Below are 111,367 nucleotides of genomic sequence, written 5' to 3' on the forward strand. Positions count from 1 at the left end.
AGAAATTCTTGATCCGCTCGCGGATGACTTGAATACCGTTGTCGCGCGTGACCGCTTGGACGCTATGTCCAAAGCAATTGAACTCAAACGTCGAAATCCAGACCAAGCACGCGAGGCTCCTAGTCCTGCAGATTTTTTGGCGAGTGCAAATCTACTAGGCCTTCTGACCAATGCGCTCTCCGGTTGGGAGACGGTCTCCGTCGATCTTGCAGCGCTTGCGGACCGTCTGGCCGAGGCCCGCGCCCAGGCCATGCAGAGCAAGGATTTCTCCGAGGTAGACCGGATGAAGCAGGCTCTCATCGACGCGGGGGTCGAAGTGCGCATGTCCAAGGCGGGGGTGGACCTGGTGCCGGGCGCCGGGTTCGACGCGGCCAAGCTGGAGGCGTTGGGATGAACTCTACAAAAGGAGCCACCCGGCGCGCATGCGCCATGCCCGACCTCCCCCCCGGGAGGGCATTCGTTGGCAATATCGAAGTGAGAGCGGCTTTGGAGCTTTGGAGTGCAAACGCCGGGACTGCGTCAAGGCCCTCCCGAGGTCGGGCATGGCGCATGCGCGCCTCTTGTCTCGCCCAACTCGGGGGAAGGTCATGACCCGCGAACGCCTTTACCTCTACGACACCACGCTGCGCGACGGGCAGCAGACCCAAGGTGTCCAGTTCTCCACCGCCGAAAAGCTCAAGATCGCCGCGGCGCTCGATGCGCTTGGCGTCGATCATATCGAGGGCGGTTGGCCCGGGGCGAACCCGACCGACAGTGCCTTCTTCGAGGAGGTGGGCCAGACCCGCGCCACCTTGACCGCCTTTGGCATGACCAAGCGCGCGGGCCGCTCGGCGGCCAATGACGAGGTGCTGGCGGCGGTGACCAATGCGGGCACGCCCGCCGTCTGCCTTGTCGGCAAGACCCATGATTTCCACGTCACCACGGCGCTGGGCATCACGCTGGAAGAGAACATCGCCAATATCGCCGCCTCGGTTTCTCACCTCGTGGGGCAGGGGCGCGAGGCGCTGTTCGATGCCGAGCATTTCTTTGACGGCTATAAGGCGAATGCGCCCTATGCGCTGGACTGCCTGCGTGCCGCGCTGGAGGCGGGGGCGCGCTGGATCGTGCTCTGCGATACCAACGGCGGGACCTTGCCGCATGAAATCGGGCAGATCGTGCAGGATGTGATCGAAAAGGGGATCCCCGGCGATCACCTCGGCATCCACACCCACAACGACACGGAAACCGCCGTCGCCGGCTCGCTGGCGGCGGTGATGGCCGGGGCGCGCCAGATCCAGGGCACGCTGAATGGTCTTGGCGAACGCTGTGGCAATGCCAACCTGACGGCGCTGATCCCGACGCTGCTGCTGAAAGCGCCTTACAAGGACCTGTTCGAGACGGGTGTGAGCATGGAGGCGCTGGCCGGGCTGACGCGGACCAGCCGGATGCTGGACGACATCCTGAACCGGGTGCCGCAGAAACAGGTGGCCTACGTGGGCGCCTCGGCCTTTGCGCACAAGGCCGGGCTGCACGCCAGCGCGATCCTCAAGGACCCGACCACTTATGAACACATCGACCCCGGGCTGGTGGGCAACCGCCGCGTGGTGCCGATGTCGAACCAGGCGGGCCAGTCGAACCTGCGCCGCCGCCTGTCGGAAATGGGGCTGGAGGTCGACAAGGGCGATCCGGCGCTGGCCCGCATCCTCGACCGCGTCAAGGCGCGCGAGACCGAGGGCTATTCCTACGACACCGCGCAGGCCAGTTTCGAGCTGTTGGCGCGGGACGAGCTGGGGATGCTGCCCGAGTTCTTCGAGGTCAAGCGCTACCGGGTGACGGTGGAGCGGCGCAAGAACAAGTACGACAGGATGGTCTCGCTGTCCGAGGCCGTTGTCGTGGTCAAGGTCGATGGCGAGAAGAAACTGTCGGTGTCGGAGTCGATGGACGAGGCGGGCAATGACCGCGGCCCGGTGAACGCGCTCTCCAAGGCGCTGGCCAAGGACCTGGGCCGCTACCAGGAGGCGATCGACGACATGCGGCTGGTCGACTTCAAGGTGCGGATCACCCAGGGCGGGACAGAGGCCGTGACCCGGGTCATCATCGACAGCGAGGACGGGCAGGGGCGGCGCTGGGCCACCGTGGGCGTCAGCGCGAACATCGTCGATGCCTCGTTCGAGGCGCTGCTGGACGCGGTACGCTGGAAGCTGGTGCGCGACGGGGGGCAGGGCTGATGGACTGGGAGGCCTTCTTTGCCGTCCACAAGGACCTGCCGCGCGAGGGGCCGGGCAGCGCGGAGGACGTGGCCTGGGCGCTGGAGCTTGCCGCCTTGCCCGAGGGCGCGGCGATCTGTGACGCGGGCGCGGGTGCGGGAGGGGACGTGGCCACATTGGCGCGCGCGGGCCGGGTGCTGGCAGTGGACCTGCAGGAGGGTTTTGTCGCGCAGATGCAGGCACGTTTTGCCGACCTGCCGCAGGTCACGGTGCGCAAGGACGACATGGGGCGGATTGCCGAGTTCGCCGAGGCGCCCTTTGACATGATCTGGTGTGCCGGGGCGCTGTATTTCCTGGGTCTGAAACCGGGGCTGGAGGTGATGCGCGGGGCGTTGAAACCGGGCGGCGCGCTGGCCTTCTCGGAACCCTGTTATTTCACTGAAACGCCAAGCGCGGAGGCGCGCGCCTTCTGGGAGGATTACCCGACCCGCGACCGCGCGGGCATCGCCGCGGCGGTGGCGGCGGCAGGGTTCGAGATCCTGGGCACGCGCGATGTCTCGGACGCGGGCTGGGAGGCCTATTACCAGCCGATGGAGGCGCGGATCGATGCGCTGCGCCCTGGGGCGGACGCAAGGCTGACCGAGATGCTGGACCTCTGCGCGCAGGAGGCGCGGGACTGGCGCGCGGTGCGGCATGAGACCGGCTATCACCTTGTCGTAGCGCGGCGGCTGTCATGAGCTGGGAGGAGGGCGGCGACCTTTACGCCTGTGCGCAGATCGTTGAACGCGGCGACCCCGAGCGGTTCGTGGCGGCAATGGCGGCGCCTCTGCCGGCGCGCGCGGTGCTGATGCCGCTTTATGCCTTCAACGTCGAGGTCAGCCGCGCGCCCTGGGTCACGCAGGAGCCGATGATCGCGCAGATGCGGCTGCAATGGTGGCGGGATGCGCTGGAGGAGATCGGCGCGGGCGGGTTCATCCGGCGGCACGAGGTGGTCACGCCCTTGGCGCAGGCGCTGGCGGGGGTGGATGTGTCCGGTCTGCAAAAGGCCGTGGAGGCCCGCGAGGCGGATCTTGAGCGCGCGCCCTTCGGGAATGAAGCCGCGCTGATGGGCTACCTGGACGCGACGGCGGGGCACTTGGCGCTGGCGGCGCTCTCGGCTCTGGGGGCGCGGGTGGATGAGGCGGCGGTGCTGGCCCATGCGCGGGCAGCGGCGCTGGCGCGGTATCTGCAGGCGGTTCCGGAGCTGGAGGTGCGGGGCAAGCTGCCCCTGCCGGACGGGCGGGCAGAGGCGATCGCCTCCCTGGCCCACGCGCGGCTGGAGGAGATCCGAAAGGTGCCGTCGCTGCGGGCGCTGCGGCGCGGGCACGGGGTGGCTGGCGCGGCACTGCGGGAATTTGCGCAGGGCAAGCCGCTGCTGGCGCTGGCGGCGCGCGATCCGGCGGCGGTGGGCGAGGGGCGGCTGACGCTCAGCGAGTTTTCCCGCCGCTGGCACCTGCTGACCAGCTGAGCGGGAGGCGCCGGGTCAGGCCCGGCACGGGGTCACGCCTCGGCGGTGTCGCGGGGGCGCATCACCAGCCAGATCAGCGCGCCACCCGCCAGCACGAGGAAAGGCGCCATGGCGAGGTTGACCGCCGTCCACCCCTGTTGCGCCGAGCCGCCCGAGCAGTTCATCAGGCCACCGCTCGCCAGCGAGGCGAAGGTCACACCGCCAAAGACGATCAGGTCGTTCAGACCCTGCATCCGGCCCCGCTCATGCGGTTCATGCGCGCCCGCGAGCATGGTCGTGGCGCCGATGAAGCCGAAGTTCCAGCCCAGGCCCAGCAGCACCAGCGCGACGAAGAACTGTTCCAGCTCGACGCCCGACAGACCCACGACGCCCGCGCCGGCAAGGATCACCAGCCCCAGCGCCATGATCTTTTCGACGCCGAAGCGGGCGATCAGGTGGCCGGTGAAGAAACTGGGCGCGAACATGGCCAGGACGTGTGCGGTGACGACATTGGCCGCATCTCCGGTTTCGAACCCGCAGCCCACCACCGCCAGCGGCGTCGAGGTCATCACCAGGTTCATCAGCGCGTAGGACACGGTGGCGCAGATCACCGCCACGGCGATGCGCGGCGTCGTCAGCAGTTCCCAGCGGGAACGGCCCTTGGGCGCGTCCTCGGAGGGGCGCGGGGGGCGCGGGATGTCGAGGAAAAGAAAGAGCACCGCGCCGATGACGTTGATCGCCACCACGGCGGCATAGGCGCCCAGGAAGGGCACCACGAAGGCATCCGAGGTCGCCTTGACCAGCTGCGGGCCGATCACCGCGGACAGCAGGCCGCCCGCCATGACGTAGGAAATCGCCTTGGGGCGGAAGTCATCCGAGGCGGTGTCGGCGGCGGCGAAGCGGTAGAACCCCTGCGCGGACATGTAGGTGCCGGTGATGAGCGACCCCAGGAGGAAGATCGGGAAAGACGCGATGTAGAGCCCGTAGGCGCCGACCATGCCCCCGAGCGCGCCCGCCCCGGCGCCGACAAAGAACCCCGCGCGACGCCCGTAGCGCTGCATCAGCGCCGAAACCGGCGTCGCCGAGAGCATCGAACCCAGCACGATCAGGGAGATCGGCAGGGTGGCGAAACAGGCGTTCGAGGCCAGCGACTGTCCGGCCAGCCCGCCGATGGTGAAGATCATCGGCATCTGCGCGCCGAGGATGGCCTGGGCAAGCACCAGGACGGTCACGTTGCGCTTGGCGCGGCTGTCGGTGGGGGGCACTGTCACGTCACTCATGCGCATGGGTTAGGCGGCGCCGCTCATATGGGCAAGAGGGAATATGTCGCGCGGTGGAACAGCGGGCGCGCCGCGTGGCCGATGACGTAGCGTCATTTCGCCCAGGGATCGCCCGGCATCCTGGGGCGGAGGGGGGCGCAGCCCGCCGTCTCCCCTTGGTCGACTCCCCCGGCGATATTTTGAGAGAGAAGAAACACGGGCAGTGGCCATGCGGGCTCCGCCGCGCCCTGGGAGCGGGACGAGGGCCGGCGCGCGTGTTTCCCTTTCCCGGCGGGCTGTTCTATGGGGAGGCCATGACGGGGATCGTGATCATCGGCGGCGCGGCGGAAGCGCATGAGCTGGCCCGGGCCTTGCCCGGTGCCCATGTGCGGCTGCCTACGCGTGAACGTGTCGCGCGGCGCTGGCCGGGGCCGGTGGGTCTCGGACCGGTGACGGCGGATTGGCTGCGGGACAGCGGCGCCCGCGTGGTGGTCGAGGCCGGGCATCCCTGTGACGTGGAAACCGCCTTTGCCGTGGCGCGGGCCGCGCGCGCCGCCGGTCTGCCGCTGCTGCAGCTGGTGCGCCCGGAGTGGCGGCCCACCCGCCGCGACCGTTGGGTGGCCTTGCGCGATGTCCGCGCGGCGGCGGAGGTGATACCGGCGCGCGCGCGCGTGCTGGTGGCCACGGGGCGGGCCGCCCTGCCGGGGCTGCGGGCGCTGCGGGCCCATGTGCTGATGCGGCGCATCGGCGGCGGGCAGGCGCCTTTCCCGCTGCGCCGGGGACGCTATCTGCCTGCCGACGGGCCATTTACCGTCGCCGAGGAGATCCGCCTCTTGCGGCGCGAGCGGATCGACTGGTTGATGGTGCACAACGCGGGCGGCCCGGGCGGCTGGCCCAAGCTGGAGGCGGCGCGCCGCCTGCATCTGCCGGTGGCCATGATCGCCCGTCCGCGCCGGCCCGGCGGGCCGCGTGTCGCAAGTGTGAAGGAGGCCCTGGCATGGCTGAGGATGCACAATCTGTCGGACGGCTGATCCGCTCGGACGCCTGCGTGGCCGAGGGGGCGGCGTGGCTCGCCACGCGTGAGCCGCGTTTTGCCTTTGCGCTGGACCGGACCGGGCCCTTGCCGCTGCGGCTGCGACCCGACGGATTCGCGCAGCTGCTGAGCGCGATCGTCAGCCAGCAGGTCAGCGTTGCCTCGGCGCGGGCGATCCAGGCCCGGCTGGAGGCGGCGGGCATGGTCACGCCCCAGGCGGTGGCGGAGGTGAGCCATGACGATCTGCGGGCCCTTGGCCTGTCGCGCCAGAAGGCCACCTATGCGCAGGCACTGGCACAGGCCGGGATCGACTTCGACGCCCTGCGTGCCATGCCGACCGAGGCGGTGATCAAGCGGCTGGTGGCGGTCAAGGGGATCGGCGTCTGGACCGCCGAGATCTATGCCATGTTCAGCCTCGGGCGGGCGGATGTCTTTGCCCCCGGCGACCTCGCGCTGCAGGAAGGCGCGCGGGTGCTTTTTGACCTGCCAGAGCGCCCGCGTGAAAAGGCGCTGCGCGAAATGGCCCGCGACTGGGCGCCCTGGCGGTCGGTTGCGGCGCGCGCGCTCTGGGCCTACTACCATGTGGAGAAGAAGCGCGAGGGGATCGCATGAAGCATGTTCTTGTGGCCGTCGGGGTTATGGTGGCGGCGCTGTCCGGCGCCGCAGAGGCGCAAGATGCCGTCCGGGCCAGGGTCGTCAGCACGGGTCCCGGGTTCGAATGCCTGTCGATCTCGGCGCGCGAGGGGTGGCAGCGGCACGAGACACGGCTGACCGGCACGCTCGAGGCGCTGCGGCTTGGGCGCGGCGAGGGTTGGACGGTGGATGCCAATACATATGATCGTGTCGGCCCGGATGGCCACGGCACGGCGGACGAGGCACGTCTTGCCCCCTATGCGACCTACAAGGAACAGTCCTCGCTGCCCTTCGGGCGGCTGCTCTACCGGCTGGACGGGGGCAAGGTGGGACATTTTCCCAGCGGTTGGACGTTCAACACGCAACAGATCCGCCGGGTCATGGAATTTCGCATCAACGACACCGCGCTGCAGGACAATGCGGGCGCGGTCGAGGTCTGCTTTTTCGAGAAGCGCTGACCGCAAGCACATCACAGGAGACAGGGCATGACACGAGTATTGCAGACGGGCCGCAAGGAACCGGTATCGGGAGAGATGCGGTCCTGCGTCGTCTTCCTGCACGGCTATGGGGCCAACGGGGCGGACCTCCTGGGGCTGGCGGATCCGCTGGGCGAACACCTGCCCGACACGCTGTTCGTGGCCCCCGACGCGCCCGAGGCCTGCGCCGGGGCGCCCTTCGGGTTCCAGTGGTTCCCGATCCCCTGGATCGACGGCTCGTCCGAGGAAGAGGCGATGGCTGGCATGGCGCGCGCGGTCGACGACCTGAACGCCTTTCTCGACGCGCTGATGGTGGACGAAGACCTGCTGCCGGAACAGGTGGCCCTGTTCGGCTTCAGCCAGGGCACGATGATGAGCCTGCACGTCGGCCCGCGCCGCGAGGACGAACTGGCGGGGATCGTCGGTTTCTCGGGCCGCCTGCTGGCGCCGGAGCTGCTGGCGGACGAGTGGAAGAGCAAGCCGCCGATCCTGCTGGTGCATGGCGACCAGGACGACGTGGTGCCGCCGCAATCGCTGCCGCAGGCGGCGGAAGCGCTGCAGGAGGCGGGCTTCAAGGAGGTCTTTGCCCATATCATGGAAGGCACCGCGCATGGCATCGCACCGGACGGGCTGGGCGTGTCGCTGGCCTTTCTGCGGGACAAGTGCGGGTTCTGACGGCGCGGCTTGTGAAAAAGGGGGGTCCTCGCACGGACAGAAAGACGACGTAATGTCTTCATTGGGTTGCAGAGGCGATTTTACTGTCCGTTAGGACTTCGGGCCCCGACGGTGGACGGGATTTCCGGACTCCGACAGGGCGGATTTCTTGCTAGACTGCCAGAGCGGGTCCATTGCCCGGAGCCGTTTTGCAAATGTCCTTTGCCCGTCTTTCGCTTGTTGCCATTCTTGCCAGCGCCCTTTCCGGCCCCGCCGCCGCATTGAACGAATGCGATTTCAGTTTCGACCTCGACCGTGAAAGCAGCGCCATGCCGTCGATCCGCCGCAAGGCCGAGGAGCTGAGAGGGTTCTGGCGTCCGATCAAGGAAGCGCCGGACGATGTGCAGCAACTGGCCAAATTCGTCGGACGGTTCGACATCTGTCTTGTGACACCGGACGGCAAACCGCGCACGATCCGGCGGGGCAGGCGTATTTTTCCGACCAGAGGTTTGACGAAGCCTTTGAGAAATACACTCGGGCCGCCGATACCGGCGATCCGGTTGCCCGGAACAACCTGGGTGTGATGTACGAGAATGGTCTTGGCGTGGAACAATCCGACACGCTTGCCGCGCGGTGGTATCGTAAGGCAGCGGACCAGGGGCACGCGTCGGCCCAGAACAGCCTTGGCGTAATGTACATTAGGGCGCGCGGTGTAGCACAATCCGACAAGCTTGCCGCACAGTGGTATCGCAAGTCGGCGGATCAGGGGTATCGGTATGCTCAGTACAACCTTGGCGTGATGTATGAAGAAGGGCGCGGTGTTCCTGCGTCACCTACAGAGGCGGCCCGGCTCTATGTCGAAGGTCTCAAGCTGGGGGATGACTGGGCGGTCGAGCGGGATGTTTCGGACTGGGACCAGGCCACCGCGCGCGCCATGCAGGAGCACCTGAAAAGACTTGGCCTTTATGATGGTCCCATAGACGGGCAGATCGGCCCGGGCAGCCGCGATGCCATGCGGGCCCTGCTGCCAGACTAGCCGCGTCAAACGGCCCCTCCCACCCGATTCATGCTACACTGGGCCCCAGGGGCCGGGCGGCTCCGGTCCCGGCACAGGAAAGGCCCGTCCCATGATCATGCGCATCTTCCAGGTCACCATCCGCCCCGGCAAGGAGGCGGAGTTCGCCAAGTTCTTTCACGAAACGGCCATTCCGCTGATGAAAGGCACCGATGGAATCGTCGACGTCTATCCCGGCGCGGCGCGCGCCGAGAGTCCGCGCGATTTCGCCTTTGTCATGATCTGGCGCGACCTCGACGCCCTCAAGGCCTTTGTCGGCGAGGATTACACCACACCCCATATCGACCCCGCCGAGGCCGAGCTGGTCGAGCATCGGCTGATCCGGCACTATGACCTGGTTGCGGCCTGAGCCGGATTTGCTGTTTCGGCGCGGCGGCGGGACTTGCCAAGGTGGTTGTGATTTCAGCTCGGGAGGATTTCATGGGCCCTCTGTTTGCCCTTGTCCTGATCCTTGCCGCCGGTGAGACCACCGCCCAGGTTCTGCCGGTTTTCGATGGCGCCGGTTTCGGCAAGGTGGTCATCGACAGCAAGCAATCCGCGCCGGGCACGATTCGCAACGAGGCCATGATCGGCGCACAGAACATCGAGTTCATCTCGAACTACAGCGCCAATTCGCCCTTTGCCCGGCTTGGCCGTGCGGTGGGCAAGCTGGATATATTGACGGACAGAAACAAGTTCGTGCCCTGCACCGCCTTCCTGGTGGCGGGCAACAGGGGTGTGACAAACGATCATTGCGTGCCCGGCATTCCAGCTCACCCGAAGACCGGCGGCAATGCCATCGCGGCGGTGCGGTTCCATCTCGGCTTTGTCCGGGGCGGGGTGGACGGCAACATGCAGAGCTTTGACGTCTGCCCGGTGCCGCTGGAAGCCAACGAGGCGCTGGACTACACGGTGCCGAGACTGCTGGGTGACGCCAACACGGAATTCGGGGCGCTGGAACTGGCGGCGGTCTCGCCCCGGGATGCGGACAAGCCGCGCGAGACACCAACGCCGCCCACGGCCGGGAAACCGGTTGCGCCTGCAAGCAGCGGCTGGACTGGCCTGCGGGTTCAAGACCTCGACGCGGATATCGCCAAGGCCTTGGGGGTGTCTGGAACCAGCGGCGTACTGGTGTCCGAAGTGCTCGATGGCCCGGTCAGGGCGGCGGGGATCAAGGCGGGGGACGTGGTGCTGGAAATGGGCGGTGAAACGGTGACCGATACGCGCGGGCTTGTCGCGATGGTTCTTGCGCATCGGGCCGGGGAGAGCATTGTCGTGCGGCTCAACCGCGCGGGTCGGGACCAGTCGGTAAAGGTCACTCTGGCCGAACCTCCCAACACGCGAGCCGAACCGCCATCGGACACCTCGGAGCAGGTCCTGCCGTCTGTGACCCTGGCCCCGATCAACACGGGGCGGCGGCGCGAATTCGGCCTGTCCGAGGACCGGCGGGGCCTCTTGGTAGTCGCCGTGGACGAGAGGTCCGACGCCTGGAACAAGGGCATTCGACCCGGCGACGTGGTCTCGGAACTGGACCAGAAGAGCGTCGGGACGCTCGCAGAGGCCGAGGCGCTCACCGCTGAGCTGCGCAACCGCTGCAAGGTCTTCGTCCTCGTGTGGGGGTTCCGGAACGGGGAGGCCTGGTTCATTACCACGGATCTGTAGGAAAAACTCCGGTGCCGACCAAAGCCGAAGACAAGGGCGCAGCGCGATCCGGGAGCCTGTCCCGCAAGTCTCGCCGGGACGGCAAGGCCGGCGCCCAAAGTGCGCCCCCGGCGTGGTGGCCGCCTGCTGGCAGTGATGCGCCCTTTATGTCGAGGAGCGGGGGCCATCCGCGGACAACGAGGCATGACCGGACCCGCAGCTGACAGGGGAGTGGGCAGGGCGTGCATGCCCATTTCCAACCTGCCATCTGTCACATGCCTTTTACCTAAGCAGGCTACTCCTCGTTACGACCACTCTATCTTGCGGGACTTGCCAGAGGCAAAACGCGAGATATAGTGTTTCTCAGGCTGGGGCGGGTTCCCCGCTCTGGTGCTTACAGGTTGAGCAGGCAGGGCGAGGGAAGAGTCTCTCATGAACAGTGAGTTCAGGACACATTTTGTAAGGGAGCCGGGCGCTCTCAAACACCATCCAGCCTTGGTGCTTAACGCCGATTACCGCCCGCTATCCTACTATCCGCTCAGCCTCTGGCCCTGGCAAGACGCGATCAAGGCGGCCTTTCTCGACCGGGTCGACATCGTCGCCGAATACGACGAGGTGGTGCGCAGTCCGAGTATGACGCTCAGGATTCCCAGCGTGGTGGTCCTGAAAGATTTCGTCAAACCTCAGAAGCGCGTGGCCTTCACGCGCTTCAATCTTTTTCTGAGGGACGAATTCCGCTGCCAGTATTGCGGCACCAAGACGGAACTGACCTTTGACCACGTGATCCCGCGCGCCGCGGGGGGCATCACCAGCTGGGAGAACGTCGTTGCCGCCTGTGCGCCCTGCAACCTGCGCAAGGGGTCCAAGAGCCTGCGGCAGGTGAACATGAGCCTGCGCAAGCCGCCGCGCCAGCCCTCGGCCTCGGAGCTGTTGAACATGGGGCGCCGGTTCCCGCCGAACCACCTGCACGACAGCTGGCTGGATTTCCTCTACTGGGATGCCGAGCTGGAGGCCTGAGGCCTAGCCGTCCCGCGCAAAGCAGAAAACATTCTGCGAAACCTCGTTGCGGTAACAGCGGGGAGGCGCGTCGCCCGGCTGCGCCGCGCCGGGCCAGTACCAGGGGATCGCCGTCGCACCGTTGATCGCCAGCGCGCCGCCTGCCTGTTCCAGCCGGGTTTGCGCGCCCGAGGGCCATTCGAATGTGTCGATCATTCTGCCGTCCGCCGCGGCAAGCCGCTGGCGCAGGCAGGGCTCGTCGTCACTCTTGACTGCCGGCTCTCCGGTGAAGACGTAGCAGCGCCCGGTTGCGCTCTGGTAGTCGGGCACGCGACCGTCGCGGGGCAGGGCGGAGAGCGGCATTTCTCCGGGCCAGGCCATGTAGTTCTGGAAGAAGCCGAAAAAGACCGGCGGTTGCGCGTCGCGGACACCGCCGACAGCCCAGACGGACTGGCGGATCAGCCGCGCGTCGCCCCAGAAGCCCTCGACCAGGCCCGCGTCCGGCCCGGAGGTGGCAGAGCCGCCGGTGCAGGTGCCCGCCGCCTCCATCCCGAAGGCGGTATAGGAAAATCCGGTGTCGGTGCGGCGGACCGCCTCGAAGGGCAGGCCGCCGCGCGACCAGGCGTCGGGATCGCTGGTCATCTGGTCCTGCACCTTCAGGTAGAGATTGTTGCAGCCATTGCGGATCGCCGCGTCGCTGATCCGGGTTGGCGGGGCGATGCCCAGGATGCCGATGTCCCAGCGCGCGGCCTCTTCGACGCGGGTGACATAATGCATGTCGGTGGCAGGGGTGGCGTGCATCCGCGCCGCCAGCGAGGGCGCGAAACGGTAGGTCACGAGGTTGCGAAAGATCAGCTCGCTCACCGCGACGGAAATCTCGTAGGCACGGGCGACGGTCGCGGCGTCATAGCGGCCTTCGGGGACGGTCAGACTGGGCGCGTGAAAGCCAAGCCGCCCGTCGACATGCAGAAAACGGTTTACCGAGACGCCGAAATCCGTTTCCGTCGAATGACTGCCCGCCATGAAGACCAGCGCACAGGCGCTTTCGCAGCGGGCGCCGGCGCGGATGACCGTGCCGAGGGTGCCATGCACCAGCCGGGTCAGCGCCATCGCTTCTGTCAGCGCGCCGCCGGGACTGTCGAGACAGAGGTTCATCGGCTCGTAGATGGCGACGTTGGGCGTGCCACCCGCCGGGTCCTCGTTCACGTAGATCGTATTGGCATAGCGCGGCAGGGACGCGGCCTGTCTGAGCAGCGCCAGCAGCCTATCGCTGTCGCCCTCGGCGATCTGGCCCTCCAGCGCGATGAGGCAGCCATAGTCCGCGTCCTGGGTCAGCGACAGTTGCGCGGCCTGGGATGCGGTGGGCAGGGTCAGAAAGACCAGGGCGATCATCAGCAGGCGGTGCATGGGCGGCTCCTCTCTCCTCGGGTGGCCCTCCCGGGCCGTCCGCCCGGGCAGCAAAGCAAAGCCGCCCCTCAAAGGCGAGGAATTTCGTGGCAGGCCTGCAGGGTGCACTGGTTTTAGACATTCGGGATCTTGCAGTTGACCCTGCGAAAGAGCAGACTCGGGCGCAGATTCCGAACGAGGGGGACTCTCAATGAAACTCAAAGTCGTCGCGGCCACCGCATTGGTCGCCCTGGCCGCTGCCTGCACCCAGCCCGAGCCGGTGCCGGTCTATGTGCCGGTCGAGTTCGACAAGTACGGCAACGTGGTCGGCGGGTCGATCGTGGATGGCAATTACGTGCTGGATGACGGCACCGTGGTCGGCCCGGTCAGCCCGGACGTCAGCGCCGGAAACCGCAATCGCAATCGCAACCGGGAACGGACAGAACAGCAGTACCAGCAGCAGCAGGTCCAGCAGACCCAGACCCAGCAACAGAAGATGGGCGGCTGACCCGCCCGGGTCCGTTCCGGCGGGCCAGGGTGGCGAAAACACCGGCTGCGAAATCAAAAGGCCCCGCCAATGGCGGGGCCTTTTCACGTTGTCAGATGCAAGAGCGTCGCGATCAGTCGTTGCTGGCCGCCGTGGTCGGGGCCGCTGCGGGGGCCTGGGGCGCCGGCTGCTGGCGCTTGCCGCCGTTCAGCGGATCGTCCTGACGCTGCACCGAGCCTTCGAAATGGGCGCCGGATTCGATCGCGATGGTCTTGTGAATGATGTCGCCCTCGACACGGGCGGTGGCGGTCAGGCGCACCTTGAGGCCGCGCACGCGGCCCACGATACGGCCATTCACCACCACGTCGTCGGCGACCACTTCGCCCTTGATGGTGGCGCTTTCGCCGATGGTCAGGACATGGGCGCGGATGTCACCTTCGACCGTGCCTTCGACCTGGATGTCGCCGGTTGTCTTGATGTTGCCCGTCACGTGCAGGTCGGCCGACAGCGACGAGGCCGGCGGCTTTGCCTTGGGCGTGGCTGCGGGCTTGTACTCGCCTGCGGAGGATTTCGAGGGCTCGGGCATGGCCGGTTTCGACGTATCGTCGGCCTTGTGGCCGGGCTCATTGATCTTGCTCTTAGAAAACATCTTTCGCAGCCTTGATATAGATCATCGGATTGACGGGTTTGCCGCCGACTCGGACTTCGTAGTGGAGATGAGTCCCGGTCGACCGACCGGTGTTCCCCATATCACCGATCCGATCCCCGCGCGAGACCCTTTGGCCGACCTTCACGCGGATTTTGGACATATGCGCGTAACGGGTCTCGATGCCGAATTCATGCTGGATCTTGACCAGCCGGCCATAGCCCGACTGCCAGTCCGCGTGGATCACGACGCCGTCGGCGGTGGAATAGATCGGCGTGCCGTGCGGCGCCGCGAAATCCGTGCCCGCGTGCAACCGGCCCCAGCGATAGCCGAACCCGCTGGTAAAGCGGAAGCTGTCCTTGAGCGGCGAGGCGAAAGGCGCCTTCTGGGCGGCGATCCGGTAGAGGTTCAGCCGGTCCATCTGGTTGAGGATGCGGTTGGCGCGCAGCGTCTCGGGGGAGGTGGCGTCGCCCTTGGTCGAAAAGCTGAGCGGCGTCATCGGGCCGCCCTGGCCGGAGTAGCCCTTGCGGACCTCGTTCAGGATGCGGTCCGGGTCCATGCCGGCCTTTTCGAACATCTTGTCCAGCGGCATGACGGAAACGGTCATCGCCTCTTCCAGTTGGCGGAAGATGCGGTCGTTCTTGTCTTCGAGGATCTCGATCTCGGCCTGCATCTCTGCGGCGCGGATCAGCGCGGCCTGGGCATCGGCAATCACCTGGTCGCGTTCCTCTGCGACGCGGGTCAGCGCCTCGTTCAGCAGCTTGACGGTGGCATCGTCGCCGCTGGCGCGGGCCAGGGCCACTTCGCCTTTAAGGTCGCTTTCCAGTTCGGCCAGCCGGGCGGTCGCCTCTTCGCGCGACTTCATCACCTCGCGCAGCGTGGCCTGGATCACGTCGATCCCGGTTTCCAGTTCGCGCCGCTGTGCCTCGGAATTCAGCAGTTCGGTCTGCATGACCGAGATCTGCTTCAGCGCGGAGGCAAAGCGATCCTGCGCGGCCAGCGCCTCGGCGGCGCGGGCGTCGCGCTCGGCCGACAGGGCGTTCAGTCGTTGCTGGTAGGTCAGCTGGTCGCGCTTGGCCTGGTCGCGAAAGTTGCCGGCACCGATCGAATCCATCAGCAGGATCGACGTGGCCACGATGCTCCAGCCCACCAGCAATGTCAGACCGACAAAGCCGACCGCCTGCGTTTCCGATCTCAGCCGGATAAAGCGCGTGTCGCTGTCGGATCTCAGAAAGAGCCTGCGTTCCGGAAAGAAGCGCTCTACGAGCGCATGAAGTCTGATGGTCAGACGTGATCTCACCTGACTGTCCCCTAGTCCCGTCCCAATCAAGGTGCGCACAGTCCCCACTTAACGGCACCCTGTCGTCGGGCTTACCCCAGCCTTTCACGCAACCGCAAGATTTTTGGCCATGCGATTCGGTCGCACCGGCGGGAAGGGGCCAAAATGGCAAAAATCCGCCGATTCAACGGCTTCGGTTCGGGGTCTGATCCGCAAGCGGCCAGTAGAAATCCGGCGGCAATCCGGCCTCGGCGCGTTTTTCCTCGTTGAAAGGCGGTTTCAGCGCGCCTTTGAAGTACTTTCTCACCAGCTCGTGAAACACGCTTTTGGGGTCCGTGTCATGACGGCCACAGAGGAAATGGAACCACTTCGACCCGTAGGCCACATGGCTCACTTCCTCGGCATAGATGGTCTCCAGCGCGGCGACCGCGCTGTCCATCCCGGCCTTGCGGAAGATCGCGATCATGCCCGGCGTCACGTCCAGGCCACGCGCCTCCAGCACCATCGGCACCACCGCCAGCCGCCCCATGAAATCATCGACGGTGTCCTCGGCGGCGCGCCACATGCCCGCATGGGCGGGCAGGGCGCCGTAAAAGCTGCCCAGTTCCTCCAGGCAGTCGCACATCAGGTTGAAATGCTTGCTCTCCTCGTCCGCCGCCTTGACCCAGTCGTCGTAAAACCCGGCGGGCATCGGCGTTTCGGCAAAACGCGGGATGATGTCCCAATGCAGATCGACGGCGTTCAGCTCGATATGGGCGACGGCATGCAACAGCGCGATGCGCCCCTGCGGGCTGCCTGGCTTGCGCTTGGGCACCTCGCGCGGGTCCAGCAGTTGCGGCGCCTCGGGGCGCGCAGGGCGCAGGGGCGCCGCCGCCCGCCCCAGCGGGATCTCCTCGCCGGCGGCGCGCGCCGCGAACCACCGCGCGGCATGGGCCCGCGACTTGGCGGTTTTCCGCCGCCCGTCCGCGGTGGTCAGAACGTCCACCGCCATCTCGCAAAGGCTCATCATCCCGCGCCCGCGTCCCTTTCCGGTCTGTCCAGGTTTCTTCTTGGCAAAAATACTCCCGGGGGTATGGGGGCAGCGCCCCCATGACGCAAGTCCCGGGCGCGGCTGCCGGGACTACAGCGCCCTGGCCGCCTCCAGCACCGCCTCGGCATGGCCGGGGACCTTCACCTTGCGCCATTCCTGCGCGATGCGGCCTTCGGCATCCACAAGGAAGGTCGAGCGTTCGATGCCCATGAAGGTCTTGCCGTACATCTTCTTTTCCTTCCAGACACCGTAGTTTTCGCACATGTCCGACCCTTCGTCCGAGATCAGCGGGACGGTCAGCGCCTTCTTGGCCATGAATTTCTCGTGGCTGGCGATCGAATCCTTGGACACGCCAAAGACCTTCACGCCCAGTTTCTCGAACTCGGGCAGAAGCGCGGTGAAGGCCTCGTTCTCCTTGGTGCAGCCCGAGGTGTCGTCGCGGGGATAGAAGAACAGCACCACCGGCGCGCCCTTCAGGGCCGAGAGGGATACCTCGCCCGAGGTCGAGGGCAGGGTGAAATCGGGGGCGGTTTCCAGCGCGGTGTCGGACATGGGTGTCTCCTTTGGTGCGTTGCGGTATGATGTGCCATAAAGCTGTGCCAGGAGAGTAAGACAATGGGCGCGGGCTTCCAGTGAGCAGTCAGGCCGGAATGCAGGAAAAATCCACACCGCCCCGCCGCCGCAGGCGCGGGCGGCGGGTTCTTTACGTCCTTGTGGCGCTTCTGGCGATGCTGGGGGTGGCGGGCTACGCGATGGTCGGCCGCCCGGTGGACGCGCCCGAATGGGTCCGCGAACGGATCGAGACGCGCATCGCCGAAAGCCTGCCGGGAATCGAGGTCGATTTCGGCCGTATGAGCCTGCTGATCCAGCGCAGCGGCCTGGCACGGGTGATCCTCTGGGACGTCGAGATCCGCAATCTCAACGGCGAAACGGTGGCGCAGCTGTCGGACATCGAGGCGGGCCTGTCGCCCGCTGCGCTGCTGAACGGGCAGGTCGACCTGCGCGAGGCGCAGGTTTCCGGCGCCTTCGTCACCCTGCGGCGCGATGCGGACGGGCGGCTGGGCCTGTCGCTGGGCGATGCCTTTGCCGCCAGTTCCGAGATGCCCGACATCGGCCAGATCATCTCCCGCATCGACACGGTCATGGGCGATCCGCGGCTGGCGGGGCTGACCTCCTTCGAGGCGGACGCGCTGACCCTGCGCTACGAGGACCAGCGCGCGCGGCGAGGCTGGACCGCCGACGGCGGGCGCCTGCGGCTGGCGCGCGAGGACGGGCGGCTGGCTCTGTCCGGCGATGTGGCGCTGCTGGCGGGCGGCGACGGCGTGGCCACGGTCGAGGTCGAGGCGCAAAGCCCCATCGGCAAGCAGAGCCTGGATTTCGGCGTCATCCTGCACGGGCTTGCCTCGCGCGACATCGCCACGCAAAGCCCGGCGCTGGCCTGGCTCGAGGAACTGGACGCACCGATCTCGGGGGCGCTGCGCTCGGGTCTCGATGAAAGCGGCGCGCTGAAACCGCTGGAGGCCTTTCTGCGGATCGGCAAAGGCGCGCTGCAGCCCACCGCCGCCACCCGCGCGCTGCCCTTCGACAGTGCCGAAACCGCCTTTACCTACACGCCCGCCGAGGGGCTGCTGCGGTTCCAGCGGATTCGCCTGGCTTCTCCGCTGGGCAAGGTGACGGCGGCCGGGACAGCCCGGCTGAACGGGATCGAGACGGGCTGGCCGCAGGGGCTGACCGGGCAATTCACGCTGAGCGACATGGCGCTGGCCAAGGGCGCACTGCTGGACCGCGAGGTCAGCCTGTCGGGGGCCGAGGCCGCCTTCAAGGTGCGGCTCGATCCGTTCGAGGTCACGCTGGGAGAGCTGCGCCTGACCGATCCGATCTACCCGTTGCGTGCCACGGGCCAGCTCTCGGCGCAGGCCGAGGGCTGGCGCCTGGCGCTGGACACGCGGATCGCGCAGACCTCGCCGGAACAGGTGCTGAGCTTTTGGCCCGAGGACCTGCACCCGGGCACCCGCCGCTGGGTCGTGAACAACGTCCACAGCGGACGGGTCGAGGACGTGCAATTCGCCCTGCGTGCGGACCCGGGCGCGGATAAGCCCAAGACCTATATCGACTTCGCCTTTGCCGAGGGCGTGGCGACCTTCAACCCGCGCATGCCGGGCCTGACCGGCGCCGCGGGCAGGGTGACGATCTACGACGGGCGGCTTGGGCTGCGGCTGGAGACGGGCACAACCGATGCGGGGCGCGGGCCCATCGACCTCAGCGGGACCGAATTCGTCATCGGCGATCTGCGGGTCAAACCCGCGGTGGGCGAGGTGCGCTTGCAGGCGCGGGGCAGCGTCACCGCCGCGCTGTCCTATCTCAACAACGAGGCCTGGCGCCTGATCGACAAGGCCGACCGGACCGTCGACATGGCCAGCGGGCGGGCGCGCGTCTCGGGTCGGATCGCGCTGCCGCTGGTCAGGGGGCTGACGCTGCAGGACGTGGCGCTGAACCTCGAAGGCACGTTGCGCGACGTGGATGCACCGACGGCCATTCCGGGCAAGCCGCTGACCGCCGACCGGCTGGCCCTGAGCGTCACCAACACGGCGGTGGCCCTCGAAGGGGCGGTGATCGTCGACGGTGTCCCGGCCACGGGCCGCTGGGCGCGGCCCTTCTCCGGCTCCGGCGGTGAGGTCGACGCCGAGGTGACATTGACGCCCGAAAGCATCGCGGCCCTGGGGATCGGCCTGCCGCCGGGCACGGTGCGGGGCAGTGGCAAGGGCATGTTGCGCATCGACATGCCGCGCGGCGCCCCGGCGCGGTTTTCGCTGACCAGCGACCTGGAGGGGATGGGCCTGTCGCTGCCGCAACTGGGCTGGGACATGGCGCCGGGCGAACGCGGCCGCTTTGCCGTCGCGGGCCTGCTGGGAGAGGTGCCGACCATCGAACGGCTTGAACTGCAGGGTGCTGGGCTCGAGGCCGAGGGCCGCGTCCTGCTGACCGCACGGGGCGGGTTCGACCGGCTGGAACTGTCGCGGCTGACGGTGGGCGACTGGCTGGACGTCACCGGGCGTTTGCGCGGGCGCGGCGCCGGGGCGCTGCCGGCGATCGAGGTCGGCTCTGGCAGCGTGGACATGCGGCGCGCGCCCTTCACCTCCAGCTCGGGCACGGGGGGCGGGGATGGCGGGCCTGGGGGCGGCGCGCCGCTGACCCTGACGCTGGACAGCCTGCGCCTGACCGACAGCATCGTCTTCGAGGACTTCCGCGCCGATTTCGACACGACACGCGGGCTGAACGGGCGGTTCGATGCCCAGCTTGGCGGGCGCACGCCGGTCAAGGGGCTGGCCGTGCCGCAGTCCGGGGGCACCGCCTTCCGCATCACCGGAGAAGACGCGGGCGACGTGCTGCGGGCCGCGGGCTTTCTCAAGACCGTGCGCGACGGCAGTTTTCAGCTGGACATCGCGCCGGTCCGGGGCCAGCCGGGCAGCTATGACGGGTTCATGCGGATCGAGGGGACGCGGATGCGCAAGGCCCCCGCCATCGCCGCGCTCTTGGACGCGGTCAGTGTCGTGGGCCTGCTGGACCAGCTCAACGGGCCGGGGATCTTCTTTACCGATGTCGAGGCGCGGTTCCGCCTGACCCCCAGCCGGGTGATCGTCAGCCGGTCCAGCGCGGTGGGACCGTCGATGGGGATTTCACTGGACGGGTATTACGACCTGGCCAGCGGCAGCATGGACATGCAGGGGGTGCTGTCGCCGATCTACCTGATCAACGGCATCGGCCAGATCTTCTCGCGCCGGGGCGAGGGGCTGATCGGCTTCAACTTCAACCTGCGTGGCTCGGTCGAGAGTCCGCGCGTCATGGTCAACCCGCTTTCGGCCTTCACCCCGGGCATGTTCCGTGACATCTTCCGCCGGCCTCCGCCCAAGCTGTCACAGTGATTCCAACGGGTTGCCCCATGAAGCTTAGCGATTTCGATTTCGATCTGCCGGACGGGCTGATCGCCACGCGGCCCGCGCGTCCACGCAGCTCGGCCCGGCTGCTGGTGGCCGAGGGCGACAAGATCACCGACGCGCATGTCACCGATCTTGTGGACTGGCTGCGCCCGGGGGACCGGCTGGTGCTGAACGACACGCGGGTGATCCCGGCGCGGCTGCAAGGTGTCCGGCGGCGCATCTCCGACGCCGGAGAGACCGAGGCCCGGATCGAGGTGACCTTGCTGGAGCCGCGTGCCGGCGGCACCTGGGCGGCCCTGATCAAGCCGTTGAAGAAGGTGCGCGATGGCGAGGAAATCATCTTTTCCAGTGCCTTGAGTGCCACTCTTGAGGCGCGCGAAGAGGGGCAGGGCCTGTTGCGCTTCAACCTTGAAGGCGATGATTTCGACGCCGCGCTGAACGCTGCAGGCGCCATGCCGCTGCCGCCCTACATCGCCGCCAAACGCCCCGCCGACGCGCAGGACCACGAGGATTACCAGACGGTCTGGGCCCGGCATTCCGGCGCCGTCGCCGCGCCCACCGCCTCGTTGCATTTCGACGACGCGCTACTGGCACAATTGCGCGATAGGGGCGTGGAGTTCACCCATGTCACCCTGCATGTGGGCGCGGGCACCTTCCTGCCGGTCAAGGTCGAGGACGTGACCACCCACAGGATGCACGGCGAATGGGGAGAGGTCAGCGAAAAGGCCGCCGGTGAGATCGCCGCCACCCGCGCCGCGGGCGGGCGGATCATCCCCGTCGGCACCACCGCGCTGCGCCTGATCGAGACGGCCGCACGTGGGGGCGAAATCGCGCCGTTTCAGGGGGTGACGGATATCTTCATCTACCCCGGTTTCACCTTCAACGTGACCGACGCGCTGATGACCAATTTCCACCTGCCGAAATCGACCCTGATGATGCTGGTTTCGGCCCTGATGGGGCCTGACCGCATCCGGGCGATCTATGCCCATGCGGTTGCCACCGAATACCGGTTCTTTTCCTACGGCGATGCCTCGCTATTGATCCCGCCTGCGGGCTGAGCAACCGCGCGGAGGTTCCGCATCGGTCACAAGCTGGACGGGGCAGGAAACCGAGTGTCGTGATCCTGCCGAAAAAAGTCGCAGCAATTCGCCAAGCGGTGACGCTTTTGGTTCCACAGCGACACAGAATCGGGCAGGGCGTCGCCAACGGCCATCCTGCAGTGGTGCGCCATTTTGCACTTTGCCGAAAAGAAAGGACAACGCATTGGTCCATGTGCTGAAAAACTCCTGGGCGCTGCTCCTGGGCATGTTGCTCTTGATGATCGGCAACGGTCTGCAGGGGTCGTTGCTGGGCGTGCGCGGCGCGGCGGCGGGGTTTTCCGCCGGCACCATGTCGATCGTCATGGCGGGCTATTTCGCCGGTTTCCTGCTGGCCTCGCGGACCGTGCCGGGGATGATCCGGCGTGTCGGGCACGTGCGGGTCTTTGCGGCGCTGGGGTCCTTTGTCTCGGCGGTGCTGATCCTGTTCCCGGCGGTCCAGGACCCGATCGCCTGGACGTTGGGGCGGCTGGTGCTGGGCTTTTGTTTCTGCGGCGTCTACGTCACCGCCGAAAGCTGGCTGAACAATGCCGCCGACAACGAGACGCGCGGCCAGACGCTCTCGGCCTACATGATTGTGCAAATGGCGGGCATCATCGTCAGCCAGGCTCTGCTGGTGATCCCGGACGTGAGCGGTTTCCTGCTTTTCGTGATCCCCTCGGTGCTGGTTTCGATCTCATTCGCGCCGATCCTGCTGTCGATTTCACCGACTCCGGCCTTTGAGTCCTCCAAGCCGATGACCCTGCGTGAGCTCTACGGCGTGTCGCCGCTGGGCATGGTCGGGATGTTCCTGCTGGGCGGCGTCTTTGCGGCGCAGTTCGGCATGGCGGCGGTCTATGCGACCGAAGTGGGGCTGAAACTGACCCAGATTTCGATCTTCGTGGCCTCCTTCTATGTCGGCGCGCTGGTGCTGCAATATCCGCTGGGCTGGGTGTCCGACCGGGTCGACCGGCGCTGGCTGATCATGCTGGTGGCCGCCTGCGGAGCCGGTGCGGCGGTACTGGCGACCGTTTCGGGCGGGTCCTTCGCGGTGCTGGTCGCGGCGGCCTTTGTCATCGGGGGCTGTTCCAACCCGTTGTATTCGCTGCTGATTGCCTACACCAACGACTTCCTGAACCACGAGGATATGGCAAGTGCATCTGCCGGGCTGCTGTTCGTCAACGGGCTGGGCGCCATCGCCGGCCCGCTGATCATCGGCTGGGTCATGGAACGCGCCGGGCCGCAGGGGTTTTTCCTGCTGATCTTCACCCTGCTGGCGCTGGTCTCGCTCTACGCGCTGTACCGGATGACCCAGCGGGCCGCGCCCTCGGTCGAGGATACCGGCGCCTATGCTCCGGTGATGCCCTCGTCGACTCCGGTCGCCCTGGAAGTGGCGCAGGAATATTTCATCGACCAGCAAGAGGAAGACGAGGCCGATGCGCAATGACTGTCAAAACCTGACAGAATTCGTGATTTGGGTACCGGTGATTCCTCGCGCAATATTATTTCGTGGCGGGAAGAGTACAGGGTGAAAGAGGAGAAACAGATGACCACCCCCGACAGTATATTGGCCTTCTGGCTGGACGAGGTCGGCCCGGAGGGCTGGTATGCAAAGGACGACGCGTTGGATTCGGCGATCACCGAGCGGTTCGGCGCCGCCTGGGAAGGGCTCATGGACGGCCGTTACGGCCTCTGGCTGACCTATCCCTCGGGGGCGCTGGCCTATATCCTTCTGGCCGATCAGTTTCCGCGCAACATGTTCCGGGATGACCGACGCGCCTTTGCCTCGGACGACGTGGGCCGCGCGGCGGCGAAACAGGCGATTCATCGCGGCTGGGATCTCAAGATCGACCCGCCGGCGCGGCAGTTCTTCTACATGCCGCTGATGCATTCGGAAAACCTGTGTGACCAGGACCGCTGCGTGCGCCTGTTCAAGGAGCGCATGCCCGAAGCCGAAGGCAACCTGCTGCACGCCCGCGTGCACCGCGAGGTGATCCGCCGGTTCGGCCGGTTCCCCTATCGGAACGAGGTTCTGTCGCGCAAGACCAACGCGCCCGAGCAGAGCTTTCTCGAGCAGGGCAGTTATGGCGCCGTTCTGCGCGAGTTCCAGGCGGACGTGGCGGCCTGATCGGCGCCTGCTGCCGATTGCCCTTGTCCCGGTGACGGGCTAGCCTCCCCTGCGAAGGCCTGCAGGGGAGGAACGGCATGGGCGCGAAACGCTTTGACATGGTGGTGATCGGCGCCGGCCCGGGTGGCTACGTCGCGGCGATCCGCGGCGCGCAGCTGGGGCTGAGCGTCGCCGTGGTCGAACGCGAACACATGGGCGGCATCTGCCTGAACTGGGGCTGTATCCCGACCAAGGCCATGTTGCGTTCTGCCGAGGTATTCCACCTGATGCACCGCGCGCAGGAATTCGGCCTCAAGGCCGAGGGCCTGTCCTATGACCTGGACGCGGTGGTCAAACGCTCGCGCGGGGTGGCGAAACAGCTGAACTCGGGCGTCGGGCACCTGCTGAAAAAGAACAAGGTCACCACCCTGATGGGCACCGCGCGGCTGGATGGGCCGGGCCGGGTGCATGTCACCACCGACAAGGGCGAAGAGCTGCTGGAGGCGGGCAGCGTGGTGCTGGCCACCGGCGCCCGGGCGCGCGAGCTGCCGGGGCTGGAGGCGGACGGAAAACAGGTCTGGACCTACAAGCACGCGCTTGTCCCGCCGCACATGCCGAAGAAACTGCTGGTGATCGGGTCGGGCGCCATCGGCATCGAGTTCGCCAGTTTCTACCAGACTCTCGGCGCCGAGGTGACGGTGGTCGAGGTCATGGACCGCATCCTGCCGGTCGAGGATGCCGAGATCGCGGCTTTTGCGAAAAAGCAGTTCGAAAAACAGGGCATGACCATCCACGAAGGTGCGAAGGTCGAAAAGCTGGAGCGCGGCGGGGCCTCGGTTGTCGCGCATGTGGATAAAAATGGGGAAAAGTCAAAAATCACCGTGGATACGGTGATTTCGGCTGTGGGTATTGTTGGAAATGTAGAAGGGCTGGGACTCGAGGATCTGGGCGTCCGGGTGGAGAAATCCCATGTTGTGACCGATCCCTTCTGCCGCACCGGGGCCGAGGGGCTCTATGCCATCGGCGACGTGGCGGGCGCGCCCTGGCTGGCGCACAAGGCCAGCCACGAGGGCGTCATGGTGGCCGAACTGATCGCCGGGCAGCATCCACATGCCGTCGACCCCGACAGCATCGCAGGCTGCACTTATTGCCAGCCGCAGGTTGCCAGCGTCGGGCTGACCGAGGCGCAGGCCAAGGACAAGGGGCATGACGTCAAGGTCGGCCGCTTCCCCTTCATCGGCAATGGCAAGGCCATCGCGCTTGGAGAGCCGGAGGGGCTGGTCAAGACAGTGTTCGACGCCACGACGGGCGAACTGCTCGGCGCGCATATGGTCGGCGCCGAGGTGACGGAACTCATCCAGGGCTACGTCGTCGGCCGCCAGCTGGAGACGACAGAGGCGGACCTGATGCAGACGGTCTTCCCTCATCCGACGCTGAGCGAGATGATGCACGAATCCGTTCTGGACGCCTGGGGTCGGGCGATCCACTTCTGAGGTGCGGGCATGGCAGACCGGATGACACAGTCCTCAAAGACCTCGGTCGCGGCCTTCCTTGACACTGTCGAACCGGCGCGCCGCCGCGAGGACGCAGGCGTTCTGGACGCGCTCTTCCGCGAGGTGACGGGCTGGCAGCCGGTGCTTTGGGGGACATCGATCCTGGGCTACGGGCGCTACGACTACACCTACGCCAGCGGGCATTCCGGCCAGAGCCTTGCCACCGGCTTTGCACCGCGCAAGGCCAACATGGTGGTCTACATCATGCCCGGCTACGCGGACTTCCAAGAGATCCTGTCACGGTTGGGGCCGCACCGCCTGGGCAAGTCCTGCCTCTACCTCGGCGCGCTGTCGAAAGTCGACCTGGACGTTCTGTCAGACCTGATCCGCGCCGGGCTTGCCGATCTCGGGACGCGCTGGGTGATCACGCCCAGCTGAGACCTCGCGACTCCGATCCACGGCGACGAACAGGTCGCTGCGCCCCCTGTTTCTTTGGGCCAAAAAATACCTCCGGGGTCCGGGGCAGAGCCCCGGTTCGACAGTACCGCATTCAAGGGGTTGATAACGGCGCGCAAGGTTTTGAATTCAAAACCTTAAGCCGTACCTGGCAATCACAGGTTCTCGTTGTCGGCGCCGGGTGCCAGCGCCTGGGGCGCCGCGTCGCCGCGTTTTTTCGCGTCCAGCGCCCGCTGGACGTGATCGTTCAGAAAATTCCGAGCCCGCCGCTCGGCAAGGCGGATGCGGACCGCGGCGCGAAAGATCTCCTCGGAGGAGGGGGACGAGGCCCCCAGCACCTTGGCGACCTGTTCCGGCAGGTTCTCATCCCCCAGGGCGTCCATCGCCTTGATCGTATCGCGGGCAAGCTTGTCTGCGAGGTCGTCGACGACGGACATGCGGGCCTCCGGTTAGCGGGTGTTCTCGGTCAGGCGGCGTTTCACATAGGTCGAGACACTGTCCATAAGCGTCTCCATATGCGGTTCCTCGAAGAAGTGGCCAGAGCCTTCGACCTCTTCATGGGTGATCTGGATGCCCTTCTGCTCGTGCAGTTTCGACACCAGCGCGCGGGTGTCCGCGGGCGGGGCGACGCGGTCGGCGGCGCCGTTGATGATCAGACCCGAAGAGGGGCAGGGCGCCAGGAACGAGAAATCATACATGTTGGCGGGCGGCGAGACCGAGACAAAGCCGGTGATCTCGGGGCGGCGCATCAGCAGTTGCATCCCGATCCAGGCGCCGAAGGAGAACCCCGCGACCCAGCAGTGTTTCGAGTTCTGGTTCATCGACTGCAGGTAGTCGAGCGCCGAGGCGGCGTCGGAAAGTTCGCCCACGCCCTGGTCGTATTCGCCCTGGGACCGGCCCACGCCGCGGAAATTGAACCGCAGCACGGTAAAGCCCATGTTGTAAAAGGCGTAGTGCAGGTTGTAGACAACCTTGTTGTTCATGGTCCCGCCGAACTGCGGGTGCGGATGCAGCACGATGGCAATCGGCGCATCGCGGTCCTTTTGCGGGTGGTAACGGCCTTCGAGACGGCCTTCGGGTCCGGGAAAGATGACCTCGGGCATGGGGCGGAACAGCTCCTTCACAGTGGCGACGGGCGCGTGACCGCGGCGTGCCTGAAATTCTTGACCAAAACACGCGGCTTCTTTAGAAGAGTTCTAAATCGGTTCGGGCGTGGTCCGGGCTGCGAAGCAGATAGGCAATGTGGCGGTCAAGGTCAATTGCCGCGGTACCTGGGGGCGTAAACGCCGTGAAACTGAGCACAAAGGGACGCTATGCGATGGTCGCCTTGGCGGATATCGCGCTTCAGCCGGCCGGGGACCTGGTGACGCTGGGCGATATCTCGCGCCGGCAGGACGTTTCCTTGCCCTATCTCGAACAGTTGTTCGTCAAGCTGCGGCGGGCGGGCCTGGTCGAGTCGGTGCGTGGCCCGGGCGGCGGCTATCGCCTGTCGCGCCCACCGACCGAGATCCGCGTGGTCGATGTGCTGGCCGCCGTGGATGAAACCGTGGACGCGATGCACAAGGGGGCGGGCGCCTCGGGCGCGCTGTCCGGCAGCCGGGCGCAATCGCTGACCAACCGCCTGTGGCAGAGCCTCTCGGCGCATGTCTACGTCTTCCTGCACCAGACTCGGCTGTCGGACGTGGTGGACAACACGCTGGCCCCCTGTCCGGCGGTGCCCTCGATCTTTTCCGTGGTCGATGATGACAAGGCGTGAGCCAGCGGAGCGCCTGCGGCGCGCAGGTGAAGGCGGCTGCCGCCGCCGGCTGGGGCTCTGCCCCAGACCCCGAGGTATTTCCAAACCAAAGAAGCAGGGGGCTGCCGCCCCGTGGGGAATGTCATGAGCCGGGTCTACCTGGATCATAACGCGACGACGCCACTGCGCCCCGAGGCCCGCGCGGCCATGCTGCGGGCGATGGACGTGGTCGGAAACCCTTCGTCTGTCCATGCTGAAGGACGCGCGGCCAAGGGGGTGGTCGAGGCGGCGCGGGCGCAGGTGGCCCAGCTGGTGGGCTGCATGGCCAGCCAGGTGGTCTTTACCGGCTCGGCGACCGAGGCGGCGGCGCTGGCGGTGGCCCAGAAGGACCGGTACGGCGGGCGCTTTGCCGCGCTACCCACGGAGCATGACTGCCTGCTGGCCTGGAGCGAGGGTGGGGAGGATGCCGGGTTGCTGGCGATCTCTGCCGCCAACAGCGAGACCGGGATCATGCAGCCGGACCGCGCCGTGGTGGCGAACCGTGACGGGCAGGCTGTGGTCTGCGACATCACCCAGGTGGCGGGCAAGATGCCGGTGCGTTACCCCGAGGGCGGCAAGCCGTCCTACATGATCCTGTCGGCGCACAAGATCGGCGGGCCCAAGGGTGTGGGCGCCCTGATCAATTTCACCCGCGACGATCCTCTGCCGATCCTGCGTGGCGGCGGTCAGGAGATGGGGCGGCGCAGCGGCACCGAGAATGTCATCGGCATCGCCGGATTCGGTGCGGCGGCGGAGGCGGCACAGCGTGACGTGGCGTCCGGGGTCTGGGCGCGGGTGGAAAAACTTAGAAACATTCTAGAAGAATCTCTTGAGGCTTCTTCTGACGTAACTATTTTTGTCGGGAAAGATTCGCCCCGTTTGCCGAATACCAGCTGTTTCGCGACCCCCGGGTGGAAGGGCGAAACGCAGGTGATGCAGATGGACCTGGCGGGATTTGCCGTGAGCGCCGGTTCGGCCTGTTCCAGCGGCAAGGTTCGCCGCAGCCGGGTTCTGGAGGCGATGGGATACGACGACGCGACCTCGGGCGGCGCCATCAGGGTGAGCCTGGGTCTGCAGACCACCGAAGAAGACGTGACGCGGTTCTGCGCGGCATGGATCGACAAGTACCAGCGGCACCGGGCACGGGCCGCGTGAAAGGAAGGGAACCCGATGGCGGCTTTTGAAGACGTGACGGTAAAAGAGGGTGTCGACCAGGAGACGGTGGATGCCGTCAAGTCCGTTGGCACCTACAAGCACGGCTGGGAAACCGACATCGAGATGGAATACGCCCCCAAGGGGCTGACGCCGGACATCGTGCGGTTGATCTCGGAAAAGAACGAAGAACCCCAGTGGATGACCGACTGGCGGCTGCAGGCCTATGAACGCTGGCTGCAGAAGAAAGAGCCCGACTGGGCGATGGTCGACTACCCGGAAATCGACTTCCAGGAGCAGTATTACTACGCCCGCCCCAAGTCGATGATGGAAAAGCCCAAGTCGCTGGACGAGGTCGATCCCAAACTTCTGGAAACCTATGAAAAACTGGGCATTCCGCTGAAGGAACAGATGATCCTGGCGGGTGTCGAGGGGGCCGAGGCCATGCCGGCGGACGGGCGCAACAGTGATCGCAAGGTCGCCGTGGACGCGGTGTTCGACTCCGTGTCGGTGGGCACGACCTTCCAGGCAGAGCTGAAGAAGGCCGGCGTCATCTTCTGCTCGATCTCCGAGGCGATCCGCGAGCATCCCGAGCTGGTCAAGAAATACCTGGGCTCGGTCGTGCCGGTCTCGGACAACTTCTACGCGACGCTGAACTCGGCCGTGTTCTCGGACGGGTCCTTTGTCTACGTCCCGCCGGGCGTGCGCTGCCCGATGGAGCTGTCGACCTATTTCCGCATCAACGCGGAAAACACCGGGCAGTTCGAACGGACACTGATCATCGCGGACAAGGGCAGTTATGTCAGCTACCTCGAAGGCTGTACCGCACCTCAGCGCGATACCGCGCAGCTGCACGCGGCCGTGGTGGAAATCATCGTCGAGGAAGACGCCGAGGTGAAATATTCCACGGTGCAGAACTGGTACCCCGGCAACGAAGAGGGCAAGGGCGGCATCTACAACTTTGTCACCAAGCGCGCGGATTGCCGTGGCGACCGGGCCAAGGTCATGTGGACGCAGGTGGAAACCGGCTCTGCCGTGACCTGGAAATACCCGTCCTGCATCCTGCGCGGCAACGAGAGCCAGGGCGAGTTCTATTCCATCGCCATCACCAACAACCATCAGCAGGCCGATACCGGCACCAAGATGATCCACCTCGGGAAAGACACGCGCTCGCGCATCGTGTCCAAGGGGATTTCGGCTGGCGTGGCGCAGAACACCTATCGCGGGCTGGTGTCGATGCACCCCAAGGCAAAGAACTCGCGCAACTATACCCAGTGTGACTCTCTGCTGATCGGGGACAAATGCGGGGCGCACACGGTTCCCTATATCGAGGTCAAGAACAACTCGAGCCGGGTGGAGCACGAGGCGACGACGTCCAAGGTGGATGACGACCAGCTGTTCTATTGCCGCCAGCGCGGCATGGACGAGGAAGAAGCCGTGGCACTGGTGGTCAACGGGTTCTGCCGCGACGTGCTGCAGGCACTGCCGATGGAATTTGCAATGGAAGCGCAACAGCTTGTCGCCATCTCGCTCGAAGGATCGGTGGGGTGAGCCTGCGCGGCGCGGGCAAGGCCGTTCTGCTGCTGGCCGGCATCATGATGCTGGTCAGCGGTGTCGGTTGGCAGGAACCGGCGTTGGCCGCCGGTCCGCGCTTTGACCCGCCGCTTTTGCCCGGGCTGGATGTCTGGAGCGCGCTGGACGTCCGGCGTTGCGTGACACCTCTCTTGCTGCCGCAGAACTGCGGCTGGTGGATGTGGTAAGCGCCCAGGGGGAACGCGAATGCGGGCGTCGACCCGGTCAATGAAATATTCAACAACATGCTGATGGAGCCGGCCAAGGGCACCGCGGTTCAGATCGTCAGATCCTGTGGTGCCAGGTCGAGTGAAAGGAAAGAAAATGCTGGAAATCAAGAACCTGCACGTCAAACTTGAAGAAGAGGACAAGCAAATCCTCAAGGGCGTCGACCTGACCGTCGAGGCGGGCAAGGTGCACGCGATCATGGGACCGAACGGCTCGGGCAAGTCGACCCTGTCCTACGTCCTGTCGGGCCGCGACGGGTACGAGGTGACGGACGGCTCTGCAACGTTGCTGGGCGAGGACTTGCTGGACATGGAAGTCGAGGAACGCGCCGCCGCGGGCCTTTTCCTGGCGTTCCAGTACCCGGTCGAGATCCCCGGGGTGGGCAACATGACCTTCCTGCGCACCGCCGTGAACGCGCAGCGCAAGGCGCGCGGGCAGGAGGAGATGTCCTCGGCCGAGTTCCTCAAGGTGATCCGCGCCCGTGCGAAGGATCTGAAGATCGACGCCGAAATGCTCAAGCGTCCCGTCAATGTCGGCTTCTCGGGCGGCGAGAAAAAGCGCAACGAAATCCTGCAGATGGCCATGCTGGAACCCAAGATGTGCATCCTGGACGAGACCGACTCGGGCCTGGATGTGGACGCCATGAAGCTGGTGGCCGACGGTGTGAACGCGCTGCGTGACGAGGGCCGGGGTTTCCTGGTCATCACGCACTACCAGCGCCTTCTGGACCACATCAAGCCGGACGTGGTGCACATCATGGCCAATGGCCGCATCATCAAGACAGGCGGCCCCGAGCTGGCCCTGGAAGTCGAGCAGAACGGCTATGCGGACATCCTCGAGGAGGTGGCGTAATGGCTTTGCCGCAGGCGAAACAGGACGCAACAGAGGCGCGGATCGCGGCGCTGAGCCTGCCTGAGGGCGGCTGGGCCGAGCCCGCGCGACGTGAGGCGCTGGCGCGGCTGCGGGCGATGGGCCTGCCCAATGCGCGTGACGAATACTGGAAGTTCACCCGGCCCGACACACTGGTCAGCGCAGAGGCACCTGCCGCGCGGGTTCTGGAAACCGACGAGACGCCGCTGTTCGACAGCCGGGACCGGCTGAAACTGGTCTTTGTCGATGGTGTTTTTTCCGCCGAGGAGTCCGATGACCCGAGCCTTGAGGGTGTCACGATCGACCGGCTGGCCGAGGCGAAAGATATTCATTGGGCCAAAGACTTGTACGGCGTTCTTGAGGCGCGCGGGCAGGACCCGGTGGCGCGTCCTCTGGCCGCGCTGAACACCGCTTTCGCCACCGACGGCCTGCTGATCCATGTGACCGGCAAGCCGTCGAAGCCGATCAGCCTGATCTACCGCCACGTCTCGGACACTTCCGACGCGATCCTGCATCATGTCATCAAGGTGGACGCGGGCGCCGAGGCGACGATCCTTGAAAACGGACCCGCCGCCGCGCGCTTCAACAAGTGCATGGAGGTCGACCTGGCCGAGGGCGGGCGCCTGCATCACATCCGTGCGCAGGGCCGCGACCATGAGCGCCGCGCCGCGACCCATGTCTTTGCCCGGCTGGAGAAGGAGAGCGTTTTCAAGAGCTTCACGCTCTCTGTTAACGGCGCCATGACCAGGAACGAGGTGGTCGTGGAATTCACCGGTGACGATGCGGTGGCGCATGTCGCGGGCGCCTGCATGGGCGACGGCGATTTCCACCATGACGACACGGTCTTTGTCACCCACGACGCGGTGAACTGCGAAAGCCGCCAGGTGTTCAAGAAGGTGCTGCGCAACGGCGCAACCGGCGTCTTCCAGGGCAAGATCCTGGTGAAACCCGACGCGCAGAAGACCGACGGCTACCAGATCAGCCAGTCGCTGCTGCTGGACGAGGACAGCCAGTTCCTCGCCAAGCCTGAACTCGAGATCTACGCCGATGACGTGGCCTGTTCGCATGGCTCGACCAGCGGCGCGATCGACGAGGACGGGCTGTTCTACCTGCGGGCGCGCGGCGTGCCGCGCGGCACCGCCGAGGACCTGCTGACCATCGCCTTCATCGCCGAGGCGGTGCAGGAGGTCGAGGACGAGAGCCTTCAGGAAGACCTGGTGGAACGGGTCGCTGGCTGGCTGGCGCGGCGGCGCGGCTGAGCCGTGAGCGTCACGACGGATATCGCGGCCAGCTATCGCGGGCCGGGCAAGGTGCTGCGCGCGCTTCTGGCGCGCGGAGCGCATGAGCCGCGCGCGCTGGCCTACCTGATGGGGGCCTGCGGCGTGATGTTCGTCGCGCAATGGCCGCGCCTCGCCCGCGAGGCGCACCTGGAAGACACCGAACTGCAGCCTGCCCTTGGCGGCGCGCTGCTGGCGACGCTGATCTTTCTGCCGCTGATCTTTTACCTGATCGCGGGGCTGAGCCAGCTGGTCGCGCGTGCCCTTGGCCGTCCGATCGACGGCTACGGCACGCGGCTGGCGCTGTTCTGGGCACTGCTGGCGGCCTCGCCGCTGGCGCTTCTCAATGGCTTGGTGGCCGGGTTCATCGGGCCGGGGGGGGCCTTGACGCTGGTCGGCATCCTGTGGTTCGCCGCCTTCCTGTGGTTCTGGAGCAGCGGGTTGCGCGAGGCGCGGCGCCTGAACGCCGGGGCGGAACCGGCGTGACCTTGGACGGGTTCCTGAAACTGGCGCTGCAAAGCGTCACGAACCCGCGCGAGGTCGCGGCGCTGCTGTTGTCGATCCGCCCCAACCGCGAGGCGCTGTTGACGGGCTTTGCGCTGGTGGTGGTGCTGAACGCGCTGCTCTTTGGCCTGTCGATCCTGCTGGATCCGACAGGTGCGCCGGGATTCATCGGCGGACCGGTCAGTTTCCTGGTCATGCAGGGCCTGGCCCTAGTGGCGACGATCCTGGCCCTGACCTGGATGGGGCGGCTGTTCGGCGGCCGCGCCCGGGTCGAGGAAATCGCGCTGTTGATGATCTGGATGCAGGGTCTGCGGGTGCTGGTGCAGGCCGCGACGCTGCTGGTGGTGCCGGTCTCGCTGGCGCTTGCGGGGCTGGTGACGATGGGCGCAACCGCGCTTGGCGTCTGGATCGCGGTGAATTTCCTGGACGAGGCGCATGAATTGCGCAGCCTCTTGCGTGCTCTGGCCGTCTTGGTATTGGGCATGCTTGCGATGGCCTTTGCGGTCTCGCTGATACTGACCCTGGCCGGGGTCACACCGGAAGGGATGTTGGACAATGTATGATATCGAGGCGATCCGCGCCGATTTTCCGATCCTCGCACGCGAGGTGAACGGCAAGCCGCTGGTCTACCTGGACAACGGCGCCTCGGCGCAGAAGCCGCAGGTGGTGATCGACGCGGTGACGCGCGGCTATGCCGAGGAATACGCCAACGTCCACCGGGGCCTGCATTACCTGTCCAACCTGGCGACCGAGAAATACGAGGGCGTGCGCGAGACCGTGGCGCGTTTCCTGGGCGCCAAGGACCCCGAGGAGATCGTCTATACCACCGGCACGACCATGGGGATCAACCTTGTCGCCTATGGCTGGGCCATGCCGAACCTAGAATCGGGGGATGAAATCGTCCTGTCGGTGATGGAACACCACGCCAATATCGTGCCCTGGCATTTCCTGCGCGAACGGCAGGGCGTCAAGATCAAGTGGGTGGATGTGGACAGCACAGGCTACCTCGATCCGCAGAAGGTGGTGGATGCCATCGGGCCGAAGACAAAACTGGTTGCCGTCACGCATCTGTCGAACGTCCTGGGCACCGTGGTGGATGTGAAGGCGATCTGCGACGGCGCGCGCGAGAAGGGCGTGCCGGTGCTGGTCGACGGCTCTCAGGCGGCGGTGCACATGCCGGTCAACGTCGAGGAGATCGGCTGCGATTTCTACGCCATCACCGGGCACAAGCTGTACGGTCCTTCCGCATCCGGTGCGATCTGGATCAGGCGCGCCCGCATGGATGAGATGCGCCCCTTCCTGGGCGGCGGCGACATGATCCGCGAGGTCCACAAGGACGAAGTCACCTGGAACGACCCGCCGATGAAGTTCGAGGCCGGCACGCCCGGCATCGTCCAGCAGATCGGCTTGGGCGTGGCGCTGGACTACATGATGGGCTTGGGGATGGAGAACATCGCCGCGCATGAGGCCCGCCTGCGCGACTACGCGGTGTCGAAACTGGGCGGGTTGAACTGGCTCAGCGTGCAGGGCACGACACCGGACAAGGCGGCGATCTTCTCTTTCACGATGGAGGGGGCAGGGCATGCGCATGACATCTCCACCATTCTCGACAAGAAGGGCGTGGCGGTGCGCGCGGGCCATCATTGCGCCGGGCCGCTGATGGATCACCTGGGGGTGACGGCCACCTGCCGCGCCTCGATGGGCCTCTACAACACCGAGGGCGAGATCGACGCATTGGTCGACGCGCTGGAACTGGCGCACGAATTGTTCGGCTGAACGCCCCAAAAAGGGGCAGTGCCGCAGCGGAAGGGGTTATTTTCCCGGCAGGCGGTTCAATTCCGGGGCGCATCTTGGCAGGTTGCACGGGACGCAACAACCCGGAGACCCGCATGCCCCTTTTGACCGAAGCCGACGAGATTTCGCAGATCGCATTTGGATTCATGGGCTCGAAGGCGCTTTTCGCCGCGCTCGAGCTCGAGGTCTTTACCCATCTCGCCAAGGGCGCCATGACGGCCGGAGAGCTGGCCAAGGCCGCCGAGATGCACGAGGACCGCGCGATGACGCTGCTCACGGCGCTGGCGGGCATGGGGCTGGTGGCGGTCGAGGAGGGGTGCTTTTCCAACGCGCCCGCCGCCGAGGCCTTTCTGGTCCAGGGGGCGAAATACGATTTCTCGGATTACCTGCGCCTGCAGGTCGGCAAGCAGATGTACCCGCTGATGGAACAGCTGGAGGGCGCGCTGTCGGGCGAAATGAGCGATGAGGACACCGCGTCCTATGCCGACTGGTTCTCGGATCCGGACGAGGCAAAGCTCTATTCCGAAAGCCAGCATGCCGGCTCGCTTGGCCCGGCGCGGCAACTGGCCCGCTCGCTGGACCTGACCGGCAAGACAAAGATGCTGGACGTGGGCGGTGGCACGGCGGCCTTCGACATCACCCTCTGCCAGAAGAACCCCGGGCTGAAAGCCACGGTGCTGGAGTTTCCCAATGTCGCGGCGCTGGGACGGGGCTACGTCGAAAAGGCGGGCCTGTCGGACCGGATCAGCTACCTGGACGGCAACGCGCTGGAAACGCCCTGGCCCGAGGGGCAGGACGTGGTGTTGATGTCATACCTCTTTTCCGGCGTCCCCGGGGAGACCCACGCCGGGCTCATCGCGCAGGCCTTCAAGGTGCTCAACCCCGGCGGTATGGTGCTGATCCATGATTTCATCGTCAACGAGGACCGCACCGGCCCCGGTCTTGCCGCTCTCTGGCAGTTGCAGCACACGGCCTTTACCCCCGAGGCGCGCTCGCTGGATGTGGGCTGGCTGGAAGGGGCGCTGGCCGCGGCGGGCTTCCAGGACGTGAGCGTCGGTGCGATGATCCCGGAGATGACCATGTTGGCGCAGGGCAAAAAGCCCTGACGCTTTTGCGCCCGCACCCCATTGCGGCGGTGCGGGCGAGCGGTTATAGACAGCCGCGAAGCACCCGTAGCTCAGCTGGATAGAGCGCTGCCCTCCGAAGGCAGAGGCCATAGGTTCGAATCCTATCGGGTGCGCCATTAAATCAATAGTTTAGCGTCTCGTGTCCGCTGACGTATGTAATGCGTATGGAAAACGCGGGTGCAGATTTCACGTTTTGGGGGCAAAGATTAATCTCAGCGCCTAGCAACGCAGCGCCGAAATTTTGAACCAAACGCGAACCATTTCCGTAAGTTTGCGGAGGTCCCAAGGCGTGAAGCCGACTTGGCCGTCAGATCCATGCCAAATGATAGCTCTAGTGGATTGAACGCGACGAAGGAGGCCGAATTGGGATTCCATTCTGGCGTTGGCTGTACGAGTCATCCTGATGCACACAGGAATTTCTTTCTCGGTCTCAAGTAGGGATCGATCCCGGCTTGAGGCGGTCTTTTCGCACCCTTCTTCGCCCCAGAAGCATGTCCGGCGCTGCCGCATTGTACTTCTGAGCGCTGACGGTGCCGGAACAACGTCGATCATGGCAACCACGGCAAACTCCAAGACCTGTGTGTGGCGATGGCAAGAACGTTTTTTAGCCGAAGGCTTGGAGGGGCTGCTGCGGGAGAAGACACGACGCGGGGAACTCCTAGGGCGCCGGACGAGAAGGTGGGCGAAGTGATCCGCTTGACCCAGGAACCGCAGCCGCATGAGGCGACGCATTGCACGATCCGGGGGATGGGCAAGGCGCATGGGCTGAGCCCGCACCGCTGGCGTCAGTTCAAGCTGCCGAACGACCGGGCCTTCGCCGGGAAACTGCACGATGTGGTTGGGCTCTACGTCGCGCCACCCGCCCATGCGGTTGTGCTGTCGGTGGATGAAAAGTCGCAAGTACAGGCGCTTGACCGAACCCAGCCCGGCCTGCCACTAAAGAAAGGGCGCGGCCCGACCATGACCCACGATCACGCTCTTCGCGGCGCTCAAAGTGCTAGACGGATCGATCATCGGCCAGAACATGCAGCGCCACCGGCATCAGGAGTTCATCCGGTTCCTGAACCAGATCGAACGGGACGTCACCAAGGGCAAGGCCATCCACGTCGTCCTCGACAACTACTGTACCCACAAACCTTCCAAAGTGCGGGCCTAGCTGGTACGGCATCCGCGCTCGACGTTCCACTTCATCCCGACATCGTCATCCTGGCTGAACGCGGTGGAGGGGTTCTTTGCCAAACTAACCCGGCGCAGACACAAGCACGGCGTGTTCCACTCGGTCATCGACCTGCAGGCCGCAATCAACCGCTTCATCGCCGAATACAGCCGTGGCGATGAAGCAAGCTTTTTCTTCCTCCTGCGATGCCATGCAAAAGGGACAGATGCGGGCATGGGGCTCGCCATCCTTGAATTGCAGGCGCGGCACCATGCGCTTTCCGCACGATACACATTTGACGCGATCGTCTCTTGATCGACGTTCTCTGCGTTCATCCTGCTCCTCTCTGGCTCGCGCAACAGCTGTTTCTACGATCCGAACCTCGGCCGCTGCTTTGCCTCTCTTGGATGGCTTCAATGAGAAAGCTACGATGTCGCCTGGTCGAGGGGTATCGGGTCCAATCACGTCGGTTATATGGAAGAAATAATCTTGGAAATCATCATCGAGCGACTGTGTAATAAATCCGAATCCCTTACTCTCCGAAAACCACTTCACCTTTCCATGCATGCGCATCTATCCTGCCTCAGATTCATTGGGCCTATCGCGCAGTTTCACTAATGAATGCAATCCTTTTGCCATGACAGCTGCGTTTTGTCGGGTCGCGGATTCGTAGGCCGCGAGAATGTGGCGCGGCGTGGTGCCAGAAGCTTCCGCGCAGTCGCACCGTGCATCCGTTCAAGGTTGAATGAAAGAGCTGGGCGCGAGAGTCGCCGCTTCCTGCCAAAAGGGCACCTTGCCGCTCAGGGCCGGTCACGACGCCGAGTGCTTCGCTGCATGTGCAAAACGGGCACCGTCGGCCTCAGTCTAATTGGGCTCGTTGCTGACCTCGGATGCGACGCAGCATCAAGATGATCCGGCCTGCCGTATGAGGCAGAGACGGCCCAAACCGGACACTGATTAAGCTGCTCATTGCTGCATCGCAGCTTCCCTGAACCGGTCGTTGAAGGCAAACCCTCAAGTGTAAAATCCATTCAGATGCCCCGCAGGTGGCGACGTCGGACACTCGCAACTTTGTAGATCTATGCGAACACAGCCCAAGTAAGAACGAACTCTGGTTGAACTCCCCTTTTTTCTTGGTTAGCCAATCCGCGAAAAAGAATAGGGGCACTTGATATGTTTTCAGCCACTTACGTCACGGTGGGCTTCATTTTCATGATGGCGAGCGGCCTTGTTTTCGAGGTCGATAAGAAGTGGTTTCCGGAAGGCCTCAAACGCGCGATAGTGCTTACCGCGGTTCTTTGCGGCATCTATGTGTTTGCTGCAGGAGTTCACCTCTTGGGTGGTTGGGAAGAGCGCGTTGCCGGAATGTCTGAGGCTACTTCTGGCTCTGGCGGGCGTCGAGGAGGCTTCGTTGTCCTCTTCATCCGCTTTCTTCCGTTTGCCCTTATGGGCTTCTCCGCATACGCCCTGTTCTACCTGAGATATCCCGTTATCCGCATGATGAAAGGGGGCAAGGTTTAGGGTATGATCTCGGCCAGTAAACTCTAAGCGATTCCGTTGCTGACGGCCCTGAGCCGACCTCCGCCGTCAGATGCGATGCGGCAATGCAGCTTCACCAAGCCGGCCATTCATGCCATCGTGCAGCATGGTCTGGCAGGCCAAGGTCAGCAGTGCGGACCAATGCGGCCGTTTAGACATTTTTCAAAACCATCAAGGCCGAGCTGATTTGGCAGCGGCCATGGGCAACTAGGCGGCAAGCCGAGATGGCGATCGTCGAATACATCAATGGCTTCTACAATCCACGTCGAAGGCACTCAGCATTGGGTTGGAAAAGCCCGGTCGCCTTCGAACGGAAAGTGGCCTAAACGAGCACTTGGGGCGGCACAACTACGTGACAGGTCCAACATGATATACCTGACTTGCGAAGAAGCTCTTTTTGCGGGAGTATTTGTATTAAGCTCCTTATGCTGAGGCTTTGGCGTGGCGTGGGTTGGATTTAAGTCATTTAGAGTGAGGCGGTTTTGCAGGACGGGGAAGGCGGCGGGTCACAGGGCTTTTGTCGACACAGTGCGGGAAATCGCCGCGCTGGAGGCTTGGAACCACTGGGATGGCGAGCAGAGTGTCGCGCGCGACCTGCTGGCACGGCTCTTTCGCGCCTTGTCCGAAGCCGCAGAGGCGCTGCGGATCAACCGGGTCGATCGTTATGTTGAAAAAGATATCGACACCAGGGTTCAGCAGATCGGCCTCGGATTGGATACCCCCAACGGCCCGTTCTGGCCAGATTTCGACAGCGTTTCGGTCGAAGAAATTTTTGACGCCGCTTTCCTCGCGATGCGGATGCTGGACGAAAAACTGTTTCAGGAACCGTACGTGATCATGCCCGAGCTGCTGGACGAATTCGAAACTAAGTCAGGCTATTTCGTTTTGCCCTGCCGCAAGATCACCGGGGATCCCGAGCATATGACAGGACAGGGGTTGTCCCGGCGGGGGTTGCTCTATCACCGGATAGCTCCGGTGCAGCATGACGGTGTGCGGCTGGCCCTGAATGTGCATCCCGACGTCGGACTCACTCCAGGTCACCTGCCGTCGACACGCAAGGTCGGTGCTGCGGTCTTCTCGGACCTGCAGCTTGAGACGCGGCCAAGCGAGATCAACGCTCCCGGCAACTTTATCGTGACTGGGCTGACCGCCGATCCGCAACAGGAACAGGCGGTGACCGACCAATGCCGGGAAGCAGTCGCGGCTGGGTGTGACACGCTTGTCTGGCCGGAACTGACGATGCCGCCGGACCGGGTCGAGCAGGTGCGCCGCCTGTTGCGAGATAAACCTCTGGATGGTGATCGTCCGGCAGTGGTGGTCGCCGGGTCATGGCATGTGGAGGGCGACAAGCGGTTCCGCAACCGGGGGGAGGTGCTAGATGGCCGGGGCGAACGGATTCTCTGCTTCGACAAATGCCTGGCCTACATGGAACGGGGTACCTCCGAAGGCGGGGCCGAGGACATCGAGCCCGGCGAGACCGTGCAACTGCTGCTGGCCGAGGACGAGTTGATCGTCTTCATGATCTGCCTCGATTTCTGTCATGTGAACCGCCTTGCGCTTTTGGAGGCCTGTGATGCCTCTCTCGTGATCGTGCCGTCGATGGGCGAGGGATCAACCATCCGGGAACATACCGCGCGGGCGGCAGTGCTACAGACCACCAACAACACGCGGACGGTTGTGGTGCAACAGAGATTGAAACAGGCCGGACCGTCCAAAAACGCTTTGATCGGCTATATCTTGCCGGGTGCGGCCAAGCCGCTGAAATTCACGGAAAATGACACATTGACGTCGCGACGCTTTAGTTCATTTTACACTGAAGGCGAAAAACCACAGTAGTGATAAAGAGTTGTAAACAGTTATGAACGTATATAAGCTGTTCTCATCCATTCGGAGGCTTCTTTGACAAATACGCTTGAGAATATCGCGCGTGGAGAGGCAGACGCCTTCGCCGCCCGGTCAGAGATTGATCGCCATATCGAGGCAACCCGAGACTTCGCCAAACCCTATTCGGTGCTGCTGCGCTGGACTTGGCTAGCGTTGTCGGAGCGGCGCGCGGACGACGACCTGCGCCACTGGCACCGGCTGATCCTTGACGTCGCGGCACGGGCAGAACAGGGCAAACGCCCCTCTGTCAGCGCGCAGCCGGGGGTAGAGGAGTCGGGCGCCCATCTGGCCGAACGACTGCGCGCGCTGTCGGACTTGATCCGCGTATCCATCGGCATGCAAATGCGCCCGGACAAGGCGCGGCTGCTGACGCGCGCGCATGTTCCGGCGATTCTGCAGGCGCTGTACGACCGCCAGAACGAGGCGGTGGCCCGCACCGACTTGCTGCAGGCGGTGGAACTGAAAACTGCGAACCTGTCGCGCATACTGACGCTGCTAATCCTCGAAGGGTTGGTCGAACGGCAGGCTGACGGCCGCACCGCACGCTTCCGCATTACCGTCGAGGGCATCAAGCACCTGGTCGACCACAAGGCGCGCAGCGAGGCATCTGTGGAAAAACGCAGATCCACGCCCAGTGTATCAAAGCGACCAACCCGGCGCTTGAAAATGACAAACCTTCCGATGCCAGAACCGGATCTGGTGGAAGCTTTACGGGCCTATTTAGAAGGCGATAAGCAACCGGCGAAGCGACACGAACGGCAGGTCGGTCACACTTATCGGGCGACAGCGAACGTGAAAACGGTGGCTTCAGCGCAAGGCAAGATGCGAGTCAGCGGTGCCGACGCTACGGGGCCGTTGCTGCCTGCCCACAAGTTGCGCGGGCGTCCGGCAACGGGTGACGTTGCCGTTTCGCCGGCTCACGAGGCGTTAAAGAGCGGCGTTCAGATCGGCAAGCCGATCGAGTTGGACACGCTACCGTATCGACAGGATCTCCTGATCTCCGGGAACGAGCCGCATGGCCCCAAAACAGTTGACCCGGAATACACTGCGTTCGAAGCAATGCTGCCCACGCACAGCCCAGCAAAATCCGCCGACGGCTGACGCCCGTGAACAGGAGGGCCCGGAATGGCCGAAGAAGTAGAACAAGAAGCGACCGCCAAGGAGGAAACCCCGGGATTGTCACTGAGCGGCGTGTTGGCCGACCAGCTCTATGTGCTCAGCAGCTCGAGCATCGTGTTGACCACGACATTTGCACAGTCGAGCGAGGGCGGACCGGTCCTGCTGCCGCTGGCGGACTGGCGGATGCTGGGCCACGCGGTGGGCGAGGAACCCGACCAGGAAATCGCCTTTGAAGCGCTTTTGCCGCTGGACAATATTGCGTTCCTGCTGCGGGACATGAGCGGAGAATTCCGCGAAGCGGTGGAAAATCTTGAAGCCATGACATCGGGCGCGCTGAACCTGTCTCAGATCGACACCACGCGCATGCGCGGATGGTTGTGTGACGTCGCGGAACAAGTGGAATCCGCTGTCGCGTCCCTCGACCGGATGGGGCTGGCGAACGATTGAACTGCAGTTCCTGGCGGCTGTCTGTTCAATTGACGCCACGACCAAGCGAATGGTGACAGCACCCGATCACGTAGTGGCTGATTGCGTCGCGTACTCGTTGGAACCAGCAGGCTTTGCTTGACACGAGAAGGCAAGTTTGCGTGCGATATAAGGCTAGAATGTCCGAAAACCGTGAAGTTACTCGCTCTTGGCCCAAAAGTGGACATTCTCTGCGGCAATTATAAACTGCCGCAAATGGCCGGGCACGTCTCGCAGTACGACCATCGTTTGCTCTGCTGAGGGTTGAATGGCCGCTTTTGTAATGCGGGCGCGGAATCTGCGCAGACGCAGCTAAAGTCGGCTCTCCGCCGATTCCGTGGAAAAACACCTGCTCGCGACCGCAGCAATTCCCCGCCTGAGACGGCCGTGAATGCCTTTCCTGTCAGGCTTTCCGCGGTTGCTGCGGTGCGGGAACGATCTTGGCCAGCTTGCGGAGGTTCTGGGCGGTGGCGGCGAGGAGGAATTCGTCATTTGCGCCGCATGGGCAGCGTAGTCGGAGCCGTCCCAGGCCGAGTATTCGCTTGAGGTGCGCAAAGAGCATCTCGACCTTCTTTCGCAGCTTCATCGAGATCAGGTATTGGTCGGTCTTGGAGATGTCGCGGGCAACCTGTCGGGCGTCTTCATGTTCCTCGCGGGTGATCTTGCGAGCATCCGCGTTCGGGCAGCACATGGCCTTGGATGGGCAGGCTTGGCAGACCTCTTTCAGGGCGCGATAGCGGGCGGTCCCCTTGCCGGTCGGTCCACGGGTGGAGTCGGAATAGTTTCGGCGGAACTGCTTTAGCTCGTGCCCCGCGGGGCAGATGTATTTGTCGTTCTCTGCATCCCACTCGAAGTCGGCGCGGGTCCAGATCCCGTCATTGCGCCCCGACTTGTCGATGACGGGGATATGCGGGGCGATCTTGCGATCGACCAGCCAGCCCAGCATCGGCCCGGTGCCGTATGCGGTGTCCGCGATCAGGCGTTCAGGGTGAAGGTCGAAATTGGCCTTCACCCGCCTGAGCATGGTCTTGGTTGATCCCACTTCGGCCTGCCGGATCGACCTTGTCGCCTCCACGTCCACGATGACACCATGGTCCGTGTCGATCAGGTAATTGTCAGAATAGCTGAAGAATGCCGGGCCTTTCCGGGCCGCGGTCCACTGGCTCGCCGGGTCGGAATGCGAGGTGAACTTGGGCTGGACCTCGCTTGCTGCGCCGAATGCGGCGTCGTCCAACACGTCCAGATACTCGCGAACGGCCCGGGGCGCATCAGCGGGATCGATCTGCCCGACGTCCCAGTCCTCCTTCGGCGATGAGTTCTGCTTGTTCGAATCCGCTTCGATAAGGCTGGCATCAACTGCCATGCGCTGGCCGCTAACCAGCCCCTCGTCGATGCACCGGGCCACGGTCGTCTCGAACAGATGCCGCAACAGCTCGCTGTCCCGGAACCGGCCGTGCCGGTTCTTCGAAAAGGTCGAGTGATCCGGGACCCGGTCGCTGAGGTCTAGGCGGCAGAACCACCGGTATGCGAGGTTCAGATGAACCTCCTCGCAGAGCCGCCGTTCCGACCGGATGCCGAAGCAATACCCCACCAACAGCATGCGGATCAGCAACTCTGGATCGACAGACGGGCGACCCGTATGGCTGTAGAAATCGGCAAGGTAAGCGCGGATGCCGGACAGATCCACGAACCGGTCAATCGAGCGCAGAAGGTGATCTGGCGGGACATGATCTTCCAGCGAGAACTCGTAGAACAGCGCCGGCTGCGCCTCCTGCCGCGGTCCCATCATTGCCGATCCTCCAACCCAGTGTGGGAATTGAATCAGCCAGAGGCACCTCGATCAAGCACGAGCTTTTCAACGGAATAAGCCCACCTGCCTATGATCTTCGCGGTCGCAGCGAGGGCCGAGCACCCTTGGAGAATGGCACGAATGTCCGCTTAGCAGCCCTACGCGAGCAGTTCGCATGAGCCGCGAACGACGGTTCGAGTTGTCTGATTCAATCCACTAGAACATCCGAGGCAAACGAGGTTTTCTGTCGGCTCCTTGCATCTGCATGCATTGGCAAAGTAGCGTCAGGCAATATTCCTTTTTGTGAGCAGTTGGGTGTGGCAGATGGACAAGCGGAGTTTGAGCGAGCGCGATATCTGCACGAAGTTCATCACCCCGGCCCTTGTCTCTGCTGGGTGGAACATCACGACCCAGATCCGCGAAGAGGTCAGCTTCACCAAAGGCCGTATCATCGTGCGGGGCAAGATGGTCAGCCGTGGTGAGGGAAAACGGGCTGACTACATCCTCTCTGCCAAGCCCAATATACCAATCGCGATCATCGAAGCGAAGGACAACAAGCAACCCATCGGTGGTGGGATACAGCAGGCCCTGGGCTATGCCGAAACGCTGGATATCCCGTTCGTGTTTTCTTCGAATGGTGACGGCTTCGTTTTCCACGACCGAACGGGCACGTCATCCGAGGTTGAACAGACCTTGGGATTGGATGAGTTTCCCAGCCTTGAGGAGCTTTGGCACCGCTACAAGGTTTGGAAGGGCCTGACCGACGCGGAAGAACAAGTTGCACTTCAGGACTACCACGACGACGGATCGGGCAAGGAGCCGCGCTACTATCAGGTCAAGGCCATCAACAAGACGATGGAGGCGATCGCCAAAGGGCAAGATCGGGTGTTGCTCGTCATGGCGACCGGGACGGGCAAGACCTATACGGCGTTTCAGATCATCTGGCGCTTTCGCAATGCCTTCCCGGGGAAACGTGTGCTGTTCCTGGCCGATCGCAACGTGCTGATCGACCAGACCATGGTCAACGATTTCCGGCCGTTCAGCGGCAAGATGGCGAAACTGTCGACGCAGTCGAAGACCATCGAGCGTCCTGACGGCACCAAGGAAAGCGTGCCCCTCGCGCTGGACAAAAAGCGCCGGATCGACTCGTCTTACGAGATTTACCTTGGGCTGTATCAGGCGATCACCGGGCCGAACGAGAGCCAGAAGATCTACCGGGAATTTTCCAAGGACTTCTTCGACCTGATCATCATTGACGAATGTCACCGGGGCAGCGCATCGGCGGACTCAGCCTGGCGCGAGATCCTCGATCACTTCTCATCCGCCGTGCAGATCGGCCTGACGGCGACGCCGAAAGAAACCGAATACGCCTCGAACATCGATTACTTCGGCGCTCCGGTCTACAGCTACACCTTGAAGCAAGGCATCCGCGACGGTTTCCTCGCGCCCTACAAGGTCATCAAGGTCCATATCGACCGCGACGTGCAGGGGTATCGTCCCGAGAAGGGGCAGTTGGATCGCGACGGCGAGGAGGTCGAGGATCGCATCTACAACGCCAAGGACTTCGATCGAACCGTGGTGCTGGACGACCGGACCAAGCTCGTCGCGAAGAAGGTGACCGAGTTCCTGCGCGAAAGCGGAGATCCCATGGCGAAGACTATTGTGTTCTGCGTGGATCAGGAACACGCGGCACGCATGAGGCAGGCCTTGATCAACGAGAATGCCGACCTCGTCGCGAAAAACGCGCGCTATGTCATGCGCATCACCGGGAACGACAAGGAAGGGATCGATCAACTCGGAAACTTCATCGACCCCGAGGCTTCCTACCCCGTGATCGTCACGACTTCCAAGCTGCTGTCCACCGGTGTCGATGCCCAGACCTGTCGCTTGATCGTCCTCGATCGCGAAGTCGGGTCGATGACCGAATTCAAGCAGATCGTCGGGCGCGGAACGCGCGTGCACGAGGACACCCGTAAACTGTTCTTCACGCTGATGGATTTCCGTGGGGCGTCGAGCCACTTCGCCGATCCCGACTTCGACGGCGAACCGGTCCAGATCTACCAGCCCGGGCCGGACGATCCTGTGACCCCACCGGACGAGACCCCAACCAACAATGATGACACCTCGATCCCGGATGACATCGGTGAGAACGAGACCGTTCTGATCGATCCGCGCAACGTCACCATCACAAGCGACACCAGCACCGGCCCGCGCCCCAAGGCCTACATCGACGGCGTGGGGGCGGATATCGTGGCCGAGCGCGTCGAATACCTCGACGAAAACGGGAAGCTCGTGACAGAGTCCCTACGCGACTACACACGCAAGGCCATGCGCCAGCACTTCACCAGTCTCGACGATTTTCTACGCCGCTGGAAGCAGACCGAGCGCAAGAACGCCCTGATCGAAGAACTGGCCGAAGAAGGGCTGCCCCTCGACGTGATCGCCGACGAACTGGGCCTCGACCTCGATCCCTTCGACCTGATCTGCCACGTCGCCTTCGATGCCAAGCCGCTGACCCGCAAGGAGCGCGCCGAGAACGTCAAGAAACGCGATGTCTTCACCAAATACGGCCCACAGGCACGTGCAGTCCTCGAAGCCCTGCTCGAGAAATACTCCGACGACGGCGTCATCAGCATCGATGACCCCAAGATCCTGAAAATCAATCCCTTCTCAGGTATGGGCACCGAGGTTGAACTGATCCGGGCTTTCGGTAAGAAACCGGACTACATCCGCGCCGTGCATGAAATGCAGGCCGCGCTCTACGAAGAAAGTGCTTAACCAATGTCCGTCCGCAACCTCGTCAAATCCATCCAGGACATCATGCGTAAGGACACCGGCGTCGACGGTGACGCGCAGCGCATGTCGCAGCTGGTCTGGATGTTCTTCCTCAAGATCATGGACGATCAGGACGAGGCGCTGGAAATCACGCTGGACGACTACACCTCGCCCATCCCCGAGGACCTGCAATGGCGCTCTTGGGCGGCCGATCCCGAGGGCATCACCGGCGACAGCCTGCTGGCCTTCGTCAATGACGAGCTCTTCACGCGCCTCAAGATCCTGTCGCCCCAGAAAGGCCCCCGCGCCAAGGTCGTGCGCGACGTCTTCGAGGACGCCTACAACTACATGAAATCCGGCCAGCTCATGCGGCAGGTGATCAACAAGATCAACGAGGTCGACTTCAACAATCTGTCCGAGCGCCAGCACTTCGGCGACATCTACGAACAGCTGCTGAACGACCTCCAGAACGCGGGCAACGCCGGCGAATACTATACGCCCCGCGCCGTCACCGCCTTTATGGTGCAGCAGGTGGACCCGAAGCCCGGCGAAATCCTCATGGACCCGGCCTGCGGCACCGGTGGCTTCCTGACCTGCGCCATGCGCCACATGCGCGATACCCACATCAAGCGCCCCGAGGACGAGACGCTGATGCAGGCCTCCCTGCGCGCCGTCGAGAAGAAACCGCTCCCCCACATGCTCTGCGTCACCAATATGCTGCTGCACGGGGTGGAGGAGCCGTCCTGGGTACGCCATGACAACACGCTCGCCCGCCCACTGGTCAGCTGGGGACAGGCGGACAAGGTCGACATCGTCCTGTCCAACCCGCCCTTCGGCGGCAAGGAGGAGGACGGGATCGAGAACAACTTCCCCACCTTCCGCACCCGCGAAACCGCCGACCTCTTCCTCGCCCTCATCATTCGCCTGCTCAAGGATACGGGCCGCGCCGCCGTGGTCCTGCCCGATGGCTCGCTCTTTGGCGAGGGCATCAAGACCCGGCTCAAGGAACACCTGCTTGAGGAATGCAACCTGCACACCATCGTGCGGCTGCCGAACTCGGTCTTCAAACCCTACGCCTCCATCGGCACCAACCTGCTGTTCTTTGAAAAGGGCACGCCTACGCAGGACATCTGGTATTGGGAACACCGCGTGCCAGAGACGCAGAAGGCCTATTCCATGACCAAGCCAATCCGGCTGGAGCATCTGGACGACTGCGCCGCATGGTGGGGCGGGCCGACCCGCGAGGGGCGGCAGGAAAGCGAGCGCGCCTGGAAGGTGTCGATCAACGAGATCCGCGAACGCGGCTTCAACCTCGACATCAAAAACCCGCATGTCGTCGAAGAGGACTGGGGCGACCCCGAGACCTTGCTGAACGACCTGACCAAGGCCGAGGCCTCGGTCGACAGTCTGCGGGCCGAGCTGAAAGAAATTCTGACGGAGGCATTGGCACGATGACCAAGCCCGCTTTTTCCGATTATGCCATTGGGCGACTCAGGGCTGCAAAAGCTGCCATGTTGGAGGACCGCGAAGTCAGCGAAATCCTCGAGGCAAAAGACAGTGTTCTGGCGCGCTACAGCCCCACGTTCCAGCCAAATCAAATCTCTCATATCGAAGAAGACGTCCTCCGGTCGTTCTTGTATTTCGAGAACAACAGGCACTGGACGGGACTAAACCGGCAAGTGAACCGCATCTGTGGTGACATGGCGACAACGCGCGTGGCGCTGACACATCTTGTGGACGAAAGCCGCCCAATTGCGGACCGCCTGCAGCCGGTTACCGATATCAGGGGCATGGGAAAAGGGATCATCACGGCAATCCTGCACGTTGCCTACCCCGACAGATACGGCGTCTGGAACAACACGTCCCATGCAGGGCTGATGGAACTGGGCTTGATGCCTGACATTCCCCGCGGCGCGCAATTCGGAACGCGGTTTGCCGCTGTAAATGAAGTCTTCGTGGCTTTGAGCCAGGTCCTCGACATTGATCTCTGGACCCTTGATGCCGCGTGGTGGTTCCTCAAGGACGACGACAACACCGATGACGATTATGACGACGAACCGTCTCCGGTGCAGGCACATACGGCAAAGCCCAACGTTGTCCGCGCAAAACGGTTCTCCCTCGAACGGCACCTGCACGACTACATGAGCGACAACTGGGACACGCTTGACCTTGCCCAAGACTGGGAAATCTACGCTCGGGATGGCGAACCGGATGCAGGCTACGAATTCGTCACCCCGGTCGGCCGCATCGACTTGCTGGCAAAGCACAAACGGGAACGGCGCTGGCTGGTGATCGAACTCAAACGCGAAAAATCCTCGGATGCAGTCGTCGGTCAGGTCTTGCGATACATAGGCTGGGTGCAACGCCACCTGATCGACTCTGGCGAAACGGTCGAGGGGCTTGTGGTCGCCACCGAAGGCGACCCACAGCTGCACTATGCGCTCGACGTTGTGCCGAAGGTATCTTTCAAATCCTATGAGGTCGAATTTCGCCTGAAGGATGGCCCGACCTTTGAAGAGTATCAGAAGCCATGAACGCGGAACGGTTGCTGGACGTCTACGAGCAGATCAGTGAGGCGCCGGATGCCATCGCCCGGCTGCGGCGCTTCGTGCTGGATCTGGCGGTGCGTGGGAAGCTGGTGGAGCAGGATGCGGACGATGAGCCGGCATCCACACTGATGAAAGCAGCAAAGGGTCTACAAACCAAGGAAGACGTCAAGATCAAAGCCGACCCATTGCAGCCCAACGAAACGCCCTTTCCGGCTCCGCTCGGGTGGCTCTGGACGCGTGTCGGTCTGATCGCTTTGCAGACAGGGTCCGGCAGCACCCCTCGCGGCGGAAAATCCGCATACGCCGACGAAGGCACGTCGTTTCTGAGGTCCCAGAATATCTACGACGATGGTCTCCGACTGGATGACGTGGTGTTCATTAACGACGAAACCAACCAGAAGATGAAGCGCACGCAGGTCAAGGCAAAGGACCTGCTGCTGAATATCACTGGCGGGTCGATCGGCCGCTGCACGCGCGTTCCCGACGAGTTCGCAGGCGCAAACGTCAGCCAGCACGTCGCGATCATTCGCACTGCCGCCCCTGGGACAGAAGACTACCTGCACCTTCTGGTCAGGTCACCATTTTTTCAGGAGTACGTAGTCGGAGAACAGACCGGCGCAGGGCGTGGTGGGCTACCGAAGAACCGTATGGACCGCATCCCAGTCCCGCTTCCCCCTCTCGCCGAACAGCACCGGATCGTCGCCAAGGTCGATGAGCTCATGGCGCTTTGTGATAGACTGGAGGAGGCCCGCAAGACGCGGGAGGAGGTGCGCGACAAGCTCACCGCCGCCAGCCTCGCCCGCCTGACCGCCTCGGACACCACGGCAGAGGACTTCCCCACCTACGCCGCCTTCGCCCTCGAGGCGCTCCCCGCCCTCACCACGCGCCCCGACCAGATCAAAACCCTCCGCCAAACCATCCTCAACCTCGCCGTCCGCGGCAAACTGGTAGAACAGGACCCGGCGGATGATCGTGACAATCAGGGCCTCTTACGTCCGGACAATGAGGCCGAGAGCTATGATAGCCGTTCATTCAATGACCGAGCCTCTCTTTTCACGCTGCCAGAAGGCTGGACTATCCAACCACTCTCACGCGTCGCCGAACGAATTGTGGATTGTCCGCACACGACGCCGAAGTGGACGGATTCTGGCGTCCTTTGCATCAAAACAAACCAAGTTCGCGCGGGATTGCTTGACTTGAGTGCGCCCAACTTCGTTAGCGAAGAAACCTACAGTATTCGAATTGAGCGCCTCACCCCGAAATCTGACGACATTCTTTACATCAGAGAAGGTGGAATTCTTGGCGTAGGCTGCCGCATTCCGAAAGATACCCGGCTCTGCATGGGGCAGCGCCTTATGCTGATCCGTGCAAACGGATCCGTTGCTCCGGCATTCCTCGAACTGTGCCTGAACTCGCCTTGGATAGCCGATTTTGCGGCCGAAAAGACGACTGGCGGAGCTGCGCCAAGAGTGAATATGGCATTGGTTCGAGGCTATCCGATCCCGGTGCCGCCCCTCGCCGAACAACACCGCATCGTGGCCAAGGTCGACACCCTCATGGCCCTTTGCGACCGGCTGGAGGCCGCCCTGACCACCGCCGACACCACCCGCACCCGTCTCCTCGGAGTCCTCCTCCACGAGGCGCTGGACCCCGCCACCGACACCCTGAAAGCCGCCGAATGAGCTTCCGCGTTCTTGATGCCCTGCCCATCCTCGTCCTGCGCTTCGGCGAAACAATCAACAAGGTGCCCAAAAACCGCAACGGACGCGAGGGTCTGGAAAACAAGAAGGTGATGGGTTTTCGAACGCCATCGGGAAAGGTCCTCGCCCTCGATATGGATGGTGAATTCGAGGAGGTGAAGATCTGGATCGAAGATACTTCTGCGCCACCGAAAATCAGCGGCATCGACATCCTCGCGCCGCGGGAAAGCCACGACCTCCACCGCAAGGAACTCGCACCGCTCAGCCGCAAAGCAGGCATCTATCTGAAGGCCGAGAACAAGGCCGCATTCGAGGCGCTGCTCTCATGGTATTCTTGAATCCTCGTCGTCCTTGTGTGGCCCTCTGCGACCGGCCGGAGGCCGCCCTCACCAACGCCGACACCACCCGCACCCGCCTCCTCGAAGCGCTCCTCCACGAGGCGCTGGACCTCGCCTCCGGCACCCTGAAAGCAGCCGAATGACAGAAGACGGCACCCCCTTCGAGATCGGCGCGGCGAACGTGCGATCCTGGGAAAAGGTGCGGCCCATCTTTCACGAGTATTTCCAATTCTGGCCCGACCATGAGGATCTGATCTGGGCCAAATCCGTTTGGCCTATCCTCGACGATGCCGGTTTCTTTGCAGACTTCGACGAAGAGGCCGATGCATGGGTCCGCAGAAACGTCCTCGCCCTGGCCATCTTGTACGCGGAATCCGCTGTGCGCTTCGGCACGCCGGATTACCAATGGTTGGACAAATTGGAGCGCGGATGGCTGACGGTTTTCTTCGGCTCGCGTGAGAACCTCGACGACACCCTGTGGGAGATCGGGAGCACGTTGTCGCAACACTACGACATCGACCATTGGAGCGAGGGCAACGCCGGCCTGTTCCTTCCCCTCATCCGCAGTTTGGTCACCGGCAGCGGCTTTCATACCGAAGGCCCCGAGCTTGATGCCTATCTCGAACGCGCATGGAAGCACCATCCGGATATGTGCGAGTTTCGGGAGGATGAATTACACCGGATGTGGGTCGGCGGGCATTTTTCCTCAGCACAGATGGCTTGTTTTCCCTGAGTAAACAGGGCCTCTGACATAGTGATTGAATACGTATCTTGTCGCCTGGCGGCTCAAACCTTCCAACAATAGGCTCTTCAAACGATCGCCGCATGTTGACCGGAACAAAAGCGAGGATCGAGGTATTTGGGTCGCGCTACATTTCCCACACTGTAGGACGACCGTTTGGTGCAGCAGCCGGACCGACCCCGCCAGTTCGCGCCGCAATCATGGCGGTTTGGTCTTCAAATCGAACTGTCGACGCTTCTGCAATACCTCGATCCTCGCTTTCAATTCCTCGTCAGACAGAGCGGCCGTTGCCGCGCACTTCGGGCATTCGTTCTTATCTTCACCGCCGCCCCCGCTCGTCGCGCTCCAGTCATGTCGGCGGCGCACTTGCAGCCAATGGATTGCCGCCTTGGTGTCGGGAGGGATCTCTGTCAGGGTCTGGGTGACGACGATCTCGCCTTGTTTGTTTTTCATTGCCCTCTCCGATTTTATGGTCATCCCTGCGGCGCGCTTGTATAGCGCCAAAGAAACTTCGGCGTCGGCGATTTCTTTTCCGCTGTGGACTGCGTCACGAAAACCGGGATTTTCAGCCTTCCAGCGATGGAAGGTGTTGCGGCTGACATCAAAAAATCGGGCCATTTCAGCCTCGGTATGGCCGAGCAGCGATAGCTTGTAGGCCTGCTCATCCATAGCCGGATCGTAACCACATTTGCGGCCAGGGCCGGGTTCCGTACCGTTCAAATAACGGCCTGTCTCATCTCGCTTTTCCATTTTTCCTCAAGAATGTTCTATGTTGATGGGAGGTCACAGATTGGAGAGAGTGAAGGCCAAGTCGAGGCGTGTTCTTACCCGCTCGACATGGTCGATCTTAAGCTGCGGGCTGCGCCGGATCGTGAAGGCTTCTTGCTCATCCTCGGGAAGCGACCGGATGAAGCCCACCACGAAGTCAAACGCGATGCGCGCCTGATCCCGCGTTCGGGCCGCTATCAGGATTTCACGCCGGGGCTGACGATCCCAGACGCACTTGACCGCGCCAAGGGCGATGATCGCCGACGGGGCGGTTTTCGCATTGCCCCTGCCGATGCGCAGACAGGCCACGTTCACCCCGTCCGCTAAGGCACCCTTTACGAATCTCTTTTGGAACGGGGCTAACTTCACCGCCTGACCGGCTTTCGGCCCCTCGGGGATGCTCAGGCTTTCAAGAAAGCGGGTTGTAGACATGGGGGAGGTCATGCAAGCACTCCCCTATGAAAACGAGGATTCTGACAATTCTCGCTGCGGTCACTCTTGGAACTCAATCGGTAGAGGCAGGCCGCTATGGACCAGACGACAGCGAAAAAATCCTTATGGAAGGCGAGGTAATTGCTTACGCGGCTCAAAACGGATTTGGCCTCGTCGTGCGCTACCGCAACGAAATCTTCCTCTGCCGAGTCGGTACGAAAACTGTGGAGAACAAAAGGGTGATGGAGACCTAGTGTATGGATAACGGTAGGGACTGACCTAGCAATCCTGCATAGCGCGAAAGCGCAAGTTAGCCCCCCGATTTCCTGTCCTCCTAAGATCGGAGGCATTGGGATCAGATCAGGACCACCACCAAATTCAGAGCAGCCCCAACGGGCAAGGCAACGCCCAAAGGCGCGCCGCAAAGAAACGGCAGGGTTATCATTGAAAGACCTCGATTGGTTGAAATTGCCCCACCCCACGCCAAACAGGTGATGCACGCCCCACCACCCCCGCCCCCCCCTTTAGGGGCGGGGTGGTGTGGCACCTGTTTTCAGGGGAGTTTGCCCCACCTTGCCACACCATGCTTTCAGGGGTGGGTGTGGCACTCATTGGTTTGCCCATTCGCCTACCTCCAAATAGGGACGTCCCATGCGCTTTGCGTCCGGTATCTTGACCTTTTTCAAAGCCCCGGATTTCAGCCACGCCTCGATCATTTTCTTGATGCGCTTGCGGTCCGCCGTGGCGTCCAGCCCCAGCGTCTCGGCCACGGTCACGCCCGCCCAATCGTCGCCAGCCTGATCCGAGTAGCGACAAGACAGCGTGTCTTTGCCGTCGAGAGCGCGTTGCACCAACAGCAGATCATCGACCGATACGCCGTCGAAAGTGTCGGGGGGCATCCATACTTCGCAGACGCCTACATTGTCGCCGTTGGCAAGGGAGACGGTTGCCATGCGCCGCCATTCCCGCGCCCCCTCTGGTGCGAGGTTTGCCTTGTCCCTGTTGATTCCAAAGAACGTGGCCGGATCATCCATCAGCCCCCACTTCTCTCGCAAAGTTGGGTGCATCTTGTTGAGCACTCGACCCAACCGCGCCGCCGCCAGCAGGGCAGATGCACCGCGCCCGCTTTCGGTCGTTGCTTCCTCGCCATTGGTCTTGCGGGTGTGGTGGACCAGTTCGATTGCGCAGTTGCACCGATCCGCCAGACGCGCCCATTCCTTTGCCACCAGGTCGATTGCGCCGTTGTCGTTTTCGGACGCTTGATGCGATGACACGAAAGGGTCGATCACCAGCACGTCGATTTCCCGCACCTCGATCTCATCGGCCAGCGCATCCAGTTCCGGCTTGATGATCTGAACGCCTTCACGGGTTTGGATCGCCGTGCTCAGGGCACGTTCCCGGCCCGTGTCCACATAGAGCCGCCCCGCGATTTCCTCGGGGCTGACGTGGTGGTGTTGCATCGCCGCGATGATGCGACGATCCATTTCGTCGCGCGGGTCTTCAAGGTTGTAGAGCCAGACCTTGAGGCCCTTGGTCGTCCAGTCGCCTAGCAGTTCCCGCCCGGATGCCATCGCCAGCGCCTCACAGATCGTCAGAGACGATTTCCCAACGCCGCCGGGGGCAACCGTCACCGATACTTGTTTGCGGATCAGGTGACGCCCATAAACCCAAGGGCGAGGGGGAATGCTGGACGGGTCACGCCAGACAAATTCGGTTGGCAGGCGGTCCCCCCGATTACGGGGAAACTCGGCCCGGTGCGCGTGAAGCTGCATCGCCATGTCAGAAAAGTCACGCGCCATCACGCCGCTTGCCTCCCCTGCACATGGTCAAGGAAAGCCGCCTGCCGACCGCGCGGCATGGCGTTGAAGCTGGCAAGGCAATAGGCTTCCAGCTCCTCGGGATCAGCCATATCGGCCCAGAACGCCGCCTGATCCATGAAGCCAAAGAACGGGGCTTGAGGTTGTCCAGCGCCAGCACAAAGCGCCGCCTCAGCCGTCATCGTGGCGTCATCGCGATCCTGTGACTTGAGCGCCATGAAGGCCAGCGCGGCCCGTTCCTCGACCGTGAGACGCGCCATGAGCACTGGCGCAACGCCCAACCATGCTTCCTGGCTTCCCAGTGTCAAAGTATACCTAAGCATCCGCACCACCTTGAGGTGTCGAGATTTCATTTGCGCTGAAAACGAAGGTTGATTTCTCATTCCGAGAACCCCAAGCAGAGTGAGATTATCGGATGACGTGCCACCAGAGATGCGCTATCGGATTCGATGAACTTTTGCGCTTCGTAGGTTCCTTCAGCGCCGTTGCGGGGTCCAAGCCGCAGCGGCGCCTTCCTTTTTGGGAACACTCGGAAGATTTTCGACCGACTGCGCGGTGCCACAAATTTCAGGGCTGGCGAAGAGGTGTTTCATCTACACCTCCTGCACTTCGCGGCTTTCGAGCCACGCGTTGATGTCGCTTTCACGCCATGCGACAAGGCGAGCGCCGAGTTTGAGCGGTTGCGGAAAATCCCCTTTCTTCATCCAGTCGTAAAGGGTGGAGCGCGAAAGACCGGTGCAGGCTTCCACCTCGGGGCGGCGCAGCAGTTTTTGTGCCATGTTGGTTCCTTTCGGTACCTGTTGAACATGACGATAAACCTCGCACTCGCTTGAGCGTGCGTCTGTGGGGGAAACCCTAGGGGTTATCCCCTCACGGAGGCCTCGTTTCGCGGTTTGTTTTGTATCTTGCGCCGGCCGTCCGCAGCGCGCTCGGAAACTTCTCAACTGGGGTGATCGTGAGCCCGCGGAAAATCTCGCCACGATTCTTTTCCCAGTCTCGAACCGTAGAGCGGTCAACTTCAAAAGCTTCCGTAACACTTTTTATGAATGATCTGTCGGATATTCTCGCCGCACGCGCGTGCTCGATATAACTGAGCGCGGTAGCGATATCCCGTCGCTCCGGAGGAGAACGAGACGGATGGCCGCCGGCGTTGATATCCTGCACGATTAGGGGAATGCGCCCGGCAGCAAAATGTTCGGCAAGCCCTGCAGCTCGGCCTATGGCTGCGCCGGGGAAAGGATACAGTGGGACACCCTTCCCCGGCTGCCCGAGCGAACGAAAGTATTCCGTCAAGACCATGGCGAGGGCTTCAAACCACTCCCTTGCAAGTAGCTCGCGTCGCGCCGGTCCAAATTCCTTCGAGTCGTTGGAGGCCTTCTTGAATGCCTCTTCCTCTTTTCTCAACAAATCCGCCCAACGCTTTGAGCGTTCTGTTTCAATCATTTTGCCACTCCCAGTCTAACCAGGTTTGTATCCAACACTTGATACCTGAGCAGGAAACCCACCCATGCCGCCATCATGTCGCGTCGCCGGTCAACGTCAGGAATTCCAGCGCCCGCGCGGCCATTTCATCGCGTTGCCGCAGGTTACGTATGAGAGGGGCATGTGGCATTGCCGCGCGTGCAGTGCAGAGAAGCTCACAGTGTCAAGCTTCCTAAGGCTGACAGAGCCGCGTCGCTAGACAGATGCCCATAATGGCGCTCGATCATCTCCGCGCTGGTGCCTGAGATTTGCGCAATTGTCAGAAGTGGAAGCCCTGCGCTTACGAGGTCGGTAATGGTGCTGTGCCTCAAGGTGTAGGCCGTGGCTCCCTTTGGCAGACCAGCAGCTGCTATTGCAGACGCAATTGGTGATTTCCAACTGTCCTTGTTCCATGCTTTGCCGTTAGCCCGCATGAATAAGGGGGCATTGGGATGCTTGTCCATTGACTTTTCCGCAAGGAGTCTGGCGGCCTCTGTGGGCAACTTGATACGGCGCGGCTTGCCTGTCTTGTCCTTACCGATAGAGAGTTCGGCAGTACGCCCATCGAAGTCGCCGGCGGTCAATGCGGCCATCGCGCCTGGACGCAGAGGCAGGAGGCAAAGCGCCCTCACAAAAGGTGCAGCTTCAGGCGCACAGCACTCCACCAACTTTCGGCGTTGGTCCCGGTCAAGATAGAGAGTTCGCCGACCATTGGCATTTGGAAATGGTTTCAATCCTTCCTGCCAAGCGGCTTCAGAATTGGGCGCTCCTGCAGTCAGCACCTTCGCGAGCGCTGCGCGCAATACGGCCATATCGCGATTTACAGTGGAAAGCGCACGATCACGATAGAGGAGGGCGCCGTCTTGGCCTCGGCTTGCAGCAGAAGGCCTGGCCTTGAGACGCTCCCGCCATTCGCACAGGTGACGGCGACGCAGTTTGGCCAACTTCAGCCTGGCGATTGGATCATTGTAAACGTAGCGACCGAACCTTTGTTCAGCTTCGGGACGGGTCTTTGCGTATTCGCGGCAGGCATCCGCGACCGTTTCTACTTTCGTCTGCTCAATGCCACCAGATTCTACCATTTCAGCATGTGCTTCGGCTGCTCGTTTGGCGGCGCCAAACATCTCATTGCCGGGGAGGCTGCCAAAGTCGCCCAGAGACTTCACGCGATACTTTCCGGCATCCTCATCGTAGGCGCGGGCGGTCCAAGTCCCTTTGCCCCCGCACTTGGACCGGCGGAAGCCGAGAAAGCACCCTGCTCGAAGTCTCTGCCAGTGAGGTTCGCGTTTAACAGGCAGCTGCTCACGGGCGCCGACTTTGCTCAGATCCAATGCCATAGCGTTCGCCTTCCATGCCGGTGTATGTAATGAGTATGAAATACGTCCTGGGAACACCTCGGACAAGGCAGGAAGTTAAGTATTTGTGGTTAAATGGATATGTGTTCCGGTGAGGTCTGGTGGCATCCAAAATTCCTGCCTTCCGAAGGCAGAGGCCATAGGTTCGAATCCTTTCGGGTGCGCCAAAAAACCAAGCACCTGTGTCGAACGTCCTGTCACCGTTTCTGTAACGCGTATCAGTTTCAACGTCTTGGCAAGGGTTCCCGTCGCATCCCGCGCCGACCGGATGAGCGCTGGCAAGCGGTTTTGGCAGACCAGCCTGGCCGTTTTTCCGACTTGCGCGAATCCGGGTTCATTTTCTCTGAGCCTCGTGCCTTGAACTCGACACATGCTCCTATTTCGCCGTCGCCATGATCGTCGGTCTCTGTTCGGTCGGGGCGTGGTCGCGGGGCATCGTTCTGCGACGGATGGGACGGGGCAGCGCGGCGCGCTCACGCGGGCTTGGGGCGGCACTGGTCGTTACAGCCCGACCAGTTGGCCAACTCAAGACCTGGCCATTGGCTATCTGCCTGGACAGTTGGAAGTGGTGGCGATTGTATGGTGTTCTGCCCTGTGTCGGCCTTGTTCGGGTGCCGGCGGATGCTTGGGCGCGGCTCGACGATATGGTCATTCGGCAATTCAAATCTTGATTTGGTTGGTCACTCGTCGAGACCCCGATACGCTTCAAGCGGGATGGGCTTGACCGGCAGATGGGCGTTGAAGCGACCGCATTTCGCGATCGGCATACCTCTCGACGCGGCAATTCGCGCTGCGATGGTGCCTTCGCAATAGCGCCCCTGGCACGGCCCCATCCCGCTGCGGCATTCCAGCTTCACCGGGCTTGCAGAGGACATGAAGGGATTGTCGGCCAGGGCCTTCTCGATCTGACCGCTGGTGATTTCCTCGCAACGGCAGATCACGGTGTCATTCCGGCGCGACAATTCGGCGAGCGCGTTGCGACGTGGGTCGAACATCCGTTGCATGACGCCGGACAACCTCTCGGCGCTCGCGAGGTGCTTGCGGGCGCGGGTCAGATCGGTGGTTTCGAGAGGGCCGGCCAGCGAGACGGCAATGGTCAATCCCGCCATGTGCCCCTCGGCCCGGGCGCGTTCGGCCCCGGCAACGCCTGTCGGCTCGCCTGCGACGTAAATGCCCGGCGCAGTGCAGCGGAAGGTGTCATCATGTTCGACCGTCCAGCCGCCGCCGGCAGAATTCCAGATCAGGTCGCAGCCGGCCTGCCGGGCCAGTTCGGTCGACGGGGTAAAGCCGTACCCAAGGGCAAGCACCTCGGCCGGTCCGGGCAGGTCGCGGGCCAGTGCGATGGCGGCGATTTCGGCCCCGGTCGCCAGCAGCAGGCGCCGCGCGGCGATCTGACGGCCTCCGCCGGGCGTGCTGACCGCCATGCTCAGGGTTGCGGCGTCCGGATCAACGCGATCCCGCAGGACGCCAAAGGCCGTGGAGCGGAAATGCGTCTGGATGCCGGGGTGATCCTCGAACCGTTCGATCAGGTCGCGCGCCCAGCCATAGGGCCGGTAGGTGCCGTGCCGCGTTCCCCATTCCGCGGGCGGGCGGCGAAAGATCTGTCCACCCGCCCGGGCCTGTTCGTCCGCGACCGTGACCGTCAATCCGGCCCCGACGATGACAAGATCGCGCATCACGACCCCTCCTGCGCTCTGACGTCCATTCCCTCACGCACATCCGTCAGGCAAGCGCGGACCAGCGGGTGCCCGTCGACGCGGACGGCACAGTCGAAACGGGTGCCCATGTTGCAGAACGGCAGGCGCGGTTGACCTTGGCGGGTGATCCCGAAGGCCGGGATGCCTGCCGCCAGCAATGCGGCGGCCAGTGTCTCGCCCGTGTGGCCGGTGATCGGTGCGCCGTCGAAGGTGAACCGGACTTCCGGGCCGCGCGGCGTTTCCATGCAAATGGCTTTGACCATCTGTCAGGTCCTCCTGTATCGGGCCGGGTCGAAATTCGACAGGTCCGTTTCCGGTGTCCGGCCCGACACCAGCGCGGCCAGCGCCTCGGCAAAGCTGGGGCCGAGTGTGAAGGCCGATCCGCCGGTGGCGACGAAGGCGCCGGGCATGTCGGGCACCGGGCCGACCAGCGGCAACTGGTCCTCGGTCACGGTTGTCGTGCCGACCCAGCCGCGGATCGCGGGGACCCGGGCGAGTTCGGGCAGGACGCGGATCGCCATATCGGCATTGCCGGCCAGCGAGGCCGGCAGAAGCTCGGGCTTGACCGAGAAATCTGGGTCGCCAACCGCATCACGGATCAGCCGCGCGGGCCAGCCGCCACCGATCAGCACGTTGCCGTCCAGCGCCTGTTTCAGGGACAGCCGTCCGCCGGCGTGCTGGACCAGATGCGGGATCAGCTTCGGGACCTTGCGCGTCACCGTCATCATCAGTGCCAGCGGGATGGTCGGCAGATAGGCGCCATCATCGCGCCGATCCGCGTGGTCCAGACGCCTGCGGGGATTACGATGGTCTGGGTGCTGACCGCTTCGGTCGCGCCGTCCGTCTTCAGGGTCACACGCCAGGCCGTGCCGCTACGGGTCAGGTCGGTGACCTCGGTCCGGGTGCGGATCTCTGCCCCGCACTTCTTCGCGGCGCGGGCGATCGCGGGGCCAGCGGTGCGGGCGTCGGCCTTGCCCTCCAGCGGCAGAGGGCCGCCGCGATCACGCGATCCGAAAGATAGGGCGCGATGCGGTCGATCTCGGCCCGGTCGATGACCCGGTTGTCGAGGCCCCAGGCGCGCTGATCGGCCCCTTCGCCAAGGCAGGGCACCGTCAGGCCAGCACCTCGCCGGGGTTTGCGACCGCCAGCGCCATGTCGCCGGGATGCTGTGGCGCGCCCGTGGCATCGGTGGCGCATTGACCCGACAGGGTCAGGACGCGCGTTGCCCCGGTGACTTCGCGGGCATGGGCGAAACCGAAGCCGTCCTGCCATGTCCACGGGTTTATTTCTCTGGTGTCCATTGGTGTCCTCACTGTTGTCATGACGTTTGGGGCTTGCCGGTCTTGCGCCGGCCCGCTCTTCACCCGGCCTGCGTGCCGTGGGGGGAAGGCTGCGACGACGCCTATTGTTCAGGAGGATAAAGTTGCAATAAATGACCGTATTTCGCGGATCGTGGTGCGATAAACGCAACGAAAAACCATGATTGTCAGTATCCTGATGGGTGCTGTCAAAATCGGCGGCTCCGACGCCTGACAAGGAGACCGACGTGAAGCTGGATGATCGCCGGATAGCCCTTCTTTACGAGGCATGGCGCCACGGCTCCATGCGCGCTGCGGCCGACGTGCTGGACCTGGCCCCGTCTTCCATCAGTCGCCAGATCGCGCGCCTGGAAGAGGAAACCGGTGCCAGCCTGATCGAACCTGGCCGCCGCGAGATCCGTCTGACGGAGGCCGGTCACGCGGTGATGGACTATTTTCGGGCGCGCCGGGCCGGTGTCGATGAACTCGAAGGCCGCCTTCAGGACCTGTCTTCCGGCCGGTCAGGCCATGTCCATCTGGCGCTAGGCGAAGGGTTCCTGGGACCGGCTCTCTACGACACGCTTGACAGTTTCATGGACGGGTTTCCCGGCATGACACTCTCTGTCAGTGTGACCGACACCACGCAGATGGTGCGCCTGCTTCTCGAAGACGAGGTGCATTTCGGACTTGGCTTTCATTCCCTGTCCCATCCGCAGATCGTGTCGCGCTATCGCGCGCCGGTTCCGTTGATGGCGATCATGCGGGCGGATCGCCCCTTGGCCCGCCGCGAGAGTATCGGTTTTGACGCGCTGTGCCGCGAACCGTTGGCCTTGATGGGGCAGTCATTCCGGATCCGCCAGATGCTTGACGCCGCTGCCCTGGACAGCGGGCACAGCATCGCGCCCGGGTTCACCAGCAATTCCATCGCACTGCTGACCCGGACGGCCGTCGCGGGCCGCGCGCTGACGGTGCTGCCGGCTTTCAGCGTCAGCGCGGAAATCGCATCCGGCACTTTGGCAGGCGTGGCCATCGAAGCGCCGCAACTCCAGGCCGTCTACGTTCACCTGCTGGCCCGGCGAAACCGGGTGTTTCCCCCGCATCTCGGCAGCCTGATCGAGCAGATCCGGACCCGGTTGCTTCCATCGGCCCTCAAGGCGTAGGCAGTCAGGGCCGCCTGGCAAAAGGCCCACATCGGTTTGGCAAAATGCTGTTTTGCCTATGGTGCTCGATACCTTCGCGGACCCGTCCATGTCGCGTTGTGGGGCACGCAGTGGCCTGACGACGGCGCAATACCCGCCACCAGGATCGGATCGCCAAGCGATCTTGCCGCCCTTTGTGACGACCGCGCAGCGTGTCATCCGGTCGGTCGGCGGCTTGCCGGCCCTGAAACCTTGTCGGAGAAATACTGCCACCAAAATTCTCCTGTCGAAGTCCCGGGACAGGAGGTTTCGGATGTGTTCGATAGGACGGGCCAGCCTGCCTCGGGCGTGGATTCCGGCAAGAACGGCGAAACGCGTGCCGTGCTGGATCCGGAGGGATTGCGGTTCTATCGCAAGATGCGCGAAACCGTCAGGCGCAGGGCGGATGGTTTGCCGATGGGTTAACGTGCGGCCTTGGTCGGTTTGTGGGGCCGCGCCGAAGCGCGGCACTGTCCACACGGGTCTGAACGGCTCATGGAACCGGGCCGGCACTACGGGTTCCGGATCTGCGCCACGAAAGACTGGAAGGCCCTACGCAACTGGGCTTTGGAGGCCGTCCTCGACCAGTGAAGAGGCCCTTGCTGCCCCGCCCTGCACGAAATCTGCACAACTTGCGCGCAAGCCCTGCACGCAGCCAGGTCCATCCTGATCCCATTCCAAAACACGGGAGAGTGGGACATGGACAGGCAATTGAGTATTCCCGGGCTGCCACACGCATTGGCAAGAGACGGCTGGTGGCTTGACGAGGGCGCAGCCCCGCCAGCGCAGGGCGACGGCGGGTCCGGCCCTGCCGGGGTGCGGTTTCCGCGGCGGGTGGCGGCGGTCCTGACCCTTGTGGCGCTGGCGGACTTTCTGTTCTGGGGCAGGGCGCCGGGCCTTTCGGTGGTGATCTTTGCCGCGGCGATCCTGGCATGGGGTCTGCAGGGGGCCGGTGCATGGTGGCGCCCGGTGGGGCTGTTCCTGGTCGCGGCCCTGCCGGCGGTCGATCATCTGCAGCCGCTCTCGCTGGCCTTCCTGCTGGTCGGGCTGGGAGGCGCGCTGACCTGGGCGCATCACCCGGCGGCGCCGATTGCGGCGCTGTCGTCCGCCACGGGCGCCTTTCTGGGGCGGTTGCCTGTGGCCTGGCTGGCACAGCTTGACCCGCGCCGCCTGTTTGCCTTGCCCGCTGTCCTGGCGGAGGCGCCGGTTCCGTTGGCGCGCAAGGTCTTGCGCGACTGGGCCTTGCCGCTGGGCGGCGCATTGGTGCTCGTGGCGCTCTTGATGCAGGCGAACCCTGTGTTGGCGCAGCTTGTGCAGATCGACCTGGATCTCTGGCAAATGGCACGGCGCCTTGTCTTCTGGGGCGGGATCGCGGTGTTGGTCGGCCCGTTCCTGGCGCCGGTGCCGCCGTGCGACCGGGCGACCCGCGGCCTTGTGATACCGTCGATTGCGCCGGGATGGCTCAACCCCGGATCCGTCCTGCGCGGCCTGGCGGTCTTCAACCTGCTGATCGCGGTACAAAGCCTTACCGATGTCTCGATCCTGCTCGGGGGCGCCGATCTGCCCGAAGGGATGACCCTGGCCGAATACGCGCATCGCGGCGCCTATCCGCTGTTGGCTGCGGCGGTGCTGGCCGGTGCATTCGCCCTGGCGGCGCGGCCTTTCCTGGGCGAACACCGCCTGATCCGGCCGCTGCTGCTGCTTTGGCTGATGCAGAACATGGTGTTGTGCGGGGCGGCAGCGCTGCGTCTGGACCTCTACATCGAGACCTTCGGGCTGACCTACCTGCGGCTGCACGCGCTGATCTGGATGGCGCTGGTGGCGGCGGGGCTGGGACTGGCGCTATGGCAGGTGCTGCGGGCGCGGTCGAATCGCTGGTTGCTGGTGCGGGGCGGTGTTCTGGGGCTGGCGACGCTGTACCTCTGCGCGATGGTGAATTTCGCCCAGGTGATCGCGGCACAGAACGTGACCCGGGCAGAGCCGGACCTGCGGTATCTCTGCGGTCTGGGTCCGATGGCCGCAGGGCCGATCGTCGAAAGCGGCCTGGGCCGGGTCATCGGGCGTTCGGTCCATTTGGGGCCGTGCCGGATCACTCGTCCCGAGGTCGAGGACTGGCGGGGTTGGGGCTTTCGCAGCTGGCGCGCAAGCCGTTATGTTCAAGGCGTGATGGTGGAGCGGCCCTGATGAAGATCCTGATCGTGGACGACGATCCCCGCCTGCGTGAACTGGTGCGGCTGGCGCTGGAACGGGCGGGCCACGCGGTCATCACCGCCGGCGACGGGCAGCAGGCGCTGACCCATGCCGCGCGCGAGGCGCCGGACCTCGTGGTGCTGGACGTGGGTCTGCCCGAGATGGACGGGTTCGAGACCTGCCGCCGCATCCGCGCGCGATCCGAGGTCCCGATCCTCTTTCTGACCGCGCGGGATGACGAGATCGACCGCATTCTCGGCCTGGAACTGGGGGCCGACGACTATGTGACAAAACCCTTCAGCCCGCGCGAACTGGTCGCGCGGGTGGGCGCGATTCTGAAGCGCACCGCGCGCGGGACCGTTCCGGCACGGCTGGAACGGGGGCGCTTGTCGCTCGATTGCCATGCGCGGCTCTGCCGCTTTGGTCCCGCCGAGATCGCTCTGACCGCAACCGAATTCGGCCTCCTCGCGCGGCTGATGCAGGAGCCCGCGCGCCTGACGCCGCGCGCCGACCTTGTCGCCGCGCTTTGGGGGGCGCAAAGCGCGGTGTCGGACCGGACGCTGGACAGCCACCTTCGCAACCTGCGCCGCAAGCTTGCCGAGGCCGGCTGCGCCGAGGCGGTCGAGACGGTGCACGGGCAGGGGATGCGGATGGGGCCGTGTCGATGACCGGGCATTGGCGGCCCTCGCTGAGCTTTGTCCTTGGCGGGGCGCTGGGCGCGACGCTGGTGGTGTCCTTCGCGGGGCTGGTGGCGCTGCGTTACCTGGGGCCGGTGATCGGGTTCCGCAACGCGGCGATCCTGCTGGCCCTGTCGATCACGCTGGTGACGGCGGTCCTGGGCTGGCTGCTGGTGCGGCTCTTGCTGCGCCCGATCCGCGCGCTCGAGGCCTATGCCGAGGCGCAGGAAAGGGGCGACACCCCGGCGCCGCCGCGCCATTTCGGCACCCATGAACTGCATGCCACCGCCCGCCGGGTGATCGCGATGGCCGAGACGCTGCGCGACCGAGAGGCGACGATCCGCGCCTTTACCGACCAGGTGACACATGAGTTGCGTACCCCCGTCACCGCGATCCGCGCGGCCAGTGAGCTGTTGGAGGATGGCGGGGCGCTGGGCCGTGACGACGCGGCGCTGGTGGCGCAGGTCGACGGCGCCTGCACCCAGATCGAGCGCCAGCTTGCCGCGCTGCGCGATGTCGCCCGCGCGCGGGAGACGCGCTACCTCGGCACGTCCAGGCTGGACGATCTGCTGCCGGGCCTGCGCGAGGACCACGCGAATCTGGTCTTGCAGGTCGAGGGCGGCAGCGTGCCCTTGCCGATCGCCGGGGCGGGCATGAAGATCGTTCTAGGCCAGCTGTTGCGCAATGCGGGCGAACATGGCGCAGGCCGGGTTCTGTTGCACGCAGGGACAGGGAACGGCGCGGCCTTCCTGGAGGTGCAGGATGACGGGGCAGGGATTTCGCCGGGCAATGCCGGGCGCGTCTTCGACCCGTTTTTCACCACGCGACGCGGCGCAGGGGGCACCGGCATGGGACTGGCCATCGTCCGCAGCCTGCTGAGCGCCCACGGCGCCGCCATCCGGCTGCTGCCGGCGGAACGGGGCACGCGGCTGCGGATCGTATTCGCACCCAGCGTGCGTTAGCCGTCCGGGCCTAGGCAGGGGCGGGCAGGGGCGTGACCTGCGACAACCGCTGTTCATAGGCGGCATCGTTGCGGTCGAGGACCGGACGGTAGGACGGGGCATAAGGCGCGCCTTCGGCAATCGCCTCTGTCGGGTCGTAGTCCTCGAACATCCGCAGGTCGCCCTGACCCGGTTTGGGCAGCAGGCCCAGGCGGGTCTTGATGCGTTTCTTGGCGACCTCCAGGAACTGCCCGAGGCGAGTCAGCATGATACGGAAAAAGGCCAGGGGCGTCTCGATCATCGCCTTGCCCAGGATCGCACCAGCATCACGCAGGTGCAGGCCGCGCGACAGCCGGATCACCGCGTTGCTGTAGGTCGTGGCCAGGGCCAGCTTGCGGATTTCCCGGCTGATCCTGGGATCTGCCATGAACTTCTCGACCACGGCATTGCCGCCAAGCGACATCGCGTAACGGTTCGAGGACATGTTGCCCGCGTAGATGCGATAGCCGACAAGATACTCGCGCACGACTTCCATCTTGTAGCGCCGCAACAGCCGCAACTGGAAATCCCGGTCCTCGCAGCCGCCGATGCCGTTCTGGGCATAGGAGGGATCGAAACCGCCGACCTCCAGCGCTGCCTCGCGCCGGACAAGCAGGCTGCTGCCGTTGCCGACGTGGTTGACGACCAGGTGACTGGGAAAGATCGCGCCGCGCGCGTCATGCACCAGCCCGTCCCCGCGCACCTCACCGTGGGTGTTGATGGTGCGGAAGAGGGCGTAGCAGGCGACCCAGTCGGGATCGCCCTTGTGCCGTTCCAGCGCGGCGACCTGCCGGGCGATCTTGGTGGGGTGCCACAGGTCGTCCGCGTCGAGATAGGCGACATAGTCGGCGGCAGAGGCGCGGGTGCCGACATTCCGGGCATTGGCGACACCACCGTTGGGAATCGTAATCACGCGCAGGTTGTCCATCCTGGAAGCCAACTCGCGCAGGATGTCGGGCGTGGCATCCGTCGATCCATCATCAACTACAATTATTTCAAGGTTTTCATGCGTTTGCCGTGAGGCCGACAAGATGGTAAGTTCAACGAAAGCAGCGCCGTTGTAGACCGGGATGATCACGCTGACCGAAGGGGTATCCGCTTGCGACATTTCCGTGTCCGTGCTTTCTTGACAAGCTACCATTGATGGCAGAATTCACTGTGGTTTACGCCGGTATGGCGGCTTGGGTCCGGGGCGACAAGCCCATGCGCAGGATTTGGTTTCTCGGTTGATTGAAGTGAGATTTGACAGATGAAAAGACACTCTTCCCCTTCCCGGGGCGCCAGAGTGCTTGTTTCCGGGGGGTGTGGTTTCATCGGCTCCCATTTGTGCGATGCATTGCTGGCGCGGGATGATCTGTCCGCCCTTGTCTGCGTCGACAACCTGTGGACCGGGACGGTCGACAACATCGCGCATGTTCGCGACAGCCGCTTTTCATTTGCCGAATGCGATGTGGAAAAGTTCACCTCGGACAGCCTGTTCGACGAGGTGTATCACTTGGCGTCGCCCGCCTCGCCGCAATGGTACATGAGCGATCCGCAACGCACGATTTCGGCCAATATCGTCGGGGCGATCAACCTGCTGCGCTACCTGAAGGAGGACGGGCGGTTCTGCTATACCTCCACCTCCGAGGTCTACGGCGATCCGGTGGTGACGCCGCAGCCCGAAACCTATCTTGGCGCGGTCAGCTGTACCGGCCCGCGATCCTCTTACGACGAAAGCAAGCGCGTGACCGAGTCCCTGCTGTTCGAGATGCGCCGGACGCGGGGGCTGGATATCCGGGTCGCGCGGCTGTTCAACGTCTATGGCCCGCGCACCCGCGTCGACGATGGGCGGGCGGTGTCCAATTTCATCAGCCAGGCGCTGTCCGGGGCGCCGATGACCATTTACGGCGATGGCACACAGACCCGCAGCTGGGGCTACATCGACGATATCGTCGAGGGGCTGGCGCGGTTCTTCTGGCGGGATGCGATCGACTATCCCGGCCCGCTGAACATTGGCAATAACCGCGAGATCTCGGTGGGCGGCGTCGCGCGCTATATCGGCGACCTGACAGGCCAACCCGAGATCGTGCACATGCCCAGCCCGCCGGACGATCCGACCAACCGTTGCCCGGACCTGACGCTGGCCAACAAAATCCTGCCCGGCTGGAAATGCGAAGTCCCCTACGAAGACGGCGTGCGGCGCACGATGCAGTGGTTCCGGGACGTGATGAAACCCTCGCCGGACGTGCGGCGCGCGAAATAGGGCGGCTTCGCGGATGAAGGCTCTGTTGCGCGACAGGATGCAAACCGCGGAATGGCGGCGGTTCGGGCGCGTGCTCGGTCTGCTCAGGGCCAGCCGGGGGTCGGTTTTCGTGGTTGTCGCACTGGGCCTTGTCTCGTCGCTTTTCGAGGGGATCAGCCTTTATCTCTTTCTGCCGATCCTTGCGCATCTGCCGGGCCAGTCGGGGGCAGAGGGCACGCTGCCGGCGCTGCTGGGCTGGGTCGACGACTGGTTTCCGCCGGACTGGGTCTTTACCGGGCTGCTGACAATGGCGGTGCTTGGCATCGTGCTCAAGAACGCGGTCAACTACCTGAACGTGGCGGTCTTTGCCTTTGTGAACTGCCGTGCGGGCCACCTTTTGCGCAGCAAGCTGAACGGCCAGATCCTCATGGCCAGCAGCAGCCATATCAACCAGACCCAGACCGGTGAGATCGCCAATGCCATGATCTCGGAAACCTGGCGCTCGGTCGAGGTTCTGGGCGACCTGTTCCGCATCCTGGTCAATGCCTGCGCGCTGGTGGTGCTCCTGGGAGTGCTGGCCATCGTGTCCTGGCAGGCGACACTGCTGGCGATGGGTGTCGGCGGGCTGTTCATGCTGGTGTCGCGGGTGATGACCGATGCCACCAACCGCGCCAGCGCCGAGGCGGTGGCCTCGAACACGGATTTCATCGGCCGGTTCTGGGAAACGATGGAAGGTCTGCCGGCCATCCGCCAATACGACCAGGCCGCCGCCGAGGGCGCGCGCTTTGATGCATTGTCGCGCCGGGTGGAAAAGGTCTACCTGCGAATGCAGCTGATCCAGAACGTGATCGGTCCCAGTTTCGAGGTGCTGGTCGCGATCTTCGTCGCGGTATTGCTGTCGCTGATGTTCCATTTCGGCATCGGCGGCCCCAGCGTGGCGGTGTTCCTGCTGATCCTGTTCCGCGCTGCACGGTCGTTGCGCGGGGTCATGGTGGGGGTCAACAAGATGCGCCAACTGTCCTATGCCGTCGAAGAAGTGGGCCGCGTGGGCGAAGCCTGCGCCGCCTCGGCACTGCCCAGCGGAAACCGTCCCTATTCCGGCCTGGCGCAGGGCATCCGCCTGCGCGACGTCAGCTATCGCTATCCCGGTCGCTCAGAGCTCAGCCTGGACGGCATCGACATCGAGATCCCCGCCGGAGGGTCCGTGGCCTTCGTGGGTCATTCGGGGTCCGGAAAGACGACGGTTGCCCGGCTGCTGGGGCGGGAATTCGATCCGACGCAGGGGCATGTGGAGGTCGACGGCATGGACCTGCGCGAGATCGACCTGGGGACCTGGCGGCGGCGGGTGGCGATCGTGCCGCAGGTGACGCATATCTTTGACGGCACCGTCGCCGAGAATATCGCCTACGGCGCCCAGGATGCCAGCGAGGCGCAGATCCGCGAGGTCGCCCACCAGGCCCAGTGCGATACATTCGTCCAGGCCCTGCCCAAAGGGTTCGACACGCGCATCGGGGCCAAGGGCGTGTTGCTCTCCGGCGGCCAGCGCCAGCGGATCGCCTTTGCCCGCGCCCTGTTGACGCGGCCGGATGTGCTGATCCTGGATGAGGCCACCAACGAGCTGGACACCCGCACAGAGACCGCGATCATGGAGAACCTGCGCCGGTCCCAGGCGGGCAAAACGCTGGTCATCATCGCGCACAGGCTGTCGACCGTGACCTGGTGCGACAGTATCGTGGTTCTTTCCGAAGGCAGGCTGGTTGAAACCGGTACTCCGACAGAGCTGATGGGCCGGGCCGGTGGCGCCTTTGCCGGGCTGATCCGCAACCAGCACTAGCCGCGGGCTTCCCGTTTGGCCGCATCCGCGCTAGGAATGAGAGAAGGTTGACAGGGCAACAACCTTGCCGGAGGGGGAAATCATGGCCAAGCCCAGGAACATCCTGTTCATCATGTTCGACCAGCTGCGCTGGGACTACCTGGGCTGCTACGGTCACAGGACGCTGAAAACCCCCAATATCGACCGTCTGGCCACGCGCGGGGTGCGCTTCGACCGGGCCTATATCCAGTCACCGATCTGCGGGTCTTCCCGGATGTCCACCTATACCGGGCGCTACGTCCACAGCCACGGGGCCAGCTGGAACGGCATTCCGCTCAAGGTTGGCGAGTTGACCCTGGGCGATCACCTGCGCAAGCTGGGCATGTCCTGCAACCTTGTAGGCAAGACCCACATGCGCGCCGATGCCGAGGGCATGGCCCGGCTGGGTCTTGAACCCGACAGCCTGATCGGGGCGCGGGTGGCAGAATGCGGTTTCGACGTCTTCGAACGGGATGACGGCATGCTGCCGGAGGGGCCGGATGGGTCCTATGATCCGGACGGGGCCAGAGAGTACAACAAGTACCTGCGCGCCAGGGGCTATGAGAGCGACAACCCCTGGCATGACTTTGCCAATTCGGGGCTGGATGACGCCGGCAACGTCCTGTCGGGCTGGTTCCTGAAGAACGCCCGCGAGGCTGCCAACATCGCCGAGGAGGACAGCGAAACCCCCTACCTGACCGGGCGTGGCATGGCCTTCATGGAGCAGGCGACGGCGCCGTGGTGCTGTCACCTGAGCTTTATCAAGCCGCACTGGCCCTACATCGTGCCCGAACCCTATGCCAGCATGTACGGTCCCGACGACGTGCAGGAGGTCATCCGGTCTGACGGGGAACGGCAGGACACGCACCCGGTGCTGCGCGCCTTCATGGACACCCGTGTGGGCGAGGCGTTCTCGCGCGCGGAGGTGCGAGAGGCGGTCATTCCGGCCTACATGGGGCTTATCAAGCAGGCCGACGACCAGATGGGGCGGCTGTTCGACTGGATGGAGCGCACCGGGCGGATGGAGGACACGCTGATCGTGCTGACCTCGGACCACGGTGATTTCCTGGGCGACCACTGGATGGGGGAAAAGACCTTCTTCCACGACACCTCGACCCGGGTGCCGCTGATCGTCTACGACCCTTCGCCAGAGGCCGACGCCACGCGCGGCACGGTCTGCGACGCGCTGGTGGAAAGCATCGACCTTGCGCCCACCTTCGTCGAGGTCGCGGGCGGTGAGCCGCCCGCGCATATCCTGGAGGGCGAAAGCCTTGTGCCGATCCTGCACGGTGAACGGACCGGCACGCTGCGCGACTACGCGATCTGCGAATACGACTATTCCGGTTCGCCCGTGGCGGCGAAGATACGGGCGCCGGTGCGCGATGCGGTCATGTTCTGCGTGATCGACAGGCGGTACAAGCTGATCCATTGCGAAGGCGGCTATCGGCCCTTGCTTTTCGACCTGCAGGAGGACCCGCAGGAACTGGTCGACCTGGGCGCCAGTGCCGAGCATGCCGGGGTGATCGAGGACATGTACGACAAGCTGTTCGCCTGGACGCGGCGTCCCTCGCAGCGCACCACGCGGTCAGAGGCTCAGTTGATGGAGATGCGGCAGAAATCCGGGCGGCGCGGCGTCGTCCTGGGGGTCTACGACGAGAACGACGTCCCGCTGGAACTGACGGTGCGCTACCGGGGCCGCAAGGCACCGGACATGAAGCGCGGGCCGAAAGGGGGGTAAGGCCGGGCTACCCGGCCATACCTGTCCCGCGGTGACCGGAGATGTCGTTGCCGCGATACAACGCCGTGACCTGGCGGGCAAACGGGTGTCGTGACCGAGACCGCTGGGGAAGTTTGGCCGATGAACCATTGCGTGCAAAAGGCGGGAAAGCCGTCGGGGCAGGGGGCCGTCATCTGCGCTGGCGACTGCGCCGAGGCTCTGCCCGGGGCAGGGACATGAGGCTGGCCCTCGCCCAGGCACCGGGAGAGCTTTCCACGGTCGTGGCGCGGCTGGACCGGCTGCGCGTGGCGCTGCCCGGAATCGCCGCTGACGGGGCCGATCGTGGGCTGCTGCCTGAACTCTTTGCCTGCGGATACAATATCGGCGATGCAGTGCACGAGCGTGCGGAACCGGCCAATGGCAGGATCTTTGGCGCAATGCGGGACCTTTCCCGCGAGGCTGGCGTGGCGATCCACTACGGCTTTGCCGAGGCGGCAGACTGGGGGCCACAACTCGGCGCTTTGTGTCTCTCCGCAAGGAGCGGTGCTGACCCGCCAACGCAAACTGGCGATCCCGCCGGGGTTCGAGAGGCGCTACTACACGCCGGGACAGGGATGCCAGTTTTCCGCTGGAGGGGTGTCACCTGCGCGACGCTGATCTGCTACGACGCCGAGTTTCCCGAAACCCTGCGTCATGTCGCGGCAGAGGGAGCGCAACTGGTGCTTGTGCCCACGGCGCTGGGTGCGCAATGGCTGGTGGTGGCCCAGAACCTGATCCCCGCACGCGTCTTTGAAAACGGGTTCTACGTGGCCTATGCCAACAGCGCGGGGACAGAGAACGGCCTGGCGTTCCTCGGGGCAAGCTGCATCGTCGCTCCGGATGGCACCGCCGCCGCACGGGCCGGCGCGGCGGCAGAGATCCTGATGGCCGATCTCGACATCGGCCGGGTGCATGCCGCGCAATCGCGGCTGCGCTACCTGGACGACCGGCGGTCATTGCGGGTGGGCGGGGATCAGTCGGACTCGATCCGGGGGCGGACGACAAGGGATTGCAACGTGTAGACGAGGATCGCCAGCCCGATCGCCCCGGCCACGGCGATCCCCAGCAACAGGATCACGTCCACCGGCCCGCCGATGTTGGACAGGTGCGAATGGGTCATGCGCAGCACGAACCAGACCGCCGCCACCGCGCCCAGTGGCATCGACAGCTGCGCCAGCAGGAATTTCCGCCAGCTGATGCTACGGTCGCGGATCAGGACGTAGAGATAGGCCAGCGTCACCAGCACGGCCACCACGACCATGCCCCAGAACAGCCCCTTGCCAAAGATTTCTTCGAAGACGGCGAGGATGGTGCCGAATGTCAGGTCTTTCATGGGTCTTTCTCCTCAGGCCCGGCCACGCAGCATGGCGTTGTAGGTGGCCTTGAGCGCGACCTCCTTCATCAGCCAGCTGATCCAGAGCTCTTCCAGCGGCGCGATCACGCCGGGGAAGGAGGGCACCAGGTTGTTGTTGTAGTCGAACTCGACCAGCATGGCGCGGCCGACGCGGGTGATCATCGGGCAGGAGGTGTAGCCGTTGTAGGCCTCGACCGTCTCGCGGTCTTCGATGGCGGCGATCAGCCCGTCCTCGACCACCGGCACCTGCCATTTGACGCTGGCGGCGGTCTTGCCCTTGGGCACGCCGGCGACGTCGCCAAGTGCCCAGATGTTGTCGAAGCGCAGGTGCCGCAGGCTGGCCATGTCGCATTCGACCCAGCCCTGATCCGTCCACTTGTCGGCCCATGACAGGCCCGACTGGCGGATCACCTCCGGCGCGCGCTGCGGCGGGATGACGTGGATATAGTCGTATTCCATCTGCACATCGGCGCCCGTGGCATCGGCAAAGGTGGCCCGCTTTGCGCCGGCATCAATGGATTTCAATGTGTGCTGCATCGCCGTGTCGATGCCCCGGTCGCCGAACAGCATCCGCACCTTTTCCGCCACGATGGGCACGCCGAACAGCGATCCCTGCGGTGCGGCATAGAGGAACTGTGCCTTGCCGCGCGTGCCACTGGTGCGGGCGATGTCGTCGATCAGGAAAGTGTGTTTGAGCGGTGCCCCGGCGCATTTCATCTCTGTCGCCGGGCGGGTGAAGATCCCCAGGCCGCCGGTTTCGGTGAACCGTTGCGCGGCCTTCCAGGTGGCGGCGGCATATTGCGGCCCGGCATATAGCGCGCCGATGCCGTTTTCGCCCACCATGTCCAGCGAGAATCCCTCGATGGCGTCATGATCCAGGACCAACCCGGGTGCCACGACCAGAAAGTCATAGGACAGCGAGGTGCCGCCCGTCGTGGTCACGGTGCGGGTCTCGGGATCGATTCCGGCGGCGGCCTCGGGAACCAGCGTCACGCCGCGCGGCAGCCAGTCGACCGTCTTCGAGACGACGTAGCCCGAGGGTTTGAGACCGGCGGCCACAAGCGACAGGCCGGGCTGGTACAGGTGGTCGGCGCGCGGGTCGACAAGGGTGATCCGGGCACCGTCCAGCCGCCGCACCAGGCGGTTGGCCAGAGCCGTGCCGCCGGCGCCCGCGCCGATGATGACGATCTTTGCTTTGGTGGCGGTCTGGGCCTGCGCCCGCTCGGCGGTGCCCGCCGCGGCCAAGGCACCCGCCCCGGCGGCCAGCGTAAGGAACCCCCGGCGCGAGGGCTTGAAAGGTGATTCTGTCATGTAGCTCCTCCGAGACATGTGCGGGATTTTGAATACAACGGCATGCCGTGACATTGACTCAGGTCAAGAAAGTTGAATGTGTGAGGCTGGTTTTCGCGGGCAATCCGGTCATGAAAACGGGTCCGAACGGCAGGGTCCGGACCCGACCAGTGCAGGGCGCGGGTTCAGTAGCTGGCCACGCGGGCATTGGGCGCCATGATCGCGGCGGCCATCGTGCCGGGGTCGGCCACGGTCACGCCGTCCAGCAGAACCTCGGCGGTTGCGCCCTTGCCGGGCAGGTAGATGGCGCAGACTTCGACCTTGGTGTTCGGCTTGGACATGATCATCTGCATCAGCCCCTGGGGCGACATGCCCTTGGGCGGCTGTGCTGCGGTGGCGCTGTCGGGTGCGTCCTTCAGCGCGATGTCCGCGGCCGGACCGCAGAGCAGGACATGGGCGGATTTGCCCTGACCCAGGGCCTGCATGGTCAGCACCATCGCCATCAGTTGCGTCTGGGGCTCGGGCGCGGTCAGCACGGTGACCAGCGTAACGGGCGCCTCCTGGGCGGCAGCAGGCAAGCCGAGGGTGGCAACGGCCAGCATGGCCGCAGTGAAAAGGGTCTTCATGAGACCTCCTGTCGGGTTTGAGAGAGTGGGGACCGGGGCAGGCCGGGTTGACCCGCCCCGGTGGGGAAATCCGCCGCCGGGACGATTGACGGCGGATGTCTGGATCAGTGGTCGTGGTCACCCACGGGGCAGTCGCCCTCTTCGGTGAAACAGGCGTCGGTGCGCAATTCCAGCCACATCGCGTTCAACACGGCAAAGGCGGCGGCCAAAGGCAGGCCGAGAAGCCAGGCGAAATACCACATGTGTTTTCTCCTTCAGTAGACGGTGTCGGAATTGCCGGTGACGTCATCCTCGGTGACCTTGCCCCAGAGCACCCTGTAGACCCAGGCGGTGTACATGAGGATCAGCGGCATGAAGATTGCGGTGACCACCAGCATGATGAACAGCGTCTGGTGCGAGCTGGAGGCGTCCCAGACCGTCAGCGAACTGTTCGGGTCCACGGTCGACGGCAGGATGAAGGGGAACATGGTCAGCCCGACAGAGGCGATGATCCCGGTGATCCCCAGCTTGGACCAGAGCAGAGTCGTGACCTCGCGGCCCGAGACCAGCCCGCGCAGGGTCAGGGCGATGCCGAGAAAGCCCATGAGTGGGGCAACCGCGATCCAGGGGCGTTCGGCATAGGCGGACAGCCAGCTGCCGCCATGCGTGACCTGTGAATAGAGCGGGTTGGACGGGCCGTTGGGTGTGACCTCGTTTGCAAAGGCAAAGCCGTCGATCCCCAGGGCCAGCCAGAGCCCCGCCAGCGCATAGCCCCCGGCCGCGACCATTCCGGCGATCACGCCGAACCGGCGCGCGCGGGCGGCCACCAGCCCCTGGGTCTTGAGGTTCAGCCAGGCCGCGCCATGCATGAGCAGCATCGAGATCGAGACCACGCCCGCCAGCAGCGCGAAGGGACGCAGGAGGCCCAGGAACTTGACCGCGAAATTGCCGTCATACATCGGCATCAGGTCCTCGGTCAGGTGAAAGGGCACACCCAAGAGCACGTTGCCCACGGCCACGCCGAACAGCAGGGCCGGGACCGCTCCGCCCGCGAAAAGCGCCCAGTCCCAGCGCGCGCGCCAGGCCGCACCGTCGCGCTTGGAGCGGTACTTGAAGGCCACGGGCCGGACGATCAGCGCCGCCAGCACGACGAACATCGCCAGGTAGAAGCCCGAGAAGGAGACCGCGTAGAGCGGTGGCCAGGCGGCAAAGATCGCGCCGCCGCCCAGGATGAACCAGACCTGGTTGCCTTCCCAGACCGGACCCACGGTGTTGATGACAACGCGCCGTTCCACGTCGGTCTTCGCCACGAAGGGCAGCAGCGCGCCAACCCCCATGTCGAAGCCGTCGGTCAGGGCAAAGCCGATCAGCAGAACCCCCAGCAGCGCCCACCAGATCACGCGCAGCGTGTCGAAGTCGATCATCTCGAACAGGATCATGTCTTTCACTCCGCCGGATTTGCAAAGGGACCCTGGCCGTCATGCGTGCGCAGACGGTGGATATGACGTTCCTGCCAGGCCTCGGTTTCGGCCACGTCCTGGAACGGACCCTTGCGGATGTATTTCACCATCAGGCTCATCTCGATCACGAAGAGCACCGTGTAGAAGATCACGAAGCCCGCGAGCGAGATCAGCAGGTCGGCCACGCTCAGGTGACTGACCGAGAGCGCCGTCGGCAGCACCCCGTCCACGGTCCAGGGCTGACGGCCGAACTCGGCCACGAACCAGCCCAGCTCTGCCGCGATCCAGGGTGTCGGGATGATGGCGACCGCGGCATAAAGCGACCAGCGCGGGAACTGCATCCGCCGGAAAGAGGCCCGGTAGAAGAAATACAGCATCACCGCGATAAAGCTGAAGCCAAGCGCCACCATGATCCGGAAGGCCCAGAACAGCGGACCGACGCCCGGGACCGTGTCATTTGCGGCCTGCTTGATCTGCGCCTCCGTCGCCTCTCGGGGATCGTCGACATAGCGTTTCAGGAGAAGGGCAAAGCCCAGGTTCTCGGAATGCGCCTCGAAGGTGGCGCGCAGCTCTGGCGAGGTCGCGTCGCGTTCCGCGCGGATGGTCATCAGCGCGTCATAGGCGATCAGGCCGTCGCGGATGCGCAGCTCGGCCTCGTCCACCAGGTCGTTGATACCGGGGATCTCCTGCGTCAGGCTGCGGGTGCCGATCAGGCCCATGACCCAGGGGATTTCCACGGCGTAATGGGTCTCGCGCGCCTCCTTGTCGGGAAATCCGATGGCGGTGAAGGGGGCGGGCGCCTCATGCGTCTCCCACATCGCCTCGATGGCGGCGAGCTTCATCTTTTGCGTGTGACTGGCCGAGTAGCCGGATTCGTCCCCCAGCACGACGACAGACAGCGCCGATGCGAGGCCAAAGGCCGAGGCCACGGCGATCGACCGGCGGGCGAGGTCCTTGTGCCTCTCCTGCAGCAGGTAGAGCGCCGAGACGCCCATCACGAAGACGCTGGCCGTGACATAGCCCGCGCTGACGGTGTGGACGAACTTGGCCTGTGCCACCTCGTTGAAGACCACGTCGAAGAAGGAGGTCATCTCCATCCGCATGGTCTCGGGGTTGAAGGCGGCACCGACCGGGTTCTGCATCCAACCGTTGGCGATCAGGATCCAGAGCGCGGAGAAATTCGAACCGATGGCCACCAGCCAGGCGACAACCATGTGCTGCACCTTGCTGAGCTTGTCCCAGCCGAAGAAGAACAGCCCGACGAATGTCGCCTCCAGGAAGAAGGCCATGAGCCCCTCGATCGCCAGCGGCGCGCCGAAGATGTCGCCGACGTAGTGGCTGTAGTAGCTCCAGTTCATGCCGAACTGGAATTCCATCGTGATGCCGGTTGCGACGCCGAGGGCAAAGTTGATCCCGAACAGCATGCCCCAGAATTTCGTCATCTGCCGCCAGATGGGGCGGTTCGTCATGACGTAGACGGTCTCCATGATCGCGACGAGGATCGACAGGCCCAGCGTCAGCGGTACGAAGAGAAAGTGATACATGGCCGTCATCGCAAATTGCAGGCGCGACAGCTCGACCAGTCCGATCTCCATGATTGGGCTCCCTTGAGCTTTGCAGGTAATTCCGCATCCATGACACGGATTATCGGCAGTTATATTCCTTATGTGCTATGTGTTGTTGATCTGGATCAAAAGTCGTATCACAAAAGCGGAATAAATTCGAGGGAGCGCCGAGTACAAGAAACTGCCTCAGGTTGTTGCGGTCAGCGGCACAAGGCGGTCTGCCTGATCGGTTTCTTCCGGGCGGTGCGCTGCCATCAGGATCGCCGTCCGGGGCAGGGCCCTGCGCAGGCCGGTCAGGACGGCGCGTGCCGTGGCACTGTCCAGCCCCTCGGTCGGTTCATCCAGCAGCAAGAGCGCGGGGCGCCGCAACAACGCGCGGGCCAGGACCAGCCGTCGGGCCTCGCCCCCGGACAGGCCGGCGCCACGAAAGCCCAGCCTTGTTTTCAGCCCGGCCCGGTCGGCCAGGGTCCGGTCCAGGTGGACTGCCTGCAGGGCCTGCCATAGCGCATCCTCCGTGGCCTCTGGTGCGGCAAGACGCAGGTTCTCTGCCACCGTGCCCGCGATCAGCGCATGGCGCTGTGGCACCATCGCGATATGTTGGTGCAGGGTCTCGTCGGGCAGGTCGGAGACGGGATGCCCGCCATATGTCACGCGGCCCTTGTCGGGGAGCAGTTGCCCGGCGGCCATCAGCAGAAGGGTGCTCTTGCCCCAGCCGCTGGGACCGGTCAGGGCCAGTGATTCGCCGGGGCCAAGCAGCAGATCGAGGGGCGCAAACAGCGGGGTGCCGTCGCCGCGCCGATAGGTAACCTGTTCCAGGCGTAGGATCGGGGTGTCGAGCGTCGCTTCGCGCTTGCCCTCCGGGTGTGCGACAAGGGCCGGGGCGACGCGGCGGGCGGCGGGGATCATGCGCCCGATCTCTGTCAGGGCACGGCGCACCGGGGCGACGGTTTCCCCCAGCGCCAGCGCGACGAAGATGCCGATGGCGGCCTCTGCGGGGGTGATGGTTCCGGTCTGAGCCAGCGAGGCGCCCATCCCCAGTGCCAGCGCGGTGATGCCCGCGCCGGTCAGGTCCAGTCCCAGACCCATGCGCCGTTCCAGCCCGTCCAGCCTGTCCTGTGCCGTGGCATGGCGGGAGATGGCCTCGGCCACATGAGCGCGCGCGGCCTGAAGCTGGCCAAAGATGGTCAGGTCCTCGCGCGCGGTGACAAGGTCGATCATCCGGCTGCGCGTGGCCTGCATCGCGGCCTCGGCCCGGCGTGAGGACCTGCGCGCAAGCCTTTGCCCCACAAGGAAAACCAGGCTGGGCAGGATGGCATAGCCCAACCCGACCACCAGCGCGACCGCAGGATGCACCAGGACCCACAGTGCCAGCGCGGCCAGCGCGATGACCGCCATGCCGGCCAGCCCCGGCAGCAGCAGGCGCAGCGCCACGCCGTCCAGCGCGTCGATATCCGCCGTCACCCGGTTGATAAAGGCATTGGCGCGCAACCGTTCCAGCGCGCGATAGGGGCTGGTCAGTAATCCCTGCAACAGACGGACCCGCAGGCGGGACAGCGCGCGTAGGGTGGCATCATGGGTCGCCAGCCGCTCGCCATAGCGCGCCGCCGTCCGCCCCAGCGCCAGGAAACGCACCATCGCCGAGGGGCCGAAGACGTTGAACACCGCACCGACCCCGGCAAGGCCTGCGGCCGCCGCGGCGGTGATGAACCAACCCGAGAGGCCCAGCAGAGCCACCCCCATCAAGAGCACCGTCACCGCCAGCGCAAAGCCGCGCAGGAAAGCGCGGCGCTCGCCTTGCAGCAGCAGGCGGGTGATGCGGAAGAGTGCCGTCATGTACTGGCCTCCAGCACCAGGTTGCGCGCCATGCGCGAGGAGAGGCGCGGGTCATGGGTGGCCACGATCAGCGTGCCGCCCCGCGCGACAAAGCCCATCAACCCCTCGATCACGTCCCCGGCGGTTTGCGCGTCGAGATCGGCGGTGGGTTCGTCGGCCAGCAGCACGTCCGGCGCCCCGTGCAGCGCCCGGGCCAGCATGACGCGCCGCGCCTCTCCGCCCGAAAGGCCCGCGCCGCGTTCGCCCAGGGGCGTCAGCGTGCCTCGGGGCAGGGCAGCGAGGACGGCGCCCAGCCGGGCACGGTCCAGCGTGTCCGGGTCCAGCGGGGCGCCGAAGGCGATGTTGTGGCGCAATGAGCGGTTGAGGAAATGCGGGGCCTGCGGCATCCAGCCGATGCGCGACCGCCAGGCATCGGCGGTATCGTTTGTCAGCGTGCTCTCGCCAAGGTGGATCGCCCCGGTATCCGGGGCCTCCAACACGGCGAGCAGGCGCAAGAGAGTAGTCTTGCCCACGCCGCTGGGGCCGGTGATGGCGACACTCTCGCCCGGACCTATGGCCATGTCGGGCCAGGACAGCACACGGCCTTCGCGGGTCAGGGACAGGCCCTGCCAGCGCAGCCCGGCAAACCGGGGGGCAGTGTCATGCACCCCGCGCCCCAGCCTCTGCGGCCGGGTTTCCTCGCGCCAGTGGATCAGCTCATCCCTGACGGCATCGGCGGCGGCCTTGTCGTGCCAGGTGGTGGCAAGATCCCGCAAGGGTTGGAAAAACTCGGGCGCCAACAGCAGCAGGTAGAGCCCCGCGAAGGGCGCCAGAGGGGCGCCCCAGGTGCCCCAGGACAGCTCTCCCAGCAGGGAAAAGCCGACCCAGACCGCGATCATGGCGACGCCGAGGGCCGAAAACAGTTCCAGCACGGTAGAGGACAGGAAGGCGATCCGCAGCACCGCCATCGTCCGATGGCGCAGCTCCTCCGAGGCCTCGGCGAACCCATCTACCACGGCGTCGCCCGCTCCGATCAGGCTCAGGTCGGAGAGGGCGGCCAGCCGGTCGGCCAGAAGGTCGCTCAGGGCGCCGATCTCTCCCATCTGGCGGGCGCTGGCCTCTTTCGCGGCCCAGCCGACCAGTGCCATGAAAAGGGGGATCAGCGGACCCGCCATCAGCAACACAAGTGCCACGGCCCAACTGTGCCAGGCGGCGATGCCCAGGATAAGCAGCGGCACGACGGTCGCGCGCAGGCGGGCAGGGCGATAGCGCAGGGCATAGGGGCGCAGTGCCTCCAGCTTTTCGGTGAGCAGGGCAGCAATGGCCCCGGCGCCGCCGCTGCGCGATGGCGCGGCAGCGGCGGTTTCGACCGTCAGGATCTCCGCCCTCAGGGCGTCAATCTGGGCCGAGGCCGCGCCTGACAACATGCCCTGCGCTGCCATGTCCAGCAACCCGCGCAGGCCCGCCAGGGCCAGGAAACCCAGCGCGACCCAGAGCGGCGACAGCCCATCCGACCCGGTCAGCAGGTCGGCGAGCACGCGGGCGATCAGCACGGCCTGAACCGGCCAGACCAGCGCCGCGCCCAGCGAAAGCATTGCGCCGATGCGGCTGGACCGCTCGGCCCTTGTCCTGGAATCCTGAGTCATGCGCACGCATTTCGTACCGTTTCAGCCCGCCCTAGCGCATCAAAGAGGTGGAAGACCTGATCTGGATCAAGGAAATCCACATCACGGGTACGGAATAATGGGAAGGCAAGGACGAGAGACAAGATGCGCCTGACCATACGAACCAATCTTGCCGCGCGCGTGCTGATGTATTGCGCCGTCAACGCCAGCGAGCTGGTGCGGACTTCGGATATTGCGCGTGACTGCAACGCTTCTCTCAACCACGTGGCGCGGGTGGTGCAGCAATTGCAGGCCGAGGGGTTCATCGAGACGCTGCGCGGGCGCGCGGGCGGGCTGCGACTGGCGAAACCGGCGGACCGGATTTCGATCGGGGCTGTGTTCCGCCTGTTCGAGACCGACATCCCCTTTGCCGAGTGTTTCGATCCGGACAACAACACCTGTCCGCTGACCGGCGTCTGCCGGTTGCGCAACTATGTCATCCGCGCGCTCGAGGCGTTCTACCATGAACTGGACATGGTGACGCTGGATGACCTGGTGCGTGGAAACTGCGGGCTTGTCGACCTGCTGTCGGCGGGGCCGCAGCTGCCGGAAAATTGTTCCCGGGCCGGCAGGGCCTGAGGGGGACCGGATCAGGGCCGGGCGTGTAATCGGCCCTCAGTGATCCAGCGTGCGCTTGAGCTCTCCGGTGTCGAGAACGGGCGAGGCGTCGAGATCCTCGGCGTCCAGCATCGCGGCAACCCGTTCCAGGCTGGAAACCAGCATGGATTGCTCCCAGTCCTCCATTGCGTCGAACTTGCGTACGAAGCGCTGTTGCAGTGGGTCGGGCGCCTCGTCCAGTGTCTGGCGGCCCTTGGGGGTGATGTGAATGTTGGTCTGGCGTCGATCCTGTTCGGATTTCTCACGGACGACCATGCCCTGGCGCACCAGCTTGTCCACCAGCGAGGTCACGGTGGCCTGCGACACGCGCATCCGGACAGAGATTTCCTTGGCCGTCGCGTGGCTGCGTTCAGAGATGATCTGAAGGACCCGGAACTGTACCGCCGTGATGCCGGATGTCTGTTTCAACTCGCGCCCGTAAAGCTCGGTCGCGCGCAGGATTCGGCGGATTGCGATCAGGCAGGTATCGACGCGGTCCATCAGTGTTCCATTGATTAGCATGACTAACGATATAGGTCTCTTGCGGGGTATTCAAGGCAATAGTGCTTTGCCATCCTAAGCTAAATAAGGCCGAATCGGGCGGGCATGAGGCCATATTTGGCGGAAATTGGATAAAAATTGCTTTGCCAGTTGAAATGTCAGTGGCGGCACGCTATTTCGACATCCAAAGCAAACGAGGAGACTTCATCCTATGCAACATCCGCGCGATATCGCCCGTTCGTCCCTGCCCAGCCTGCGTGTACCCACCGCAGAAGACGGGGCGGCGATCTGGGAGCTGGTACGCTCGTGCAAGCCGCTCGACGAAAATTCGATGTACTGCAACCTGTTGCAGTGCGATCACTTCGCCGACACCTGCGTCGTTGCCGAACTGGATGGGGAGATCGTGGGCTGGGTTTCGGCCTACGTCCTGCCCAACGAGCCGGACACGCTGTTCGTCTGGCAGGTCGCCGTGTCCGACAAGGCGCGCGGCATGGGTCTTGGCGGGCTGATGCTCCAGACGATCCTGAACCGCGACGTCTGCGAGGACGTGACCCGCATGCAGACCACGATCACGGGTGACAATGACGCCTCCTGGGCGCTGTTCCGCAAGTTCGCGCGCCGCATGGGCCGCGGCCTGGACGTGCAGCCCTACTACACGCAGTCGCTGCACTTCAACAAACGGCACAAGACCGAGAACCTCGTGACCATCAAGGTGGCCGAAGAGATGGCGCAGGCGGCCTGAGCCCCGCGCCCTTCGCCCACATTCCTCACACAGAACGAGAGCACATAATGTCTTCCCAGACCTTTCACCCGACGATCTTCAAACGACGGGAGTCGGAGGCGCGCAGCTATTGCCGCAGCTTCGACACCGTCTTCACCACCGCGCTCGGCTCGGAAATGACCGACGCCGCTGGCCGGACCTACATCGACTTCCTGGCCGGCTGTTCCTCGCTGAACTACGGTCACAACGATCCCGACATGAAATGCGCGCTGATGAACCATCTGTCGCAGAATGGGATTGCGCATGGCCTGGACATGCACACCGGCGAGAAGGCACGTTTCCTTGAGACCTTCGAGGAACTGATCCTCAAGCCGCGCGGCATGGACCACAAGGTCATGATGACAGGCCCGACCGGCACGAACGCGGTCGAGGCCGCGATCAAGCTGGCGCGCAAGGTGACCGGCCGGACCAACGTCATCGCCTTTACCAACGGGTTCCACGGCATGACGATGGGCGCGCTGGCCGCGACCGGCAATGCCGGCAAGCGGAACGGCGGCGGCACACCGCTGTCGGGCACCACGCATATGCCGTTCGAAGGCGCCTTTGGCGATGATGTCGACAGCCTCGACATCATCGAGCAGATGCTGGGCAACCCGTCTTCGGGCGTCGATGCACCGGCGGCCTTCATCATCGAACCCGTGCAGGGCGAGGGCGGCCTGAACGCCGCGTCGAAGGAGTTCATGCAGGGCATTGCACGCCTGGCCAAGGAACACGGCGCGCTGCTGATCGCCGATGACATCCAGGCGGGCTGTGGCCGGACCGGCACCTTCTTCTCCTTCGAGGAGATGGGCATCGAGCCGGACCTGATCCCGCTGGCCAAGTCGCTGAGCGGGATGGGCCTGCCCTTTGCCGCGCTGCTGATCAAGCCCGAGCTGGACATCTGGAAGCCCGCCGAACACAACGGCACCTTCCGCGGCAACACCCATGCCTTCGTGACCGCCCGGGTGGCTCTTGAAAAATTCTGGAGCGACGATGAATTCCAGAAGGACATCAAGCGCCGTGCCCAGACCGTGGAACACGGTCTGGAAACCATCGCCTCGATGATCCCGGACGCCAAGCTGAAGGGCCGCGGCATGATGCGCGGCGTGGACGTCGGGTCTGGTGACCTGGCGGCGGCGATCTGTGCCGAAGCCTTTGAAAACGGGCTGATCATCGAAACCTCGGGTGCCGAGGACGAGGTGGTCAAGGTCCTGGCCCCGCTGACCACACCGGACGAAACCCTCAAGGATGGTCTGAACATCCTGATCGACGCGGCGCGTTCCGTGCTGTCGACCCAGAAGATTGCAGCGGAGTAACAGTCATGATCGTCAGAGATTTCGAAGAGATCAGCAAGAACGAACCCGGGCGCGTCGTCTCCGATGCACAATGGACCAGCGTGCGCATGCTGCTGGCCGATGACGGCATGGGCTTTTCGTTCCATGTCACCATCCTCGAAGCCGGTTCGGAGCATACGTTCCACTACAAGAACCACTTCGAGAGCGTGTATTGCATGCAGGGCAAGGGGTCGATCACCGACCTCAAGACCGGCGAGACCCACCAGATCAAGCCGGGCACCATGTATGCGCTGAACGAGCACGACAAGCACACGCTGCGGGCCGAGGAAGAACTCTGGATGGCCTGCTGCTTCAATCCGCCGGTGACCGGCAAGGAAGTGCACCGCGAAGATGGATCCTATGCCGCCCCCGAGGAGGTGGAGGCCTAAACACATGACCCACACTGTTGAAAAGATCGGCGGGACAAGCATGTCCCGCCTCGCAGACCTGCGCGACACGCTTTTCCTCACGGATGGCGAGGCGCGTTATGGTCGTGTCTTTGTCGTTTCGGCCTTTGGTGGCATCACCAACCTGCTGCTGGAACACAAGAAAACCGGCGAGGACGGCGTCTATGCACGGTTCGCGAATGCCGAGGACGATCACGGCTGGCACGAGGCGCTGAGCCGCGTGAGCGACGCCATGATCGAGGCGCACGAGGCGGTGCTTGACCACCCCGGCGACATCGAGCAGGCGACCAACTTTGTCCAGGAGCGGATCGAGGGGGCACGCAACTGCCTGATCGACCTGCAGCGCCTGTGCTCCTACGGCCATTTCCGCCTGAACGCGCATCTGCTGCACATCCGCGAGCTGCTGTCCGGCCTCGGTGAGGCGCATTCGGCCCATGTGGCGGTTCTGCTGCTGCAACGTGCCGGCGTGAACGCGCGGCTGGTCGACCTGACCGGCTGGCGCGACGATGGCGAGGTGACGCTGCAGGAACGGCTGGACCGTGGCATGGAAGGGATCGACCCGGAAACCGAGATGCCCATCGTGACCGGCTATGCCCAGTGCCGCGAAGGCCTGATGCGAGAGTTCGACCGCGGCTATTCCGAGGTGACCTTTTCCGAGCTTGCCGCCCAGACCGGCGCGCGCGAGGCGATTATCCACAAGGAATTCCACCTGTCGTCCGCCGATCCCAAGATCGTCGGCGAGGACAAGGTGCGCAAGCTGGGCCGGACCAACTACGACGTGGCCGACCAGATGGCGAACCTCGGGATGGAGGCGATCCACCCTTCGGCGGCCAAGACGCTGCGCCAGGCGAATGTGCCGCTGCGCGTCACCAATGCCTTCGATCCGGGCGATCCGGGCACGTTGATCGACGACCAGCCGGCAGAGACGCCGGGGGTCGAGATTGTGACCGGCCTCGACGTGATCGCGCTGGAAGTGTTCGAACAGGACATGGTGGGGGTGAAGGGCTATGACGCCTCGATCCTCGACGCGCTGACCCGCCACAACGTGCGCATCGTGTCGAAGGTTTCGAACGCCAACACGGTGACGCACTACGTCGACACCTCGTTGAAGTCGCTGCGCCGGGTCGAAGCCGACCTGGCCGAGCGGTATCCGCATGCCGAGATCAAAACGCGCAAGCTGTCGCTGGTCTCGGTCGTGGGCCGCGACCTCAGCGGTCTGTCGGTGCTGCAGCGCGGGCTGGAAAGCTTTGCCCAGGCGGGCATCTACTCGGTCGGCGCAAGCCAGGGGCCGCGCAACGTGGACACCCAGTACATCCTGGAACGGGACGATATGGCCAAGGCCATCAAGAGCCTGCACGACGCTTTTTTCGATGAGGAGAAAGCGGCGGGTGATAAGGCGAAGGTCGCGCTGGTCGCCTGAGGCACCAGACCGACCGACAATAGCGGCTGCGGACACGCGGCCCGACTGAAACAAAGGCCCGCCCTGCCAGGGGCGGGCTTTTTTGCTGGCCGTCGCCGAAGGCGGGTTACTCGCCCTGCCAGCCGGGGCGGGTCATGCCGATGAACGCCAGCGTCTCCGGCGCCTCGACGTTGCGCGCGATGATGTCGCGCAGCGATCCGCAGGCCCCGATCTGTTCCCAGCCGTAGCGGGTGAATGTGGGGTGTTCCATCTCCGGGTCATCGTCGAACCCGGGCGGCGGTGGAAAGACGTGTTCCGACAACAACGGGTTGGGCAGGGCCTGCGAAAAGGCATCCAGCGCGACGAAGGACAGGATGGTGCGGGGCAGGGGCGATCCGGGCACCCGGTCTTCGCAGAAGATCCCGGTGAAGAAATCGACCTCGTCGACCGAGCGGTAGGCGCGCGCCAACTGGGCGGCGACCGCGGGATCGCTGCTGATCTCGTCGAACGCCTTTGCCGGGGCCTGCCCGAGGTAGCCGCGGTAGCGGTTGTACGGGGCCAGTTCGCAGATCCGTCCCTGTCGGACCGAATCCCACTCGATGTTCAACAGGGTGTCGTTGGTATTGCGCGGGCCAAGGCGGGCGGCGGGCTGGGCGCTCATGTCCTCGAACCCGCGTTTCAGGCCGGTCTGGATCAGCGGCAGGTTGTTCATGAAATAGCTGCGGCCTACCGGGTGTTCCGTCCCGCCCCAGGTGATCGCATCGGGGATCAGCGCGTGCCAGCGATAGAGCAGGCTGAATTCCGTCGTGATCCAGTTGGCCTTGTTCCAGGGCGCGTGCCAGCAGACCGAGGGATCCGCCATGAGGTGCAGTGCGAAGGGCGCGATATGGTTGATGTAATCCTCGACCACGATCTTGATGAACTGCACGACGACCACGTTGCGCGCGGTCTCGAACACGCGGGTGTCGTCCCAGTCCGGGTGCCGGGCGCCGATCTCGTGCGCCAGGCGGTTGTGTTCGCGCAGGAAAAGCGTGTTCATCATCGACACCTGCGGCACGGAATTGACCCGGTCGCCGCCCACGGCAAACAGCGCGTCGCGAAAGGCGCGGGCGCCCGCGGCGGTGGCCGGATCGTCCGAGGCGCAGGATTTCAGCAGGTCGGTCAGGCCCAGCGGTGGGTCCAGCCCCTCGAATTCCGGCCGGATCTCACCGTCGGCAAAGAGGAACTCGGGGAACTCCTCCCCTCCGATCCTCTGAGACCGCAGCATCCCCCGATGGGCATGGTCCGGGTCGGGAACCCGCAGGAGGCGGGTCTGTTCCGGGGTGCGGCCATAGAGAGGGCAAAGGTCGATTTCATGGTTCGAGGTGTTGCGCTTGCGTCGGTCCGGGTCCGGGGTGTCGCCGCCGATGCTTTCGGGCACCGTGCGCAGGAAACCGTCGGTCAGGTACTGCGCGAAACTGGGAAAGAGGCAGGTGGATTTCGGGCACAGCACCTGTGTCCCGTCCGGGCGTTCGAAGAGCGGTTTCAGACCTGCTTCGCCCTTCCATCCCGGCAGGCTGTCCTGGTCGATTTCGCTGACGCCCAGGTGACGGCCCGCCCAGGTCCTGTCCGTCAGGCTGGACCAGGAGGTATAGGGCGCCATCGTCGAAAAGGGATGTGGACGCGGGCGCGCCTGCATCACGATCCGGTTGATCAGCAGGGCGTTCAGCTTGCGGTGCAGGAACGGCACCGCCTCGACCAGCCGCGCGACCCAGGGGCGTGTCAGCTGCGACAGGGCCAGTTCCGCGATGCGTGCCAGCAGGCCGTTGATCCGCGCCGCCAGCCATTCGGACCGTTTCATTCCGGGGTAGAAGGGCAGGAAGACGGCGGAAAAGACGATATGCGGCAGGACGTGGTGCTGCCAGATGTCCTCGAGAATGAAGATGAACCAATAGCCGACCAGGAAATTCAGCGCCGTGAAGATCCACCAGCCGATGCGCAATTCGCGCCACATCAGCACGATGCCGAACACGCCGCCCATGAAGATCGGCCCCAGCGTCCAGCGTTCCCAGTACTCCGGCACCCGGCAGAGCGCGCCAAGGATCGGGGTGCCCGGAAACAGCGAAACCCAGGGAGAGGGATAGCCAAAGAGGTTCAGCAGCCCGCGATAGAACATCATCGCCCCCACCAGCAGGCAGGTCAGCTGCAGGAAGGTGCGGCGCCAGACCGCCCAGTCGATGCGAAATCCCTTGTGCGGTGCCCCCGCCGAGGCCGTGCCCATAGCCGCGCCCCTTTCAATAAGACCTTCATTAATGACGCCAAGTGTGGCAGCTTTAAGGGGTTATGTTCAAATTTTTTCGCGCCAAAGATGTATCATGAAAAAGCTGCTGCTCATCGTCTTCTTCGTCCTTCTGGGATCCGCGCTGTTCCTGGAATACAAGCGCCTGACCATAAAACCCTGGCCCGCCACGCATTTCGAGGACGTGGTGGAGCATTTCAAATACGGATCCATAGGGGCCGAGGTCGACGGCTTTCCCTATGCCATCTGGCGCGAACTGCCCACGATCTTTGCCGGGGAACTCCCGCTGGGGTACGCCGGGTTCGGCTTTCTCGGCGAAGAGGGCAGGGATCTTCCCATCGGTGTCTCCGTGCGTCGCATCGGGGTTGACCGGGTCGGGTTCAACTGTGCCACCTGCCATGTCTCGACCTACGAAATCGACGGCGCGCGGCACCTGGTTCTGGGTGCGCCCAACAACGCGCTGGATATCCAGGCCTATATCCGGTTCCTGACCGGCGCCGCGCAGGACCCCCGGCTGACCCCCGACGCGGTGATCGAGGCGGCAGAGGCGAACGGGCGGCCGTTGGGCTGGTTTGACAGGCTGGTGCTGCGTCGCGTGGTCTTTCCCCGGCTGGCCGAGGAGGTCGCGACGCTGGAGTCCCGGCTGGCCTGGATGGACGGCCGTCCGCCGCACGGGCCGGGCCGCACGGATGCGGGCAATTTCTGGCGCGAACGCTGGGGGTTGAACCCGTCGGGCGACAGCCGTGTCGGGGTGGTCGATTTCCCCTCGGTCTGGAACCAGCGCTTGCGCACCGACGGCTGGTTTCACTGGGATGGCAACAACCGGTCCCTGGACGAGCGCAACATCTCGGCGGCGCTGGCCGGAGGCGCGGCGGACTGGCTGCTGGAACGTCGGTCGATCGAGCGGGTCTCGGACTGGCTGATGGCGTTTCCGTCGCCGGACTGGCCCTTGCCCCTGGACGCGGACCGGGTGGCGCAGGGCCGCGCGATCTACGAGCGTGAGGGCTGCGACACCTGCCACGATCCGGGCAGCCCCAGCCTGGGGCAGGTGACCTCCCTTGCGATCCTGGGCACGGATCCTCAGCGCACCGACCTGTTCGATGCGGAAATGGTGAGCTATTTCAGCGACGTGGGCGAGAAGTACTCCTGGCGGTTCCACAACTACCGGACCACTGACGGCTACGCCAACATGCCGCTGGACGGGATCTGGATGCGGGCGCCTTACCTGCACAACGGCTCCGTCCCGACGCTGGCAGACCTGTTGTCGCCGCCAGACACGCGGCCCGTCACCTTCTTTCGCGGATGTACGGTGCTGGACACGGACCGGGTCGGCTTCACCTGCGAGACCGGGTTCGAACTGGACACGACACTGACCGGCAACGGCAATGGCGGGCACCTCTGGGGCACGGATTTGCCCGACGCGGAAAAGGCGCTGCTGCTCGATTATCTCAAGTCGCTCTGATGGGGGATGAGCGCATTCCGGCGGGCGAGGCGGCAGAGATCCTGCACCTGACACGCGCAAATCTGCAGACGCTCTGGCGGCGGGATGACGTGGTGAAACGCGGACAGCATGCCAAGCATCACGCATTGTTGCAGGGCCGGTTCCGGGTGCGGCCGGACCTGCCGCCGTCGCTGGCGCAGGGCGTGTTTCAGCCGGGGGCGGACCACGCCTGCCTGGTGCGCTTTTCCAATGGCGGCCAACAGGACGACCGGGCGCGCGATGTGCGCGGCATGGCGATCAAGCTGCTGGATATACCGGGCCTGAAACTGCAGCCGGGGCAGGGACATATGTGCGAACAGGACTTCGTTCTGGTCGATCACCCGGTCTACTTCTGCAAGGACATGGGGGACTACATGCCCTTCAACCGGCATTTCCTGCCGGTGCAGGCGCTGCGCAGCAAGGGGGGCGGCCCGCTGCGGCTGTGGCGTGCCTTGCGCGGGCTGACGATGCTGGGGCTCTTTCAACGGCCCGTTCTGCGGGCGGCGCGTGGCTTTGCCGGACGGCGCGTGGGCTCGTTGCTGGCGCTGACATATCACAGCACCACGCCCTACCGGCTGGGCGACCTGGCAGTAAAATACAAGGTCCAGGGGCAAGGGGCGCCAGCCGATCCGGTGCAGTCCCCGGACGGGTTGGGCAGGCGGCTCTGGCAGGCGCTGGACGCCGAGGAGGCGCGCATGACTTTTGGCGTGGTGATGCAGGACGATCCCACCCGCCAACCGGTCGAGGATGCGCGGGTCGACTGGGAAGCTGCCGGTGCGGCCTTCGTGCCCGTGGCCGAGATCGTGTTGCCCCGGCAAGAAGACAGCGCCGACCGGAGCGCCCGGGCCGAGGCCTTGCGGTTTTCGCCCTGGATGAGCCTGCCCGCGCATCGTCCGCTGGGTGCGATCAACCGTGCGAGGCGCGAGGTCTACCGCGTCATGGCAGAGGCGCGCGGGCCACGCGCCTAGAACACGCCCGCCTCGCGCGCGGCCAGCGCCGCCTGCGTGCGATTGCTCACCTCCAGCTTGCGGTAGAGCGTCTTCATGTGCAGCTTGATCGTCGGTTCCGTCAGGCCCAGGTCGCGGGCGATCTCCTTGTTGGAAAACCCCTGTCCCAACCCCTTGAGCACGTCGAGTTCGCGCGGTGTGAGCTTTTGCGCCAAGGCTGGGCTGTCGCTGTTGTCGACCTGCGTCATGAAGTCGATCGGGGCGTATTTCTCGCCCATCGCCATGAAGCGCACGGCGTTGACCAGTGATTTCGCGGGCAGCGTCTTGGGCACAAATCCTGCCGCGCCCAGTTCCAGCGCCTGTTCCGCGATCTCGCGCGTGGCCTGGCCCGAGATCAGGGCGACGCGCTGGCCGCCTGCCATCTCCATCGCCTCGCGCAGGCTGTCCAGTCCCTGCATTCCGGGCATCTTGTAGTCCAGCAACACGAGGTCATAGGCCTCGTCTTCCCTTATGCGCGTGCAGGCCTCGGGAAAGCTGGCGGCGGTGCCGATCTCGAACCCGTCGCTGGCCCCCAGGAAGGCAACCAGCGTGTCGCGCAGCAGGTCGTGATCGTCGGCAATCAGTATTCGCATGGGCTGAGTCCTCGCAGCGTGGAGGGCCAAGATAGGGTATGCCCGTAAGTGCGAAGTTAAGCGTCGCGTCGCCGGGGCGTGGACCGAAAAGACACGGTCCGGCGCTATGGGGAAAGGGGCGGCTCAGTGGCGCGAGGGCGGGCCAAATGCCTATCCCGACGGATAGGGCGCACATCCCAAATCGCACATGCTCTGTTAAAGGGTCTGTGCCAAGATCCATTTCAAAGCCCGAGGGACCCGATTCATGATGACGTTTCCGAATTTGCATGTCGCCAGCGCCGCCCTTGCCCTGACCATCGCCCTGGCAGGCGCCGCGTCGGCCGAACATCTGCCCGAACCCCACGGCCCCGTCATCCTGACGGTCGAGGGCGCGATTGCCCGCACCAATGGCGAAGGCAGGGCCCGGCTGGATCTGCAGATGTTGCGCGACATCGGCGAAACCACCATCACGACCGACACGATCTGGACGGCCGGCACATCGGAATTCACCGGTGTCGCACTGGATGACCTGCTGGAGTACCTTGGCGCCGAAGGGGAGGAAATCGACGCCCGGGCGATCAACGATTACGCGGTCACCGTACCTGTTGCGGACGCGGTCGAGGGCGGTCCGATCCTGGCCTATGCGATGGACGGCAAGACCATGTCGCGCCGGGACAAGGGGCCGCTCTGGCTGATTTATCCCTATGCCTCGTCCAGCACCTACCGGACAGAGGTCATCTATGCCCGCAGCATCTGGCAGCTTGACCGGATGACCGTCCGGGATTGATCGGGACGGGGATGGACGCGCTGTCGGACAGGGCATGAGCAGGCGCAACCGGTTCCGGCAGGGCGGGCGCGCGATCTTTTTCGGGGTCGCGCTGGTCTGCATGGTCGCCATCGGCTTTCTGGCGGTCGAGATCGTGCGCGAATTGCGGCTGCTGAACTCCGCCAATTCCGACAACGTGCAATGGACACTGTCGCAGGCAGAGGTCGAATTCCTGGAAATGCGCCACGCGCTGGACACCGCCCGGCGCCAGTCAGAGCCCGACCTCGACCGGCTGATCGAGGAATTCGACATCTTCTACAGCCGGATTTCGACGCTGGACTCCGGCGCCTTGTACGAATCGCTGCGGGATATTCCGGAATTCGCAGACCCGATGCAGCGCATCCGGCAGACACTGGACGACCTGGTGCCGCTGATCGACGGACCCCGGGCCGACCTGGCCGCAGGTCTGCCGCGCATCGAATCCGCCCTCGCCGAAAGCCGCGCCGACCTGCGCGATCTCGCGACCTCCGGCCTGTACCATTTCGCGCGTCAGTCCGATTCACAGCGGATCTCGGTCGCCGTCACGTTGTCGCGGCTGGGCCTGCTGACGGCGGTCCTGGTCATGGTGCTGGTCTTTCTGCTGCGCCACGCACAGAACGCCTCGCGCCAGACCGAACGGCGCGGGCATGAGTTGGCCGCCGCCTATACCCGGCTGAACACCATTCTCGACACCTCGCTGGACGCGGTGCTGGTGGCCGACCTGAGGGGCGACATTCAGCAGTTCAACCCCGCAGCCGAGCGGATTTTCAAGTACGACGCGCAGCAGGTCATCGGGCGCAACATCGGTGGGTTGATCGTGCCCGACCACCTGCGCGACGCGCATGAGGCTGGCATGGCGCGGATGCGTGCCGGAGGAGAGCGGCGGGTGATCGGCCGGGGTCGCGTGCGGCTGGACGCGATGCGCAGCACCGGAGAGGTGTTCCCGGCGGAACTGGCGCTGGAGACCGCCCATACCGGCAGCGAAGAGATCATCATCGGGTTCCTGCGCGACATCTCGCACCGGGTCACGTCCGAGAACGAGCTGGTCGAGGCCCGCGACAAGGCGCTGGCCGGGGAAAAGGCCAAGGCGGATTTCCTGGCCATGATGACGCATGAGATCCGCACGCCTTTGAACGGCGTGCTGGGCAACCTGTCGCTGCTGGAGGAAACCACACTGACCCCGGTCCAGTCGCGCTATGTCCACAACATGGCCGTTTCGGGCAAGTTGTTGATGTCGCATGTGGATGCGGTCCTGGACATCGCGCGGTTCGAATCCGGCGCCACCGGCCTGCGGGCCGAGGTCGTCGATCCTGGCCGCCTGGTCCAGGACATCCTCGACAGCCAGACCAGCGCGGCCGAGGCCAATGGCAACCGCCTGCACTGGGCCTGGACGGGACCGGTTGCGGACTGGATCCGCGTCGATGCCTCACGCCTGCAGCAGGTGCTGGTGAATCTGGTCGGCAATGCGATCAAGTTCACCCGAAACGGGGATGTCCAGGTCGAGCTCGAACAGGGTGAGCCTGTCGATCCGACCGGGGGCGAGCCGGGGTTCTGGCTGGACATCCGCATCATCGACACCGGGGTCGGCATTGCCGAGGCAGATCTCGACAGGGTCTTCGAGGACTTCCAGACCAGCGGCTGCACGCAGGACCAGGGCCTGCCGGGCACCGGTCTGGGGCTGGGGATCGCGCGGCGCTTCGTTCAGGCGATGGGGGGTGAAATCGGGGCCGAAAGCACCCCGGGCGAGGGCAGTGTCTTCTGGCTGCGCCTGCCTGTACGGGCCGCGCAACCGCCGCGCAGCAAGGGTCGGGTCGGAACAGGGGCCAGCCCCGCAGGACCACGCAGCATCCTTCTGGTCGAAGACAACGAGATCAACCTGCAACTGGCGCGCGACATGCTGCGCCTGATGGGCCACGGGGTCAGCGTTGCCCGCAACGGCCAGGAGGGGGTCGCCGCCGCCGAGGTTCACCGCTTTGACCTGATCCTGATGGACATCCGGATGCCGGTGATGGATGGGCTGGCCGCGACCCGGGCGATCCGCGAAGGGCAGGGCCCAAACCGTGACGCACCCATCGTGGCACTGTCTGCCAATGTCCTGCCCCAGGCCAAGGACCGTTTTATCGCGGGCGGCATGTCGGATTTCCTGGGCAAGCCGCTGATGAAAGAGGAACTGTCGCAGGTCATTGCGCGCTTCTGTTCCGACGCGGCGCGGGAAGAGGTTCCACCGCCCGCCCTGGCGCTGGACGACCCGCTGGCGGCCCTCAAGGCGCGCTACCTCGAGGAAACCCACGCGCTCTTTGACTGGCTTGCAACGAAGCCCGAGGCCTGGACCGAGATCGCGGATCGCGCACACCGCATCGCGGGCAGCGCGGCGGCCTTCGGGCATCCCGACCTGCGCATGGCGCTGCTGTCGGTCGAAACCGCGGCAGAGGCCGAGGATGCCCAAGCCCTTGCGCTGGCGGTGGATGAGGCCCGCCAAGCCTGGGAGGCCGCGCCGGCCCCCTGCGTCGCCTGATCCGCAACGCTCGACGCGGGCGCCGTTTCGGCGCAGAAAGGCGCGACGAGAAACAGCCAAGACGGGGACAAAAGCCCATGAACATCGCCTGCTGGTCCGGACCGCGCAATCTGTCGACCGCGATGATGTATGCCTTTGGGGCCCGGGACGACTGTGGCGTCTGGGATGAACCCTTTTACGCGGCTTACCTGTCCCGTACCGGGATCGCGCATCCGATGGGGGCAGAGATCATCGCCGCCGGCATCCCCGACCCGGCAGAGGTCGCCCGGCGGTGTGCCGCCCCCGCGCCGGGCGGGCAGGCGCATTTCTATCTCAAGCTGATGACCCATCACCACCTGCAGGGCGACAGCCTCGACTGGGCCAGCGAGGCGGCGCATGTCTTCCTGATCCGTCACCCGGCCCGCGTGTTGGCCAGCTATGCCGCCAAGCGCGAGAATCCGACCCTTGCGGACATCGGCTTTGCCCAGCAATGCGCGATCTTCGACGCGGTCCGCGCCCGCGGCTGGCGCTATGCGGTGATCGACAGCCACGATATTCGGCACGCGCCGGAGGCGGCCCTTGGCACGCTCTGCGCGGCCATCGGGCTGGACTTCGATCCGGCGATGCTGGCCTGGCCCGCGGGCGGCCACGCCGATGACGGCGTCTGGGCAAGCCATTGGTACGACGCGGTGCACCGGTCCACCGGCTTTGCCGGGGCCGAAGGGCCACTGCCCGCCGTGGCCCCGGAGCTGGCGGCCGTGCATGACGCCGCCCTGCCGCATTATCAGCGAATGCAGGCCGAAACCCTGCGCACAAGCGCCTGAAAGCGGCTTGCGCGCGGGCGCCGCGGGCAATAGAAGGTGCCAAATTCGCCGACCAGACGCGCCCCGGTTTCCGGGGCGCTTGAATTCCGAGGGAAGAGACATGCAGGTCACCGAGACGCTGAACGAAGGCCTCAAGCGCGGCTACGCCATCACCGTGACGGCGTCCGAGCTGGACGAGAAAGTCACCGAAAAGCTGAAAGAAGCGCAGCCCGACATCGAGATGAAGGGTTTCCGCAAGGGCAAGGTCCCCATGCCGCTGCTGAAAAAGCAGTTCGGCCAGCGCGTGCTGGGCGAGACCATGCAGGAAGTCATCGACGGTGCGATGAACCAGCACTTCGAGGACTCGGGCGATCGCCCGGCGCTGCAGCCCGAGGTCAAGATGACCAACGAGGACTGGAAAGAAGGCGACGACATCCACGTCGAGATGACCTACGAAGCCCTGCCCGAGGTCCCCGAGTTCGACGCCTCCGGCATCGTGCTGGAGCGGCTGGTGGTCAAGGCCGACGACGCCGCCGTTGACGAGGCGCTGGAATCGCTGGCCTCCTCGGCTCAGGACTTCGAGGACAAGGACGGCGCGGCCGAGGACGGCGACCAGGTGGTCATCGACTTCGTCGGCAAGGTCGACGGCGAGGCCTTCGAAGGCGGCGCCGCCGAGGACTACCCGCTGGCGCTGGGCTCCGGCTCGTTCATTCCCGGCTTCGAAGAGCAGCTGGTCGGTGTCTCCGCCGGTGACGAGAAGGCTGTCGAGGTTAAATTCCCCGAGGAATACGGCGCCGAACACCTGGCCGGCAAGGACGCGGTCTTTGACGTGACCGTCAAGGCCGTCAAGGCGCCCAAGGCCGCCGAGATCAACGACGAGATGGCCCAGAAGTTCGGTGCCGAAGATCTCGACAGCCTGAAGAACCAGATCCGTGAGCGGCTCGAGGCCGAATACGCCGGCGCCGCGCGCCAGGTGATGAAGCGCGCCCTGCTGGACAAGCTGGACGAGCTGGTCTCCTTCGAGCTGCCGCCGACCCTGGTCGAGGCCGAGGCCGGCCAGATCGCGCACCAGCTGTGGCACGAGGAAAACCCCGACGTCCACGACCACAACCATGACAAGATCGAGCCGACCGAAGAGCACACCAAGCTGGCCGAGCGCCGCGTGCGCCTTGGCCTGCTGCTGGCCGAGCTGGGCCAGAAAGCCGAGGTCGAGGTTTCCGAAGCCGAGATGACCCAGGCGATCATGAACCAGGCCCGCCAGTACCCGGGCCAGGAGCGTGAGTTCTTCGAATACGTTCGCCAGAACCCGCAGATGCAACAGCAGCTGCGCGCGCCGATCTTCGAGGACAAGGTTGTCGACCACATCGTCGAACAGGCCCAGGTGTCCGAGAAGGAAATCACCAAGGACGAGCTGCAGAAAGCCGTCGAGGCGCTGGACGACGAGTGATCGTCAGGCCTATGTGAAGTATGGAAAAGCCGCCTCTCGGGGCGGCTTTTTTCTTGGTTGGACCTAATTTGGCGCGGCGGTGAACGCAGACCACTGTTTCCCGGACCGCGTGTTGAAGCGCGGTCAGGGGAGGTCCGTATGCGATCTCTTCCTTCGGAGACTACTGCTGCTCCTGGATCGACTGGAGGTAGTAGACGAGCGAAAGGATGCGACCGCGCGCGACCATTTCCTCGGTCTCTCCGCGCTGGCTGGTTGCAGAGGCCCGGAAACGTTCGCCCCAGATGGGCATTGCGCCGCCATGCGCCCGGACGTCGCGGCCATCGATCAGTTTCAGCGTGTTGTAGAACGGAAAATCCCCGCCGCCCGTTCGCTCGGTGATCGTGGTCAGGCTGGGCGTATGGATTTCGAGAATGCCGGCAAGGGGGCCGTCGCCCTTGCCTGACTCTCCGTGGCAGCCTGCACAAGCCGCCATGTACTCCCGCTCTCCGGCCGCGATATCAGGATCTTGCGCATGCACGGGGGCGGCGACGAGAAAAGCACAAACAGTCGCGTAAAGAACCTTCATTTTGGAACTCCTCTCCCTAGGTGAGGACTCGATCTCGTTGCCCCTCCAACTGGTCCTCACGATCCCGATCATAGCCGGAACGGTCCAAGATCCTGATTGACCTAGGTCAAACCCGCTGAACCACGGGAAAAGGGGGCCCGGAGGCGCTGGACGCCTCCGAAACCTCCCCGAGTCCTGCCATGCGGCAAGCCCACAAGATGTGTGTGGCGTCGCCCGGCCCGGGGGCGGATCAGCTGGCGAGGACGTTCCGGAACAGCCAGGGATCGCTTTCGTCGATGTCCTCGGGGAAATGCTCCCAGCGGTCCTGCAGCGGGGTCCAGTCCGTGTAATGCGCCTCGACCGGGCCGAGGTAGGGGCGCTGGACCTCCAGGCACCGCGCGTGGTCGATCTCGTCGGTTTCGACGATGCCGGCGTTCGGGTTCTCCAGCGCCCAGACCATGCCCGCCAGCACGGCAGAAGTCACCTGCAGGCCGGTGGCGTTCTGGTAAGGGGCAAGGTCGCGTGCCTCGTCGTTGGAGAGGCGCGAGCCGAACCAGAGCGCGTTTTTCTCGTGCCCAAAGAGCAGCACGCCCAGCTCGTCGATGCCCTCGACGATCTCATCCTCGGTCAGGATGTGGTGTTTCACCTGCTGCTGGCCCGATCCGAACATCTCGTGCAGCGACAGCACCGCGTCGTCGCAGGGGTGATAGGCATAGTGGCAGGTCGGACGGAACTCCGGGTGGGCGCCTTCGCCCACGGTGTAATAGTCCGAGATCGAGATTGCCTCGTTATGGGTCACCAGGAACCCGAACTGCGGCCCCGGCGTGGGGCACCAGGTGTGGACGCGGGTGATGGCGCCGGGCCGTTCCAGCCAGATCCCGGCCTGGCAGCCGCTGTCCTGGCGGTGGCCGTTTTCGGGGAACCAGGTCTCATGCGTGCCCCAGCCCAGTTCGGCCGGCTGGAACCCCTCGGCGATGAAGCCCTCGACCGACCAGGTGTTGACGAAGACATTGCGCGGGCGGGGCAGGCGGCGGGCCTGGGTGTCACGCTCGGCGATGTGGACGCCCTTGACGCCCAGAGACATCATGAGCCTGGCCCAGCCCTCGCGGTCCGTCGGCGGGGTCGCGTCGCGGCCCGTGTCCCTGGCCAGCGTCAAAAGCGCCTCCTTGACGAACCAGCTGACCATGCCGGGGTTGGCGCCACAGCAGCTGACCGCCGTGGTGCCGCCGGGGTTGCGGGCCTTTTCGTCCCGCATGGCCTGGCGCAGGGCATAGTTGGTGCGCGCGGCATTGTCCGTAGTGCCAAAATAGTAGCCCGCCCAGGGTTCGACCACGGTGTCGATGTAGGGCACGCCGATCTCGCGGCAGAATTTCATCAGGTCCAGCGAAGATGTGTCGACCGAGAGGTTGACGCAAAAGCCCTTGCCGTCCGGGAACAGCCCGCCCAGCACCTCTTGGTAGTTGTCGGGTGTCAGCGCCACCTGAAGGTGGTTCAGCTTGTGCTGGCGCAGGAAATTGGCCTGGCCGGCGTCCGGTTCGATCACGGTCAGCTTGTCGGCGTCATAGTCGAAATGGCGTTCGATCAGGGGCCAGACGCCCTTGCCGATCGAGCCGAAGCCGATGATGACGATGGGGCCGTCGATGCGGCCGTAGACGGGGTGTTCCTGGGTCACGGGGATCTCCTTGGTCGTTGCCCCATGTTTAGGCGCCCCCCGGTCCCAAGGCAAACCCGGCGGGGCGGCTTGGCACGAAAGTCTCCCCGGCCCGGGGGCAACTTTCCGCGCCAGCCGCGGTGGCCTCAGCCGATGACCCGATGGCCCCGGCCCTGCAGGCAGCGGATCACGACATTGCGCCGCTCTGCGCTCAACTCCTCTTCGGCGGCCGCGACCCCGGCCAGCGCGCCAAAGGCGGCACCCCCGACCGCGCCGCCCAGGCGGTCGTCCTCTTCGTCCAGCGCCCCGATGAGGGCGCCAGCCGCGGCACCTGTCAGGGCGCCGTCCTTGTGTGCGCCGTTGCGGTAGGCATGGGCGGCATCCTTGCACTGCGCCAGGTCGGTGTCGAACATGGCGTTGCGCGGCCCGTCCAGCGTGTAGGCGCGGTCCATCGGGGCAGTGCAGGCAGCCAGGGCCACCAGCGGCAGAATGAGCAGGGTACGATCAATTTTCATCTTCAATGTCCTCGTGTGGGCGCGACTTGGTGCGCGCGGCTCCGAGGAGATAGCCGTAGAGTGATCGCCGGAATATTGCCGGGAACGGCATGGAGATCATGCCTTTTCGCATGTTTCGGAAACGAAAAACCGCGCGGGCCTGGACCGCGCGGTTTCCTGTCACTCAGGGGAGGGCGTTCAGCCGATGGTCGCGCCGTCTTCGCGCCAGACGGCGATGACCGAGGAGCGCGGCTTGCCGGCGCCGTCGGGCCAGGACCCGCCCGGGTGCTGGATGCCGACAAAGGCGACCTTGCGGTCCTCGGACCAGCACAGGCCGGTCACTTCGGCGCCGTAGGGGGCGGTCAGGAAGCGGGCGATTTCACCCGTGTCCGTGTTGCCGACCAGCATCTGGTTGTTGCCCATGCCGGCAAAGTCACCCTCGTTGCTGTAATCGCCGTCGGTCTGGATCCAGAGCAGACCCTTGGTGTCGAAGGCCATGCCGTCGGGCGAGTTGAACATGTTGCCCGGGGTGACATTGGCGGAGCCGCCGTAGGCGTTGTCATAGACCTCGGGGTTGCCCGCCATGACATAGAGATCCCAGGCAAAGGCCTCTGCGCCGTGGTCGTCGCCTTCGGGCGTCCAGCGCACGATCTGACCGTAGTTGTTGGTCTCACGCGGGTTCGGGCCGCCGACCGGGGTTTCGTCGCCACCGGCGTTCGGCTTGATGCCGCGGTTCTTGTTGTTGGTCAGGGCGCAATAGGCCTCGGCCTTCAGCGGGTGGGCGGCGATCCATTCCGGGCGGTCCATCGTGGTGGCGCCGACCTTGGAGCCGGCGATGCGCGCGTGGACGAGGATTTCCTCGATCGGCATGCCGGTGGTTTCCGGGGTCAGTGCCAGCCATTCGCCGGTCTGGTCGTCGTTGAACTTGGCGACATACAGCGTGCCGTCCGACAGCAGGCCGTCGGTGGGCTCACCCTCGGCCCAGGTGCCGTTCGAGACGTATTTGTACATGAATTCGCCGCGCTCGTCGTCGCCCATGTAGACGACGATCCGGCCGTCGGCGGCCTGCACCATTGCCGCGTTCTCGTGCTTGAACCGGCCCAGGGCGGTGTGCTTGACCGGCGTGCTGGTCGGGTCGGCGGGGTCGATTTCCGTCACCCAGCCGTGGCGGTGGGGTTCGTTCGGCTCTTTCGACAGGTCGTAACGCGGGTCGAACTGTTCGTAGGCATAGCGGCCTTCGCCACCGATGCCGTAGCGCTTGAAACCCTCGGTCGCGTCGTACTCGCCGGTCGCACCGAAGTAGCCGTTGAAGTTTTCTTCGCAGGTCAGGTAGGTGTTCCACAGCGTGCGGCCCGAGCCACAGTTGTTCATCGTGCCCAGCGGAGTCATGCCCTCGGGGTCGGCGCTGGTCTTGACCAGGTCGGAGCCGGCGGCGGGACCATCCATGACCATCTGGGTGTCATGGTGAATGCGGCGGTTGAAGGGGCTGTCCTTGACCACGGCAAAACCGTCGCCGCTGTCGGCCACTTCCATCACGGTCACACCCTGCATGTGCTTGAGAAGCTGCACTTCCTCGGCGCTTTTCGGCATGCCTTCGCTGGCGGCGGGCAGGTTGATCTTGGGGTTCACGTATTCCGAGTTCACCGCGATGACCTGCTTGCCGTCGATGGAGAAAAGCTCCATCCCGTCGGTGTTCTCGCCAAAGACCTTGTCGGCCATGTCGGCGGGCACGCCGGTTTCCGGCGAATAAGCGCCATCGGCCTCGGACCACAGGGCATCGCCCCAGCGCACCAGCGGCTTCCACTGGTAGCCGGCGGGCACGTGGATGTCGAAATCGGTGGCGATGTCGATCGGCTCGAAATCGAAGGCGGCGGCCTGTGCGCGGGCCGAGGTGGCCGAGCTCAGGACACCGGCGCCGAAGACGGCAGCGCCCGAACCGAAGGCCAGCGCACCGCCGAGGAAACCGCGGCGCGAGATGGCGCGTTCGACAACGGCATCAAAATCGGTCTGGGCAGGGCGCGGGTCGCGCATCTCGTCGAAATCGTCCCAGGACAGATCGACAATGTCAGATTTCTTCATGGCTGGCCTCATATCAGCTTGCATACTTGGCAAAGCCGCCCGCGTGTTGCGGCGGCTTCCAACAGGCGTAGATGTGATCCGGCAACGTGAAACGGGCGTTACGGTTTTATGAAGTTTATATGTATTGGTGTGGCAAGGTGCTGATAAACATGAAAAAACCGCGCCGGATGGATCCGGCGCGGTTGATTTTTCGTCCTGCGAAAGGTCGCTGGATCAGTCGTCGTCGCCTTCGGCGGCCTCGTCCGAACGGGCGGGGGCTGCATCGCCCTCGTCGTCGTCGGATGCGGCGCTGCCGATGTCGTCGAACAGCTGGCTGACCTCGAATTCGGCCTGTGCCTCTTCCTCGGCGGCCAGGTCCTGGATCGACTTGCCCGATTCCTGCAGTTCGGCCTCTTCGGGCGAACGTGCGACGTTCAGGGTGATGACGACCATGACTTCGGGGTGCAGGTGCACCTCGACTTCGTGCAGGCCCAGTTCCTTGATCGGCTGGCGGATGATCACCTGCTTGCGGTCGATCGAGTAGCCGTTTTCGGTGGCCACGTTCGACGCGTCACGGGTGGTGACCGAGCCGTAGAGGTTGCCGCCGTCCGATGCCGAGCGAATCACGACGAACTTCTGTCCGTCCAGACGCTCGCCCAGGGCTTCGGCCTCTTTGCGGGTCTCGAGGTTGCGTGCCTCGAGTTGGGCTTTCTGCTCTTCGAACTGGGCGATGTTCTCTTTCGAGGCGGTCAGCGCCTTGCCCTGAAGCAGCAGGTAGTTGCGTGCGAAACCGGGCTTGACGTCGACGACGTCGCCCATCTGGCCCAGCTTGGCCACACGTTCGAGAAGGATGACTTGCATGATGCGGACTCCTTACTTCACGGCGTAGGGCAGCAGGGCGAGGAAGCGGGCGCGCTTGATGGCGCGGGCCAGTTCACGCTGCTTCTTGGCCGAGACGGCGGTGATGCGCGAGGGCACGATCTTGCCGCGTTCGCTGATGTAGCGCTGCAGCAGACGGGTGTCCTTGTAGTCGATCTTGGGTGCGTTGTCGCCCGAGAAGGGGCAGACCTTGCGGCGGCGGAAAAACGGTTTTGCAGCCATGAGTTATCTCCTCTTCTTCAGGTTCAGTCGCGGTTCCGGCGCTCACGGCGGCCGTCGCGCTCGTCACGTTTCTGCATCTGGATCGAGGGGCCTTCGTCGTGGCCGTCGACCTTGATGGTGAGAACGCGCATGACGTCGTCGTGCAGGCGCATCAGGCGTTCCATTTCCTGAACGGCCGTCGCGGGTGCGTCGGTCTTGAGGAAGGCGTAGTGGCCCTTGCGGTTCTTGTTGATCTTGTAGGCCATCGTCTTGACGCCCCAGTACTCGCTTTCGACGACCTTGCCGCCGTTGTCCGCGAGGACGGTGCTGAAATGTTCGACAAGGCCTTCGGCCTGCGCGTTGGACAGATCCTGACGCGAGATGAATACATGCTCGTAAAGCGGCATGTGCACTCCATTTCTATCATGGCGCATTTCATAGGGCAGGGGCCTGGTCCCTTCGCGCCCTGCCCACGAGAGACTGCGCGGGTAAACGTCGTTGCGAAGAGAGCGCTCCGTATACACGGATCGGCGCGTGGCGCAAGAGGGCGCGCGGTCCCCGGAATTCCCCCTTGGTGCCGCATTCCGGGCACAATCGCACGGTTAACCTGCCATTAACCAACAACCGGAGCGATACCCATGGCCCTGACAGACTTCAACGCCTCCCATGCGCTTGGGTCCACCTTTTCCCTGCCGCGCCTGCCCGAAGGCCTGCTGCGCCGGATAGGGGGGGCCGTACTGGCGCTGGTCGCCTACCTGATGTGGATCGCGCCGATGGGTCTGGATGCGCCGATCCTGGTGCCGTTCAAGCTGGGCCTGTCCTGCCTCATGTTGAGCGCGGCGCTTGGCATGTCGCTGCGCCTGCGCGGCGAGGACGGCTGATCCCAGCGGCTCAGTCCCGCCCCCTCAGGTGATTGCGCAACCCTCCGCGGGCTAGTAAGGCAGGCGGACGCAATTTCACGGTGAGGAGAGGGGCATGAGCCGCGCATTCATCTTTCCCGGGCAGGGGGCACAGACCATCGGCATGGGCCGCGACCTGGCCGAGGCCTATCCGGCGGCCCGCGCCGTCTTTGACGAGGTCGACGAGGCGCTTGGGGAAAAGCTCTCGGCGCTGATCTGGGACGGCGAGATCGAGACCCTGACCCTCACCCAGAACGCCCAGCCGGCGCTGATGGCCACCTCAATGGCGGCCATGCGCGCGCTCGAGGCCGAAGGCGTGGGCATCGACAAGGCGGCCTTTGTCGCCGGTCACTCGCTGGGGGAGTATTCCGCGCTGACCGCCGCCGGTGCGCTGACCGTCGCCGATGCGGCCCGCCTGCTGCGCAAGCGCGGGCAGGCCATGCAGGCCGCCGTTCCGGTGGGCGAGGGCGCGATGGCGGCTTTGCTGGGGCTGGACCTGGACGCCGTGCGCAAGGTGGCCGAAGAGGCCGCGCAGGGCGATGTCGTCGCCGCTGCCAATGACAACGATCCCGGCCAGGTGGTGATTTCCGGCCAGAAGGCTGCCGTCGAACGTGCCGTCGAGATCGCCAAAGGGGCGGGCGCCAAGCGCGCCGTCATGCTGCCCGTCTCCGCCCCGTTCCACTGCGCCCTGATGCAACCCGCCGCCGAGGAAATGGCAGCGGCACTGGCCGAGGTCACGATCCAGGCGCCCGCCGTTCCGGTGGTTTCGAACGTCGAGGCGGCGCCGGTGAACGATCCCGACCGCATCCGTGCCCTGCTGGAGGCGCAGATCTGTGGCGCGGTCCGCTGGCGCGAATCCGTCGCCCGCATGGTCGAGGACGGGGTCGAGGAGTTCTGGGAAATCGGCGCGGGCAAGGCCTTGTCAGGCATGGTGCGACGCATCCACCGCCCCGCGACGGTGCGCAACATCGGCACGCCGGCGGATGTGACCGCCGCCGTCGAGGCCGCGCAGGGCTGAGGCCCTGACAAAGGAATGACAGAGAGGAAGCAAGCATGTTCGATCTGACGGGAAAATCCGCGCTGATCACCGGGGCCTCGGGCGGCATCGGCGGGGCCATTGCCAAGGCGCTGCACGGCGCTGGCGCCAACGTGGGCCTGTCGGGCACCCGTGTAGAGCCGCTGGAGGCGCTGGCCGCCGAGCTGGGTGAGCGCGCCTTCGTGCTGCCCTGCAAGCTGGATGATGCCGAGGCCGTCGCCGCGCTGCCGAAACAGGCCGCCGAGGCGATGGGCAGCGTCGACATCCTGGTGAACAACGCCGGGATCACCCGTGACAACCTGTTCATGCGCATGTCGGATGACGAATGGCAAAGCGTGCTGGACGTGAACCTGACGGCGACCTTCAAGCTCTGCAAAGGTGTGCTGCGCGGCATGATGAAGTCGCGCTGGGGCCGGATCGTGAACATTTCCTCCGTCGTGGGGGCCACCGGCAACCCCGGGCAGGGCAACTATGCCGCCGCCAAGGCGGGCATGGTGGGCATGTCCAAGTCGCTGGCCTACGAGGTCGCCAGCCGCGGCATCACCGTGAATGCCGTCGCCCCCGGTTTCATCGAGACCGCGATGACCGACAAGCTGACCGATGACCAGAAAAGCGCCATCCTGACCCAGATTCCCACCGGCCGCATGGGCACGCCCGAAGAGATCGCCGCCGGCGTGCTCTACCTGGCCAGCCCCGAGGCGGCTTACGTCACGGGAACCACGTTGCACGTCAACGGCGGCATGGCCATGTTGTAGGCGCCAGAGCCTGTTGCACTGCGGCGTGGGAAAGCGTTTGCCATCCCCGTCGCCTGTGCTATAGGCCGCGCAGATTTCCGGACGGTTGCGTGCCATCGTACGCAGCCGGCCCACCCGGGATGCCGGGGGATCGAGCCGCCCGTCAGGGCAAAAAGACGCCACGCCACGGGCAGGGCAGAATGGGCGACATGCCCGACAGACTTGTGAGGAAGAGACATGAGCGACATCGCAGATCGCGTGAAGAAGATTGTGGTCGAGCACCTGAGCGTCGAAGAAGAGAAAGTGACGGAATCGGCTTCCTTCATCGACGATCTGGGCGCCGACAGCCTGGACACCGTGGAACTGGTGATGGCCTTCGAAGAAGAGTTCGGCATCGAGATCCCCGACGACGCGGCCGAAACCATCCAGACCTTCGGCGACGCGGTCAAGTTCATCTCGGACGCGCAGTAAGCCGCTCTTTTCACCTGTTCGGGTGAGGATGGAACGGCGTGCCTTCGGGGCGCGCCGTTTTTTCTGTTCCCGGTTTCCGTTCCCGTCACGACAGGGGCCGCCCCGTGCTCTTCATCACGATCTGGCCGCTCTTTGCCCTGATCTGCCTGGGCTATGTCCTGGCCCGCAAGGGGTTTCCGGACGCGGGTTTCTGGCCCGCGGCGGAACGGATCAACTATTTCCTGCTGTTCCCGGCGCTGCTGGTCTCCAGCCTCGTCGATGCGCCGCTGGGCGATCCGCAGATCCTGCGGCTGGGAGCGGCGGCGCTGGTGGTGATCCTGCTGGCAGCGGTTGGGCTTGCGCTGGCCCGGAGGCTCTTTCCGGCGCCGGCGGCCCGGTTCGGTCCCGCGTTGCAGGGGACGGTCCGGTTCAATACCTATCTCGGGCTGGCCGTCACGGCGAGCCTTGCCGGTGACGTCGGTATCGAGAGGGCGGCGGTCTACCTGGCGATCTGCGTGCCCGTGGTCAACGTGCTTTCGATCATGGCGCTGAGCGAACGCGAGGTGCTGGGCCGTCCCGGCGCCCTGGTCCGGACGATGCTGAAGAACCCGTTGATTCTGGCCTGTCTTGCCGGGATCACGCTGGCGCTGCTGGGCCTGGGTCTTCCCTATGGTCTCGGCACGTTCATGGAGCTACTGGCGCGGGGCAGCCTGCCGCTGGGCCTGCTCTGCGTCGGCGCCGCGCTGCAGCCCCGTGCCCTGGGGCGGGACGGGCTGGTGGTGGGCGGAAACGCCGCGCTGCGCCTTCTTGGGATGCCGATGCTGGCGGCTGGCGTGGCGCTGGTCTTTGGCCTGGACGGCGTCGAGGCGCTGGTCCTGGTGGTCTTTTCCGCCATCCCCACGGCGCCCACGGCCTATGTGCTGACGCGGCAATTGGGCGGGGACGGAACGCTGATGGCGGGTCTGGTCACGGCGCAGACGCTGGCCGCCATCGTCACGATTCCGCTGGTCCTGCTGGTGCTGGGCTACGGCTGAGCGCTCAGCCCTTCTGCGCCTTTTCCACCGCCTTTGCCGCGTCCCAGAGCGCATCCATTTCTTGCAGGTCGCTGTCCTCGGGCCGGCGCCCCTGTTCTGCCAGGGCGGCCTCGATGGCGCCGAACCGGCGGGTGAACTTGGCATTCGCGGCCCGCAAGGCCGCCTCGGGGTCGATCCCCATGTGCCGCCCGAGGTTGGCCATGACGAACAGCAGATCGCCGAATTCCTCGAAGCGATGCGCCGCGTCCTCGGCCTGCCGCAACTCGTCCATCTCTTCGGCGACCTTGTCCATGACCTCGTCCGTGGTGGGCCAGTCGAACCCCACGCGCGCCGCCCGTTTCTGCAGTTTGACCGCGCGCAACAGCGCCGGCAGACCCAGCGCCACACCGTCCAGAACGCCGCTTTCGGCCTTGGCGGCGCGCTCGGCGGCCTTGATCGTCTCCCAGTCGCGGGTCTGCTGGTCGGCGCTCTTGTCCCGGCTCTCGTCACCAAAGACATGCGGATGCCGCGCCACCATCTTTTCCGACATGCCGTCGGCCACCTCGTCGAAGGTGAAGAGCCCGGCCTCATCGGCCATTTGCGCATGAAAGACCGACTGGAAAAGCAGGTCTCCCAGCTCTCCCTTCAGCTCGTCCCAGGATTCGCGCTCGATCGCGTCCGAAACCTCGTAGGCCTCTTCGATCGTGTAGGGCGCGATTGTGGCGAAGGTCTGCTCCAGGTCCCAGGGACAGCCCGTTTCGGGATCGCGCAGCCGCCGCATGATTTCCAGCAGGCGGGGCATCCCGCCCCTCGGGTCATGGATCAGGTCGTCGCTCATTGCATCCGCTCCGGCTTTGGCCTCTATGTCCCCGACATGCGGGAACACGACAGGGGAGTCCAGTCATGGCGGTGGTGAACAGGATCGCAGGATTTGCCGAGGAAATGACCGGGTGGCGGCGCCATCTGCACATGTTTCCCGAGCTGTGCCTGCAATGCCACGAGACGGCGCGCTTTGTCGTCGCCCGGCTGCGTGACATGGGCATCACCGAGATCCACGAGGGCATTGCGACAAGCGGCGTTGTGGCGGTCATCGAAGGGCAGGGACCGGGACCCGTGACCGGCCTGCGCGCAGACATGGACGCCCTGCCCATGCAGGAAGAGACCGGCGCCCAATGGGCCAGCACCGTGCCGGGCCGGATGCATGCCTGCGGCCATGACGGTCATACGGCCATGTTGCTTGGCGCCGCGAAATACCTGTCTGAAACGCGCCGCTTCGCTGGCCGTGTCGTGCTGATCTTTCAACCGGCCGAGGAAAGCGTTGGCGGCGGGCGGATCATGGTCGAGGAAGGGATCATGGACCGGTTCGGCGTCGAGGAGGTCTACGCCCTGCACACCGACCCCTTTGGTGAGCTGGGAGAGTTCCGGACCTGTCCCGGGCCGATCATGGGATCGGTGGATGATTTCACCCTGCGCATTCGCGGGCAGGGCGGCCACGCCGCCTATCCCCAGACCTGCCGTGACCCGATGCCCGCCGCGCTGGCCATCGGCCAGGCGCTGCAGACCGTGGTTTCGCGCAACACCGATCCGCTGGGGTCGCTTGTGGTCTCGCTGACCATGGTCCATGGCGGCACAGCCTCCAACATCATCCCCGAGGAGGTCACGCTGGGCGGCACCGTCCGAAGCCTCACCCCGCAGGTGCGCGACATGGCCGAAGACCGCATTCGCCGGATCGCGACCCGCGTCGCCGAGGGCTACGATGTCGAGGCGCTGCTGGACTACCGGCGCAGCTACCCGCCGACCATCAACCACGATGAGCAGACACGCTTTGCGGTGGATATCGCGCGCGAGGTCTCTTCGCGCGTCGTCGACGACCTGCCGCCGGAAATGGGGGCAGAGGATTTCTCCTACATGCTCGAGGCGCGGCCGGGCGCCTTTCTCTTCCTCGGACAGGGGATCGGCCCGTCTGCGCATCATCCGGCCTTCGACTTCAACGATGCGGTGGCCCCCATCGGCGCCAGTTTCTTTGCCCGGCTGATCGAGAAACGCCACGCCCTCGGGTAAGCGGTCCGCCATTTTGGGGTATTTTGACCAAGAAGAAGGGGGGCGCGCGCCAATGGTTTCTTCTTGGTCGAAATACCCCGAGGCAACCTCGGCAAGGCGCGTTTCCCTTCGGCCCCTTTTCAATACCGCGCCAAGCAGGCAGTCTGATGCCCAAAGGAGACCCGCCCATGCCCATCGTCAATTCCATCGCCGCGCTCGAACCCGAGATGACCGCCTGGCGGCGTCACCTGCATCAGCACCCGGAACTGGGACTGGACTGTTACAAGACCGCGGAATTCGTGGTGGACAAGCTCAAGGGCTTCGGCATCACCGAGATCCATACCGGTATCGCGCGCACCGGCGTTGTCGCCATCATCGAAGGGCAGGGGCCGGGGCGCACGATCGGGCTGCGCGCCGACATGGATGCCCTGCCGATGGAGGATCTCTCGGGGACGGACCATGCCTCGACGGTGCCGGGCATGGCCCATACCTGTGGCCATGACGGGCATACGACCATGCTGCTGGGCGCGGCGAAATACTTGGCCGAGACGCGCAATTTCTCGGGCAAGGTGGCGCTGATCTTCCAGCCCGCCGAGGAAAACGAGGGCGGCGGGCGCATCATGGTCGAAGAGGGCATGATGGACCGGTTCGGCATCGACGAGGTCTATGGCATCCACAACATGCCCGGAGGAGCGGTGGGGCATATGCACACCAACCGCGGCGCGCTGCTGGCGGGGGTGGACGAGTTCACGATCAAGATCACCGGGCAGGGCGGGCATGGTGCCATGCCCTTCCAGACCCGCGACCCCGTGGTCTGTGCCGCCTCGATGGTTCAGGCGCTGCAGACCATCGTCAGCCGGAACGTCGACGCGCTGGACCGGCTGGTGGTCAGCGTCACCCAGATCCACACCGGCAGCGCCATGAACATCGTGCCGGAAACCGCCCTGCTGAACGGTACCGTCCGCTATTTCGACAAGGACGTGCAGGCGGTGGTCAAGACCCGCATGGGTGAGATCGCCGAGTTCCAGGCCAGGAGCTTCGGCATGAGCGCCGAACTGGACTACGTCGAAGGCTATCCACCGACGATCAACCACCCGGAGCAGGCGGAATTCGCGGCAGGGGTCGCGCGCGAGGTCGTCGGCGCCGAGGCCGTCGACCTGGACTCGCCGCCGATCATGCCGGGCGAGGATTTCTCCTACATGCTGGAGGCCCGGCCCGGGGCCTATCTCTTCCTGGGCCAGGGAGACACGCCGGTCTGCCACCACCCACAGTACGATTTCAACGACCAGATAGCGCCGGTGGGGGCCAGCTTTTTCGCCCGCCTCGTGGAAAAGGCCTTGCCGCTGGGCTGACCCTGCGTGTTTCCTTGGGCCAAAATACCTCCGGGGTGAGTGCGCGCCTGGCGCACAGAGGGGGCTGCGTCCCCTTTCCCCGCCATCAACAGGATCAATCGTATGAGCCTTGAAGACGCCAAGCGCCAGATCGACCACGCCTTTACCCGCGAGGACCTCAAGGGACCGTCCTTCGAGAACGTCTTTGCCGGCGCGCCCTCTTTCCTGCGCCGCAAATATACCAAGGACCTGGCGGGTGTGGACATCGCCGTGACGGGCCTGCCCTTCGACCAGGCGGTGACCAACCGGCCCGGGACGCGGCTGGGGCCGCGCGCGATCCGCGAAGCCTCGCTGCTGCAGCCCTGCGATGCGCCCTACGGCTGGGGCTATGACGTGTTGTCCGAGTTCGCCATCGCGGACTACGGCGACATGGCTTTCGACTATGCCATGCCCTCGGAGGTGCCGGCGAAGATCGCGCAACATGTGGGCGGCATCCTGGACGCGGGGGCGGCCTGTGTCGTGCTGGGCGGCGATCACTCGGTCACGCATGGTTGCCTGCGCGCCCATGCCGAGAAACACGGGCCGCTGAGCGTGATCCAGTTCGATGCCCATACGGACACCTGGGCCGACGACGATGCCACGCGGGTCGATCACGGGACCTTCATGTACAAGGCCGCGAAAGAGGGGGTCGTGGTGCCGGAACGCTCGGTCCAGATCGGCATTCGGACGGACAATCCGGATACCCTGGGCTTCAACATCCTGGACGCGCGGCAGGTGCACCGGGACGGGCCCGAGCGGATCGCCGAGCGGGTACACGAGATCGTGGGCGCCCAGCCCTGTTACATCACCTTCGACATCGACGCCCTGGACCCGGCCTTTGCGCCGGGCACCGGCACGCCGGTCTGGGGAGGGCTCAGCAGCCACCAGGCCGCGGTGATCCTGCGCCACCTGGCGGGCATCGACATGAAAGGCGGCGACGTGGTCGAGGTCTCTCCGCCCTTCGATACCACCGGGGCAACGGCGGTGGCGGCGGCGCATGTCGGCATGGAGCTGCTGTGTCTCTGGGGTT

Annotated in this window: 110 protein-coding genes, 2 tRNA genes and 2 pseudogenes (2 of these 114 only partly in view); 72 read left to right on the top strand and 42 right to left on the bottom strand. The window is 64.6% G+C overall.

Annotation, left to right across the window (positions count from 1 at the left end):
- The 4 genes from cysS to BLQ71_RS03640 all read left to right on the top strand — a co-directional run.
- A protein-coding gene (gene cysS / locus BLQ71_RS03625) for a cysteine--tRNA ligase (protein ID WP_074620743.1) crosses the window boundary here: on the top strand, positions 1-394 show its final stretch. Its footprint begins 1,037 nt before the window's first position; the window shows 394 of its 1,431 coding nt (coding positions 1,038-1,431); the start codon falls outside the window, past its left edge; its stop codon occupies positions 392-394.
- A 193-nt stretch (positions 395-587) separates the two neighbouring features.
- Positions 588-2,207, top strand: coding sequence for a citramalate synthase (gene cimA, locus BLQ71_RS03630; RefSeq protein ID WP_074620744.1), 1,620 nt, complete (start codon positions 588-590; stop codon positions 2,205-2,207).
- Complete coding sequence (locus BLQ71_RS03635; protein ID WP_074620745.1) at positions 2,207-2,923, top strand: class I SAM-dependent methyltransferase; 717 nt, start codon at positions 2,207-2,209, stop codon at positions 2,921-2,923. The genes cimA and BLQ71_RS03635 overlap by 1 nt, the downstream gene beginning before the upstream one ends.
- Entirely contained in the window at positions 2,920-3,693 is a 774-nt protein-coding gene (locus BLQ71_RS03640) for a squalene/phytoene synthase family protein (RefSeq protein ID WP_074620746.1), read from the top strand. Before BLQ71_RS03635 ends, BLQ71_RS03640 begins: the two co-directional genes overlap by 4 nt.
- A 32-nt stretch (positions 3,694-3,725) precedes the next feature.
- On the opposite strand, the gene BLQ71_RS03645 is transcribed toward BLQ71_RS03640, so the two are convergent.
- On the bottom strand, positions 3,726-4,952 hold the full coding sequence (locus tag BLQ71_RS03645) for an MFS transporter (RefSeq protein ID WP_074621000.1): 1,227 nt from the start codon (positions 4,950-4,952) through the stop codon (positions 3,726-3,728).
- A gap of 254 nt (positions 4,953-5,206) precedes the next feature.
- Here BLQ71_RS03645 and BLQ71_RS03650 point away from each other — a divergent pair, with 254 nt between their 5' ends.
- The 9 genes from BLQ71_RS03650 to BLQ71_RS03690 all read left to right on the top strand — a co-directional run bounded on the left by BLQ71_RS03650 (position 5,207) and on the right by BLQ71_RS03690 (position 11,439).
- The gene (locus tag BLQ71_RS03650; RefSeq protein WP_083342139.1) at positions 5,207-5,962 is read left to right on the top strand and encodes a precorrin-6A/cobalt-precorrin-6A reductase; all 756 of its coding nucleotides are present in this window, start codon (positions 5,207-5,209) and stop codon (positions 5,960-5,962) included.
- Positions 5,929-6,576 (top strand): DNA-3-methyladenine glycosylase family protein, encoded by a 648-nt coding sequence (locus BLQ71_RS03655; protein ID WP_074620747.1) that lies wholly within the window; start codon positions 5,929-5,931, stop codon positions 6,574-6,576. Before BLQ71_RS03650 ends, BLQ71_RS03655 begins: the two co-directional genes overlap by 34 nt.
- Positions 6,573-7,055 carry a hypothetical protein gene (locus BLQ71_RS03660; RefSeq protein ID WP_074620748.1) on the top strand — a complete coding sequence of 161 codons (483 nt, stop codon included), beginning with the start codon at positions 6,573-6,575 and terminating at the stop codon, positions 7,053-7,055. Before BLQ71_RS03655 ends, BLQ71_RS03660 begins: the two co-directional genes overlap by 4 nt.
- A gap of 27 nt (positions 7,056-7,082) precedes the next feature.
- A complete protein-coding gene (locus tag BLQ71_RS03665) occupies positions 7,083-7,748 on the top strand; it encodes an alpha/beta hydrolase (RefSeq protein ID WP_074620749.1) in 666 nt (221 codons plus the stop codon).
- Between the two features lie 194 nt (positions 7,749-7,942).
- Entirely contained in the window at positions 7,943-8,311 is a 369-nt protein-coding gene (locus tag BLQ71_RS03670) for a hypothetical protein (protein WP_074620750.1), read from the top strand.
- Positions 8,311-8,763 (top strand): SEL1-like repeat protein, encoded by a 453-nt coding sequence (locus BLQ71_RS03675; RefSeq protein WP_074620751.1) that lies wholly within the window; start codon positions 8,311-8,313, stop codon positions 8,761-8,763. Before BLQ71_RS03670 ends, BLQ71_RS03675 begins: the two co-directional genes overlap by 1 nt.
- Positions 8,764-8,854: 91 nt before the next feature.
- Positions 8,855-9,151: an antibiotic biosynthesis monooxygenase family protein gene (locus BLQ71_RS03680; RefSeq protein ID WP_074620752.1), complete on the top strand. Its 297-nt coding sequence runs from the start codon at positions 8,855-8,857 to the stop codon at positions 9,149-9,151.
- Between the two features lie 71 nt (positions 9,152-9,222).
- Positions 9,223-10,443 carry a PDZ domain-containing protein gene (locus BLQ71_RS03685; RefSeq protein WP_074620753.1) on the top strand — a complete coding sequence of 407 codons (1,221 nt, stop codon included), beginning with the start codon at positions 9,223-9,225 and terminating at the stop codon, positions 10,441-10,443.
- Between the two features lie 411 nt (positions 10,444-10,854).
- Positions 10,855-11,439 (top strand): HNH endonuclease, encoded by a 585-nt coding sequence (locus tag BLQ71_RS03690; protein WP_043143340.1) that lies wholly within the window; start codon positions 10,855-10,857, stop codon positions 11,437-11,439.
- Between the two features lie 3 nt (positions 11,440-11,442).
- Here BLQ71_RS03690 and BLQ71_RS03695 read toward each other — a convergent pair whose 3' ends face one another.
- Positions 11,443-12,825 carry a COG3904 family protein gene (locus BLQ71_RS03695; protein WP_074620754.1) on the bottom strand — a complete coding sequence of 461 codons (1,383 nt, stop codon included), beginning with the start codon at positions 12,823-12,825 and terminating at the stop codon, positions 11,443-11,445.
- A 190-nt stretch (positions 12,826-13,015) separates the two neighbouring features.
- On the opposite strand from BLQ71_RS03695, the gene BLQ71_RS03700 reads away from it, so the two are divergent.
- Positions 13,016-13,312 carry a hypothetical protein gene (locus BLQ71_RS03700; RefSeq protein ID WP_074620755.1) on the top strand — a complete coding sequence of 99 codons (297 nt, stop codon included), beginning with the start codon at positions 13,016-13,018 and terminating at the stop codon, positions 13,310-13,312.
- A gap of 112 nt (positions 13,313-13,424) precedes the next feature.
- On the opposite strand, the gene BLQ71_RS03705 is transcribed toward BLQ71_RS03700, so the two are convergent.
- The 4 genes from BLQ71_RS03705 to BLQ71_RS03720 all read right to left on the bottom strand — a co-directional run bounded on the left by BLQ71_RS03705 (position 13,425) and on the right by BLQ71_RS03720 (position 16,798).
- Positions 13,425-13,940, bottom strand: coding sequence for a bactofilin family protein (locus BLQ71_RS03705; protein WP_043143344.1), 516 nt, complete (start codon positions 13,938-13,940; stop codon positions 13,425-13,427).
- A complete protein-coding gene (locus BLQ71_RS03710; RefSeq protein ID WP_074620756.1) occupies positions 13,930-15,237 on the bottom strand; it encodes a M23 family metallopeptidase in 1,308 nt (435 codons plus the stop codon). Before BLQ71_RS03710 ends, BLQ71_RS03705 begins: the two co-directional genes overlap by 11 nt.
- 163 nt (positions 15,238-15,400) lie before the next feature.
- A complete protein-coding gene (locus BLQ71_RS03715) occupies positions 15,401-16,225 on the bottom strand; it encodes a ferritin-like domain-containing protein (RefSeq protein ID WP_074620757.1) in 825 nt (274 codons plus the stop codon).
- Positions 16,226-16,336: 111 nt separating this feature from the next.
- Positions 16,337-16,798: a peroxiredoxin gene (locus BLQ71_RS03720; protein ID WP_074620758.1), complete on the bottom strand. Its 462-nt coding sequence runs from the start codon at positions 16,796-16,798 to the stop codon at positions 16,337-16,339.
- A 98-nt stretch (positions 16,799-16,896) separates the two neighbouring features.
- Between BLQ71_RS03720 and BLQ71_RS03725 the strand changes: the two genes are divergently transcribed.
- The 6 genes from BLQ71_RS03725 to BLQ71_RS03750 all read left to right on the top strand — a co-directional run bounded on the left by BLQ71_RS03725 (position 16,897) and on the right by BLQ71_RS03750 (position 25,298).
- Positions 16,897-20,169 carry a YhdP family protein gene (locus tag BLQ71_RS03725; RefSeq protein WP_074620759.1) on the top strand — a complete coding sequence of 1,091 codons (3,273 nt, stop codon included), beginning with the start codon at positions 16,897-16,899 and terminating at the stop codon, positions 20,167-20,169.
- A 17-nt stretch (positions 20,170-20,186) separates the two neighbouring features.
- Positions 20,187-21,242 (top strand): tRNA preQ1(34) S-adenosylmethionine ribosyltransferase-isomerase QueA, encoded by a 1,056-nt coding sequence (gene queA / locus BLQ71_RS03730; protein ID WP_074620760.1) that lies wholly within the window; start codon positions 20,187-20,189, stop codon positions 21,240-21,242.
- 205 nt (positions 21,243-21,447) lie between these two features.
- Positions 21,448-22,707, top strand: coding sequence for an MFS transporter (locus tag BLQ71_RS03735; RefSeq protein WP_043143358.1), 1,260 nt, complete (start codon positions 21,448-21,450; stop codon positions 22,705-22,707).
- Positions 22,708-22,806: 99 nt separating this feature from the next.
- Entirely contained in the window at positions 22,807-23,388 is a 582-nt protein-coding gene (locus BLQ71_RS03740; protein ID WP_043143360.1) for a DUF924 family protein, read from the top strand.
- Positions 23,389-23,465: 77 nt separating this feature from the next.
- Positions 23,466-24,860, top strand: a complete 1,395-nt coding sequence (gene lpdA / locus BLQ71_RS03745) for a dihydrolipoyl dehydrogenase (protein ID WP_074620761.1) — start codon at positions 23,466-23,468, stop codon at positions 24,858-24,860.
- A 21-nt stretch (positions 24,861-24,881) separates the two neighbouring features.
- On the top strand, positions 24,882-25,298 hold the full coding sequence (locus tag BLQ71_RS03750; protein WP_229754813.1) for a DUF1801 domain-containing protein: 417 nt from the start codon (positions 24,882-24,884) through the stop codon (positions 25,296-25,298).
- A 173-nt stretch (positions 25,299-25,471) separates the two neighbouring features.
- Here the strand turns inward: BLQ71_RS03750 and BLQ71_RS03755 are convergent, their stop codons facing one another.
- Positions 25,472-25,753, bottom strand: a complete 282-nt coding sequence (locus BLQ71_RS03755; RefSeq protein WP_043143365.1) for a hypothetical protein — start codon at positions 25,751-25,753, stop codon at positions 25,472-25,474.
- Between the two features lie 12 nt (positions 25,754-25,765).
- Entirely contained in the window at positions 25,766-26,419 is a 654-nt protein-coding gene (locus BLQ71_RS03760) for an alpha/beta hydrolase (RefSeq protein WP_043143366.1), read from the bottom strand.
- A gap of 185 nt (positions 26,420-26,604) precedes the next feature.
- On the opposite strand from BLQ71_RS03760, the gene iscR reads away from it, so the two are divergent.
- The 12 genes and pseudogenes from iscR to BLQ71_RS27190 all read left to right on the top strand — a co-directional run.
- A complete protein-coding gene (gene iscR, locus BLQ71_RS03765; protein ID WP_043143368.1) occupies positions 26,605-27,072 on the top strand; it encodes a Fe-S cluster assembly transcriptional regulator IscR in 468 nt (155 codons plus the stop codon).
- Between the two features lie 123 nt (positions 27,073-27,195).
- Complete coding sequence (locus BLQ71_RS03770; RefSeq protein WP_074620763.1) at positions 27,196-28,245, top strand: cysteine desulfurase family protein; 1,050 nt, start codon at positions 27,196-27,198, stop codon at positions 28,243-28,245.
- 15 nt (positions 28,246-28,260) lie between these two features.
- Positions 28,261-29,793: a Fe-S cluster assembly protein SufB gene (gene sufB, locus BLQ71_RS03775; RefSeq protein ID WP_043143372.1), complete on the top strand. Its 1,533-nt coding sequence runs from the start codon at positions 28,261-28,263 to the stop codon at positions 29,791-29,793.
- Entirely contained in the window at positions 29,790-30,002 is a 213-nt protein-coding gene (locus tag BLQ71_RS03780) for a hypothetical protein (protein WP_074620764.1), read from the top strand. Before sufB ends, BLQ71_RS03780 begins: the two co-directional genes overlap by 4 nt.
- Positions 30,003-30,138: 136 nt before the next feature.
- Complete coding sequence (sufC, locus tag BLQ71_RS03785; protein ID WP_043143376.1) at positions 30,139-30,894, top strand: Fe-S cluster assembly ATPase SufC; 756 nt, start codon at positions 30,139-30,141, stop codon at positions 30,892-30,894.
- Entirely contained in the window at positions 30,894-32,171 is a 1,278-nt protein-coding gene (gene sufD / locus BLQ71_RS03790) for a Fe-S cluster assembly protein SufD (RefSeq protein WP_074620765.1), read from the top strand. The genes sufC and sufD overlap by 1 nt, the downstream gene beginning before the upstream one ends.
- Positions 32,172-32,174: 3 nt before the next feature.
- Positions 32,175-32,675 carry a YIP1 family protein gene (locus BLQ71_RS03795; RefSeq protein WP_069208782.1) on the top strand — a complete coding sequence of 167 codons (501 nt, stop codon included), beginning with the start codon at positions 32,175-32,177 and terminating at the stop codon, positions 32,673-32,675.
- A complete protein-coding gene (locus tag BLQ71_RS03800; RefSeq protein ID WP_074620766.1) occupies positions 32,672-33,256 on the top strand; it encodes a YIP1 family protein in 585 nt (194 codons plus the stop codon). The genes BLQ71_RS03795 and BLQ71_RS03800 overlap by 4 nt, the downstream gene beginning before the upstream one ends.
- A complete protein-coding gene (locus BLQ71_RS03805) occupies positions 33,249-34,469 on the top strand; it encodes a cysteine desulfurase (RefSeq protein ID WP_074620767.1) in 1,221 nt (406 codons plus the stop codon). The genes BLQ71_RS03800 and BLQ71_RS03805 overlap by 8 nt, the downstream gene beginning before the upstream one ends.
- 113 nt (positions 34,470-34,582) lie before the next feature.
- Positions 34,583-35,593, top strand: coding sequence for a methyltransferase (locus BLQ71_RS03810; protein WP_074620768.1), 1,011 nt, complete (start codon positions 34,583-34,585; stop codon positions 35,591-35,593).
- A gap of 60 nt (positions 35,594-35,653) precedes the next feature.
- Positions 35,654-35,730, top strand: a tRNA-Arg gene (locus BLQ71_RS03815).
- A 287-nt stretch (positions 35,731-36,017) separates the two neighbouring features.
- A pseudogene (locus BLQ71_RS27190) lies at positions 36,018-36,944 on the top strand (IS630 family transposase); the annotation flags it as partial.
- Here BLQ71_RS27190 and BLQ71_RS25705 read toward each other — a convergent pair.
- Positions 36,855-37,343 carry a cold shock domain-containing protein gene (locus tag BLQ71_RS25705; RefSeq protein ID WP_083342141.1) on the bottom strand — a complete coding sequence of 163 codons (489 nt, stop codon included), beginning with the start codon at positions 37,341-37,343 and terminating at the stop codon, positions 36,855-36,857. The pseudogene BLQ71_RS27190 and the gene BLQ71_RS25705 sit on opposite strands and share 90 nt — an antisense overlap.
- A gap of 600 nt (positions 37,344-37,943) precedes the next feature.
- On the opposite strand from BLQ71_RS25705, the gene BLQ71_RS03835 reads away from it, so the two are divergent.
- From BLQ71_RS03835 to BLQ71_RS03855, 5 genes and pseudogenes are all read left to right on the top strand, one after another.
- Positions 37,944-38,291 carry a hypothetical protein gene (locus tag BLQ71_RS03835; RefSeq protein ID WP_074620770.1) on the top strand — a complete coding sequence of 116 codons (348 nt, stop codon included), beginning with the start codon at positions 37,944-37,946 and terminating at the stop codon, positions 38,289-38,291.
- A 173-nt stretch (positions 38,292-38,464) separates the two neighbouring features.
- A pseudogene (locus BLQ71_RS03840) lies at positions 38,465-38,635 on the top strand (IS3 family transposase); the annotation flags it as partial.
- Positions 38,636-38,837: 202 nt separating this feature from the next.
- Complete coding sequence (locus BLQ71_RS03845; RefSeq protein ID WP_074620771.1) at positions 38,838-40,145, top strand: carbon-nitrogen hydrolase family protein; 1,308 nt, start codon at positions 38,838-38,840, stop codon at positions 40,143-40,145.
- A gap of 63 nt (positions 40,146-40,208) precedes the next feature.
- Positions 40,209-41,294, top strand: a complete 1,086-nt coding sequence (locus tag BLQ71_RS03850) for a helix-turn-helix domain-containing protein (protein ID WP_074620772.1) — start codon at positions 40,209-40,211, stop codon at positions 41,292-41,294.
- Positions 41,295-41,318: 24 nt separating this feature from the next.
- Complete coding sequence (locus BLQ71_RS03855; protein ID WP_074620773.1) at positions 41,319-41,759, top strand: hypothetical protein; 441 nt, start codon at positions 41,319-41,321, stop codon at positions 41,757-41,759.
- 421 nt (positions 41,760-42,180) lie between these two features.
- Here the strand turns inward: BLQ71_RS03855 and BLQ71_RS03860 are convergent, their stop codons facing one another.
- Complete coding sequence (locus tag BLQ71_RS03860; protein ID WP_074620774.1) at positions 42,181-43,566, bottom strand: IS5/IS1182 family transposase; 1,386 nt, start codon at positions 43,564-43,566, stop codon at positions 42,181-42,183.
- A 324-nt stretch (positions 43,567-43,890) separates the two neighbouring features.
- Between BLQ71_RS03860 and hsdR the strand changes: the two genes are divergently transcribed.
- The 6 genes from hsdR (at position 43,891) to BLQ71_RS03890 (ending at position 51,661) form a co-directional block, all read left to right on the top strand.
- Entirely contained in the window at positions 43,891-46,344 is a 2,454-nt protein-coding gene (gene hsdR, locus BLQ71_RS03865; protein WP_074620775.1) for an EcoAI/FtnUII family type I restriction enzme subunit R, read from the top strand.
- Positions 46,345-46,347: 3 nt separating this feature from the next.
- Positions 46,348-47,796 (top strand): class I SAM-dependent DNA methyltransferase, encoded by a 1,449-nt coding sequence (locus tag BLQ71_RS03870; RefSeq protein ID WP_074620776.1) that lies wholly within the window; start codon positions 46,348-46,350, stop codon positions 47,794-47,796.
- Positions 47,793-48,875, top strand: coding sequence for an endonuclease NucS domain-containing protein (locus BLQ71_RS03875; RefSeq protein WP_107992206.1), 1,083 nt, complete (start codon positions 47,793-47,795; stop codon positions 48,873-48,875). Before BLQ71_RS03870 ends, BLQ71_RS03875 begins: the two co-directional genes overlap by 4 nt.
- Positions 48,872-50,572 (top strand): restriction endonuclease subunit S, encoded by a 1,701-nt coding sequence (locus BLQ71_RS03880; RefSeq protein WP_074620777.1) that lies wholly within the window; start codon positions 48,872-48,874, stop codon positions 50,570-50,572. Before BLQ71_RS03875 ends, BLQ71_RS03880 begins: the two co-directional genes overlap by 4 nt.
- Positions 50,569-50,928, top strand: coding sequence for a hypothetical protein (locus BLQ71_RS03885; RefSeq protein ID WP_074620778.1), 360 nt, complete (start codon positions 50,569-50,571; stop codon positions 50,926-50,928). Before BLQ71_RS03880 ends, BLQ71_RS03885 begins: the two co-directional genes overlap by 4 nt.
- 139 nt (positions 50,929-51,067) lie before the next feature.
- Positions 51,068-51,661 (top strand): hypothetical protein, encoded by a 594-nt coding sequence (locus tag BLQ71_RS03890; RefSeq protein WP_074620779.1) that lies wholly within the window; start codon positions 51,068-51,070, stop codon positions 51,659-51,661.
- 207 nt (positions 51,662-51,868) lie between these two features.
- On the opposite strand, the gene BLQ71_RS03895 is transcribed toward BLQ71_RS03890, so the two are convergent.
- The 7 genes from BLQ71_RS03895 to BLQ71_RS03925 all read right to left on the bottom strand — a co-directional run bounded on the left by BLQ71_RS03895 (position 51,869) and on the right by BLQ71_RS03925 (position 57,485).
- A complete protein-coding gene (locus tag BLQ71_RS03895) occupies positions 51,869-52,420 on the bottom strand; it encodes a hypothetical protein (RefSeq protein ID WP_139168468.1) in 552 nt (183 codons plus the stop codon).
- A gap of 33 nt (positions 52,421-52,453) precedes the next feature.
- Positions 52,454-52,882 carry a hypothetical protein gene (locus BLQ71_RS03900; RefSeq protein ID WP_074620781.1) on the bottom strand — a complete coding sequence of 143 codons (429 nt, stop codon included), beginning with the start codon at positions 52,880-52,882 and terminating at the stop codon, positions 52,454-52,456.
- Positions 52,883-53,478: 596 nt separating this feature from the next.
- A complete protein-coding gene (locus BLQ71_RS03910; protein ID WP_074620783.1) occupies positions 53,479-54,669 on the bottom strand; it encodes an AAA family ATPase in 1,191 nt (396 codons plus the stop codon).
- Complete coding sequence (locus tag BLQ71_RS03915) at positions 54,669-54,947, bottom strand: hypothetical protein (protein ID WP_133066120.1); 279 nt, start codon at positions 54,945-54,947, stop codon at positions 54,669-54,671. Before BLQ71_RS03915 ends, BLQ71_RS03910 begins: the two co-directional genes overlap by 1 nt.
- A 333-nt stretch (positions 54,948-55,280) precedes the next feature.
- Entirely contained in the window at positions 55,281-55,466 is a 186-nt protein-coding gene (locus tag BLQ71_RS03920; RefSeq protein WP_074620785.1) for a helix-turn-helix transcriptional regulator, read from the bottom strand.
- A 91-nt stretch (positions 55,467-55,557) separates the two neighbouring features.
- A complete protein-coding gene (locus BLQ71_RS25905) occupies positions 55,558-56,130 on the bottom strand; it encodes a hypothetical protein (protein ID WP_133066119.1) in 573 nt (190 codons plus the stop codon).
- Positions 56,131-56,324: 194 nt separating this feature from the next.
- Positions 56,325-57,485, bottom strand: a complete 1,161-nt coding sequence (locus tag BLQ71_RS03925) for a tyrosine-type recombinase/integrase (protein ID WP_074620786.1) — start codon at positions 57,483-57,485, stop codon at positions 56,325-56,327.
- Between the two features lie 79 nt (positions 57,486-57,564).
- Here BLQ71_RS03925 and BLQ71_RS26285 point away from each other — a divergent pair.
- Positions 57,565-57,670 (top strand) — tRNA-Arg (locus BLQ71_RS26285).
- Positions 57,671-58,183: 513 nt separating this feature from the next.
- On the opposite strand, the gene BLQ71_RS03930 is transcribed toward BLQ71_RS26285, so the two are convergent.
- Genes BLQ71_RS03930 through BLQ71_RS26290 form a run of 5 tightly spaced genes read right to left on the bottom strand, consistent with a single transcriptional unit; the run spans position 58,184 to position 60,501 of the window.
- A complete protein-coding gene (locus tag BLQ71_RS03930; protein ID WP_074620787.1) occupies positions 58,184-59,179 on the bottom strand; it encodes an NAD(P)/FAD-dependent oxidoreductase in 996 nt (331 codons plus the stop codon).
- Positions 59,179-59,463 carry a (2Fe-2S)-binding protein gene (locus tag BLQ71_RS03935; protein WP_083342143.1) on the bottom strand — a complete coding sequence of 95 codons (285 nt, stop codon included), beginning with the start codon at positions 59,461-59,463 and terminating at the stop codon, positions 59,179-59,181. Before BLQ71_RS03935 ends, BLQ71_RS03930 begins: the two co-directional genes overlap by 1 nt.
- Positions 59,464-59,466: 3 nt before the next feature.
- Positions 59,467-59,988 carry an NAD(P)/FAD-dependent oxidoreductase gene (locus BLQ71_RS03940; protein WP_367888663.1) on the bottom strand — a complete coding sequence of 174 codons (522 nt, stop codon included), beginning with the start codon at positions 59,986-59,988 and terminating at the stop codon, positions 59,467-59,469.
- On the bottom strand, positions 59,928-60,386 hold the full coding sequence (locus BLQ71_RS27040; RefSeq protein ID WP_074620789.1) for an FAD-dependent oxidoreductase: 459 nt from the start codon (positions 60,384-60,386) through the stop codon (positions 59,928-59,930). The genes BLQ71_RS03940 and BLQ71_RS27040 overlap by 61 nt, the downstream gene beginning before the upstream one ends.
- Positions 60,313-60,501: a hypothetical protein gene (locus BLQ71_RS26290; protein ID WP_083342144.1), complete on the bottom strand. Its 189-nt coding sequence runs from the start codon at positions 60,499-60,501 to the stop codon at positions 60,313-60,315. The genes BLQ71_RS27040 and BLQ71_RS26290 overlap by 74 nt, the downstream gene beginning before the upstream one ends.
- 245 nt (positions 60,502-60,746) lie before the next feature.
- On the opposite strand from BLQ71_RS26290, the gene BLQ71_RS03950 reads away from it, so the two are divergent.
- The 5 genes from BLQ71_RS03950 to BLQ71_RS03965 all read left to right on the top strand — a co-directional run bounded on the left by BLQ71_RS03950 (position 60,747) and on the right by BLQ71_RS03965 (position 65,505).
- Positions 60,747-61,658 (top strand): LysR family transcriptional regulator, encoded by a 912-nt coding sequence (locus BLQ71_RS03950; protein ID WP_074620790.1) that lies wholly within the window; start codon positions 60,747-60,749, stop codon positions 61,656-61,658.
- Between the two features lie 294 nt (positions 61,659-61,952).
- A complete protein-coding gene (locus BLQ71_RS26295; RefSeq protein WP_157923280.1) occupies positions 61,953-62,102 on the top strand; it encodes a hypothetical protein in 150 nt (49 codons plus the stop codon).
- Positions 62,103-62,375: 273 nt separating this feature from the next.
- Entirely contained in the window at positions 62,376-63,860 is a 1,485-nt protein-coding gene (locus tag BLQ71_RS03955; RefSeq protein ID WP_121498750.1) for a DUF4153 domain-containing protein, read from the top strand.
- On the top strand, positions 63,860-64,534 hold the full coding sequence (locus BLQ71_RS03960) for a response regulator transcription factor (RefSeq protein ID WP_074620792.1): 675 nt from the start codon (positions 63,860-63,862) through the stop codon (positions 64,532-64,534). Before BLQ71_RS03955 ends, BLQ71_RS03960 begins: the two co-directional genes overlap by 1 nt.
- On the top strand, positions 64,531-65,505 hold the full coding sequence (locus BLQ71_RS03965; RefSeq protein ID WP_074620793.1) for a sensor histidine kinase: 975 nt from the start codon (positions 64,531-64,533) through the stop codon (positions 65,503-65,505). The genes BLQ71_RS03960 and BLQ71_RS03965 overlap by 4 nt, the downstream gene beginning before the upstream one ends.
- A 10-nt stretch (positions 65,506-65,515) precedes the next feature.
- On the opposite strand, the gene BLQ71_RS03970 is transcribed toward BLQ71_RS03965, so the two are convergent.
- Positions 65,516-66,631 (bottom strand): glycosyltransferase family 2 protein, encoded by a 1,116-nt coding sequence (locus BLQ71_RS03970; RefSeq protein WP_074620794.1) that lies wholly within the window; start codon positions 66,629-66,631, stop codon positions 65,516-65,518.
- Positions 66,632-66,772: 141 nt separating this feature from the next.
- On the opposite strand from BLQ71_RS03970, the gene BLQ71_RS03975 reads away from it, so the two are divergent.
- From BLQ71_RS03975 to BLQ71_RS03990, 4 genes are all read left to right on the top strand, one after another.
- Positions 66,773-67,768, top strand: coding sequence for an NAD-dependent epimerase/dehydratase family protein (locus tag BLQ71_RS03975; RefSeq protein ID WP_074620795.1), 996 nt, complete (start codon positions 66,773-66,775; stop codon positions 67,766-67,768).
- 13 nt (positions 67,769-67,781) lie between these two features.
- Complete coding sequence (locus BLQ71_RS03980) at positions 67,782-69,581, top strand: ABC transporter ATP-binding protein (RefSeq protein ID WP_074620796.1); 1,800 nt, start codon at positions 67,782-67,784, stop codon at positions 69,579-69,581.
- An 82-nt stretch (positions 69,582-69,663) separates the two neighbouring features.
- Positions 69,664-71,337 carry a sulfatase-like hydrolase/transferase gene (locus tag BLQ71_RS03985; protein ID WP_074621003.1) on the top strand — a complete coding sequence of 558 codons (1,674 nt, stop codon included), beginning with the start codon at positions 69,664-69,666 and terminating at the stop codon, positions 71,335-71,337.
- 215 nt (positions 71,338-71,552) lie between these two features.
- Positions 71,553-72,377 carry a nitrilase-related carbon-nitrogen hydrolase gene (locus tag BLQ71_RS03990; RefSeq protein WP_074620797.1) on the top strand — a complete coding sequence of 275 codons (825 nt, stop codon included), beginning with the start codon at positions 71,553-71,555 and terminating at the stop codon, positions 72,375-72,377.
- On the opposite strand, the gene BLQ71_RS03995 is transcribed toward BLQ71_RS03990, so the two are convergent.
- The 8 genes from BLQ71_RS03995 to cydD all read right to left on the bottom strand — a co-directional run bounded on the left by BLQ71_RS03995 (position 72,329) and on the right by cydD (position 81,087).
- Positions 72,329-72,688 carry a DUF5368 domain-containing protein gene (locus BLQ71_RS03995; protein WP_069208801.1) on the bottom strand — a complete coding sequence of 120 codons (360 nt, stop codon included), beginning with the start codon at positions 72,686-72,688 and terminating at the stop codon, positions 72,329-72,331. The genes BLQ71_RS03990 and BLQ71_RS03995 overlap by 49 nt on opposite strands.
- Positions 72,689-72,700: 12 nt before the next feature.
- Positions 72,701-74,020 carry an NAD(P)/FAD-dependent oxidoreductase gene (locus tag BLQ71_RS04000; RefSeq protein ID WP_074620798.1) on the bottom strand — a complete coding sequence of 440 codons (1,320 nt, stop codon included), beginning with the start codon at positions 74,018-74,020 and terminating at the stop codon, positions 72,701-72,703.
- A 164-nt stretch (positions 74,021-74,184) separates the two neighbouring features.
- Positions 74,185-74,625: a DsrE family protein gene (locus BLQ71_RS04005; RefSeq protein ID WP_074620799.1), complete on the bottom strand. Its 441-nt coding sequence runs from the start codon at positions 74,623-74,625 to the stop codon at positions 74,185-74,187.
- Positions 74,626-74,729: 104 nt separating this feature from the next.
- Positions 74,730-74,867: a cytochrome bd-I oxidase subunit CydX gene (gene cydX, locus BLQ71_RS04010; protein ID WP_043143396.1), complete on the bottom strand. Its 138-nt coding sequence runs from the start codon at positions 74,865-74,867 to the stop codon at positions 74,730-74,732.
- Positions 74,868-74,879: 12 nt separating this feature from the next.
- Complete coding sequence (gene cydB, locus BLQ71_RS04015) at positions 74,880-76,043, bottom strand: cytochrome d ubiquinol oxidase subunit II (RefSeq protein ID WP_074620800.1); 1,164 nt, start codon at positions 76,041-76,043, stop codon at positions 74,880-74,882.
- A gap of 5 nt (positions 76,044-76,048) precedes the next feature.
- Positions 76,049-77,659 carry a cytochrome ubiquinol oxidase subunit I gene (locus BLQ71_RS04020; RefSeq protein ID WP_074620801.1) on the bottom strand — a complete coding sequence of 537 codons (1,611 nt, stop codon included), beginning with the start codon at positions 77,657-77,659 and terminating at the stop codon, positions 76,049-76,051.
- A 156-nt stretch (positions 77,660-77,815) separates the two neighbouring features.
- Entirely contained in the window at positions 77,816-79,462 is a 1,647-nt protein-coding gene (gene cydC, locus BLQ71_RS04025) for a thiol reductant ABC exporter subunit CydC (protein WP_074620802.1), read from the bottom strand.
- On the bottom strand, positions 79,459-81,087 hold the full coding sequence (gene cydD / locus BLQ71_RS04030; RefSeq protein WP_074620803.1) for a thiol reductant ABC exporter subunit CydD: 1,629 nt from the start codon (positions 81,085-81,087) through the stop codon (positions 79,459-79,461). The genes cydC and cydD overlap by 4 nt, the downstream gene beginning before the upstream one ends.
- A gap of 123 nt (positions 81,088-81,210) precedes the next feature.
- Between cydD and BLQ71_RS04035 the strand changes: the two genes are divergently transcribed.
- Entirely contained in the window at positions 81,211-81,684 is a 474-nt protein-coding gene (locus BLQ71_RS04035) for an RrF2 family transcriptional regulator (RefSeq protein ID WP_074620804.1), read from the top strand.
- A 36-nt stretch (positions 81,685-81,720) separates the two neighbouring features.
- Here BLQ71_RS04035 and BLQ71_RS04040 read toward each other — a convergent pair whose 3' ends face one another.
- Positions 81,721-82,203, bottom strand: coding sequence for a MarR family winged helix-turn-helix transcriptional regulator (locus BLQ71_RS04040; protein ID WP_043143744.1), 483 nt, complete (start codon positions 82,201-82,203; stop codon positions 81,721-81,723).
- Between the two features lie 211 nt (positions 82,204-82,414).
- Between BLQ71_RS04040 and ectA the strand changes: the two genes are divergently transcribed.
- From ectA to BLQ71_RS04060, 4 genes are read left to right on the top strand one after another with little or no spacing between them, the layout of a single operon-like run.
- The gene (gene ectA, locus BLQ71_RS04045; RefSeq protein ID WP_069208809.1) at positions 82,415-82,945 is read left to right on the top strand and encodes a diaminobutyrate acetyltransferase; all 531 of its coding nucleotides are present in this window, start codon (positions 82,415-82,417) and stop codon (positions 82,943-82,945) included.
- Between the two features lie 47 nt (positions 82,946-82,992).
- Positions 82,993-84,279, top strand: coding sequence for a diaminobutyrate--2-oxoglutarate transaminase (ectB, locus tag BLQ71_RS04050; RefSeq protein ID WP_069208810.1), 1,287 nt, complete (start codon positions 82,993-82,995; stop codon positions 84,277-84,279).
- Between the two features lie 5 nt (positions 84,280-84,284).
- On the top strand, positions 84,285-84,686 hold the full coding sequence (locus BLQ71_RS04055; protein ID WP_043143407.1) for an ectoine synthase: 402 nt from the start codon (positions 84,285-84,287) through the stop codon (positions 84,684-84,686).
- A gap of 4 nt (positions 84,687-84,690) precedes the next feature.
- Entirely contained in the window at positions 84,691-86,124 is a 1,434-nt protein-coding gene (locus tag BLQ71_RS04060) for an aspartate kinase (protein WP_043143409.1), read from the top strand.
- 106 nt (positions 86,125-86,230) lie between these two features.
- Here the strand turns inward: BLQ71_RS04060 and BLQ71_RS04065 are convergent, their stop codons facing one another.
- Positions 86,231-88,363, bottom strand: a complete 2,133-nt coding sequence (locus tag BLQ71_RS04065; protein ID WP_229754811.1) for a peroxidase family protein — start codon at positions 88,361-88,363, stop codon at positions 86,231-86,233.
- Positions 88,364-88,457: 94 nt separating this feature from the next.
- Here BLQ71_RS04065 and BLQ71_RS26300 point away from each other — a divergent pair, with 94 nt between their 5' ends.
- Complete coding sequence (locus BLQ71_RS26300) at positions 88,458-89,843, top strand: c-type cytochrome (RefSeq protein ID WP_074620805.1); 1,386 nt, start codon at positions 88,458-88,460, stop codon at positions 89,841-89,843.
- Positions 89,843-90,829, top strand: coding sequence for a catalase (locus tag BLQ71_RS04075; RefSeq protein ID WP_074620806.1), 987 nt, complete (start codon positions 89,843-89,845; stop codon positions 90,827-90,829). Before BLQ71_RS26300 ends, BLQ71_RS04075 begins: the two co-directional genes overlap by 1 nt.
- Here BLQ71_RS04075 and BLQ71_RS04080 read toward each other — a convergent pair.
- Positions 90,826-91,440 (bottom strand): response regulator transcription factor, encoded by a 615-nt coding sequence (locus BLQ71_RS04080; RefSeq protein WP_043143415.1) that lies wholly within the window; start codon positions 91,438-91,440, stop codon positions 90,826-90,828. The two genes, BLQ71_RS04075 and BLQ71_RS04080, sit on opposite strands and share 4 nt — an antisense overlap.
- Positions 91,441-91,684: 244 nt before the next feature.
- Between BLQ71_RS04080 and BLQ71_RS04085 the strand changes: the two genes are divergently transcribed.
- The 4 genes from BLQ71_RS04085 to tig all read left to right on the top strand — a co-directional run bounded on the left by BLQ71_RS04085 (position 91,685) and on the right by tig (position 96,968).
- A complete protein-coding gene (locus BLQ71_RS04085) occupies positions 91,685-92,206 on the top strand; it encodes a putative pterin-binding protein (RefSeq protein ID WP_308421219.1) in 522 nt (173 codons plus the stop codon).
- Between the two features lie 34 nt (positions 92,207-92,240).
- On the top strand, positions 92,241-94,739 hold the full coding sequence (locus BLQ71_RS04090) for an ATP-binding protein (protein WP_229754810.1): 2,499 nt from the start codon (positions 92,241-92,243) through the stop codon (positions 94,737-94,739).
- 77 nt (positions 94,740-94,816) lie between these two features.
- Positions 94,817-95,542, top strand: coding sequence for a sulfotransferase-like domain-containing protein (locus BLQ71_RS04095; RefSeq protein ID WP_074620807.1), 726 nt, complete (start codon positions 94,817-94,819; stop codon positions 95,540-95,542).
- Positions 95,543-95,642: 100 nt separating this feature from the next.
- On the top strand, positions 95,643-96,968 hold the full coding sequence (gene tig / locus BLQ71_RS04100) for a trigger factor (RefSeq protein WP_069208816.1): 1,326 nt from the start codon (positions 95,643-95,645) through the stop codon (positions 96,966-96,968).
- Between the two features lie 160 nt (positions 96,969-97,128).
- On the opposite strand, the gene BLQ71_RS04105 is transcribed toward tig, so the two are convergent.
- The 7 genes from BLQ71_RS04105 to rpsF form a co-directional block, all read right to left on the bottom strand.
- Positions 97,129-97,533: a c-type cytochrome gene (locus BLQ71_RS04105; RefSeq protein ID WP_074620808.1), complete on the bottom strand. Its 405-nt coding sequence runs from the start codon at positions 97,531-97,533 to the stop codon at positions 97,129-97,131.
- Between the two features lie 229 nt (positions 97,534-97,762).
- Positions 97,763-99,184 (bottom strand): homospermidine synthase, encoded by a 1,422-nt coding sequence (locus tag BLQ71_RS04110; RefSeq protein WP_074620809.1) that lies wholly within the window; start codon positions 99,182-99,184, stop codon positions 97,763-97,765.
- A gap of 125 nt (positions 99,185-99,309) precedes the next feature.
- Positions 99,310-99,678, bottom strand: coding sequence for a glycine zipper domain-containing protein (locus BLQ71_RS04115; RefSeq protein WP_043143423.1), 369 nt, complete (start codon positions 99,676-99,678; stop codon positions 99,310-99,312).
- A gap of 177 nt (positions 99,679-99,855) precedes the next feature.
- On the bottom strand, positions 99,856-101,736 hold the full coding sequence (locus tag BLQ71_RS04120; RefSeq protein WP_074620810.1) for a PhoX family protein: 1,881 nt from the start codon (positions 101,734-101,736) through the stop codon (positions 99,856-99,858).
- A 213-nt stretch (positions 101,737-101,949) separates the two neighbouring features.
- Entirely contained in the window at positions 101,950-102,576 is a 627-nt protein-coding gene (gene rplI / locus BLQ71_RS04125) for a 50S ribosomal protein L9 (protein WP_074620811.1), read from the bottom strand.
- Positions 102,577-102,588: 12 nt separating this feature from the next.
- The gene (gene rpsR / locus BLQ71_RS04130) at positions 102,589-102,816 is read right to left on the bottom strand and encodes a 30S ribosomal protein S18 (protein ID WP_005982441.1); all 228 of its coding nucleotides are present in this window, start codon (positions 102,814-102,816) and stop codon (positions 102,589-102,591) included.
- 23 nt (positions 102,817-102,839) lie between these two features.
- On the bottom strand, positions 102,840-103,202 hold the full coding sequence (gene rpsF, locus BLQ71_RS04135; protein ID WP_043143433.1) for a 30S ribosomal protein S6: 363 nt from the start codon (positions 103,200-103,202) through the stop codon (positions 102,840-102,842).
- 231 nt (positions 103,203-103,433) lie between these two features.
- On the opposite strand from rpsF, the gene BLQ71_RS04140 reads away from it, so the two are divergent.
- From BLQ71_RS04140 to BLQ71_RS04160, 5 genes are all read left to right on the top strand, one after another.
- Entirely contained in the window at positions 103,434-103,676 is a 243-nt protein-coding gene (locus tag BLQ71_RS04140) for a hypothetical protein (protein ID WP_074620812.1), read from the top strand.
- Positions 103,677-103,770: 94 nt separating this feature from the next.
- Positions 103,771-104,712, top strand: a complete 942-nt coding sequence (fabD, locus tag BLQ71_RS04145) for an ACP S-malonyltransferase (RefSeq protein ID WP_074620813.1) — start codon at positions 103,771-103,773, stop codon at positions 104,710-104,712.
- A 35-nt stretch (positions 104,713-104,747) separates the two neighbouring features.
- Positions 104,748-105,485: a 3-oxoacyl-[acyl-carrier-protein] reductase gene (gene fabG, locus BLQ71_RS04150; protein ID WP_043143436.1), complete on the top strand. Its 738-nt coding sequence runs from the start codon at positions 104,748-104,750 to the stop codon at positions 105,483-105,485.
- A gap of 216 nt (positions 105,486-105,701) precedes the next feature.
- Complete coding sequence (locus BLQ71_RS04155) at positions 105,702-105,935, top strand: acyl carrier protein (protein ID WP_043143437.1); 234 nt, start codon at positions 105,702-105,704, stop codon at positions 105,933-105,935.
- 104 nt (positions 105,936-106,039) lie between these two features.
- Positions 106,040-106,948: an AEC family transporter gene (locus tag BLQ71_RS04160; protein WP_074620814.1), complete on the top strand. Its 909-nt coding sequence runs from the start codon at positions 106,040-106,042 to the stop codon at positions 106,946-106,948.
- Between the two features lie 4 nt (positions 106,949-106,952).
- Here BLQ71_RS04160 and mazG read toward each other — a convergent pair whose 3' ends face one another.
- Positions 106,953-107,765: a nucleoside triphosphate pyrophosphohydrolase gene (gene mazG, locus BLQ71_RS04165; protein WP_074620815.1), complete on the bottom strand. Its 813-nt coding sequence runs from the start codon at positions 107,763-107,765 to the stop codon at positions 106,953-106,955.
- A 65-nt stretch (positions 107,766-107,830) separates the two neighbouring features.
- On the opposite strand from mazG, the gene BLQ71_RS04170 reads away from it, so the two are divergent.
- The 3 genes from BLQ71_RS04170 to speB all read left to right on the top strand — a co-directional run.
- Positions 107,831-108,988 carry a M20 aminoacylase family protein gene (locus tag BLQ71_RS04170; RefSeq protein ID WP_074620816.1) on the top strand — a complete coding sequence of 386 codons (1,158 nt, stop codon included), beginning with the start codon at positions 107,831-107,833 and terminating at the stop codon, positions 108,986-108,988.
- Positions 108,989-109,155: 167 nt separating this feature from the next.
- On the top strand, positions 109,156-110,319 hold the full coding sequence (locus tag BLQ71_RS04175) for a M20 aminoacylase family protein (protein ID WP_074620817.1): 1,164 nt from the start codon (positions 109,156-109,158) through the stop codon (positions 110,317-110,319).
- Positions 110,320-110,421: 102 nt separating this feature from the next.
- A protein-coding gene (gene speB, locus BLQ71_RS04180) for an agmatinase (RefSeq protein WP_074620818.1) crosses the window boundary here: on the top strand, positions 110,422-111,367 show its 5' portion. 20 nt of this gene lie beyond the right edge of the window; 946 of the gene's 966 nt are visible here — the first part of the coding sequence; its start codon is at positions 110,422-110,424; its stop codon lies off the right edge, out of view.

It is taken from the genome of Antarctobacter albus (genome assembly GCF_900101505.1).
GTDB lineage: Bacteria > Pseudomonadota > Alphaproteobacteria > Rhodobacterales > Rhodobacteraceae > Antarctobacter > Antarctobacter albus.

Excerpts from the sequence above, each read along its gene's own strand:
- cimA (WP_074620744.1), top strand. The coding sequence starts at position 588 with ATGACCCGCGAACGCCTTTACCTCTACGACACCACGCTGCGCGACGGG.
- BLQ71_RS03635 (WP_074620745.1), top strand. The coding sequence starts at position 2,207 with ATGGACTGGGAGGCCTTCTTTGCCGTCCACAAGGACCTGCCGCGCGAG.
- BLQ71_RS03640 (WP_074620746.1), top strand. The coding sequence starts at position 2,920 with ATGAGCTGGGAGGAGGGCGGCGACCTTTACGCCTGTGCGCAGATCGTT.
- BLQ71_RS03645 (WP_074621000.1), bottom strand. The coding sequence starts at position 4,952 with ATGAGTGACGTGACAGTGCCCCCCACCGACAGCCGCGCCAAGCGCAAC.
- BLQ71_RS03655 (WP_074620747.1), top strand. The coding sequence starts at position 5,929 with ATGGCTGAGGATGCACAATCTGTCGGACGGCTGATCCGCTCGGACGCC.
- BLQ71_RS03660 (WP_074620748.1), top strand. The coding sequence starts at position 6,573 with ATGAAGCATGTTCTTGTGGCCGTCGGGGTTATGGTGGCGGCGCTGTCC.
- BLQ71_RS03665 (WP_074620749.1), top strand. The coding sequence starts at position 7,083 with ATGACACGAGTATTGCAGACGGGCCGCAAGGAACCGGTATCGGGAGAG.
- BLQ71_RS03670 (WP_074620750.1), top strand. The coding sequence starts at position 7,943 with ATGTCCTTTGCCCGTCTTTCGCTTGTTGCCATTCTTGCCAGCGCCCTT.
- BLQ71_RS03675 (WP_074620751.1), top strand. The coding sequence starts at position 8,311 with ATGTACGAGAATGGTCTTGGCGTGGAACAATCCGACACGCTTGCCGCG.
- BLQ71_RS03680 (WP_074620752.1), top strand. The coding sequence starts at position 8,855 with ATGATCATGCGCATCTTCCAGGTCACCATCCGCCCCGGCAAGGAGGCG.
- BLQ71_RS03685 (WP_074620753.1), top strand. The coding sequence starts at position 9,223 with ATGGGCCCTCTGTTTGCCCTTGTCCTGATCCTTGCCGCCGGTGAGACC.
- BLQ71_RS03690 (WP_043143340.1), top strand. The coding sequence starts at position 10,855 with ATGAACAGTGAGTTCAGGACACATTTTGTAAGGGAGCCGGGCGCTCTC.
- BLQ71_RS03695 (WP_074620754.1), bottom strand. The coding sequence starts at position 12,825 with ATGCACCGCCTGCTGATGATCGCCCTGGTCTTTCTGACCCTGCCCACC.
- BLQ71_RS03700 (WP_074620755.1), top strand. The coding sequence starts at position 13,016 with ATGAAACTCAAAGTCGTCGCGGCCACCGCATTGGTCGCCCTGGCCGCT.
- BLQ71_RS03705 (WP_043143344.1), bottom strand. The coding sequence starts at position 13,940 with ATGTTTTCTAAGAGCAAGATCAATGAGCCCGGCCACAAGGCCGACGAT.
- BLQ71_RS03715 (WP_074620757.1), bottom strand. The coding sequence starts at position 16,225 with ATGATGAGCCTTTGCGAGATGGCGGTGGACGTTCTGACCACCGCGGAC.
- BLQ71_RS03720 (WP_074620758.1), bottom strand. The coding sequence starts at position 16,798 with ATGTCCGACACCGCGCTGGAAACCGCCCCCGATTTCACCCTGCCCTCG.
- BLQ71_RS03725 (WP_074620759.1), top strand. The coding sequence starts at position 16,897 with ATGCAGGAAAAATCCACACCGCCCCGCCGCCGCAGGCGCGGGCGGCGG.
- queA (WP_074620760.1), top strand. The coding sequence starts at position 20,187 with ATGAAGCTTAGCGATTTCGATTTCGATCTGCCGGACGGGCTGATCGCC.
- BLQ71_RS03740 (WP_043143360.1), top strand. The coding sequence starts at position 22,807 with ATGACCACCCCCGACAGTATATTGGCCTTCTGGCTGGACGAGGTCGGC.
- lpdA (WP_074620761.1), top strand. The coding sequence starts at position 23,466 with ATGGGCGCGAAACGCTTTGACATGGTGGTGATCGGCGCCGGCCCGGGT.
- BLQ71_RS03750 (WP_229754813.1), top strand. The coding sequence starts at position 24,882 with ATGACACAGTCCTCAAAGACCTCGGTCGCGGCCTTCCTTGACACTGTC.
- BLQ71_RS03755 (WP_043143365.1), bottom strand. The coding sequence starts at position 25,753 with ATGTCCGTCGTCGACGACCTCGCAGACAAGCTTGCCCGCGATACGATC.
- BLQ71_RS03760 (WP_043143366.1), bottom strand. The coding sequence starts at position 26,419 with ATGCCCGAGGTCATCTTTCCCGGACCCGAAGGCCGTCTCGAAGGCCGT.
- BLQ71_RS03770 (WP_074620763.1), top strand. The coding sequence starts at position 27,196 with ATGAGCCGGGTCTACCTGGATCATAACGCGACGACGCCACTGCGCCCC.
- sufB (WP_043143372.1), top strand. The coding sequence starts at position 28,261 with ATGGCGGCTTTTGAAGACGTGACGGTAAAAGAGGGTGTCGACCAGGAG.
- sufC (WP_043143376.1), top strand. The coding sequence starts at position 30,139 with ATGCTGGAAATCAAGAACCTGCACGTCAAACTTGAAGAAGAGGACAAG.
- sufD (WP_074620765.1), top strand. The coding sequence starts at position 30,894 with ATGGCTTTGCCGCAGGCGAAACAGGACGCAACAGAGGCGCGGATCGCG.
- BLQ71_RS03805 (WP_074620767.1), top strand. The coding sequence starts at position 33,249 with ATGTATGATATCGAGGCGATCCGCGCCGATTTTCCGATCCTCGCACGC.
- BLQ71_RS03810 (WP_074620768.1), top strand. The coding sequence starts at position 34,583 with ATGCCCCTTTTGACCGAAGCCGACGAGATTTCGCAGATCGCATTTGGA.
- BLQ71_RS25705 (WP_083342141.1), bottom strand. The coding sequence starts at position 37,343 with ATGCGCATGCATGGAAAGGTGAAGTGGTTTTCGGAGAGTAAGGGATTC.
- BLQ71_RS03835 (WP_074620770.1), top strand. The coding sequence starts at position 37,944 with ATGTTTTCAGCCACTTACGTCACGGTGGGCTTCATTTTCATGATGGCG.
- BLQ71_RS03855 (WP_074620773.1), top strand. The coding sequence starts at position 41,319 with ATGGCCGAAGAAGTAGAACAAGAAGCGACCGCCAAGGAGGAAACCCCG.
- BLQ71_RS03860 (WP_074620774.1), bottom strand. The coding sequence starts at position 43,566 with ATGATGGGACCGCGGCAGGAGGCGCAGCCGGCGCTGTTCTACGAGTTC.
- hsdR (WP_074620775.1), top strand. The coding sequence starts at position 43,891 with ATGGACAAGCGGAGTTTGAGCGAGCGCGATATCTGCACGAAGTTCATC.
- BLQ71_RS03870 (WP_074620776.1), top strand. The coding sequence starts at position 46,348 with ATGTCCGTCCGCAACCTCGTCAAATCCATCCAGGACATCATGCGTAAG.
- BLQ71_RS03875 (WP_107992206.1), top strand. The coding sequence starts at position 47,793 with ATGACCAAGCCCGCTTTTTCCGATTATGCCATTGGGCGACTCAGGGCT.
- BLQ71_RS03880 (WP_074620777.1), top strand. The coding sequence starts at position 48,872 with ATGAACGCGGAACGGTTGCTGGACGTCTACGAGCAGATCAGTGAGGCG.
- BLQ71_RS03885 (WP_074620778.1), top strand. The coding sequence starts at position 50,569 with ATGAGCTTCCGCGTTCTTGATGCCCTGCCCATCCTCGTCCTGCGCTTC.
- BLQ71_RS03890 (WP_074620779.1), top strand. The coding sequence starts at position 51,068 with ATGACAGAAGACGGCACCCCCTTCGAGATCGGCGCGGCGAACGTGCGA.
- BLQ71_RS03895 (WP_139168468.1), bottom strand. The coding sequence starts at position 52,420 with ATGGAAAAGCGAGATGAGACAGGCCGTTATTTGAACGGTACGGAACCC.
- BLQ71_RS03900 (WP_074620781.1), bottom strand. The coding sequence starts at position 52,882 with ATGACCTCCCCCATGTCTACAACCCGCTTTCTTGAAAGCCTGAGCATC.
- BLQ71_RS03910 (WP_074620783.1), bottom strand. The coding sequence starts at position 54,669 with ATGGCGCGTGACTTTTCTGACATGGCGATGCAGCTTCACGCGCACCGG.
- BLQ71_RS03915 (WP_133066120.1), bottom strand. The coding sequence starts at position 54,947 with ATGGCGCGTCTCACGGTCGAGGAACGGGCCGCGCTGGCCTTCATGGCG.
- BLQ71_RS03920 (WP_074620785.1), bottom strand. The coding sequence starts at position 55,466 with ATGGCACAAAAACTGCTGCGCCGCCCCGAGGTGGAAGCCTGCACCGGT.
- BLQ71_RS25905 (WP_133066119.1), bottom strand. The coding sequence starts at position 56,130 with ATGATTGAAACAGAACGCTCAAAGCGTTGGGCGGATTTGTTGAGAAAA.
- BLQ71_RS03925 (WP_074620786.1), bottom strand. The coding sequence starts at position 57,485 with ATGGCATTGGATCTGAGCAAAGTCGGCGCCCGTGAGCAGCTGCCTGTT.
- BLQ71_RS03930 (WP_074620787.1), bottom strand. The coding sequence starts at position 59,179 with ATGCGCGATCTTGTCATCGTCGGGGCCGGATTGACGGTCACGGTCGCG.
- BLQ71_RS03935 (WP_083342143.1), bottom strand. The coding sequence starts at position 59,463 with ATGGTCAAAGCCATTTGCATGGAAACGCCGCGCGGCCCGGAAGTCCGG.
- BLQ71_RS27040 (WP_074620789.1), bottom strand. The coding sequence starts at position 60,386 with ATGCCACGGGCGCGCCACAGCATCCCGGCGACATGGCGCTGGCGGTCG.
- BLQ71_RS26290 (WP_083342144.1), bottom strand. The coding sequence starts at position 60,501 with ATGGACACCAGAGAAATAAACCCGTGGACATGGCAGGACGGCTTCGGT.
- BLQ71_RS03955 (WP_121498750.1), top strand. The coding sequence starts at position 62,376 with ATGGACAGGCAATTGAGTATTCCCGGGCTGCCACACGCATTGGCAAGA.
- BLQ71_RS03960 (WP_074620792.1), top strand. The coding sequence starts at position 63,860 with ATGAAGATCCTGATCGTGGACGACGATCCCCGCCTGCGTGAACTGGTG.
- BLQ71_RS03965 (WP_074620793.1), top strand. The coding sequence starts at position 64,531 with ATGACCGGGCATTGGCGGCCCTCGCTGAGCTTTGTCCTTGGCGGGGCG.
- BLQ71_RS03970 (WP_074620794.1), bottom strand. The coding sequence starts at position 66,631 with ATGTCGCAAGCGGATACCCCTTCGGTCAGCGTGATCATCCCGGTCTAC.
- BLQ71_RS03975 (WP_074620795.1), top strand. The coding sequence starts at position 66,773 with ATGAAAAGACACTCTTCCCCTTCCCGGGGCGCCAGAGTGCTTGTTTCC.
- BLQ71_RS03980 (WP_074620796.1), top strand. The coding sequence starts at position 67,782 with ATGAAGGCTCTGTTGCGCGACAGGATGCAAACCGCGGAATGGCGGCGG.
- BLQ71_RS03985 (WP_074621003.1), top strand. The coding sequence starts at position 69,664 with ATGGCCAAGCCCAGGAACATCCTGTTCATCATGTTCGACCAGCTGCGC.
- BLQ71_RS03990 (WP_074620797.1), top strand. The coding sequence starts at position 71,553 with ATGAGGCTGGCCCTCGCCCAGGCACCGGGAGAGCTTTCCACGGTCGTG.
- BLQ71_RS03995 (WP_069208801.1), bottom strand. The coding sequence starts at position 72,688 with ATGAAAGACCTGACATTCGGCACCATCCTCGCCGTCTTCGAAGAAATC.
- BLQ71_RS04000 (WP_074620798.1), bottom strand. The coding sequence starts at position 74,020 with ATGACAGAATCACCTTTCAAGCCCTCGCGCCGGGGGTTCCTTACGCTG.
- BLQ71_RS04005 (WP_074620799.1), bottom strand. The coding sequence starts at position 74,625 with ATGAAGACCCTTTTCACTGCGGCCATGCTGGCCGTTGCCACCCTCGGC.
- cydX (WP_043143396.1), bottom strand. The coding sequence starts at position 74,867 with ATGTGGTATTTCGCCTGGCTTCTCGGCCTGCCTTTGGCCGCCGCCTTT.
- cydB (WP_074620800.1), bottom strand. The coding sequence starts at position 76,043 with ATGATCCTGTTCGAGATGATCGACTTCGACACGCTGCGCGTGATCTGG.
- BLQ71_RS04020 (WP_074620801.1), bottom strand. The coding sequence starts at position 77,659 with ATGGAGATCGGACTGGTCGAGCTGTCGCGCCTGCAATTTGCGATGACG.
- cydC (WP_074620802.1), bottom strand. The coding sequence starts at position 79,462 with ATGACGGCACTCTTCCGCATCACCCGCCTGCTGCTGCAAGGCGAGCGC.
- cydD (WP_074620803.1), bottom strand. The coding sequence starts at position 81,087 with ATGACTCAGGATTCCAGGACAAGGGCCGAGCGGTCCAGCCGCATCGGC.
- BLQ71_RS04035 (WP_074620804.1), top strand. The coding sequence starts at position 81,211 with ATGCGCCTGACCATACGAACCAATCTTGCCGCGCGCGTGCTGATGTAT.
- BLQ71_RS04040 (WP_043143744.1), bottom strand. The coding sequence starts at position 82,203 with ATGGACCGCGTCGATACCTGCCTGATCGCAATCCGCCGAATCCTGCGC.
- ectA (WP_069208809.1), top strand. The coding sequence starts at position 82,415 with ATGCAACATCCGCGCGATATCGCCCGTTCGTCCCTGCCCAGCCTGCGT.
- ectB (WP_069208810.1), top strand. The coding sequence starts at position 82,993 with ATGTCTTCCCAGACCTTTCACCCGACGATCTTCAAACGACGGGAGTCG.
- BLQ71_RS04055 (WP_043143407.1), top strand. The coding sequence starts at position 84,285 with ATGATCGTCAGAGATTTCGAAGAGATCAGCAAGAACGAACCCGGGCGC.
- BLQ71_RS04060 (WP_043143409.1), top strand. The coding sequence starts at position 84,691 with ATGACCCACACTGTTGAAAAGATCGGCGGGACAAGCATGTCCCGCCTC.
- BLQ71_RS04065 (WP_229754811.1), bottom strand. The coding sequence starts at position 88,363 with ATGGGCACGGCCTCGGCGGGGGCACCGCACAAGGGATTTCGCATCGAC.
- BLQ71_RS26300 (WP_074620805.1), top strand. The coding sequence starts at position 88,458 with ATGAAAAAGCTGCTGCTCATCGTCTTCTTCGTCCTTCTGGGATCCGCG.
- BLQ71_RS04075 (WP_074620806.1), top strand. The coding sequence starts at position 89,843 with ATGGGGGATGAGCGCATTCCGGCGGGCGAGGCGGCAGAGATCCTGCAC.
- BLQ71_RS04080 (WP_043143415.1), bottom strand. The coding sequence starts at position 91,440 with ATGCGAATACTGATTGCCGACGATCACGACCTGCTGCGCGACACGCTG.
- BLQ71_RS04085 (WP_308421219.1), top strand. The coding sequence starts at position 91,685 with ATGATGACGTTTCCGAATTTGCATGTCGCCAGCGCCGCCCTTGCCCTG.
- BLQ71_RS04090 (WP_229754810.1), top strand. The coding sequence starts at position 92,241 with ATGAGCAGGCGCAACCGGTTCCGGCAGGGCGGGCGCGCGATCTTTTTC.
- BLQ71_RS04095 (WP_074620807.1), top strand. The coding sequence starts at position 94,817 with ATGAACATCGCCTGCTGGTCCGGACCGCGCAATCTGTCGACCGCGATG.
- tig (WP_069208816.1), top strand. The coding sequence starts at position 95,643 with ATGCAGGTCACCGAGACGCTGAACGAAGGCCTCAAGCGCGGCTACGCC.
- BLQ71_RS04105 (WP_074620808.1), bottom strand. The coding sequence starts at position 97,533 with ATGAAGGTTCTTTACGCGACTGTTTGTGCTTTTCTCGTCGCCGCCCCC.
- BLQ71_RS04115 (WP_043143423.1), bottom strand. The coding sequence starts at position 99,678 with ATGAAAATTGATCGTACCCTGCTCATTCTGCCGCTGGTGGCCCTGGCT.
- BLQ71_RS04120 (WP_074620810.1), bottom strand. The coding sequence starts at position 101,736 with ATGAAGAAATCTGACATTGTCGATCTGTCCTGGGACGATTTCGACGAG.
- rplI (WP_074620811.1), bottom strand. The coding sequence starts at position 102,576 with ATGCAAGTCATCCTTCTCGAACGTGTGGCCAAGCTGGGCCAGATGGGC.
- rpsR (WP_005982441.1), bottom strand. The coding sequence starts at position 102,816 with ATGGCTGCAAAACCGTTTTTCCGCCGCCGCAAGGTCTGCCCCTTCTCG.
- rpsF (WP_043143433.1), bottom strand. The coding sequence starts at position 103,202 with ATGCCGCTTTACGAGCATGTATTCATCTCGCGTCAGGATCTGTCCAAC.
- BLQ71_RS04140 (WP_074620812.1), top strand. The coding sequence starts at position 103,434 with ATGGCCCTGACAGACTTCAACGCCTCCCATGCGCTTGGGTCCACCTTT.
- fabD (WP_074620813.1), top strand. The coding sequence starts at position 103,771 with ATGAGCCGCGCATTCATCTTTCCCGGGCAGGGGGCACAGACCATCGGC.
- fabG (WP_043143436.1), top strand. The coding sequence starts at position 104,748 with ATGTTCGATCTGACGGGAAAATCCGCGCTGATCACCGGGGCCTCGGGC.
- BLQ71_RS04155 (WP_043143437.1), top strand. The coding sequence starts at position 105,702 with ATGAGCGACATCGCAGATCGCGTGAAGAAGATTGTGGTCGAGCACCTG.
- mazG (WP_074620815.1), bottom strand. The coding sequence starts at position 107,765 with ATGAGCGACGACCTGATCCATGACCCGAGGGGCGGGATGCCCCGCCTG.
- BLQ71_RS04170 (WP_074620816.1), top strand. The coding sequence starts at position 107,831 with ATGGCGGTGGTGAACAGGATCGCAGGATTTGCCGAGGAAATGACCGGG.
- BLQ71_RS04175 (WP_074620817.1), top strand. The coding sequence starts at position 109,156 with ATGCCCATCGTCAATTCCATCGCCGCGCTCGAACCCGAGATGACCGCC.